Here is a 114,896-nt window from a genome sequence, read left to right as displayed (position 1 = left end):
GGGCTCGCGCTGTTGGTGGGCCTCGTCGGAGCGGGCTTCCTGGCCGCGGCCTTGACGCCGGACCCGCAGCGGGCGACCGCGAACGAGGATTCCTCGGCGCTGATCCGCGAGGGTAACCAGCTCTACGACACCTCCTGCATCACCTGCCACGGTGCGAACCTGCAGGGCGTGCAGGACCGTGGTCCCAGCCTGATCGGCGTCGGCGAGGCCGCCGTCTACTTCCAGGTGTCCTCCGGCCGCATGCCGATGGCCCGTAACGAGGCCCAGGCCCAGCGCAAGCCGGCGAAGTTCGACGAGCACCAGACCGACGCGCTGATGGCGTACGTGGCGGCCAACGGCGGCGGCCCGACCGTGGTCCGCGACGCGAACGGCGAGATCGCGCAGGAGTCGCTGCGCGGCGACGATATCGCCCGCGGTTCGGAACTGTTCCGGATGAACTGCGCGTCCTGCCACAACTTCACCGGCCGCGGCGGCGCGCTGTCCTCCGGTAAGTTCGCCCCGCCGCTGGAGCCCGCCTCCGAGCAGCAGATCTACGACGCGATGATGACCGGCCCGCAGAACATGCCGAAGTTCTCCGACCGGCAGCTGTCGCCGGAGGAGAAGCGCGACATCGTCGCCTACGTCATGAACGCGAAAGAGGAGAAGGCCCCCGGCGGCTGGGACCTCGGCGGCTTCGGTCCCGCGACCGAGGGCCTGGTCATGTGGGTGATCGGTATCACGACGGTCGTCGGTGCCGCGATCTGGATCGGGTCACGGTCATGAGCGAGAACGAGAAGGAGCCAAACGACATGGGTCGGCCGGATGAGGGCCACGACGGCGGCGAGCCGTCGAAGGAATCCACGGGCCACGGTTCCCACGAGGTGGTCGCCGATTCCGACGGCCACGCGGTGACGGAGTCCGACAGCCACGCGGCGAAGCGCGACTACACCGAGGCCGAACTCGACGCGATGACGCGCGACGAACTGGTCAAGCTCGGTACCGAGCGGGACGGCGTCGACGTCGCCTACCGGCGCGAGCGGTTCCCGGTTCCGGGCACCCGCGCCGAGAAGCGCGCCGAGCGCGCGGTCGCGTTCTGGTTCGCCGTGTCCGGCATCGCCGCGGCGGCGCTGGTCGGCGTGTACCTGTTCTGGCCGTGGAAGTTCAAGCCGTCCGACGAGGAGGGCCACACCGCCTACTCGCTGTTCACCCCGCTGGTCGGTGTCACCTTCGGCGTCTCGGTGCTGGTCATCGGCGTCGCGGTGGTGCTGATCCGCAAGATGTTCATCCCCGCCGAGCTGTCCATCCAGGACCGCCACGACGGCCCGTCGCCCGAGGTCGAGCGCCGCACCCTGGTCGCCGAACTCTCCGACGCGCTGGAGACCTCCACGCTGGCCCGCCGCAAGCTGATCACCCGCACGGCCGGCGCCGGTGTCGGTGTGCTCGGGATCGGAGCGCTGCTGGTGTTCGTCGGCGGCATGGTGAAGAACCCGTGGGCCAAGCGGGAGAAGTCGCCGCTGTGGGTCTCGGGCTGGACCCCGGACTTCGAGGGCGAGACCATCTACATCCGCCGCGACACCGGTCGCCCGGAGGACATCGTGCTGGTGCGTCCCGAGGACATGGACGCGGGCGGCATGGAGACGGTGTTCCCCTGGAAGGAGAAGTGGCGCGGGGACGAGCACGCCACGCTCCAGTCGCTGCGCGGTATCCGCAACGCGGTCATGCTGATTCGCCTGCGCACCGAAGACGCGCAGAAGGCGATCAAGCGTAAGGGCCAGGAGAGCTTCAACTACGGCGACTACTTCGCCTACTCGAAGATCTGCACCCACCTCGGTTGCCCGACGTCGCTGTTCGAGTCGCAGACCAACAAGATCCTCTGCCCCTGCCACCAGTCGCAGTTCCTGGCGACCGAATGGGGTAAGCCGGTCTTCGGTCCCGCCGCTCGCGCACTGCCGCAGCTGCCGATCACCGTCAATTCCGAGGGCTACCTGGTCGCCAACGGCGACTTCATCGAGCCGCTCGGCCCGGCTTACTGGGAGCGTCGTTCATGAGCCCTTCTGCTGCCGCACAGGCCAACGAGATGGACGAGCGGTATCAAGCCGCAGCGTTCGTGAAGCGGTCGATCAACAAGGTCTTCCCGACCCACTGGTCGTTCCTGCTCGGTGAGATCGCGCTGTACGCGTTCATCATCCTGCTGCTCTCGGGTGTCTACCTGACCCTGTTCTTCGATCCGTCGATGACCGAGGTCGTCTACAACGGCTCGTACCAGCCGCTGCGTGGTGTCACCATGTCGCGGGCGTACGAGACCTCGCTGGACATCACCTTCGAGGTGCGTGGCGGTCTGTTCGTCCGCCAGGTGCATCACTGGGCCGCGCTGCTGTTCGCGGCATCGATCATCGTGCACCTGTTCCGCATCTTCTTCACCGGCGCGTTCCGCAAGCCGCGTGAGGCGAACTGGGTGATCGGCTCGCTGCTGCTGATCCTGGCCATGTTCGAGGGCTTCTTCGGTTACTCGCTGCCCGACGACCTGCTGTCCGGCACCGGCCTGCGGGCCGCGTTCGGCGGTATCACGATGAGTATCCCGATCGCGGGCACCTGGATGCACTGGCTGATCTTCGGCGGGGACTTCCCCGGCACGATCATCATCCCGCGCCTCTACATCGCGCACGTGCTGCTGCTGCCCGGCATCATCCTGGCGCTGATCGCCGCGCACGTGGCGCTGGTCTGGTACCAGAAGCACACCCAGTTCCCCGGACCGGGCCGCACCGAGAACAACGTGGTCGGCGCTCGCATCATCCCGGTGTTCGCCGCGGACCAGGGCGCGTTCTTCGCCTTCACCCTCGGCATCGTCGGCATCATGGGCGGCCTGTTCCAGATCAACCCGATCTGGAACCTGGGCCCGTACAACCCGTCGCAGGTCTCCGCGGGTTCGCAGCCGGACTTCTACATGATGTGGACCGACGGCCTGGCGCGTCTGATGCCGCCGTGGGAGCTCTACCTGGGTCGCTACACGGTTCCGGCCGTGTTCTGGGTGGCGTTGATCATGGGCCTGGTGTTCACCGTGCTGATCATGTACCCGTGGATCGAGAAGCGGCTGACCGGCGACACCGCCGGGCACAACCTGCTGCAGCGTCCGCGCGACGTGCCGGTGCGCACCGCGATCGGCGCCATGTCGATCGGCTTCTACGTCGTGCTGACCCTGTCCTGCGTCAACGACATCGTCGCGCTGAAGTTCGACATCTCGTTGAACGCGACCACCTGGATGGGCCGCATCGGCATCCTGGTCGTGCCGCCGCTGGCGTACTTCGTCGCCTACCGGTTCTGCATCGGCCTGCAGCGCAGCGACCGGGCGGTGCTCGAGCACGGCATCGAGACCGGCGTGATCAAGCGCCTGCCGCACGGTGAGTACATCGAGGTGCACCAGCCGCTGGGCCCGGTCGACGACCACGGCCACCCGATCCCGCTGGAGTACCAGGGCGCGACCGTCCCGAAGAAGATGAGCAAGCTCGGCTCGGCCGGCAAGCCCGGTACCGGCAGCTTCCTGCGGGCGGACCCGTGGCAGGAGAGCGAGCAGCACTTCGAGACCGAGCACGCCGAGGAGCACAAGCAGCTCAAGGTGTTGCAGGCGCGTCAGGAGAAGGAACTCGGTGGCAAGCACAGCCACTGATCGCTGAAACACAAAGGCCCCGAGTCGAAACCGGCTCGGGGCTTTTGTATTGTGGCGCTCAACTGCCGAGCTTGCGCCCTATGTAGGCAATGCGGAATTTCTGTTCGGTTGCGATCAATCGGAAATGGATCCGTCCGGCACCCGGGGTGAACCTGGCGTGCATATCGAAGGTGCGCGTGACTCCGTCGAGATCCACGAACCTGCACAGTGCTTTGCGCTGGTCATGTTCTGGTGTAACTTTGCTGCCCCATATCGGGCTGCCTGCCTTAGGAACCCAGCCGACAGCGGAGGTTTGCAGTTCCCTCAATCGTACGAAGACTGGTCTAACCCAGACCGGCGATATATCGGTGAGGTCGTGTTCGACTCGAGGCAGGAAGTCCAGCGCGGGGAAGAACTGATGGCGGCGATCCCAGACGTCTCGACCCGCTCGCACATCGGTGTCGTATCGGCTCTCGTCGAGCCATGATGCGTGTACGTCGACGTGGTCAGTGCACGATGCGTGTCGTACCGTGACGATTTCTTGGCAGATCTCTTCGACCGTCTCGTCGACCCACATTCGATCTAGTTCGATGGCGTCCAGTGCCCATTCTTCATGTGTCGGCAGGCTGACAGCCATTCCATCGTGGTTGTGCGCGACGCCCAACCCACTGGCGAGCCGATCTCGATGTCGGAACTCGTCGTCGTCTTGCTCGGTCGGCGCCAGTTCAGCGAAGGTGAACGGGGCGCGACTCTGCATCGACCTGATAGCACGCCAATGGTCCTTGTTGCGACCGTCTGCCGCCCACCGTCGCATCGGGTAGTCCAGCGCAAGATCGATGTCCGGAAGCTTGACCGGTGTGATCAGTACCGCGTCGGATTTGATCGCGCGGAGGGTGGCGACGAACTGTCGCACCGCATCATCAACCCTGCTGACCGGAAGGTGGTGGCCGCAAGAGAGCTCATTGAGGCAAAGCAGCGTAGTCACACAATCCCCCGTACTGTTTTGGCCCGATTAGTCGATCAGTTCGTCGAGCGCCCGGTCCCACTCATCGAAGAAGCCATCCGGCCAACGCAATACGCTGCCTTGGCCGCTGACTTCGAGTTGCTCGACATGCTTGGTTCCACTGCTGTCCGCGTGAAAATACAACAGACCCAGTTGATCAGGGGTCAATACCCGATTCTTGACGGCGATGCGCATGCCGTTCAAGACGTGATCACTATGCGATTCGACAATGACCTGGGCGCCTGCCCTCGCTGTTCGAGCAAGTAGATCGGCCATCGCGGACTGGCCTCGCGGATGCAGATGAGCTTCCGGGTTTTCCAGCAACAGCAGCGTCCCGGGTCCTGAGCTCAGACAGGCAACCACAATCGGCAGCGAGTAGGTAAGGCCGAAACCCACGTTGGTCGGCCGATATTGGTTCGAGGACGACAGTCCGGCGGTGCCGAAGCTGAATCCGAGTCTGACCGTGTCGGTTCCGTCGATGCCGGTTGCCGCGAGATTTACGCCAGGGCACAGATGTTGCAGCCACGCTTCTGTCTGTCGGAACAGGTCAGTCGAGGCGGCATCCGGCTGTTGCAACTCTGGTCTGACCAACTCATCCCGATAGTGCCGCAAGAAGTTGACAGTGTGCTCTCCGCGGGCACCTAGGAATTTCCTTCTGATCGCTATGTCGTGTGAGCGTGGATAGCTGACCGCTGGATTGATGCGGTCGGCGCGAAGGTACTGAAAGTGCTGGTTAAACAACCGGCTCCGTCGGTCGAGCTTTTCCGGGACGAAACTGAGTAGGTCATCGACGATACTGAGCAGATCTTGTTCAGGGGCGTAGGCGGCGGTGAACGCGAGATCATGGTCGTCGTCGGATACGGTGATGGCGATGCCGCCCTTGGTTTTCGACGTCGGTACCCAAGCCTCATGCCGTACGTCTTTGCCCGTGCCCAACTCGACGAGTTCTCCGTTGAGGAGCAGTCCGGTATCGCGATTGGACAAGACCCCGGCTGTATACGATTGCCGCAGGAGGGCGAGCGCTTGCAGAACTGTGCTCTTGCCACTCGAATTGAGTCCGGAGAGTAGCGTGATCTGGCGTAACGGAATATTCTGGTCGGCGAAGGCCTTGAAGTTCTGCAGCCGAATATCGGTCAGCATCGTCAGCTCCCGTCGTATTCCGCGAAAAGTGAGTCGATAGCACGAAACCGGTAGCGGACCTTAGCTGGATCGCCGGTGCTTACTGAAATTGCCCGATCGAAATAGCTGTCCGAATTCATCAGGTTGATATATCCTTTGTTTACAAGATCGCGCTTAAGTGTCAAGTTTTCAAGTTGCTTCGGTGAGCGTCGAGCCAGTGATACGGTGACTGCTTCGAACAGCGCTTTGTTTATTGGATAGCGGGCTGCCTTGGCTTTGTATTTTTTCCGAAATGCATTTTCGCCGAATATCTCGTGTGCCGCATCCATGGCGGAGTAAAACCGTCCCCTCAGTTCCTCAAGCCGCGGTGAGCTGAGAGTGTTGATCTTACGCATCGCGTCGCGCAAGAAGTTGTCGAAATCTTTGTTTTGGTAGTGGTCTGGTTCGAACAGGATAAACGCGAGGAAACGCAGCACCATCTCTCGGTCGGCCATGCGGCTACGTGATACGGTGCCGGCAGTGGCTCGTTGAAACAACTCGGAATCCGCCAATTCGGTGAGGAGCTCTCTGGCCTGGCCAGGAATCAGGGCATGGCGCAGTTCCTGCGTGGTCAGCGGCAGGCCGCCGGTGTTCAGCCGAGCGAAGATATTGAATTTTGCCTCGTCCGGCGTCCCTTCCCTGATGAGATGGAGGACGATTTCGGTCTCTTCTAGCCTGGTCTGTAGGCGGCCAGGTAAATCGTCGAAGCAGTAATTATTGAATGGTAAGTAATTAAGGCCCTTGAGTTTTAGCTGCGGAAATTCCGATGCTTCGGGCTCCATGAACCGCGTGATCGCAGTCAATCGCTGGATGCCGTCCACTATGGCCCAGGATTCATCTGCGGTCTCAGCTGCATAGAAGGCGGGCAGCGGTATGCGCAGCAGCATTGACTCGATGAGCCGACTTTGATTGACATCGTTCCAAATTCCGGCAAGGCGCTGGAAATCCGGCTGCAGGTCGACGGTCTGTCGCCGAATTCGGGAAAGCATCAGGCTGATAGTCGGGTTGCGCGTGATCACGTCGATCCGCTCCGGATCGTACGGTTGATCGATTGGTTCTCCCAGATCTTCCCGCTCGATATCGAGGACATCGCCGCTTGCATCGAGCTCTCGCTGAACGTCCGCGGCGGAGCGAGCGCCAGGTGCGTCGCTAGTATCGTCCATTGGTATCGAATGCTCCCCTGTCGTCATGACTGTCCCAACTCTAATGGGGGCAGATCCGCTACGCACGCGTTCAGAGCCTGCGTGCCGCTTCGATGGCCTCGAACTTGGCCAGGTTGTGCCGGGCGTCGGCGAGCGCGTCGTGCGCGTCCGGGGGGACCGGGGGCAGCTCGGGGCGGCCGTGCGCGTCCCAGTGCTGGCGCAGCTCGTTGGTGTAGCGGGGGAAGATGGTGGGCAGGTCGACCATGGAACCCCACAGCTGGCACAGTGCCACGTGGTCGTACGCGCCGACCCAGGCCCACAGCTCCGGCACCACCGACGAGCGCGGCACCAGGAACTTGTACAGGTCGTCGCGGATCTGCTTGCGGCTGCGCCACAGCGGCGAGGACGGCGAGGGTAGCTGCGGCAGCACGTGCCTGCGCACCCACGGACCCGCCTTGTCCGGATCGAATTCCGTGGACACCGCGTAATATTCGCGCCCGTCCTCGCACACGACACCGATGGAGACCAGGTCGATGACGACCCCGTCCTCGATGAATTCGCAGTCGTAAAAGTATCGAAGCGAGATCGGTCTACTCCTCAGCAATTCGGTGTGGCGCCGGTTCGGCCGCGCGTACGTTCCGAACAATCACCCTAAGTGGGGGAGGGCCGGGATATGCAGCCGGGCTCGGATCCGCGGGGTGGTGGCCGGAGACACCCCTATGGTGGGTACCACATGCGTCCGACTCATCCGTATTCTGAACGAGTGAACTGGACCGTCGACGTACCGATCGATCGCCTGCCGGAACTGCCGCCGCTGCCCACCGAGTTGCGCAGGCGGTTGGACGAAGCGCTGGCCCGCCCCGCGTTACAGCAGCCGTCGTGGGATCCAGAACAGGCCGCGCAGATGCGCACCGTGCTGGAGAGCGTGCCGCCGATCTGCGTGCCCGCCGAGGTGGAGGACCTGCGCGAGCAGCTCGCCGAGGTGGCCCGCGGCGAGGCGTTCCTCATGCAGGGCGGTGACTGCGCCGAGACGTTCGCCGACAACACCGAGCCGCACATCCGCGGCAACATCCGCACCCTGCTGCAGATGGCCGTCGTGCTCACCTACGGCGCCAGCCTGCCGGTGGTCAAGGTCGCGCGCATCGCCGGCCAGTACGCGAAACCGCGTTCCTCGGATACCGATTCGCTCGGCCTCAAGTCCTACCGCGGCGACATGGTGAACGCGCTGGTCGCCGACGCCGCGCAGCGCGAGCACGACCCGTCCCGCCTGGTCCGTGCCTACGCCAACGCCAGCGCCGCGATGAACCTGGTGCGCGCGCTGACCGGCGCCGGCATGGCCGACCTGCACAAGGTGCACGACTGGAACCGCGACTTCGTCGCCAAGTCGCCGGCCGGCGCCCGGTACGAGGCGCTGGCCGAGGAGATCGACCGCGGCCTCGCGTTCATGACCGCCTGCCGGGTGAACGACCCGAGCTTGAAGTCGGCCCGCATCTACGCCAGCCACGAGGCGCTCGTGCTCGATTACGAGCGTGCCATGCTGCGGCTGAGCGAGAACGCCGCGGGTGAGCCGGTGCTCTACGACCTGTCCGCGCACTTCCTCTGGATCGGCGAACGGACCAGGCAGCTCGACGGCGCGCACATCGCGCTCGCCGAACTGCTGGCCAACCCGATCGGCCTGAAGATCGGCCCGACCACCACGCCCGACATGGCCGTGGAGTACGTCGAGCGGCTCGATCCGAACAACGAGCCCGGCCGGCTCACGATCGTCTCGCGCATGGGCAACGGCAAGGTCCGCGACGTGCTGCCGCCGATCATCGAGAAGGTGCAGGCCACCGGTCACCAGGTGATCTGGCAGTGCGACCCGATGCACGGCAACACCCACGAGGCCTCCACCGGTTTCAAGACCCGCCACTTCGACCGCATCGTCGACGAGGTCCAGGGCTTCTTCGAGGTGCACCACGCCCTCGGCACCCACCCCGGCGGCCTGCACATCGAGCTCACCGGCGAAGACGTCACCGAATGCCTCGGCGGCGCCCAGGACATCTCCGACCTGGACCTCTCCGGCCGCTACGAAACCGCCTGCGACCCGCGGCTGAACACCCAGCAGTCGCTGGAACTTGCCTTCCTGGTCGCCGAAATGCTCCGCTGAGCAAGGGCCGACCGCGGCGCGCAGCTTTACCCGCGGCCGTCTGCCCTCGGCTGATGCCTCGCTGAGCAAGACGCGGCAGCATCGCGCAGACGCACCACTTCTGATTTCCCGCACCTGGAATCGCATGCGATTTTCGGTGCGGGAAATCAGAAGTAGTGCGGCAGTGAATCCGAACCCCCGCAGCCCACGCCGGTCCATGCGGGGCCGAGGTATTGCGCAGGGCGGCGGCCGGGTTGCGACGTTGCGGCCGGTTCTCCGGCGAAGCGTGTGAGTCGAGATCGGGACCAGGTCACTGTCCGAGGCCGGGCGCTGCCGGGTCCGGCGGTAGTAGGTACGTCGGCGTAACTGCCTAGCGCACAGCGACGAGGGTGCCTAGGTAGAGCGGCCCGGGCGTCTGGGGCGGGGCCGGCGGGATGCCTGGGGCGGAGCGGCCAGGATGCTTGGGACGGGGCGGCCGGGGTGGCTAGGGCGGAGTGGCCAGGATGCTTGGGACGGGGCGGCCGGGGTGGCTAGGGCGGAGCGGCCAGGATGCCTGGGGTGGAGCCGCCAGGGTGCCTAGGGCAGTGCGACCAGCGATACCGTGTTGCCCGATTCGATGTTGGCGCCGACGGCGGGGGTTTGCGAGACGATGAGTGAACTGTCGCTCGCGACAAGCTGTTTCACCTCGACCTGGACACCGAGGGATTGCAGTTTGGCCCTGGCGTTGGCGACGGTCCAGCCGCGGACGTCGGGCATCTTGAGGGCGTTGGAGACGATCAGGGCGACGCCGTCACCGGATTGGACGGTCGCGCCGGCGGCCGGATCGGTGCCGATCGCCTTGTCCGCCTCGATGCTGCGGTCGAACTGAGACCTGGTCTCGCGCACGGCGATACCCGCGGCGGTGAGGATCTTCGTTGCCTCGTCGGTCGTCTTTCCGCGCACATCGGGCACCTTCACCGGCTGAGAACCCTTGCTGCGGTACACCTTTACCTGTCCGCCCATCGGCAGGACGACGCCGGGACCCGGATCGACCTTGGCCAGTGTGCCTTTGGGCGCGGTGTTGCCGATCTCACCGGAATCCACCGGCTGCAACCCGGCGTCGCGGATCAGCTGATTGACCTTGGTGATCGGATCGCCGGGCTGCACGTCGGGCACCTTCGGCTTGCCGCTGGACACCAGCACCGCGACCGTCGATCCCTTGGTCACCCGCGAGCCGGCGGACGGATCGCTGCCGACCACGCCGCCGACCGGAATGATGTCCGACGCCTTCTGCCGTATCTCGGTCTCGAACCCGGCGTCCCGCAGCGCGGCGACCGCACGATCGGAATCCATCCCGGCGATCGCCGGAACCGGCGAATACCGGCCGACGCCGAGCCACCAGCCGCCGACACCGACGACCAGCGTGAGGATCGCCACAATGGCGACCCACACCCACGTCGTCCGGCGCGATTTGGACCGATCGGGTGCGTAGGCCTGATACGGCGACGACGCGTGCTGCTGCCGCACCGGTTGCTGCTGCGGCTCGTAACCGTCCGGCGGCCCGTAGTCGACCCGGGGTCGCGGCGCGGTCACCACCTTCGTGTGCTGCACGGTCGGCGGCGTATACGGCTCCAGCACCGCCGCGGCCTGCTGCGTGGCCGGCGTCGCTATCCGATAGCTCGCGCTCAGATGCTCGGCCGACTCCTGCGGCGCGGGCACCCGATACGGCGGCAGGTTCAGCTTCGCGCCGATCTGCCGCAGCGCCGCCGCCATCTCGTTCGCGTCGGAGAACCGGTGCGCGGGTTCGCGCGCGGTCGCCTTGGCGACCAGCTCGTCGAACTCCGGCGGCACTCCCGAGATGAACCGGCTCGGGCTCGGCACGTCGTTCTCGATCCGCTGATACGCCACCGACAGCGACGTGTCGCCGGTGAACGGCACCTTTCCGGTCAGCAGCTCGAAGATCAGCACGCCGAACGAATAGACGTCACTGCGCGCGTCGGCCGTGCCGGTGGTCACCTGTTCGGGGGACAGGTACGCGGCCGTGCCGAGAATCACGCTGGCCGAGGTGGTGTTGGCCGCCGCGACCGCGCGGACCAGGCCGAAGTCGGCGATCTTCACCTCGCCGTTGTCGGAGATCAGCACGTTCTCCGGCTTGATGTCGCGGTGCACCAGCCCGGCCGTGTGCGCGACACCGATCGCCGCGAGCACCGGTTCGGCCACCGCGCGCACCGCGTGCGGCGGCATCGGGCCGCGCTCGCGCAGCAGTTCGCGCAGCGTGCCGCCCTCGACCAACTCCATGATCAGGAAGGGATATTCACCGTCGACACCCTGGTCGTACACCGCGACCAGCGACGAATGCTTGAGCTTGGCGACCGCGCGCGCCTCGAACTCGAACCGGGAGAGAAACTGCGGGTCACCGGCGAATTTCGGGTCCATCACCTTGATCGCCACGGGACGGTCCAGGCGGGTGTCGACACCCCGGAAGACCATCGACATGCCGCCGCGGGCGATCGGCGCATCGATGCGATAGCGCCCTTCCAGCATCTGGCCGATCAATTGATGTCCTCCGGCTTTCACAAAGTTCTCACCCCTCGCGGTTGGTCCCACAAGCGATCGACCGCCCCGTGCGGCCCTCACGATGGTATCGACCAAACGCACCCGGGTGTCTCACGACTTGCTGCGGGTGACCGTCTACCGTTATCCGCGTGAGTGCATTTCCCTGCAGTGATGATGTCCTTCCGGAGTCCGTGGCGCTGCTGCCGCTGCCCGAGGTGGCGGACCGGCTCGGGCTCGTGGTGACCCGCGTCCATCAGATGCTGCGTGACCACCAACTGATCGCCGTCCGCCGCGACGGCGTGGTCAGCGTCCCCGAACGGTTCTTCGACAAGGAGGGCGTTACCAGGTTCCTGCCCGGCCTGATCACCGTGATGAAGGACGCCAAATACACCGACGAGGAGATCCTGGAATGGATCTTCACCGAGGACGACAGCCTCCCCGGCAGGCCGGTCGACGCCCTGCACGGCCCACTGGCCCGCGAGGTCATCCGCCGCGCCGCCGCCGACCCGTTCTGAGTCATCGACGCATCGAGTCGAGTCGAAAGGTCGCTGAATGATCTTGAACAGCGACCATATGACTCGACTCGATGCACGATGCGCCTTAGTCGATCTCGAGATGCTCTGAACGCCGACACAGCGAGATGACCACGCTGAAGTTGATGCCGCGTGCAGACCAAGCGACAGATAGGTTCGACCTCGCACGCCTACTTCATCTTTCGCATACCCCTCAACACTTCAACAGGTATGCGACCGATGAATCAGGTATGCGAAGAAATCTCGATAACGCAACCACAGCCAGATGACCACGCTGGAACTCGACGCCGCGTGCTCGACGTGCGCCTAAAGCCGGGTACGGCAGGCGACGTGCTCAGCACTACTTCAGTGAAAACCGGGGTAGGTCTTCAGTTTTCTCGTCAGGTCGCGTTGGGACATGCCAGGGGTCTACCTGGCGAGTCAGGTACACCTGCTCCCCGAGATGATCGATAGTGCTGAGCACGTCAGGCGGGGTCCCCGACCTACTCACGCAGTTGGCATGGGCAGCGTGGAAGTTCCAGCGGGGTCATCGGCTTGTGGTCCGGATCAAAGAGGCTGGGGAAACGACGGGGCAGTAGTTGGTTCGGTGATCGAGGCGAGTCATGTTTGTCGTCTGCTGCTGGTCGAGTTGAGTCAGGCCACTTCGCTCCGAGGTGTCGATCGCCCATCGAGGTGAGGTGAAGGGAAGTGCGCGTTCATCTAGGTGTCGAACGGCGTGCTCGTTCGTCGAAGTTGAAAAGGGGGCGTGCGCGCTGATCGCGGCGAGTCAAAGGGAGCATGCGCGCTGATCGAGGTGAGCCAAGGGGCGTGCGCGCTCATCCAGTCGAGTCAAAAGGTTGTTCTCGCATCGAGGCGAGTCGAAAGGTTGCTGTTGAAGATCATTCAGCGACCTTTTGACTCGACTCGATGGCGGTCAGGGCCTTTGGTGGCGTAGGGCTGCGGCGGTGAAGTGCATTGCGGCAACGCCTAGGCGGCGGTGGCGGGGGACTACTGCGCGCTGGTTGAAGATGGCGTAGTCGGTGGCTTCGATGCGGTCGAGGATGCTTGCGTATAGCACGGCGGCGGTGCGGATGGCGGGGCGGACTCGCGGTTCGAGCAGGTCGATGCCTGGTTCTGCGTGGCGGTAGATGTCGCGGTTGATGGCGATCAGGTGTGCGAGGGCGCGGCGGACGCGGGGATCGGTGCGCCGGGTGCGGTGGCAGTGGACGAGCAGGGTGTGGTCGACGCCGAAGGCGGCGAGTTCGTCGGCGGGGAGGTAGACCCGGCCGCGGTCCAGGTCTTCGGCGACATCGCGCAGGAAATTGGTCAGTTGGAACGCCTCGCCGAGCGCGGCGGCGGCCGGTTCGGCCTCCGCGATCGGCACCACGGTGCCGAGTACCGGTAGGACTTGCAGACCGATGGCCGCAGCCGAGCCGCTCATGTATTCGTAGAGGTCGGTCATGGTGGCGTACCGATCGCGGAAGCGCGGCGTGCCGGGCACGTCCATCCGCATGGAGTCCAGGAACGTCCAGAAGTGCTGGGCGGCAATGCCATAGCGGCGAATGGTGTCGGCGACCGCAAGCATGACCAGGTCTCGCCGATGCTGGCTCACCGCATCCGTCGACATCCGTCGCGGAGAGGCCTGCGGCCCCGGCGCGCACGATGACTCCGGCGAGATCCCGAGTGATTCGGTCGCATCAGTCAGCTGTGCCCTCGGGGAAACTCGGCGCGACCAGTCGGTATCGGTCGTCTCCCGCGAATCGGGTGACCTCCCAGTGGGCTGGGCGGCGTCGGCGATCTCTTGTGCGTCGAGCGCGATCCGGAGTTGCTTCTCGATCAGATCCAGTTGATCGCCGGGGCCGGGCAGGTCGAGGTGACTGTGCCCGCACCGTTCCCCCGTTGGATAACGCGCCACATCCGCATGGTCCACGATGTCGTCGACCATGCGGGCGAACGCGTACAGTGCGTGCACCGCCGGTCGCCGCTCGGCCGAAAGCAGCCGCGTCGCAAGGAAATACGTGCGCCCGTGAGCCGCCGCGATCCGCTTGCATTCGCGATAGGCAACGCTCGACTCTGTCTGCCCCGCGGTGCGCGGCGCATCGCCGATCATGGCCGAGCGTCGGTGGCCGGGTCGAGGTTCGGCGGCGTGGCCCGCAACCGCAGCGGGTCCACCTTACGCAGCGACATCGCCGCCACCACGGCGGCGAACGTCGCCAGGGCCACGTGCCAGAAGCTGTAGAGCCCGATCGATCCGTCCGGTTGGAACACCAGCATCAACCAGGTACACAACCCGACCAGCACCATCAATGTCGTGGTCGAGAGCGCGAACCCGGCGGCCAGCGCCAGCGGCCACGAGTAGTACCAGGGCAGCGCGGCCGGTGACAGGATGACGATCCCGACGAACGCGATCAGGATGCCGAACACCGCCTCACGCTCGCTGTGCCGGAACCGCCACCAGGCCCACACCAGCACGGCGACCAGCGCCACCGCGCACATCGCCCTGGTCACGGTGAGCACCTTGCCGGGATCGAACGAGGTGAACCAGCCGACCGCGTGCATCATGATGGTCGGCAGCGAGAGCCAGTTGATGATCTTCTTCGACCCGGACAGCGCGGTCAGCCAGCCGATGCCGACGCCGGCGATGGCCGAGGCGGCGACGAACACCGCCGCGAACACGCTCAGCCCGAGCCCGGCGATCTTGGCGAACATCAGCGCCGGGTGCGGCATGTCCTCGGTCGGTTCGGCGGCATCGTGCGGCCGTTCGCTCTCCGGTAGGTTCGCCGGGTCGCGCCCGGCCCGCTGGGCGGCGCGCTTCTCGCGTTCGTGCAGCATCCAGATCCACACCAGGAACGGCAGCGCGATACCCGCGGTCGCCTTGATCGCCACGCCGATGGCGACCACCACGATGCCCGCGACGTGATGACGTTCCAGCACCAGCGCGATGCCGGCGCACATCAGCCCGACCATCAGCATCTCGTTGTGCACGCCACCCCAGAGGTGGATCAGCACCAGCGGGTTGAGCACCGCGAGCCACAGCGCCACGGTCGGCTTACCGCCGAGGTGCTTGGTCAGATAGGGCACCGCCCACATCATCAACGCGAGACCGGGCAGCATGACCAGGCGCATCGCGATGGTGCCCGCGACCACGTTGTCTCCGGTGATGCTGGTGATCCCGCGGCCGAGCAGCAGGAAGATCGGACCGTAGGGCGCGGTGGTGGTCTTCCACACCGGGCTCACGTTGTCGAGCAGCACGCCGGGGTTGCGTACCGGCCCGTCGACGTAGGGATCGAAGCCGTCGCGCAGCAGCGCGCCCTGCGCCAGGTACGAGTAGACGTCCTGGCTGAACATGGGCACGGCGAACAGCAGCGGCGTGATCCAGATGACGACGATGGCCCGCAACTCGTTCAGCGTCACGCCGGCGTCGAGCCGGTCGCCGCGGCCGATCGTGGTGCGGCCGAGTCGCACCCACGCGGTGATCATCAGCAGCACGCCGATCCAGATGACGATCGTGGACAGCGCATAGCCGTGGCCGAACCGTAGCCAGGACAGGTGCAGCGCCTCGAGGATCGGGTCGCGCTTGCGCGTGCTGCCCGCGCCGAAGCCGCCGAAGGTGATCATGATCGCGCCGTAGAAACCGAGCAGCGCGGAGTGCCCTTCCGGGCTGCGCAGGAAGATCGCGACGGTGCGCATCCAGGACCGCACGCCGGGTTGCTCGGCGGCGGCCGATTCGCGCTTCGCCGCGGTGTTCGGTGCGTGGCCGGTGATTTCGGTCAAGGTGGCCTCTGCGGCGCGCGTTTCGGGGGATGCCATCTGGTGTCGGTCCCCCCGAATGGTCAGCGGTCGCAACCGCGAGTGAATAGGTCGGCGCCTAGTTTACGGCGTCGCCGGAAACACTATCTCGCTGGTACGCGCGGTTTCATCTCGAGCGGGTACGGCTAGCCGGTAATGCGGGTTGCCGCCAGTTTTCCGGACAGCAGGGTGGTCGGCACCCCTACGCCCGGCGTGGTGCCGCAACCGGCGATAACTACATTGTCGCTGGAGCGCGGAAAATTGCGCGGGCGAAATGGTCCGGTTTGCCGGAAGAGGTGCGCCGCGGAGAACGGCGTACCGGCCAGCATCCCTTGATCCCGCCAGGTTTGTGGCGTGTCCAGATGGTCGACGGTGAAATGCTCGGCAATCCCGGTGTAACCGCGGCTTTCCAGCACTTCGAGCAGTTCGCGCAGGTACGCGGGGGCCAGCCGGGGCCAATCCAGGGGAGCGGAGTCCAGATTCGGGCAGGGGGCGAGTAAGGAGAATGGTTCGTGCTGTCCGTCGGCGCGGGTGATGAAGAGGCCGGGGTCGGTGAGGGCGGGCCGGGTGAGCAAGAGCGACGGATCGCTCATCAAGCGCCCGCGGCGGCCCGCGATTTCCGCGAACGTCTGCTCCCACGCGTCGCCGAATTCGATCGTGTGATGCGCCTGGACGGGCCAGGCGCGGGCAACATCGGCCGGCACGGTGCCGTGTGCGACGACCGCAGAGGGCGCGGCCCGCAGCCCGCGCCGGCGCCGCACGCCGAACCGTCCGAGGGATCCGAGGTCGGCGGTCAGCACCAGGGCGTCGCAGTCGAAGGCTCGACCGTCCGCCGTGCGCACCCGCTCGGCCCGGCGCCGCGCATAATCCACGCCGGTGACCTCGGTGCCCAGTTCCAGCGTCCCGCCGGCCGCGGTGAACGCCTCGGCCAGCGCCGCCGCGATGGCCCGCATCCCGCCTTCGGGGAAGTAGACGCCGAGCGAGGTGTCCATGTGCGGGATCGCGCCGTACACCCCCAGCGCCTCCGCGGGCGGCATGCCCGCGTACAGCGCCTGAAAGGTGAACAACCGAGCCAGCCGCCGGTCCCGCAGGATCCGGTGCACCCGTGGCCCGAGCCGGCCGAACCCGCCCAGCCACACCAAATCCATGAGGGCACGGCGCTTTTCGGGCACGCGAATCAGGTCCAGGGGTGAATCGAAATTGGTGTCCATGAACTCGCCGAACGCGGCGGCGTAGATCCGGGCCAGCCAGTCCCGCAGCCGCCGGTAGCGCCGGGCCTCGGCCGGACCGCAGACCAGCGCGACCTCCTCGGCCATCGCGTCGGCGTCGGCGAACACCCGCAGGGACGCGCCATCGGCGAACCTGGCGTGATAGCTGGGGTCGAGTCGATGGATGCGCAGCGCGGGTTTGCAAGTATCCGGCGTCCGCCCGACCGCGGCCAACGCGTCGGTGATCAGCTCGGGCAGCGTCAACACGGTTGCGCCGGAGTCGATCTCGTAATCCGGCCCCTGGTAGCGCCCGACTCGTCCGCCTGGATGATCGGCTCGCTCCAGCAGGGTGACCTTGCGGCCCGCGCCGGTGAGATGGAGCGCGGCGGACAACCCGGCCAGTCCGGCGCCGACGACGACCACCCGATCCGTCGGCCCGGCAACGGTTTTCAGCGTGCGGGTGACCGAACCGTCCCGCGCGGGCACGCGATCAGCTGATGCGGCAACGTCTTTCATTCAGATCCCCCTTTTCGCGGGCGGCGTCGCTCACGCAGCGCGCTTGGTCGCCGCCAATGCCATGGCGCGCAATCGCTCTTTGGCAGCCGCCGTCGCCGTGCTGGTTTCGATCGCGGCCAGCCCGGTCTCGGTGAGCTCGCCGATCCGCCGCTCCACCTCGTCGACCGCGCCGAGCTCGGTGATCACGGCGCGCAGTTTTTCCACCTCGTCCGCGTCCAGATCGGTGCCGACGCTGGTGCGCAGCAGCTTCGCGGCGGCCGGATCGGCCTCGTCGGCCCGGGCCAGCGCCTCGGCGAGCAGCACGGTGCGCTTACCCTCGCGTAAATCGTCACCGGACGGCTTGCCGGTGACCGCCGGGTCGCCGAACACGCCCAGCAGATCGTCGCGCAGCTGGAAGGCGATGCCGATATCGGTGCCGAACAGGCGGTAGGCGTCGACCAGACCCTGGTCGGCGTCGGCAATGGCCGCGCCCAGGTGCAACGGGCGTTCGACGGTGTAGGCGGCGGTCTTGTACCGGTTGATCCGCAGCGCGGCCTCGACCGATTCGTCGGCTCCCGCCTCGCCGTGGATGTCGAGCAACTGCCCGCCGAGCACCTCGGTGCGCATGCCCGCCCACACCGGCGCGAACCGGGCGATCGCCGCCGGGTCCAGCCCGGAGGCGTGCACCATGTCATCGGCCCAGGCCAGCGCCAGATCGCCGACCAGGATCGCGACGCTGGTGCCGAAGTGCGCGGAGTCCCCGGCCCAGCCGCGGTCACTATGGCGCTGCTCGAAGTCGACGTGCACGGTCGGGAACCGGCGGCGGGTACGCGAGGAGTCGATGATGTCGTCGTGGATGAGGGCGCAGGCCTGCACCAGCTCCAATGCCGAGCACGCGGTCAGCACGGCGTCGGCGTCCGGTCCGTCGGCGTCGCCGCCCGCCCCGAGCCAGCCGGTCCAGGCGAATGCGGGCCGGGTGCGCTTGCCGCCGCGCAGCACGAACAGTTCCAGCGCGTCCGCGGCCTCCACGAAGACCGGGCCCAGCTGCTCGACCAGCTCGCGGCGGGTGGCGAAGAACCTGGTCAGCGCGGCTTCCACGGCGGCGACGAAGGCCGGCGTGCCCGGCTGCGGGGCGATGAGCTCGGCCGCCGACGTGCGGTGAGGCGTCTGGATACCGGATCCGGCGGACAGGGGAGCCTCCAAGGTCGTGCGGGCGATGGGCGCGGCGGCGCCACGGGTTTTGTTGCGAAGAATACGCGTACTCGTCGGTACGACCCCTCGGGCCTGCCGACTGCCACCACTAGACTGAACCGGTGACTTTCGACGATGCGCGGGGAGGCTCGACCCCAGGTGGTCCGCCCCGGACGCGGCCGGAGGTCTCCGCCACTGCCTCGGTCGTCCAGAGTCTGCGGACCCATTCCAGCACCTCGGTGCCGTTTTCGGTGGAGTTCAACCCGCCGCGCGACGCCGCCAACGAGGCCAGGCTGTGGCGGGCCGTGCGCCAGTTCGAACGGATGCATCCGGCGTTCGTCTCGATGACCTACGGCGCGGGCGGGTCCACCCGCGATCGCACCGTGCGGGTCACCGGCGAGCTGGCGCAGCAAACCACCCTGCTTCCGGTGGCGCATCTCACCGCCGTGGAGCACAGCCTGGCCGAATTGCGTTCGCTGGTCGGCTCTTACGCGGATTCGGGCATCCGCAACATCCTGGTGCTGCGCGGCGACCCGCCCGGCGACCCGCTGGGCGAATGGCAGCAGCATCCCGAGGGCGTCGCCTACGCCGAGGAACTGGTGCGCATCGTGCGCGACCTCGGCGACTTCCACGTCGGCGTCGCCTCGTTCCCGCAGGGCCACCACCGCTCGCCCGATCTGGACTCCGACACCGCCTACCTGGCCGCGAAACTGCGTGCGGGGGCGGAGTATTCGATCACCCAGATGTTCTTCGACGTCGAGCACTACCTGCGGTTGCGCGACCGGATCGCGAAGTTCGACCCGGTCGAGGGCGCCAAGCCGATCATCCCCGAGCTGATGCCGATCACCTCGCTGCGCACGGTCGCGCGGGCCGAGGAACTCTGCGGGCGCTCGCTGCCGGCCACGGTGCTCGAACGACTGAACCGCGCCGCGGGCGACGAGCCCGAGGCGAATCAGGCGGCGGTGCGCGCGGTCGGCATCGAGATCGCCACCGAGATGGGGCAGCGGCTCATCGACGAGGGCGCGCCCTGCCTGCACTTCATCACGCTGAACTTCGCCAAGGCGACCACCGAGGTGCTCACCAACCTCGGTTACGGCGTCACCGCGGCCCCGATCAGCGCGTAACCCACACAGCCGCACGCGTTCTGATTTCCCGCACCTGGAATCGCAGGCAATTCTCGGTGCGGGAAATCAAGAGGCGTGCGGCTGCGGGTTACCAGCCTGGAGTGCCGGCGAGAGGGACGTTGATGTAGCTGGGTTCGGCTGGATCCAGTTGCAGGTGCTGGGGTTTGAGTTCGGTTGCGTCGAGTAGTGGGCGGATGGGCAGGCCCTTCGGGTAGTTGCCCGCGAACACGTCGATCCGAAGCCGGTGTCCCGGTTGCAATATCGCGTCGGTGGGGGCCAGGCCGATGTCGAGCTGCGTGGGCTGGCCGGGGACCATGGCCTGCCGTGCGGCGAGGGACATCACCGGGAACGGATCGGTGTACGCGCCGTCGGGTGATCGGCGGCTCTTGCCGTCATCGATGGCCCGCATCGAGGACATCAGCTGGCCGGTGGTGAGGGTCACCGAACGGCCGTCCGGGGCAACGTCGTTCAGCGTCGCGGTCCAGTAGCCGTCGGTGGCGTCGTGCACCGTGTTCAGGTGCACCGCGATCGGGCCGGAGATCGTCGTCGGCTCGGCGACCGGCGGGCTGGTGAAGGTCAATCCGCTGAGTTCCTGCACCCTGGCGTCCTTGCCGCAGCCGGAGAAGACCAGGATGCCCGCGGTGCCCTGGACGGCGTCGGTGGAGCAGAGGCTGGCGAGAGCAGGCGCGACCGTGAGCCGGGTCGTTTCGGAAGTCGGTGCGGCGGTGAGGGTTCCGTCGTGCGCGCTGATGGTTGTGGTACCGCTCGGTGCGGCGGACAGATAGAGGCGACGATGGACGGCTTCTGCCCGCGGGAACTGGTCGTTGCTGGTCCAGCCCGCACCCTGCTGCCACATCGTGACCGGACCGTAGCCGTCGATGCCGTTGTCGATTCCCTTGAGCCACTTGTCGAACCACGCGCGTTGCAATACATCGATGCGCGGCGGTTCGCCGGACCTGCCGCGCATGTCGAAGCCCGTGTTCACGTGGTAACCGTTACCCATGATCAGCTGCTTCTGCCCCGGCGGCAGCGGAATGTCCTGGTAGATACGGGGTTCGCCGTTGGCGAAGTTGTCATGCCAGCCGCCGATCACCATCGTCGGCACGGTGATGCGCTCGGGATGTCCCAGCCATGCCTGGCGAATTGGGCTGTCCGGGTCGAGGACGCGCTGTAGTTGCGGCTGAACGGCATCGAACGAATCGGTGCTCAGCGTCTGAATCGCGACGTCCATGAGCGACATCGGACTGGCCAGCCGGTCGGCGAGCCACTGCGTATCGAACTTGCCCTGCACCAGCGACACCAGATCCGGCACGAACTTGGCCACATTCACCGCGAGCAGATAGGGCAGCAGGATGCCGATGGCCGCCCCGCCCGGCGCGATCATGTCGCGCACCAGATCGTTGCCCGGCACCACCGGAACGATGGCTTTCAGTGCGGGCGGCTGCTTTTCGGCCGCCTGCACCTGATTGATCGCGGAGTACGAGGCGCCGGTCATCCCGACTTTCCCGTCCGACCACGGCTGCGCGGCCGCCCAGGCGATCACCTCCGGGGTGTCCTGCTGGTCCTTCGGCCCCCACGGCTCCCAGATACCTTGGGAGAACCCGGTTCCGCGCACATCGACCACGACCTGCGTGTAACCGCTGCGAATCAGGTTGGGGTCCACGGCGAAAGCGCGCCCGAACCCGCCACCGGCCACCCGCGTCGCATCGGTCAACGCCTCCAGCGGAGTCCCCGGCAACTCGAAGTCCCGCAGAAACCCGACGATCGCGTCGGACAGTACCGGCACCGACAACCCGGTCTGCGCGATCATGGACAACAGCTTGGTGTAGGGCGTCAGATTCACGATCGTCGGCAGCGGCGTGCTGACCGGCCCGTTCGTATCCGCGGGCCGGTACACATTCGCCTTCAGCACCGTCCCGTCGCTCATCGTGATCGGCACATCCCAGTCGATGTGCATCCCCGGATATTGCTGCGGCCCATCGTGCACCGCAGTCCACCCGGCAACCCCCTCGGGCGCGGCGGACGCCCCGGGCGCCACCAGCACCTGCGAAACCGCAAGCACCGCAACCGCGCCAACGAAATACCTGGTCCACCGACGCTTTGGAGCAATCAACACTGACATCTCCTCTCGATCGGCCAGAAATATACATGCACGCCTGTATGTTTCGACCCAATCGCAAAAAGTATGTCCCGGTGCCCAATAACACCACCCCCACTCCGTCAACCTGCCCACCCCACCGCCACGCCACGCTCGTGGGGGGGGGGGGGGGGGGGGGGGGGGGGGGGGGGGGGGGGGGGGGGGGGCGGGGGGGGGCGCGGGGGGGGGGGGGGCGCCGGCCCCCCCCCCCCCCGCCCCCCGCGCCCGCCCCCCGCCCCCCGCCCCGCCCCCCCGCCCCCCCCCCCCCCCCCCCCCCCCCACCCCCCCCCCCCCCCCCCCCCCCCACACCCCCCCCCCCCCCCCCCCCCCCCCCGACTCGATGTGTCGAGGCCGCGGCCCGGCTGGAGGTCTGCTGCGGCGTGGGTTGCCTGGCGCGCGCGGAATGCTGGTGGTTCCGGGCGCGCCAGGCGGGTTGTCAGGCGGCGCGGGCGGCGCGCAGACCCCAGGCGTCGGCGAGGAGGCGGTGGGACTCCAGGCGGTCGGCGTGGTGGTGGGTGATGCTGGTGACGAGGAGTTCGTCGGCGCCGGTGACGCGTTGGAGGGCCGCCAGGCGTTCGGTGACCGTGCTCGGGGAGCCGACGAACTGGGTGGACAGGCGATCGGCGACGAGGCGGTGTTGCTCGGGGGTCAGCGGGGTGGCGGTGGCGGGGTCGAGGTAGTCGGCCGCGCCGGCGCCGCTGCGGATGCTGTGTACCCAGTGGCCGTAGGTGGACGCGTGGTGCTGGGCGGTGGCGTCGTCGCCGGCGACGACCACGTCCGCGGATACCACCACGTAGGGCTCGGCCAGGAGGGCGGAGGGGCGGAACGCGGCGCGGTAGGCCTCGACGGCGTCCAGGGCGGTGCCGGGCGACACGTGGTACGCGGCGGCGAACGGCAGGCCGAGTTGTCCGGCCAGCACGGCGCTTTCGCCCCCGGAACTGCCGAACAGCCACAGTTCGACCTGGGCGCCCTCACCCGGAACCGCGTGCAGCGCAACGCCGTCCTTGCTCACGAAGTGCCCGCCGATCAGCGCGCGGATCTCGTCGACCTGTTCGGCGAAGTCCTGCGGCTGCGCGCCCTCCTGCTGGAGCGCGGCGGCCGAGGCGAGGAACTTCGTCCGGTCGGTGACCCGGCCGGGATCGAACGGCGGCGGCACGACCACGCCGTCCCTGATCTGGGTCCGCCCGGTCGCCGTATCCAGCTTGGGGTGGCTGCCTTTCGGATGCGACGGCTCCGCCCCGTACTGGCTGCGCCGATGACCGGACCGCCCGAGACCGAGATCGAGGCGGCCGGGGTACAGCGCGTCGATCGTGCCGAACGCCTCCACGATCGACGCCGACGTGTGGTGCCCGACCTGAACGGCCGCCGACCCCACCCGAATTCGCGAGGTGGCCGCCGCGACGAGACCGATCAGGGTGATCGACGAAGAGCTGGCGACCGACACGAAGTGGTGCTCGGCAAGCCAATAACGGTGGTAGCCCCACTGTTCCGCGTGCTGTGCGAGATCGACGGTGTTGCGCAGCGCCTGCTGCGCGGTCGATCCGGCGCTGATCGGGGACAGGTCGAGGATGGAGAGTGGGACGGTCATGCATTCCTCCCTAGCCGTGGATGCTGCTCGCCTGCCTCGATCGCCACCCGCAGCCGGTTCTCCGCGGGCGCGAGCGGGCAGGTCGCGAAATCGGTGAAGGCGCACGGCAAATTGGCCGCGCGGTTGAAGTCGAGGCGTACCGTGCCGTCCGCGTCCGGCGCGCCGACCGCCAGCGCGCGGGCCGCGGGGTAGGTGGTGATGCCGCTGGTCGCGTCGGTGAACAGCAGCCGGAGGTCGCTCGGGTCGCCGAACGCGATGACCCGCTCGGTCGCCTCGCCGATGGTGAATTCGATAGTGCCGGAGGCGGTGTGGTGGTGTTCGAGGCCGTCGACCACGGCGCCGGTGGTGACCGTGCGCTGCTCGTCGAACGGCGTGAACCGCCCCTGAACCACCCAACGCGGGTCGGGCGCGTAGCTGGGAATGCCGTCGAAACTCGACAGCGCCGGCGCGGCCGGATCGTGCACCCGCACGGCGTACCGCCCGGTGCGCCGGATCACCTCGAGCACCCGATGTTCGTGCAGCACACTGAGTCCCGGCGCGCCCTCGGCCGGCTTGACGATCTGCACGCCCGCGATCCGCGTGCCGTCGAACTCCAGCCGGTCGGCGGGCTGGGCGGTGATGAACACCTTGTCGTCGGTGACCCACCAGGTGCCGGGCACGTCCGGCAGCCGCTCGGGTTGGTCGGTGAGCCAATGCAATCCGGTCAGGCTGAGGAAGCCGAGCGGGTCACGCAGCTGGTCCTCTCTGCTGTCGTGCCAGTGTGCCCACTCGGTTTCGAAAACGGTGCTGATGCTGGTCGTCATGACGCTCGGGCTCCTTCGTGGGCGGTGGTGTGCTGGTGTGGATGGCGCAGACCGAGGTGGTCGCGCAGCGTGGTGCCGGTGTATTCGGTGCGGAAACTGCCGCGCTCCTGGAGTTCCGGGACGACCCGGTCGACGAATTCGTCCAGTCCGCCCGGGGTGAGGTGCGGCACGAGGATGAATCCGTCGCTGGCGTCGGACTGGACGTAGGTGTCGATCTGCTCGGCCACCGCGGCGGGCGTGCCGACGAACTGCTGGCGCGCGGTGACCTCGATGATCAGCTCGCGGATGCTGAGCTTCTCGGCTTCGGCCTTGGCCCGCCAGGCCTCGGCGACCACACGCGGGTCCTTGGCGTGGCGGACCCGGCCGCGGGTGATGCTGACGTTGTCGGTCGGCTCGACGTCGGGCAGCGGGCCGTCCGGGTCGTAGCCGGAAAGGTCACGGCCCCAGACCTGTTCGAGGAACGCGATGGCGGTCTGCGGGCCGACCTGCTGGCGCCGGATGTGGCGGGCGCGGTCCTCGGCGTCCTGCGCGGTGTCGCCGAGCACGAAGGTGGCCGCGGGCAGGATCTTCAACTCGTCCGGCGTCCGGCCGTATTTCGCCAACCGCCCCTTGACGTCCGCGTAGAACCGTTGTCCCGCTTCGAGCGTGCCGTGCACGGTGAAGATCGCGTCGGCGGCGGCCGCGCCGAACTCGCGACCGTCGTCGGAATCGCCCGCCTGCAACAACACCGGGTGCCCCTGCGGGCTCGGCGGCAGCACGAACCGTGCGGCGATATCGAATTGCCCACCGCGATGCCGGGTTTCGGGGATCTCGCGGGCGAACACCCCGGCGGCCCGATCGACCACCAGGGTGTCGGCGGCCCAGCTGTCCCACAGCTTGCGGGTCACCTCGACCACCTCGGCGGCCCGCTGGTAGCGCTGAGCGTGTTCGAGATATCCACCGCGCCGGAAGTTCTCGCCGGTGAACGCGTCCGACGAGGTGACCACATTCCAGGCCGCGCGCCCGCCGGACAGATGGTCCAGCGAGGCGAATTGCTTGGCCAGCTCGAACGGCTCGTTGTAGGTGCTGTTGATGGTGCCCGCGAGGCCGAGCTTGCCGGTGACCCCGGCGAGTGCGTTGAGCACGGTGAAGGTGTCCGGCCTGCCGACCACGTCGAGATCGTGGATGCGCCCGAGGTGTTCGCGCAGCCGCAGGCCCTCGGCGAGGAAGAAGAAGTCGAACAGGCCGCGTTCGGCGGTCTTCGCCAAGTGCACGAACGACTCGAAGTCGACCTGGCTCTTGGACGCCGGGTCGGCCCAGACGGTGGTGTTGTTGACGCCGGGGAAGTGCGCGGCGAGATGGATCTGCTTGCGTGGTGTGCCGGTCACGACGGCGTGCCCTCCTGGATCGTGGTATCCGCGTAGCGGCTGACCGGACGCGGCAGCCCGAGGCGGTCGCGCAATGTGGTGGCGGACAGTGGATTCCGTTCCAGCGCCGCGAGCTGCCGGACGGTCGCCGGTACCGCGAGGGGTTGCAGCACGACGCCGTCGGCCGCGCCGGAAGCGTCGATGGAGCCCAGCAATTCGCGCAAGGACGCCGGAGTCCCGATGTGGCGCAGGCCGGCCGGGGCGCCGGCGGTCCAGCCATCCAGCTGAGCCGCCTCGTCCCGCGCGGCCTCGGCCGAATCGGCCAAATGCACTTCGACATCCAGCAGAACCCGGACCGCGTCCGGGTCGCGGTCGGCGGTCCGCACGGCCGTGCGCAGCGCCGTCCGCAGCACCCGCGCCGAGTCGAGATCGCCTGCGGCGACCCGGATCAGATCAGCCCGCCGCACCGCGACGCCCGTGCTCGCGTCGTCGTGCGCCCGGACCGCGACGATCGACTGTCCCTGCGGCGAGCGCGGCGTGATCGACGGCCCCTTCACCGAGAAGTTGTCCCCGGCGAAGTCGATGTAGTGCAGCTTGTCTCGGTCGATGAACCGCCCGGTGGGCACGTCGCGGATCTCCGCGTCGTCCTCCCAGCTGTCCCACAGACGGGTGACCACCTCGATCGCCTCGTCCGCCTCGTGCCACAGCGATTGCGCGTCCTGTTCGCCCTTGCGCCCGAAAGCCCGTGCCTGCTCCACACCTTCGGACACGACGACCTCCCAGCCGGCGCGCCCGAGCGAGGCGAAATCGAGGCTCTGGATCGCCTTGGCCAGATGGAACGGCTCGGTGTGCGTCACGGCGCCCTGCGGCAAGAGGCCGATGTGCCGGGTGGCGGCCGCGACTCGGGCGGCGATCGCCACCGCGTCGAGCCTGCCCCGCGCGACACCGGGCCCACCCGGCTGCAACCCGAACGAGTCGGGCACGAATATCGCGTCCACACCGGCCTTTTCGGCCGCGGTGGCGGCGTCGGCCCAGTACCCGCCGGTGAACAGATCCTCGGCCCGTGAGTCGTCCCGGCGCCACGACGCCGGGTGAATCCCCGTCCCGGCGAGCTCCACCGCCAGGAAGAAGTCGGATTCGGCCATCAGTAGGTTTCCTTCCATTCGAGGCACTGCCGCGCCGCCGGGTGCACACCCGCGGCGTCCGGCGCGAAGAAGAACGCGTGCTGCCACAGGTCGGTGACCGCGCTGTGCTCGGGCCTGCGCAGGTGGGTGCGCCACCAGCGCTTCGCCCGCGCGGGCAGCGAGCCCGGGTGCTCCGGCCTGCTGCGGCAGTGCGCGGGCCGGTCAGAACGGACGAGTATCCGGTAGGTCGGGTCCGACATCAGGATGGTCCTTTCGCGACGGCGGGAGCGGGGATGGCCGAGAGCAGCTCGCGGGTGTAGTCGTGCTGCGGATTGTCGAAAATCGCCGCGGTCGGCCCGGATTCGACGATGCGGCCGTGCCGCATGACGGCGACGTGATCGCTGATCCGGCGGACCACCGCGAGGTCATGGGAGATGAACAGGTAGCTCAGCGCCAGCTCGGTTTGCAGCCGGTCCAGCAGTTCCAGGATCTGCGCCTGCACCGAGGCGTCGAGGGCGGAGACCGGTTCGTCGAGCACCAGCAGGTCCGGGTGCAGGGCGAGGGCGCGGGCGATGGCGACGCGCTGGCGTTGCCCGCCGGACAGTTCCGCGGGCCTGCGCAGCGCGAAGTGCTCCGGCAGGGCCACCTGCTTCAGCAGTTCGGCGACCCGCGCCTGCCTGGCCGCCCGATCGCCGACGCCGTACGCGCGCAACGGTTCCTCGATGATCGTGCCGACCCGCCACCGGGGATCCAGTGAGGCGTACGGGTTTTGATAGACCACCTGGAACCGTTTGCGCAGCAACCGCAGCCGGGTGCCGCGCACGCGGGTCAGCTCGTGTCCGTCGAAGGTGACCTGGCCGCTGTCGGGTTCGGTGAGCCGCAACGCGATGCGCGCCGTCGTCGACTTCCCCGAACCGGATTCGCCGACCAGCGAGAGGGTTTCGCCACGCCCGAGCTCGAAGCCGACACCGGCCACCGCCGTCACCGACCCGCCGGCCTGTGCGCGGAAACGCTTGCGCACCTCGCGCAGCGCCAGCAGCGGCGCACCCGCGCGCGGCTTGGGTGTCCGGTAGGCGCCCGCGGGCGCCAAGCTCGGCGACGCGGCCAGCAGCCGCTTGGTGTACGGGTGCCGTGGCTGGGCGAGCACGGTCGTGGTCGGGCCGCTCTCCACGATCTCGCCGTTGTGCAACACCGCGATCCGGTCGGCGCGCTCGGCGGCCACCGCGAGATCGTGGGTGATCAGCAGCACCGCGGTGCCCTTGGCCGCGATCTGGGCCGCCAGCTGATCCAGCACCCGCCGCGCCACCGTGGCGTCCAGCGCGCTGGTCGGCTCGTCCGCGATCACCAGCTCCGGACGGCAGGCCAGCGCGGACGCGATGAGCACCCGTTGCCGCTGCCCGCCCGAAAGTTCATGGGGGTACTGCACTTCCCGCAGTTCCGGCCGATCGATGCCCGCGTCGGCGAGCAGTTCGATCGCGCGCTCGCGCGCCGAGCGCTTGTCCGCGAGCCGGTGCACCAGCAGCGACTCGGCCACCTGATCGCCGATGCGCCGTACCGGATTCAGCGACAGTCCCGGATCCTGTGGTACGAACCCGATCCGCGCGCCGCGCAACCGCTGCAACGCCCGCTCGGAGCGAGTGTCGACGACGTGTCCGTCGAATGCGACAGTCCCGCCGGTGATCTCGGCGTTCGCCCCGAGCAGCCCGATCACCGCCTGCGCGAGCGTGGACTTGCCGGAACCGGATTCACCGACCAGCGCCACCACTTCACCACGAGACACACTGAGCGTGACACCGTCCAGCGCGGTGACGTCACCGGAGTCCGACCGGTAGCGCACGCGCAGGTTGTCGATCCGCAGCAGCGGGCCGGTCTGCGCCCCAGCGGTTTCGGCAGGCGCGTCGATCGGTTCCGCGCGCGGCGAAGAGGTGGTGGTCATGGCTGTTCGTTCCTTCCTACGGCGCGCCCGAGGCGCTGGGCGGCTACCACGACCGCGACGATGACCAGGCCGGGGAGGGTGGTCATCCACCAGGCGGTGGCGAGATAGTTGCGCCCCTCGGAAATGAGCGAACCCCACTCGGGGGTGGGCGGTTTCGCGCCGTAACCGAGGAAGCTCAGCGCCGAGATGGACAGCACGGCCATGCCGAACTCGACCGCGGCCAGCGCGAGCACCGGCTGGTAGGAGTTGGGCAGCACGTGCCGCAGCAGCACCGTGTACCAGCGGACCCCCGCGGCGTGCGCCGCCTCGACGAACGCCTCGTGGCGTACGCGCAGGACCTCCGATCGCATCACCCGCGCGAAGTTGGCCACGAGCGAAACCCCTACCGCGATCGCCACATTGCGGGTGCCGAAGCCGAGCGCGGTGACCAGGGCCAGCGACAGCAGCAGGGCCGGAATCGACAGCAGCACATCGACGACGCGCATCACCGCGGCGTCGACGATGCCGCCGGCCGCCCCCGACAGCAGACCGAGGAACGACCCGGTGAGCAGCGCGATGCCTACTGCGGCGAGCGTGGCGGTGAGCGAGAGCCCGGCGCCGTGCACCATGCGCGTGTACAGGTCGCGGCCGAGGTTGTCGGTGCCGAACCAATGCTGCGCACTGGGGCTCTGGAACTTCTGCGCCGGCACCCCGATCAACGGATCGCCGCTCGCGAACACGGACGGGAACAGCGCCCAGCCGACCGCGATCAGTACCACCACACCGGACAGCGCCAGAACGAGGTTGTCGCGCAGCCACTTCCACCGCAGGGCGGGTGTGCGCAGGCGGGGCACCGCGCCGCGCCGCTCGTCGATGACGTCAACCATGAATTGCCACCCCTTCGGCCGTGCCGCCGATCCGATCGCCGGTCTCCTCGTCCTTCGCCGCCCGCCGCGCCCGCGTCGCGATGCGCGGGTCGAGCAGCGGATACAGCAGGTCCACCGCGAGATTCACGGAGACGAAGACGACCGAGGTGAGCAGGACGATGCCCTGCACCACCGGAATGTCCTGCGCCAGTACGGCGGTCTGGGTGAGGCGGCCGACACCCTGCCGGGCGAACACGGTCTCCACCACGACCGACCCGGCCAGCATGTTGCCGACCAGCACCCCGGCGATGGTGAAGGTGGGCACGCTGGCCGGGCGCAGTACGTGCCTGCGCTGCACCCACCAGCGCGAACCGCCCTTCGCCAGCGCCACATCGACATAGGGCTGCCGCCAGGTCGAGACCAGCCCGGAGGTCAGCACCTGGGCGATCACCGCGCCGATGGGCAGCGCGAGGGTCAGTGCGGGCAAGACGGTGCCCGCGAACCCGTGACCGCCGAACGCGGGCGTCAATCGCAGCTTGAACGAGAACAGTTGCAGCAGCAGCAATCCCGTCCAGAAGGTCGGCACCGAGACCGCGAGCGAGGGGAGTGCGGTCAGCGCGGTCCGCAGCCACGGCCGCCGGGTATAGGTCGAGGCGAAGGCCAGTGCGACCCCGCCGGCGGTGGCGAAAACCAAAGCCAGCCCGGCCAGTCCGAGCGTGCCGGGCAGCGCGGCGCCGATGGCATCGGTCACCGGCTGGCCGGTGACGATCGAATGCCCGAGGTCGCCGCGCACCGCGTGCCCGAGCGCGGTCCAATACTGGTCCCACAGCGGACGATCCAGCCCGTAGCGGGCCTGCAACTCGGCGATGGCGGCCTTGTCCACCGGCGTGCCCGCACCGGCGCCGTCGGCCGCGATCGAGATCGGGTCGGCGGGCAGCAGGTAGAGCACGACGAACGAGATGGTGAACGCGGCCCACAGCACCCAGATCGCCTGCAGGACCCGCAGAGCCAGATAGCGCGCCATGACTACCGTCCGCTCAGCCAGGTGTCGAAGAACTGCAGGCGGGCCGATGCCTCGAACTTCAGGTCCTGCGTGGTGCCGGCCGCACCGATGGCCTGGGACAGCTCCACCGTCGGAATCAGCAGCCCGGCGTCGAGCACCTGCTGCTGCGCGGTATGCACGAGGCCGGTGCGCACGCCGGTGTCGACGGTGCTCAACTGCCCGTTCAGCGCGTCGTCGAGGGCCGGAATGGGCCCGCGCGCATTGAGATTGCGCCCCTCCAGACCGAACGAGGTGCGCAGGATGTCCCCATCGGCGCGGGTGGTGTTGCCGTAGGAGCTGTCGAAGTCCTTCGAGTTCTGCTTGGCGGTCTGCTCGGCGACCGACACCAGGTCCAGCTTCAGCTCGACCCCGACCTGGCGCAGCTGCTGCTGCACCAGCTCGATGATCGCCTGGTTGCCGCCGAACACCTGACTGAACACCACCGAGAAGGACAGGCGCTCACCGTTCTTCGCCCGGATGCCGTCCCCGCCGGGTACCCAGCCGGCTTGGTCGAGAATGCCGCGGGCCTTGACCGGGTCGTAGGCCAGGCGCGCCGACAGGTCCTGGTAGCCGGGCGTGCTGCTGGCCAGCGGGCTGGTCGCGGGCTTGAACTGGGGCCCGAGCACGGTGTCCACCAACTGCTTCCGGTCGATGGCGGGCAGCAGCGCCTGGCGCACCGCCGGGTCGCGCAGCGGCCCGCGGGTCACGTTGGTCTGGAAGCCGAACGGCACACCGGGATTCGCGGTGCTCAGCACCCGCCCGCCGGCTGCCTCGATCTGCGGCGCGTCCTGCGGTAGGGCATCGCTGATCGCGTCGAGCTGGCCCGACGCGAGACTGCCGGTGCGCACACCGGATTCGGGCACCACGGTGAACTCGATCTTGTCCAGATAGGCCTCGCCGCGATGCGCGAACACCGCCGAACCCCACTGGTAACCCGCGCGTTTGGCCAGCGTCGCCGACGCGTCCTGGCGGTAGCTCGCGTAGGTGAACGGGCCGCTGGCGATATTGTCGCCGAGGCAGCGCTGCTCGGCCGGCTTGGCGGTGGTGGCCTCGGCCTGGATCCCGAGCTGGGTCGTCGAAGTCGCCTGCAGGAACTGCGCGTTGGGCTTGCTGAACTCGACCCGCGCGGTCAACCGGTCCACGGCGGTGGTGCCGACGTAGTTGGTCAGGTAGCTGGCGGCGAGCGCCGCCTTGGCCGCGCCGAGCTTCAGCACCGAATCGAAGGTCTGCCGGACCGAGTCCGCGGTGAACGCGGTGCCGTCGCTGAACGTGACGCCGTCGGTGAGGTGGAAGGTGAACACCTTCGCGTCCGGAGTGACTTCCCAGCTCTGCGCGAGCCACGGCTTCAACTCGCCGGTCTTCGGATCCTGGTCGGTCAGCGAATCGACGATCTGCCGGGTGACGTAGAGCGTTTGGTTGGTGCCCGACTGCGCGGGATCCGAGCAGGTCGGAGCCTGGGACAGGCCGTAGCGCAGGGTGCCGCCCGGCTTGGGCGGCCCGGCATCGCCGCCGGGTGCGGCCGAATCGGTGCCGCAGGCGGTCACGGCGGTGGCCGCCGCGAGGGCGCCGGCCAGCGCGACGATTCGATGGCGGGTGCGAATCACGAGGTAACTCCAGAAGTTTCGGCGCGGACGGGTTCGTCGCGCGGGTCGAGCTCGGCGGCATCGGCGCCGGTGGCCAAGGGGCGGCTGGGAATTCGGCGGCGCAGCTCCGGCGCCACCTCGGTCTGGAACAGCGCCAGGCTGTCCAGGTAGTCGATCTCGGGGCGGCCGTCGCGCTCGGCGGACAGATGGATCACCTCGTGGCCGAACTGCTCGTGCTGCCTGCCGACCTTGTCGATCACCTGCTCCGGGCTGCCGACCAGAGCCGAACTGCGCGTGACGAAGTCGTCCAGGGACTCGAACACCACCGGCAGGCCGAGCTTGCGCGCCAACGCGAGTCGCGCCTCGAAGATCGGGCGGTAGGTCTGCAATGCCTGCTGGGAACTGCGGGCGACGTGGAAGCCCGCCGTGCCCGCGCCGACCAGCGCGTCGGCGGGGTTGTGCCCGTAGAACTCCCAGCGCTCCCGGTAGTGACGGACCAGTTCGGCGTACGGCTCGATCGGGTTGGTGACGTTCGCCGAGAACAGCGGATCACCGTGGCGCGCGGCCAGTTCGACCGAATCCCGGCTGGTCGCGCTGCCGTGCCAGATCCGGATCTTCGGCTGCCACGGCCGCGGCAGCGCCTTGGCGTTGGTCAACTCCGGCCGGAACCGGCCCGACCAGGTGACGCTGTCGCTGTCCCACAGCGCCCGGAACAGGTCGTAGCCTTCACGATTGCGGTCCCACTGGTCGTCAGTGGTGACGTGGAACAGCTCGGCCTGCGCGGCCCCGTTGCCCTTGCCGATGATCAGCTCCAGGCGCCCGCCGGACAGGTTGTCCAGCGTCGAGTAGTCCTCGAAGGCGCGCACCGGATCGAGCAGGCTCAGCGTGGTGACCGCGGTGAACAGCGTGATGCGGGAGGTGACGGCGGCGATGTGGCTGAGGATCACCGGGGGAGCGGCGGACAGGAACGGATCCTCGTGCCGCTCACCGACGGCGAAGCCGTCGTAACCCAGATCCTCGGCGAGCCTTGCCTGTTCGACGACGTTGCGCAGGCGCTCCCTGGTGCCGGGCAGCCGGCCGGTGGTCGGATCCGGCACCCGGGTGACGAGGGTGAAGAGTAGGAATTTCATGTCTCACCGCTGCTTCGGTAGGCCGGGCGGATTGATCCGCGACTGGGTGACCTGCTCGGTCTTCAGGCCCCACCGATCGATCACCTGCTGGTAGGTGCCGTGTTCGATGGCGTAGTTGAGCGCGTGCTGGACCGCGGTGACCAGCCCGTTGTTCTTCTTGGTGAGCACCGCGATCTCGCCTTGCAGCGCGTCGCCCGCGCCGGAGAAGGTGGCCAGGATCTTGGTCTGGTTCGCGGTGGCGGAGTGGTAGATCGCGGTCGGGTTCGGGCCGATGTAGGCGTCGAGCCGTTGCGAGGCCAGCGCGAGGTAGTAGTCGCTGGTCTTGTCGAAGTAGGCGATGTCGATCGGCGGCAGCTTCTCCGCGGTGTTCTGCTCGTTCCACTTCACCAGCAACTGCTCCTGGTTGGTGCCGGTGCCGACGCCGATCCGCTTGCCCGCCAGGCTTTTCCGGTCCTTGTACTCGAGCGTGCTCTGCTTGGGCACCTCGAGCGCGACGGTGTCGTTGCGATAGGTGGCGAAGTCGTACTTCTCCTTGCGCTCCTCGGTGACCGTCACGTTGGAGATGAACGCGTCTACCTCACCGGAATCGATGCGCACGAAGTTCTGCGACCAATCCGCCACCTGCGCATCGAGTTTCAGACCGAGAATGTCGGCGACCAGGGAGGCGAAATCGACCTCCGAGCCGACCACGGTCTTGTCGTCGTTGGCGTAGAAACGCAGCGGCGGTGCGGTGCCGGACGCGCCGGTCACCACGAGGGTGCCGCGATCGCGGATGGCTTGCGGCACTTCGGCGGCGATGCTGTCCACCTTGGCGGCGCGCACCCGGCCGGTCTGGGCGGCGGAGAGGTCGAAGGTGATCGCACCGGCGGGCTGGGCCGCGGACTCCGCTTCGGGATCGGTGCAGCCGGTGGCCAGCAGTACGACCGCGGTCGCGGCGGCGGTGGCCAGGGCGGAGAGCTTCATCGGATACCTGTTCATCAACGGACTCGGGAAAGGAAGGCGCGGGTGCGCGGGTGTTCGGGATGGTCGAGGACGGCCTCGGGCGGACCCTGCTCGACGATCGCGCCGGCGTCGAGAAACACCACGGTGTCGGCGATTTCGCGGGCGAAGCCGATCTCGTGGGTGACGATCACCAGCGCGGTGCCGCCGTGCGCGAGATCGCGGATCACATCCAGGACCTCGCCGACGAGTTCGGGGTCCAGCGCGGAGGTCGGCTCGTCGAACAGGATCACCCTGGGGCGCAGGGCAAGTGCCCGGGCGATCGCCACTCGTTGCTGCTGCCCGCCGGAGAGCCTGCGCGGGTAGGCGTCGGCCAGCTCGCCGATGCCGACCCGGTTCAGCAGCACGCGCGCCTCGGCCTCGATCTCCTTGCGGTCGCGGCGCTGCGCGGAAAGCGGTGCGATGGTGACGTTGTCGAGTACGGTCAGATGCGGGAACAGGTTGAACTGCTGGAAGACGAACCCGATGTGGGAGCGCTGCTTGCGCACCTCGCGGTCGGGCAGCGCGTGCAACGTGTTGCGGCGCAGCCGATATCCGATCAGTTCACCGTCGATGTGCACGGTGCCGGCGTCCAGCGACTCCAGGTGGTTGACCACCCGCAGCAGCGTGGACTTGCCCGAACCGGACGGGCCGATCACCGTGACCACCTCGCCGGAGCGCACGGTCAGGTCGACGCCGCGCAGGACCTCGTGTGCGCCATAGGATTTGCGGACGCCGCGGACCTCGACGGCGAGTGCGGTGCTCATCGGGTCGCTCCTCGCGGTGCGGTGGAACCGGAATCGGCGATCTCGCGCAGCTTCTGCCAGGCCCGCTGGGCGGGCGACGGCGGTGGCGTGCGCTGGGTGCCCTTGGCGTAGTGGCGCTCGATGTAGTACTGCGCCACCGAGAGAACGGTGGTGAGCACGATGTACCAGGCGGTGGCGACCAGCAGCAGCGGCACCACCCGGCCGTTGCGGCCGTAGATCACCTGAACCTGGTAGAACAGCTCGGCAATGGCCATCACCGACACGATCGAGGTGCCCTTGAACAGGCTGATCACCTCGTTGGTCGCGTTGGGCAGGATCGAGCGCATGGCCTGCGGGACCACGATCGAGCGGAATTGGCGCACCTTCGGAATGCCCAGCGCGGCAGCCGCTTCGAGCTGACCGGCGTCGACGGAGATGATGCCCGCGCGGATGATCTCGGCCGAATACGCCGCCTGATGCAACGCGAGCCCGATCACCGCCGCGGTGAACCCGCTGATCACGCCGTTCACCTCGAAGGTGAAAAACGAGGGGCCGAACGGGATTCCGACCGAGAGCGTGTTGTACAGGTAGGCGATGTTGAACCAGAACAGCAGCTGCACGATGAGCGGAATCGAGCGGAACGCCCAGATGTAGCACCACGAGATCACCCGCAGCACCGGATTGTTCGACAGCCGCGCGATAGCCAGCGCGGTGCCGAGCAGGAAGCCGAGCGCGGTGCCCCAGGCGGTGAGCTCCAGCGTCACCTTCAGCGAGGCCAGCACCGACTTCGCGGTGATGTACTTCGCGAACGTCGGCCAGTCCCACCCGGGGTTGGTGACCAGGCCGTGCACGAACTGAGCCAGCAGGATGAGCGCGACGGCGCTGATCACCCAGCGCCACGGGTGCCACTGCTTGGCCACCTTCGGCGCGGAGTCCGTCGTCGGCGCCGCGGATTCGTCCGGCGCCGCCTCGAGCACTGGTTCGGATCGGCCACCGGCCTTGTCGACGGCATCGGGTGCAATAAATGCACTCATGTCGAAGTCCTTCGGAAGAACGAACGAGACCGCGCCACATCGGGCCGCGGTCACACCACCCGGCCAGCGACGGGTGCAACGAACTGGCTGCGGGTCAGACCCGACAGCTCGCGGAGGTCACCTTGCATTGGTCGATGTGTCGGCGGCCCCAACGGGTGCCTCGGGCAGCGGCGATTCGCATTTCGGTTCTCCTCCATCGGTCCCGGCGGAAGCACCCGCACCCGGTGAACCGGGGGGTTGCTGCGACGTCGACGAGCCAGGTCTCTCGGTCGCTCTGGATGGTTGTCGCCGCTCCGGACATCGGACGATGTCAGGGTCGAGCCGAATTATCATGCCCAGCAGGAGAACCCTTAGGCAAGGGAAGCAATCATCGTGAGCGTAGATCTTGCCGCAGCCCGGTTTGCCGGGTAGGTCGGATAGCCGAATATGCGCTGGCGCAGTCTGTTCGGGGTCGGTCGACTTCGCGGGGCGGGCGCTCACGGACTCGGGCGGCTCCGCCGGGAAGCAGCATACGGCCTACCGCCGTCCGCGGGGTACGGACCCCGCGAACTGGGCGTCGGCGGTGCGGCCCTGGGGACACGCCGATAGCTTGCCGCAGGCAATAATGCCAGTTCAGGGCGTTAGCCGGAGTACCGTCAACCTTCGATTGCGTCGACGATGAGAAGAGGTCTCCATGGCCGTAGCGCGCCGTCTGACCGTATTGTCCGCTGTCGCGACCTGCTCGGTCGCGCTGGCGCTCGCGGCCCCGTCCGCGGGCGCGGCCCCGAATTCGCCCGCCGCCCCGGTTCCGCCGGTGGTCACCGACCGTTCCGGGCAGACCGGCGCCGTCGCACCCGGTGATCTGTTCGGCGTCTACAACGCCGCCATCGACGGCCTGCGCGCGTTCGGCATGCAACCGTTCCTCTACCCGACCGCGGCCGCGTACTGCCTCAACGGCAACTCCCTCGGCCTGGCCCCGGCCGTGGCCGGCGCGGTGCCGGGTCCGTGGCCCAAGACCTCGGTCACCATCCCCGGCCTCGACCTGTCCGCCGTCAAGGCCGGGCAGACCATGTTCACCTTCGTCCCCTACGGCCTGAACCAGGACGGACCGGACACCACCGGCATGCAGGTGGCCTGGCTGAACGTGACCAGCGGCCGCGGCGGACTCGCGTCGATGGGCCCGCTGTCCACCATCCTGCGCGCGATGATCCCGGCCGAGGTGCCGATCGCGCTGCGCCCCATCGCCGAACGGGCGATCCAGGACTTCTTCTTCGCGGCCCTCCCGATGGGCGGCGTGCGCGCCGTTCCGGTCGACACCGGGCAGGGCACCGTGCTCGCGGCGGTCTTCGGCACGGTCGAGAACGGCGGCAAGTCCTGCTTCTTCCTGCCGACGGTCGGAATCACCGAGGTTCCGTAGGCCGGCGTTATCCGTTGGGCGCGCCGTCTCTCCAGCGCAGTGTGCCTGGTGGGAGGATATGCGGAGGCGTGCCTGCCGGGTGAGCGGCGAAGGCCAGCCGAACCGATCGTCTGCTGCCGCCGGTTACCTACCGTCGAAGTCGAGTACGCGGCCCTTCCAACGCAATAGGCCGCGTTGTCGAGCGCGCTGGGATCGTGCCCACAGCAGTAAATATGCGGCGACCGAGAGTGGGTGAGGTAGGGCCGCAAGGACATCGGTGGAGCCGATCCGCCGGGTTTCGAGCGAGCGTGCCAGCAGCCTGCCGGTGACGGCTGCCGCATAGCCCAGCACGCCCGCCCGGCGCACAGCGCCGCGACCACCCAGGGCGGCCACCGGCGGGACCCAATAGGCCAGGGCGGCAAGCGTTCCCACGGCAGCGCCACCCGCGACCGTGCCGCCGTAGGCGGACCACAGCCAGCGGGTGTAGCCGGCCTCGAGTTCGGCGGTGCTCTCGTACATTCGAGTGCTCGCCATCCGCCCCGCGGCGATCAGTGCGGTGGGATGCCCTGCGCGGCGCAGTGTCCGGGCGATGTCGAGGTCTTCGGTGACGCTGGCGGCGACGGCCGCGTGTCCGCCGACGGCGCGATAGGCGGCGGTGTCGAACACCAGAAACTGGCCGCAGGCAACGGAAGTCGACGGTCGCAGGCTTCGATTGGCCAGTGCGATCGGTAGCGTCGCCGCCCACGACCAAGCCAGCAACGGCTGCACCAAGGCCTCGGCGAGCGACCCGGCCCGCTGCAGCGGCCACGGAGATATCAAGGCGACCCGGCGCTTCCGCAATTCGGTGACGGCGGCCGCGATCGCGCCGGGCGCCAGCCGCACATCCGCGTCCACGAAGACCAGGACCGGCGCAACCACCGATTCGGCCAATCGCGCACACGCGGCGGCTTTGCCGGTCCAACCGGACGGAGGCTCGGCGTCATTGCGCAACAACGTGATTCGCGGATCGCCACCGGCCGCCTCGACTGCGGCCGCGAAGGTGTCATCGCCCGACGCGTCGTCGAGAATCACGACACTCATCCGCGCGACCCCGCGCTGCGCCCGCAGATCCGCGATCAACCCGGGCAGCCGCGCGGCCTCGTTCCGGGCCGGCACGCACACCGCGACCGGCTCGATCACGCCGGTCGCGGCATTCGTCAACTGGCGCACCGTGATCCGGTTGCCGAGCGCGATCACCGCGCCCGCCACCGAGATTCCGGCGCCGGCCCGAACCGCGCCCCGCCGAACGGAACTCAGCGGTTCTGCTTGACCGATTTCCACCAGCGACTCCAGGAGAGACCGGTGGGCGCGCCGGGCGCGGGCGGGTTGCGGTCCATGTAGGCCATGGCCGCGATGATGGCGGCGACGGCGAGGGTGATGCCGCCGACGATGCCGGCCCAGCCCGCGAACGAGCGGGTGTTCGGGTCGGCGTAGCTGACCTCGGCGCGCAGCGTGGAGACGTCGCCGGCGGGCAGCTTCCAGGACACGATGTTGTCGCCCTCGCGGTTGCCATTGGTCTTGGCCACGCGGGCCGGGAACGCGATGGTGAACTGCACGTCGGAGCCGTGCGGCGGCACGGATTTCAGGTCGACCCGGCCGGTCAGGCTGACCAGGTCGCCGGCCCGCTGGAACTGGAGCTGGAACATGCCCTGGGTTTGCTCGGACAGCTGACCGAGCTGGCCGACCTCGCCGAACGACATGTCCTCGAAGAACACCTGGCTGCCGACGTACCCATCCTGCGAGTAGGACTCCACCCGCACCTTCGCGGCGAGCGAGTCCGGCGCCTTCAGCTGCGGGCCCTTGTCATTGGGCTCGGCGGGCACCACCGCGGCGACGATCCGCCCGGAGACGCGGTCGTTGGACGAAACACCCATAGACACCTGCACCCGCAGGCAGCCCGCGAGGACGGGCACCAGCAATGCCGCGAGCAGAACGGCCGCGGCGACACGCACGCCAAGGCGGCGCGTCCGCGGCGACGGTAGTACCGGGGCATCGGGCATCGTGGTGACGGGACTCGGCTGCACGGGGACATCGTGCCAGGCCATCCGTCCAGATGCCCACGCGACGGGCGGAACGAGGCGCGCGTTGTGTCCGGGCTAGCCCACGGGCTCCGGTCGCAGGCGGGAAAAGTGCAGGTGACGCAGCAGCGGGAGGCCCAGGACGGCCAGTCCGGCGCCGCCGTAGCACGCCGAGACCGGCAGCCCGAGGAACACCGCGTGCGCGAGCGTGGAACCGAGCCAGGTCCACAGGAAAACCGCCACCGGCACGGATATCGCGGAAACACTGTCCAGCCCCGCTGACCGATTCGGCGGGATATCCAGCCCCGCTGACGCGGGCACCGCCCGATCCAGGACGGTCAGCAGCGCACCCATGAGCAGCGTCACCGCGAACCAGCCGAGGTAATTCGTGACCGGAATCTCCGCCAGGCCGGGCAGTCCCGAGTCGGTGTCGCACCAGGTCCACTGCCCGTCGGCGACCATCTGCGGGTCGAGGAACAGGTCCCAGCCGACCGCGCCCAGAGCGGTCAGCCCGATGCGGGAGGGCGCGCGGCGCGCCAAGAGCCCCGCGACGATCCAGATCGGATACAACCCGCCGGTCCAGGCCAGCGGAACCACCAGCGGCACCCCGCTGAGCGCGGGCCCGAGCCGATCGGCCGCATACGCGTAACACCCGAACGGAATGCCCGTCGCGGTCCCGACGACCTCGGCGGTCAACCCGAGTCCCGACACGACCACCAAAAACCCGGCCGCATAACGAATCCCGCGGGTCGCCGTCGCATGCGCCAGCGCCGTGCCCGCCGACAGCAGCACGACCGCCACCGTGACCCGGTCTCGCGCGCCGCCGGACGACAGCGGGTACGCGATCTGCACGAGCACCAGCGCCACCGCCAACCCGAGCGGCGCAACCTGACGCACTGTCCCATGTGCGCCACTCACAGCCGCACGCCTCCTGATTTCCCGCACCGAAATTCGCACGCGATTCTCGGCGCGGGAAGACGAAAGTGGTGCGGCTGCGCGGTCATCGCTTGCGCAGCAACGGGAATCGACCGCGGCGCAGGTCGCGCAGGGCGAGGTTGGCGGCGCTGCGGCCGCTGGCGCCGGAGACGCCGCCACCCGGATGCGTGGACGCGCCGGTCAGATAGAGCCCGGGGGCGCCGGGCACGCGCTGGCCGGACAGCTCCGGCAGCGGCCGCCACATCATCATCTGGTCCAGCGCCATGTCCACGTGCATCACATTGCCGCCCAGCAGTCCCATCTCGCGCTCCAGATCGACCGGGGTCTGCACGAACCTGCGCAGCACCGAATCGGCGAAACCCGGTGCGTAGGAGTCGACTTCGGCAATGATGCGATCCGCCTCCTGCTCGCCGTGCGCGGCCCACGCGCTGCCGTCGGCCAGCCGATACGGGTGCCACTGCGCCCACAGCGAGAGCTGGTGTTCGCCGGGCGGCGCGATGCTCGGGTCCAGCGCGCTGAAACTCATCGCCAGCACCACCGGCCGCGGCGGCAGGTCACCGGCGGACGCGGCGCCGTGCGCGAGCCGGAGCTGCCGCCGGTCGGACACGAGAAACTGGAGCCCGCGGGCGGATTCGCCGACCGCACTGCCGGGATAACTCGGCAGCGAGCTGGTCGCCACCCGCACCACCATGCCGATCCCTGGTCCGACCCGGATGCGCCGCCGCCAGTCGTCCAGCACGGCGGCGTCGAATCCGCCCGCACCCAGCAGATCCAGGGTGGTCAGCACGTGTGCGCCCGCGATAACGGTGTCCGCGTGCAGGTTTCGCCCCGACGCGGTGCGCACCCGCCAGCCGTCCCCGGCGCGCCGCAGCTCGGTCACCGCGTCGCCCGCCGTCACGACGCCACCATCGGAACGCAGCCGCCGCACCAGCGCCGCGGACAGCGCGCCGCTACCGCCGACCGCGCGGCCAGGCGGCAGCGTATGCATGAGCGCGGCGAAGCCCACCATCGGCGCGGTGCCCGGCTCGGACATCGGGGGACCGGACTGCGCGCCGAACCAGGCCAGCGATGCCTTGAGCCGTTCGTCCTGAAAGTGCGTGTCCAGCAGCGCGTCCCCGGACTGCAAGAACTCCCGCGAGAGCGCGCTCCCGCCGTCCTTCGCGTCCAGCCCCCAGAACGAGCGCAGCAACCGCCCGGGTGTCGGCCCGCCACCGAACGCGCGCATCACCCGCGCGCTGCGCGGTCCCCACACCTCCACGAACCGCCGATACGCCGCGGCATCCGGTTCGCCACAGGCCGCCGCGATCGACGCACAGGTCGCATCCAGGTCTCGATGGAACACCAACGGCGCGCGGCCTTCGGAACCCGGCGTGAAACCCCAAGGGTCGCAATCGATATACCGCAGCCCGAAGCGGTCGAGTTCGAGCTCCTCGATGATCCCGGTGTGCCGCACCATGATGTGCGCCGACGACCCGCGATCGACCAGATGCCCGGGAAACCGCTCGACCGTCGACACCGCCCCGCCGAGCACCTCGTCGCGTTCGAGCACCTCCACCGGGTGTCCGGCCCGCGCGAGATAGCAGGCGGCGACCAGCGCGTTGTGGCCCGAACCGACGACAACGACCGTCACGTGACCCTCACGCGGGTACCCCGAGGCCGCAGCGTCACAGCGGTAACCGCCGTCCGAGGATGGCGAACGGCCGATTGTCGCCCGCGAACACGAAATTCCGTACCACGTCGGTGAATTCCTGCCGCCGGTACAGCCGCCAGGCCCGGTTGTCCTCGCCGGCCACCTCCGGGGTGGACAGCAGCACCGCCTGCTCGGGCCGGTCGCGCAGCAGTCGTTCGAGCAGGGTGCCGCCGATGCCGAGCCCCTGCGCCGACGGATGCACATGCAGCTCGGTCAGCTCGAAATAGTCCGAAAGCAGTTCGCGCGTCGAATGTTCCGGCCAGCCGGAGCGTCGCATCCCGCTGTGCACCTGCTGATGCCACCACTGGTGCGCGGCGCCGCGATAGCCGTAGGCGATCGCCACGATCGGCGCGGAACGTAGGTCGACGTGCCCCGAATCGTCGGGCACCACCGCGGCGACGGCCTGCCAGCCGGGGCGGGTGGTGTGTTCGGTCCACATCGGCGCGCGATGGTGTTCGGTGCCGCGCGGATAGTCCATCGCCGCGACATACACCGCCAGCGCATCGTGCAGCCGGGAGCGCAGTGCCGCGACGGAGAGGTCGACGACGACTGGTGCGGGGGTGTGATTTGGCTTGACGGCGGTCATGGCTCTCGTCGGGTCCACTGCGGGCGCGGAAGTTTGTCGGTGGGTGTCTCTATATTCAAACTCAATTCAAACGTTCGAATGCCTGTTCGATCACACCAAGGCGGTGTTGGCCACGGGCACGCGATGGCGGAGGGACTGGCGAGATGTCTGGTCGAGTCGAATATCCGGGACAGCCGGGTCGGGCGGGCAAGCTGCTGCAACGGGCCGACGGCCTGCTCATGCAGGCGGCGGGGGAGCGGGACCCGCGCGAGCGCTTCCGCGCCGCGTATATCGCCGCATTGCGCGGGGCCGGCGCGGTCATCGCGCTCACCGGTGCGGACAACGCGCCGCGGGCGCGTTCGCGCAACGCGTGGGTGCTGATGCAGTCCGCCGCGCCCGAGTTCGTCATGTGGTCCGACTACTTCAGCGCGCGGTCGGAGACCAGGGCCGCGCTGGAGGCCGGACTCGACCGTGACATCGATGATGACGAGGCCGACGAGTTCTATTCGCGGGTAGGAGCATTCCTGCACGACGTCGAAGATCTCCTCAGCGCATCGGCCCGGTTGCGCCCCGCACCGGGGTGGACAAACGGCATGACCGGATAGTGACCGGCGGCACGCCCACATAGTTATGGGCGACTAGGTGGTACGGCCCTGATCGAACTCGTATCATTGGTGTCAGATAGCCGCCAAGGTCGGCTATCAGGTCGCCTACCCGGAGGCGACAGCCACGCCTAGTGCCGGGGGAGGTACCGTGCCACTCTCCGAGCACGAGCAGCGCATGCTCGAACAGATCGAGAGCGCGCTCTATGCTGAGGATCCGAAGTTCGCGTCGTCCGTCCGCGGCGGGCGCCTTCGCTCGACCTCGAGTCGCCGCAGACTCCAGGCCGCGGCCTTGTTCGTCCTTGGTCTGTTCCTACTCGTCGCCGGCATCGCCGCTCCAGTGAAGCCCGGCGGCTTCCCGATCATCAGTCTGGTCGGCTTCATCGTCATGTTCGGTGCCGGCGTACTGCTGCTGGTCGGCACCTCCAAGGGCATGGCGAAGGGCGATCGGGCCGGCGGCGACGCCACGCCCGGCGGTCCCGGCGGTGGAACGGCCGGACAACGTGGGCGCCAACGTAAGTCCGGTGGTTTCTCCGAACGGATGGAGGACCGATTCCGGCGACGGTTCGAGCAGGATTAGCCCGCTCGTAGCCCGACATCTGCACACAGACGGCGACGCCGCACCGATCCGGTGCGGCGTCGCCGTCTCGCGTGCGGAGGACCGCGGACCCTCGGTGATCTCCGCGTGGGGCGCGCGGCACTTGCTCCACATCTCCCCACAAGATCCCCCACTTCCCCCCAATCCGTAGCCGAGCGACGTCGCACCTGGGCGTTTGCTGGGTGTTTCCGGGCCTTTGTCCATGCGGACTGTGCGTGTCGGCAGAACACGCAAAAAGTTCTCCACCGGGGTGATAGCTGGGATGACCTGCGGAATCGTCTGAGCCGGGAGCCAGATCACCGGCAGTTTCGATTGAAAGTGGGGGAAAGTGGGGTAATGTGGAGCGCGCACTACAGGAAAGGCCGACCATCGAGGTGATCGACTAGGGAGGTATCGAGTTGTTTCTCGGTACCTACACACCTCGGCTGGACGACAAGGGGCGACTCACGTTGCCTGCGAAATTTCGAGACGATCTGGCGGGAGGGTTGATGGTCACGAAGGGTCAGGACCACAGCCTTGCCGTGTATCCCAAGGAAGAGTTCACCGCGCTCGCCCGGCGAGCCGCGGCGGCATCTCGAAGTAATCCGCAGGCTCGCGCGTTCGTCCGGGCTCTAGCGGCCGGTACGGATGAACAACGTCCGGACGCACAGGGCCGGATCGTGTTGTCTGCCGAACATCGGCGCTACGCAAACCTGCAACGGGATTGCGTGGTCACCGGCTCGGTCGACTTCCTCGAAATATGGGACAAGCAGGCGTGGGACTCCTACCTCGCCGAGCACGAGGAGGACTTCTCGCAAGCGAGAGACGAGTCGCTGGGCGGAATCTTCTAGCCCCCCGAGCGAACGAGTGCCGCGCGGCCTCTGCCCGGACGCGGACCCTGACGTACTTCCCCGACGCCAGGTGCCGAGGTTCGGTCAGAGACCACGGGGCATTCGTCTCCGGCAACGGTTCTTATGCACAGCATTCTCCGAACATGGCGACCCGTCCGCGGTGCGCGACGAAGCGAGGCAGATCCCGGGAGGTCGAGGTGAACCATGAGCAGGACGGCCCCCGCCATGTTCCTGTTCTGCTCGGGCGAGCCGACGCGTTGCTCGGGCCCGCGCTCACCGAACCCGGCGCCGTCTACCTCGACGCGACCCTCGGTCTCGGCGGACACGCCGAACATTTCCTGCGGACCTATCCCGGCCTCCGGCTCGTCGGTCTCGATCGCGATACCGCCGCGCTGAAGCTGGCCACCGAGCGGCTCGCGCCGTTCGCGGATCGAATCACCCTGGTACACACCCGATACGACGGGATCGCCGAGGCGCTCGCGCAAGCCGGATTGACCGCCGAGGGCTCGGTATCCGGCATCCTGATGGATCTCGGCGTGTCCTCGATGCAGCTCGACGAGGCCGATCGCGGCTTCGCCTACTCCGTCGACGCGCCGCTGGACATGCGGATGGATCCGACCACCGGCCCCACCGCCGCCGACGTGCTCAATACCTACAGCCACGGCGACCTGGCCCGGGTGCTGAAAACCTATGGCGAGGAACGCTTCGCGGGCCGGATCGCGTCGGAGGTGCTGCGCCGCCGCCGGCAGAAGCCGTTCACCACCAGCGCCGAGCTGGTGGAACTGCTGTATGCCGCGATACCCGCGGCGACCAGGCGGACCGGTGGGCATCCGGCCAAGCGCACGTTCCAGGCGCTGCGGGTGGAGGTCAACCGCGAGCTCGATTCGTTGCGCGCGGCACTGCCCGCGGCGCTCGATGCGCTGCGGGTCGGCGGCCGGATCGTGGTCATGTCGTATCAGTCACTCGAGGACAAGGTGGTCAAGCAGGAGTTCGCGCCGCGCGCGGCCTCCCGCACCCCCGTCGACCTACCGGTCGAATTGCCCGGCATGGGACCGGAATTCCGGATGCTGACCCGTGGCGCGGAGAAAGCGACCGAGGAGGAGATAGCGGAGAACCCGCGGGCCGCACCGGTAAGGATGCGGGCCGCGGAGCGAATTCAGGAGGCCGGATGAGCGATGAACTCGTCCGGTGGACCGGGTGCGGGGCCTGGACAAGGGAGGCCGGATGTCCCGCACAGACTCACGAGGGGACGGCAGTATGAGTATTCGAACGCGGACCGTCGAGGCGCCCGGGCGGATCGCCCGCCGGGTCCACGAATCCGAGCGGGTGAAATCGGGCGCCGCGCAACGGGCCTACGCCCGGCGCCGGACTCGCGCCGAAACCCGTTCGGACACACCTGATCTGCCGCCCCGGTCGGGGTCGGTGATGGCCGCGCGGATTCCGTTCGTGGCGGCGATCATCGCGCTGCTCGGTTGCGGTCTCGCGCTCACGCTGCTGCTGACTACCCGCGCCGCGGAGGACAGCTACCAGCTCGGTGACATCCGCGCGACCAACAAGCGGCTCGCCGATGAGCGGGCCGCGCTGCAACGTGAGGTGGAGTCCGCGGATTCCGCGCCCGACTTGGCTGCTCGCGCAAGGGAACTGGGCATGATTCCGGCCAAGGACCCGGCCCGCATCGTGGTCGCCCCGGACGGCACCGTGACGGTGATCGGCAAGCCGACGCCGGCCGACGGCCCCCCGGTGCCGCCGCTGAACATCTCGCCCACCGCACCGCCCAACCCGCAGGCAGGCAACGCGCAGGCACGCGGCGAACGCGTCATGCCGGTGACGACCACACCGACGACCCCGCCCGCCCTGCCGCCCGTGCCGGGCACCGCCGCTCAGGTGAACGCGGCCCAGGCCAGCCCGGTTCCGGTCAGCCCGGTCCCGCCGGTGCCCGCCGCGCCGGCCGAGGCCGCGCCGCCGCAGGCTGAAATCCCGCGCCCGCCTGCGGAACTCGCTCAGGGGCAGGCGGAAACCCCACAGCCACAAGCACTTCCCGACGGAGGCCAGCGGTGACCCAGACCAGACCCGCGCCGCGCCGGCGACGCGAGCCTGGTCCGAGCAAGTCGGCTCGGCCGCGTTCGGCGCCGCCGAAGAAGGACCGGCCGCTACGCAGGCGACTCGGCGCCGGGCGGATCATCATGCTGATCGCGCTCGGCGTCGTCGCGTTGCAGTTGCTGTGGATTCAGACCATCGGCGCGCCGAACCTGTCCGCGCAGGCGGCGACGCAGCGCACGCAGCACGAGCCGGACTACGCGGTGCGCGGCCCGATCACCGATCGCAACGGCAAGTCGCTCGCCTACACCATCGCCGCGAAGCAACTGAACTTCCAGCCGGTCGTGGTCCGTAAGCAACTCGCCGACGCCAAGGCGAAGAACAGCAAGGCGCCCGACCCGGACGAGCGGTTGAAGGCCATCGCCAAGACCGTGCACGACAAGCTCGGCAAGGCGGGCCCGTCGGAGGCCGACCTGCTCGCCAAGCTGCGCAGCGACGAGACGTTCGTGTACTTGGCGCGCGGTGTCGACCCGCGGATCGCCGCGGATATCCGCACGCAGTACCCCGAGGTCGGCGCGGACTCCCAGTATCCGAGGGAACATCCGGGCGGATCGCTGGCCGCGAACATCCTCGGCACCACCGGCTGGGACGGGCACGGCCAGATCGGCCTCGAGTCCTCGCTGGACTCGGTGCTCGCGGGCACCGACGGTTCGCACACCTACGACCGCGGCTCCGACGGCGCGGTCATCCCCGGCAGCTCGCGGGACAAGCAGGACGCGGTCAACGGCCACGGCGTCGAGCTGACCGTGGATTCGGACTTGCAGTACTACGTGCAGCAGCAGGTGCAGCAGGCCAAGGAGATGTCCGGCGCCAACTCGGCCTCGGCCGTCGTGCTCGACGCCAAGACCGGGCAGGTCCTGTCGATGGCCAACGACAACACCTTCAATCCGCAGCTGGGCCCGCAGACGTGGGCGAGCGCGGAGATGAGCAACCCGTCGGTGTCGAACGTGTTCGAGCCCGGATCGGTGAACAAGATCATCACCGCGGCCGCCGCGATCGAGTACGGGCTGACCAATCCCGATGAGGTGCACCAGGTTCCGGGCGAGATCCGGATGGCGGGGGTGACCGTGCACGACGCGTGGGTGCACGGTGTCGCGCCCTACACCACCACCGGCATCTTCGGCAGGTCCTCCAACGTGGGCACGCTGATGCTGGCCCAGCGCGTCGGCGAGGATCGCTTCGCCGACATGGTGAACCGCTTCGGCCTCGGGCAGCGCACCGGGGTCGGCCTGCCGGGCGAGAGCGGCGGTGTGGTGCCGGCCCGGGATCAGTGGTCGGGCGGCACCTTCGCCAATCTCCCCATCGGCCAGGGCCTTTCGATGACCACGTTGCAGATGACCGGCATGTACCAGGCCATCGCCAACGACGGGGTGCGCATCCCGCCGCGGATCATCAAGGCCAAGATCGCACCGGACGGCACCCGCACCGACGAGGTGCAGCCCGACGGTGTGCGGGTGGTGAGCCCGCAGACCGCGGCGACGTTGCGCACCATGTTCCAGTCGGTGGTCCAGCGCGACCCGATGAACGCCAACCAGAACGGCACCGGCGGGCCCGCCGCGATCGAGGGCTACCAGATCGCCGGCAAGACCGGCACCGCGCAGAAGGTCGATCCCAACTGCGGCTGCTACTCGACCTCGTCGTTCTACATCACCTTCGCCGGCATCGCCCCCGCCGACAACCCGCGCTACGTCATCGGCCTGATGCTGGACAACCCCATCCGCAGCGCCGACGGCAGCGGCGGTCAGTCGGCGGCGCCGCTGTTCCACAACATCGCCTCCTGGGCGTTGCAGCGCGACCGCATCCCGCCGTCGCCGGAACCGTCCAAGCGATTCGTGCTCCAGGCCGACTGAATCCGTGCGGGTGTGGGACATACCGCGCGGGCGGTGCGAGGTGTTCGGTAGGTGCGTTGCGGCGCCGTGACCGGCCGTCGGTAACCTGACTCGTCGTCCCAGTCCCCGCCCGTATCAGAGAGGAGCAATGTGCCTGCGCAGCCCAGCCAGCACGCGCTCCGGCCCGCTCATCCGCCGGCCACCGCGCTGACCACCGTGCTGGCGTCGACCGGCGCCGAGGCGACCGGTCCCGCCCTCGCGCAGATCCGGGTCACCGGCATCGAGCAGCGGTCGCAGGCCGTGCGCCCCGGAGATCTGTTCACCGCCTTACCCGGCGCGCAGGCGCACGGCGCGCGGTTCGCGCGCGACGCGGTCGAACGCGGCGCGGTCGCGGTGTTCACCGACGCGGCGGGCGCCGAGCTGGCCGGGGAGCTGACGGTGCCGGTGCTGGTGCGGGAGAATCCGCGCGCGGTGCTCGGGGAGTTGTCCGCGCTGATCTACGGCAATCCCAGTGAGCGGCTGCGCATCGTCGGCATCACCGGTACCTCGGGCAAGACGACGACCTCCTACCTCGTGGAAGCGGGCCTGGCCGCCGCCGGGCTGTCCACCGCGCTGATCGGCACGATCGAGACCCGGATCGGCGGTCGGCGCGTGCCGAGCGCGCTGACCACTCCGGAGGCGCCGCAGCTGCACGCGATGTTCGCGCTGATGGTCGAGCAGGGCGTGGACGCGGTGGTGATGGAGGTGTCCAGTCACGCGCTGGCGCTCGGCCGCGTCGACGGTGTTCGATTCGCGGTCGGCGGGTTCACCAATCTGTCGCAGGATCACCTGGACTTCCACAAGGACTTCGAGGACTACTTCGCCGCCAAGCGCAGGCTGTTCGAGCCGACCTCGCCGGTCGCCGCGCGGACCGCGGTGATCTGCGTCGACGACGAGTGGGGCAGGCGCCTCGCGGAAGGTCTCGACGCCCCGATCACGGTGTCCACCACCGGAACCGGCGATTGGGCCCTGGACGGCGCGATCACCGCGCACGGCGGCGAGCAGGAATTCACCGCGGCCGGCCCGGACGGCGATATCGCTGTGCGACTGCGGCTTCCGGGGCGCTACAACGTGGCCAACGGACTGCTCGCGGTCGCCGTGTGCGCGGCCGCCGGGGTCGACGCGACGGTCGCCGCGCCCGCGCTGGCCACCGTCGACGTGCCCGGCCGGATGCAGCGGGTGGAGCGCGGGCAGGACTTCCTCGCCATCGTCGACTACGCGCACAAGCCGGCCGCGCTGGAATCGGTGATCGCCACGCTGCGTGGACATCTCGCGGCGGACGCGCCGGAATCGCCCGGACGGCTCGCCGTGGTGGTCGGGGCCGGTGGCGACCGGGACGCGGGTAAACGCTCGCTGATGGGCGCGGTGGCCGCCCGCGGCGCCGACCTGGTGATCATCACCGACGACAATCCGCGCAGCGAGGACCCGGCAGCCATCCGGGGTGCGCTGCGCACCGGCGCGCTGGCCGAGGCCGGCCGCGGCGAGGTGCGCGAACTCGGCGACCGCGCCGAAGCCATTGCGGCGGCGGTGAATTGGGCTCAGCCCGGCGACGTGGTACTGGTTGCGGGGAAGGGGCACGAGGCCGGACAGGAGATCCGGGGTGTGAAGCACCCCTTCGACGACCGCGACGTGCTCGCGGCGGCACTGGACAAGCGAAGTCCGCACAACGCGGACGCGGAGGACTTGACGGTTTCATGATCGAGATGACACTGCGGGAGATCGCGGACGTTGTCGGCGGCACGCTGCACGACGTCCCCGACCCGGAGGCGCGAGTCACCGGTTCGGTCGAATTCGATTCGCGCCGAATCGGTTCCGGCGATCTGTTCCTGGCCCTGCCGGGCACCAGGGCGGACGGGCACGACTGGGCCGCCCCGGCGGTCGCGGCCGGCGCGGTCGCGGTGCTCGCGGCCCGCCCGGTGGGGGTGCCCGCCATCGTCGTCGCGCCGAACCCGGGCTCGGTGCCGTCGAGTTCGGTTGCGCTGGCCGGTGATTCGGACGGATCGGGGGCCGCGGTGCTCGCCGCGCTCGCCGACCTGGCCCGCGCCAGCGTGCAACGGCTCACGGCCGCAGGCACGCTCACCGTGATCGGGGTGACCGGCTCGTCCGGCAAGACCTCGACCAAGGACCTGCTCGCGGCGGTGCTCGCGCCGCTCGGCACCGTGGTCGCGCCGCCCGGTTCGTTCAACAGCGAACTCGGCCATCCCTGGACCGCGTTGCGCGCCAACGCCGATACCCGCTTCCTGGTGCTGGAGATGTCCGCGCGCGGCCCCGGCCATATCGCGGCGGCCGCCGAGGTGACCCCGCCGACCATCGGCGTGGTGCTCAATGTCGGCACCGCGCATCTCGGCGAGTTCGGCAGCCGCGAGGCGATCGCCAAGACCAAAGGCGAACTGGTGCAGGCCCTTCCGCCGTCCGGGCTGGCCGTGCTCAACGCCGACGACCAGCAGGTCGCCGCGATGGCGGCGCGCACCACCGCCCGGGTGGTGACCGTCGGCCAGGCCGAGGGCGCAGATCTGCGGGCCACCGACATCCGGCTCGACGACGCGGCGCGCGCGGGCTTCACCCTGCATACGCCGGTGGGCAGCATCGCGATTCAGCTGGCGGTGCACGGCGAACACCAGGTCGGCAACGCGCTGTCCGCGGCGGCGGTCGCCCTCGAATGCGGCGCCGACCTCGACACCATCGCGCAATCGCTGTCCGGCGCGCGCGCCGCGTCCGCCCGCCGGATGGACGTGCGGACCACCCCAACCGGGGTGACCGTGGTCAACGACTCCTACAACGCCAATCCGGACTCAGTGCGCGCCGCGCTCAAGGCCCTGGTCACCATGTCGCGCGCGGGCGAAACGCCGCGGCGCAGCTGGGCGGTGCTCGGCGAAATGGGTGAGCTCGGCGAGGAATCCGTGATCGAACACGACCGGATCGGGCGGCTCGCCGTGCGGCTGGACGTGCACCGGCTGATCGTGGTCGGCACCGGAAGGCCGTCCCGGGCGATGCACCAGGGAGCGGTGATGGAAGGCTCATGGGGTGAGGAGTCGATCCTCGTGCCCGATATCGGCGCGGCCATCGCGCTGCTCGACGACGAAGTCGAGCCGGGCGATGTGGTGCTGGTCAAGGCGTCGAAGTCGGTAGGCCTCTGGGAGGTCGCCGAACACTTGATCACATCGGAGCCATCCAGCGGACATACGGCAAGCACGGAGGCAACTGAGTGAGCGAGGCCAAGGCGTGAGACAGATTCTCTTCGCGGCCGCGATCGCGCTGGCCGTATCCATTCTGCTGACCCCGCTGCTGATCAAGATGTTCGCCAAGCAGGGCTTCGGCCAGGAGATCCGGGTCGACGGCCCGGCCAGTCACCAGGCCAAGCGCGGCACCCCCACCATGGGTGGCGTCGCCATCATCATCGGCATGTGGGCCGGTTACCTCGGCTCGCACCTGATCGGCATCGGCTACCGCGCGGACGGCCCGTCGGCCTCCGGCCTGCTGGTGCTCGGCCTGGCCACCGCGCTCGGCGGCGTCGGCTTCGTCGACGACTTCATCAAGATCCGCAAGCAGCGCAACCTCGGCCTGACCGCCGCGGGCAAATACCTCGGACAGCTGACTGCCGCAGTCGTTTTCGGCGTGCTGGCGTTGCAGTTCCGCGGCGCGAGCGGGCTGACCCCGGCCAGCAGGCATCTGTCGTACGTGCGCGACATCAGCACGGTGACCATGGGCGTCGTCGTGTTCCTGGTCTTCGTCTGCCTGGTCGTGGTCGCCTGGTCCAACGCGGTCAACCTGACCGACGGCCTGGACGGGCTGGCGGCCGGCTCGATGAGCCTGGTCCTCGGCGGTTACGTGGTCATCACGTTCTGGCAGTACTACCACGCCTGCGAGATCAAGGCCGAGGTCGGCTGCTACAACGTGCGCGACCCGCTGGACCTGGCGCTGGTCTGCGCCGCGGGCGCCGCCGCGTGCGTCGGCTTCCTGTGGTGGAATGCCGCGCCCGCCAAGATCTTCATGGGGGACACCGGCTCGCTGGCGCTCGGCGGCATGCTGGCCGGATTGTCCATCACCACACGAACCGAGCTGCTGATGATCGTCATCGGCGCGCTGTTCGTCGCCGAAACCCTGTCGGTGGTGTTGCAGGTGGCGGTGTACCGCACCACGCGCAACCGGCTGTTCAAGATGGCGCCGTTCCATCATCACTTCGAACTCAGCAAGTGGGCCGAGACTACGGTGATCATCAGGTTCTGGCTATTGGCCGCGATGGCTTCCGCCGTCGGGCTCGGCTTGTTCTACAGCGAATATCTCTCTGCGGTCGGGTGAACTAGCGATGGTCGAACATTCTCCTCGGGCCCTGCGATCACCTGGGCCCATGCTCGAATTCCTGCGTGGTCGTGACGTTCTCGTCGCGGGCTGGGGCATATCCGGACGCTCGCTGATCGAGCCGCTGCGCGATATCGGCGCGCGCCCGGTGGTGACCGACGGCGGCGCCGCGGCGCTGGCCGAGGCGGCCGGGCTCGGTCTGGACATCGCCACCTGCGTGGAACTGGAAACCACGGACTGGAGCCGGTTCGCGCTGGTGATCACCAGCCCGGGCTGGCGGCCGGACTCGCCGGTGCTCGCCGCGGCGGTGGCCGAGGGCACGCCGGTGTGGGGTGACGTCGAATTCGCCTGGTGGGTCGATCAAGCCAGGATCTACGGACCCGTGCGCAAGTGGCTGGTGATCACCGGAACCAACGGCAAGACCACCACCACTCAGATGACGCACGCCATCCTGCGCGCCGCGGGCATCCCGAGTGTCGCGTGCGGCAACATCGGCCTGCCGATCCTGGACGCGTTGCGGCGCAACCCGGGACCGCAGGTGCTCGCGGTCGAGCTGTCCTCGTTCCAGCTGCACTGGGCGCCGTCGGTGCGCCCGGAGGCGGGCGTGGTGCTCAATGTGGCCGAGGATCACCTGGATTGGCACGGCGGCCTGGACGCGTACGCCGCCGCGAAGGCGCGGGCGCTGGTCGGCCGGGTCGGCGTGGTCGGGCTCGACGATCCGGTGGCGGCCTCGCTGGCCCGCCGTTCGAAAGCCCGGCGCACCGTCGGCTTCCGGATCGGCGTGCCCGCCGACGGTGAGCTCGGCGTGGTGGACGGCAAGCTGCTCGATCGCGCGTTCACCAAGGCCGCGATCCTGGCCGAGGTCGGCGACATCAGCCCGCCCGGACCGGCCGGTGTCGCGGACGCGCTCGCCGCGTCCGCGCTGACCAGGGCCATCGACGTGGCGCCGCAGTTCATCCGGGAAGGACTGATCGAGCACAAGGTCGGCCCGCACCGGTCGGCGTTCGTGCGCGAGGTCGGCGGCGTCGACTTCATCGACGACTCCAAGGCGACCAACCCGCATGCCGCGCGCACCGCGATCCTGGCGCACCCGCAGGTGGTCTGGGTGGCCGGCGGTCAGCTCAAGGGCGCGCAGATCGAGGACCTGGTCGAAGAGGTCGCCGACCGGCTGGTCGCCGTGGTGCTGATCGGCGCCGACGCACCGGTATTCGCGGCCGCGTTGGCGCGACACGCGCCTGAGGTCCCGGTCATCGAGCTGATCGCGGGAGACGATGCAGGGATGGGTGACGCGTCGAGAGACAAGGCCGACGTCGTCATGGCGCGCGCCGTACAGGCCGCGGCCGGATACGCCCGCCGCGGCGACACCGTATTGCTCGCCCCCGCGGCGGCCTCGCTGGACATGTTCACCGATTACACGCACCGGGGCCGCAGCTTCGCGGCCGCGGTGCACGCACTGGAAGACGGTGACGTCGGGCGGACGCTATGAGGCCGCGCCGTGAGCACGAGGCTCGGAGGCGGCAGCGGAGTGTGACTATGGAGGGCCTGTGAACGGCGCCAATCGGACAGAGCCGACGCGGCGGCGCCAGGAACAGCCAGGCGCCGGGGCCAGGTTCGTGGCCTGGCTGGCGCGGCCGCTCGCGTCGTTTCATCTGGTCGTCACCATCGCCACCCTGCTCACGGTGCTCGGCCTGGTGATGGTGCTGTCCGCGTCCAGCGTCGAGGCGTATGCCGATGAGGGATCGGCGTACAAGCTGTTCAACCAGCAGGCGATGTTCGCCGCGATCGGCACCGTGCTGTTCTATCTGGCGCTGCGGATTCCGTTGCGCCGGTTGCGACAGTGGTCGTTCCCGCTGTTCGTGCTGTCCGTGCTCGGCCTGGTGCTGGTGTTGATCCCCGGCATCGGCTCCAAGGTGCAGGGCGCGCGGCGCTGGATCGATCTCGGCCTGTTCAACGTGCAGCCGTCGGAGATCGTGAAGGTCACCCTGGTGGTGTGGGGCGCGCACCTGCTGGCGTCGCGCCGCTCGGAACACGCCGGGCTGAAAGACATTCTGATGCCGCTGGTTCCGGCGGGCCTGCTGGTGTGCCTGCTCGTCGTGGTGGAGCCGAACCTGTCCACCACCATCGCGCTGGGCATCGTGCTCGCCGCGCTGCTCTGGTTCGGCGGGCTGCCGCTGCGGTTGTTCGTCACGGTCTCGGTGTCCGGCATGATCGCTGCGGCGGTGCTCGCGCTGTCCGCCGGTTATCGATCCGACCGCATGCGCGCGTTCTTCAACCCGGGCGACGACCCGCAGGGCATCGGTTATCAAGCCCGCCAAGCGCTATACTCGCTGGCCGACGGCGGGATCTGGGGCCGCGGTCTCGGGCAGAGCCGGGCCAAGTGGAGCTACCTGCCCAACTCGCACAACGACTTCATCTTCGCCATCATCGGCGAGGAGCTGGGCTTTCTCGGCTGCGCCCTGGTGCTCGGACTGTTCGCGCTGTTCGTCTACACCGGGATCCGAATCGCCAGCCGCTCGGTCGATCCGTTCCTGCGGTTGCTGACCGCGACCGCGACCACCTGGATCACCGGGCAGGCGCTGATCAATATCGGTTACGTGGTCGGCCTGCTGCCGGTCACCGGACTGCAGCTGCCGCTGGTGTCGGCGGGCGGTTCGTCGCTGGCCATCACGCTGTTCATGTTCGGCATCATCGCCAACGCGGCCAGACACGAACCGGAGGCCGTCTCCGCGCTGCACGCCGGGCAAGACGGTAGGTTCAGTAGGTTGCTGCGGCTGCCCAAGCCGGAGGTGTACTCACCGGCGCGGGCCAGTGCCGCTCGGGCGAAATCCGCGCAGCGAAAGCCGCCACGGCCGGGCAGACAGGCCTTGCCCGCGCGGCGCCCGCAGCCGGAGCCGGGACGGCGCCGCTCGCCGGAGAGCCGCGGCACCAGCTCGCTGCGCGCCACCAGAGCGTGGGAGCCCAGCTACCCGGTCAACCACACAAGAGAACGAGGAAAATCTAGGTGATCTCGGTAATCGTCGCAGGCGGCGGCACGGCGGGCCATATCGAACCCGCTCTCGCGGTGGCGGACGCGCTGCGGCGGCTCGACGATTCGATCCGGGTGACGGCGCTGGGCACCGAACGCGGATTGGAGACCCGGCTGGTTCCCGAGCGCGGCTATCCGCTCGAGCTCATCCCGCCGGTTCCGTTGCCGCGCAAGCCCACCGCGGATCTGCTGCGGCTGCCCGGCCGGGTCCGCGCCTCGGTGGCGCGGACCAGGGCGGTGATCGACGCGGTCGAGGCCGACGTGATCGTCGGCTTCGGCGGATACGTGGCGCTACCCGCCTACCTCGCCGCAGGGCAGGGGTCGCTGCGCCGCAGGCGCAAGGTGCCGGTGGTGGTGCACGAGGCCAACGCGAAGGCCGGGATCGCAAACAAGGTCGGCGCCCGCCGTGCCGCGCGAGTGCTTGCCGCGGTACCGGATTCGGGCCTGGCCGGGGCGCAGGTCGTCGGGATTCCGGTGCGCGACTCGATCACCACGCTGGACCGGGCCGCGCTGCGCGCCGAGGCGCGCGCACACTTCGGCCTGCCCGCCGAGGGAACGGTACTGCTGGTGTTCGGCGGCTCGCAGGGCGCGCGCAGCCTGAACGACGCGGTGTCCGGCGCCGCAGCGCAACTCGCCGCGGCGGGCATCTCGGTATTGCACGCGCACGGCCCGAAGAACACGCTCGAGGTCGCCACCGGAGCGGAGTCACTCGCCACTGAGAGTGGGGCCGGCGCACCGTATGTCGCGGTGCCGTATCTTTCCCGGATGGATCTCGCCTACGCCGCCGCCGACGCGGTGGTCTGCCGGTCGGGCGCGATGACCGTCGCCGAGGTGTCGGCGGTCGGCCTGCCCGCCTTCTACGTGCCGCTGGCCCACGGCAACGGCGAACAGGAACTCAATGCCAGACCCGTCGTCCGGCAGGGCGGCGGCCGGATTGTCCCGGATTCGGAGCTGACGCCGAAATACGTGATCGATGAGGTGATTCCGCTGCTCATGGACCCCTCCCGGCTGACCGAGATGGGCCGCGCCGCGGCCGGTGCCGGGCATCGCGACGCCGCCGACGCGGTGGCGCGGATCGTGCTGGAGGTGGCCGGTGGCTGACGACGATCTCTCCGCCTTGCCGCCCTCGCTGGAGCGGGTGCACATGGTGGGCATCGGCGGGGCCGGGATGTCCGGCATCGCCCGGATCCTGCTGTCCCGCGGCGGCGCGGTATCCGGCTCGGACGCCAAGGAGAGCCGTGGCGTGCTCGCGCTGCGGGCCCGCGGCGCGCAGGTGCGCATCGGTCACGACGCCAGCGCGCTGGATCTGCTGCCCGGCGGCCCGACCGTGGTAGTCACCACTTACGCCGCCATCCCGAAGACCAATCCCGAACTGGTGGAAGCGAAACGGCGCGATATCCCGGTGCTGCTGCGCCCGGCCGTGCTCGCCTCGCTGATGCAGGGGCACCGCACGCTGCTGGTGTCGGGCACGCACGGCAAGACCTCCACCACCTCGATGCTGATCGTGTCGTTGCAGCACTGCGGCTTCGACCCGTCCTTCGCGGTCGGCGGCGAGCTGAACGAGGCGGGCACCAACGCGCACCACGGCACCGGGGACATCTTCGTCGCCGAGGCCGACGAGAGCGACGGGTCGCTGCTGCAATACGACCCGGACGTCGCGGTGGTCACCAACATCGAGTCCGATCACCTGGACTACTTCGGCACCGACGAGGCCTACGTTCAGGTCTTCGACGACTTCGCCGACCGGCTCGCGGATGGTGGCCTGCTGGTGGTCTGCCTGGACGACCCGGGTTCCCGCGCGCTCGCCGAGCGGGTGGGGGAGAAGCTGGCCGCCAAGAACATTCGGGTGCTGGGTTACGGCTCCGGCGAACTGGCCGACGCGCCGGTCCCGGTCGGCGTGCGGCTGCACAGCTGGGAGCCGCGCGACGTCGGCGGCATCGCCCAGTTCCAGCTCGCCGACGAAGCCGCACCGCGCACTCTGCGGTTGTCGGTGCCGGGCCGGCACATGGCGTTGAACGCGCTGGCCGCGTTGCTCGCCGCGCGGGCGACCGGGGCCGATGTGGACGAAATCATCCAGGGCCTGGAGGGTTTCGGCGGCGTGCACCGCCGGTTCCAGTTCGCCGGCCGGGAGAACGGCGTGCGCGTCTTCGACGACTACGCCCACCATCCGACCGAGGTGCGCGCCGTGCTCGGCGCCGCCGCGGAGCTGGTGCAGCAGGAGGCGCGCGACGGCGCCCGCTCGCGTCAGGGCCGGGTGATCGTGGTCTTCCAACCGCATCTCTACAGCCGCACCGCGACGTTCGCGCAGGACTTCGGCGCCGCGTTGAGCCTGGCCGACGAGGTGGTCGTGCTCGACGTGTACGGCGCGCGGGAGAAGCCGCTGCCCGGCGTGAACGGCGCGCTGGTCGCGCAGTCGGTCACCAAACCCGTGCACTACCAGCCGGATATGTCGCGGGTCGGCCGTCAGGTGGCCAAGCTCGCGCTGCCCGGCGACGTGGTGATCACCATGGGCGCCGGCGACGTGACCATGCTCGGCAGCCAGATCCTCGACGGTTTACGGGCGCGTCCACAGTACGGGCGGTGAGGCCGTGACCCAGCGATCGAGGCGCGGTGCGGGGTCGGTGCGCGAGCAGGGCGTCGGCGCGGCGCGTTCGGCCGGTCTGCGGCTGAGCCCGCACGGGTGGCGGCGGGTCCGGCTGTGGGGATTGCTGGGCGTGTGCGTCCTTGTCGTCTTCGGTGCGGTCGCGTGGTTCACCCCGGTGCTCTCCGTGCGCACCGTCGACGTGGACGGTGCGGTCGCGGTGCCCGAACAGCAGGTGCGCGATCTGCTCGAAATCCCTTCCGGCCGGTCGATGTTGCGCATCGACACGACCGCGATCGCCCGGCGTGTCGCGAGCATTCCCAAGGTGCGGACGGCTCGGGTGCAGCGGGTGTTCCCGTCGACCGTGCGGGTGACCGTGGTCGAACGAGTCCCGGTGCTGTTCTTCGACAGTCCGCAGGGCGCGCATCTACTCGACGCGGAGAGCGTGGAATTCGCGATCGAGGACGCGCCGATCGGCGTGCCCAAGCTGATCACCGATCACCCGGCGAGTGACGCGCCGGTGACCAGGGCCGCGGTCGGCGTGCTCACCGCGCTACCGCCCGCGCTGGCCGTTCAGGTGGACGAGGTTGCGGCACGGTCAATTTCGGATATTTCGCTGAATCTGAAGGACGGGCGCACGGTACTCTGGGGCGGCACGAGCGACGCCGCACGCAAGTCGGCGGTCGTGCTCCCGCTGCTGACCCGCCCTGGAACGGTGTTCGATGTGTCGAGTCCCAACCTGGTCACGGTAAAGTGAGCGATACCCATTGCGCCCGCGTCGAATTGCAGTGTTCGACGGGTGGCGTTCGCCGATCCGGAAGGGTCGTGCGAGCTGCCGCTTCCGGGCCTGACGCTCACCGCACCGGCCCTCGCGCCGGGAACCGAGCGGCAGGGGGCAACCGTTCACCATACGTCGTGCGGCGCTGCGAGACGAGAGGGATCACACAAGATTCTGTCTCTTGTTTCGGCGCGCCTGCGCGCGTATTGCGGCGGCGGCGAATAGCGTTCCGCAGCAGTCGGATACTTGACATAACGCTAACCCTATGGTTGAGGTTTAGGGTTTGCCCGAGCGGCGGTTCGCTGAGTGAAGCCGCTCAGGCGAATACGGCGGAGTGTCTCGAATCCGAAAACGACAGGCTTTAGATCGAAGGAAGGCGAGAGCCCATGACGCCCCCGCACAACTACCTTGCCGTGATCAAGGTCGTCGGTATCGGCGGCGGCGGTGTGAATGCCGTCAACCGGATGATCGAACAGGGCCTCAAAGGTGTCGAGTTCATCGCGGTCAACACCGACGCGCAGGCGCTGCTGATGAGCGATGCCGACGTCAAGCTCGATGTCGGCCGTGAACTCACCCGTGGCCTCGGCGCCGGCGCCGACCCCGAGGTCGGCCGGCGGGCCGCCGAGGACCACAAGGACGAGATCGAAGAGGTGCTCAAGGGCGCCGACATGGTCTTCGTCACCGCGGGCGAGGGTGGTGGCACCGGCACCGGCGGCGCCCCGGTCGTCGCCCAGATCGCGCGCAAACTCGGCGCGCTGACCATCGGCGTGGTCACCCGCCCGTTCTCCTTCGAGGGCAAGCGGCGCGGCGGCCAGGCCGAGACCGGCATCGGTCAGCTGCGCGAGTCCTGCGACACGCTCATCGTGATCCCGAACGACCGGTTGTTACAGCTCGGCGACGCGGCGGTCAGCCTGATGGACGCGTTCCGCTCGGCGGATGAGGTGCTGCTCAACGGTGTCCAGGGCATCACCGACCTGATCACCACCCCGGGTCTGATCAACGTCGACTTCGCCGACGTCAAGAGCGTGATGTCCGGCGCGGGCAGCGCGCTGATGGGCATCGGCTCGGCGCGCGGCGAGGGCCGATCGGTGAAAGCGGCCGAGTCGGCGATCAATTCGCCGCTGCTGGAGGCCTCGATGGACGGCGCGCACGGCGTGCTGCTGTCCATCGCGGGCGGCTCCGACCTCGGCCTATTCGAGATCAACGAGGCCGCGTCGCTGGTCCAGGAGGCCGCGCACATCGAGGCCAACATCATCTTCGGCACGGTGATCGACGACTCGCTCGGCGACGAAGTGCGAGTCACCGTGATCGCCGCCGGTTTCGACGGGGGCGGTCCCGCCCGGCGGACCTTCGAGAACCCGAGCCGCAGCACCATCGGATCGGCCCGCGCCGGCGAGATCGGCCAGAGCAGGCCCGCGGAGGCGGCGGCCCGCAGCACCGACATCGCGGCCGCGACCGCGAGCTCGACCTCCTCCACCCGCGGCGCCGTCCCGAGCTACCGGGACAGCGAGAAGGCGCGGATGGCCGACCCGACCGTGGCGAACAACGCCCGGACGCACATCGCGCCGCCCGACGACGATGACGACGACGATGTCGACGTCCCGTCTTTCATGCGACGGTGACGCTCGGTCGGCAGATCGACCGACCTCACCCACGAAGGCCCTGATCCCGCCGGGATCAGGGCCTTCGCGGTTATACCGCCTGCCGAGCCGAGTGGTCGTCGGGTCATCGAGTCGAGTCATATGGTCGCTTTTCAAGATCAACTAGCGACCCTATGACTCGACTCGACTTCCCGAGTCCGCTACGGGGCAACTGTGGAGGAGTGGGTGGCGTGCTCCGCTGGGTCGTCGGGTGCGCGGCGCGCGATTAGGCTCGGTGGCATGACTTCTGTCCCTACGCTGACCGTTCGACGAGTGACAACGACCAGGGCGGGCGGCTTCTCGGCCCCGCCCTACGAGTCGTTCAATCTGGGCGATCACGTCGGCGACGATCCGGCGACGGTGCGGCGCAACCGGGATCGGCTGGCCGAGGGGATCGGGCTCACGCCGGATCGGCTGGTGTGGATGGAGCAGATCCACGGACGCAACGTCGAGATCGTCGACGGGCCACGCGACGAGCCGGTGCCCGCCACCGATGCCCTCGTGACCAAGGTTCCCGGCCTGGCATTGGTGGTGCTGACCGCCGACTGTGTGCCGGTCCTGCTGTCCGACGACGAGGCCGGCGTCATCGCCGCCGTGCACGCCGGCCGGATCGGCGCGCGGATCGGGATCGTGCCGAAGGTGCTCGAGGCGATGGTGTCCCTCGGCGCGAGCGTCGACCGCATCGGTGCGTTCCTCGGCCCGGCCGCCTCGGGGCGGCAGTACGAAGTGCCCGCCGCGATGCGCGCCGACGTCGAAAAGCACCTACCGGGTAGCGCTTCCACCACCGTGCGCAAGACGCCCTCGCTCGACCTGCGCGCCGGCATCGCCAGGCAGCTCATCGAGGCCGGGATCAACGGCGTCGCCATCGACCCGCGCTGCACCATCGAGGACCGCACCCTGTTCAGCCACCGCCGCGGCGCGCCCACCGGACGGCTCGGCAGCGTGATCTGGTCGGAGGTGCGCTGATGAGCGGCTCGGAAGCCATTGCGGCACAGGTCGACGCGCGTACCGCCGAACTGGCCACCAATCTGTCCGCGCTGCTGCAACGGGTCGACACGGCCTGCCTCGCGGCGGGGCGAAAGCCGGACTCGGTGCGTCTACTCCCAGTGACGAAGTTCTTCCCGGCCGGCGACGTGGCGATCCTGTATCGCCTCGGCCGCCGCGAATTCGGCGAATCGCGCGAGCAGGAAGCCACGGCAAAGGTGGCAGAACTGCCAACATTGGTCGGCCGGGACGCCGAAGGTGACGAAGGACTCCCGGATGTGCAGTGGCACATGATCGGTCGCCTGCAACGCAACAAGGCGCGGGTCGTCGCGCGCTGGGCACACACCGTGCACTCGGTCGACAGCGAACGACTGGCAACGGCCCTGGCCACGGGTGCGCAGACCGCGCTGGACGCGGGGGAGCGGACCGACCCGGTGCGCGTGCTGTTGCAGGTGAGCCTGGATGACGACCCCTCGCGCGGCGGTGTCGCGCCGGCCGAATTGGCCCGTCTCGCAGAACAAGTTGCCGGGTCCAAGGCATTACGACTGTCCGGTCTGATGGCCATTCCGCCATTGGGGGCTGAGTCTGATGCGGCATTTGCGCGACTTGCGACTTTGCACACGATGTTGCTCGCCGAGCATCCCGGCGCGACAGAACTTTCCGCAGGAATGTCGGGCGATCTGGAATCTGCCATCGAACACGGCTCCACCTGTGTGCGTGTCGGTACCGCCTTGATGGGCGCTCGACCGATAACCTCGGCGTAGCAAAGAAACCTCATCAGTCACATTCGACACATATGCTTGAGGCAGACGAGGGCTGAGCAAGACTTCAACACCCGGCCGCCACCGGGGCCGAAGGAAGGTCGACCAATATGAGCGAGCGCAGCGAGCGAGTTCTCGACGCAGCCACCATCATGGTCATGACTGCGCCGAGCGTCAGCGAGGCCAGGTCATGAGCGAGCGCAGCGAGCGGCCAATGGGCGCAGCCACCCTCGTGGTCACGGCTTCGCCGAGCGTCAGCGAGGCCAAGTCATGAGCACGCTGCATAAGTTCAAGGCGTACTTCGGCATGGTCCCGCTCGAAGACTACGAAGACGACTATGTCGATGATCGCGCCCCCCGGGGGATCGATGATCGCGGCGCGCGCCGCCCGCGGCCCCGTGACTACCCGGACGCCTACGGTGCCGACCGGTACCCCGAAGACCGTTACGGCGCTGGTCATTACGCCGCCGACGGCTTCGACCGGGACGACGCCGACTACCCGGAACCTGCCTACAAGTCGCCGTACAAGGCCGGCTACCCGGTCTCGCGCCGCGAGGAGTACGCGGACGAGCCCTACGGCGAGGACCGCTACGACTCGCCGCGCAGGCCGACCCGGATCGAGACCGCGCCGTCCTCCGGCCGGTTCCGGGGCAGCGGCAGCCTGCCACCGCTGCGGGGCGCCACCCGCGGTGCGCTCGCGGTCGATCCCGACGCCGAGGAGCGTCGGCTCGAGGAGCGCGTGCGCCCCGAACCGGCACCCGCGCGCAGGCCGGGGATCTTCGAGGACGGAGGCCCCTTGTCCAAGATCACGACACTGCGTCCGCGCGACTACAGCGAGGCCAGGATCATCGGCGAGCGGTTCCGCGAGGGCAACCCGGTGATCATGGACCTGGTCGATCTCAGCAACGCCGACGCCAAGCGCCTGGTCGACTTCGCCGCCGGACTCGCGTTCGCGCTGCGTGGCTCGTTCGACAAGGTTGCTACCAAGGTGTTCCTGCTCTCACCGGCCGACGTCGACGTATCAGCCGAAGAACGCCGTCGCATCGCCGAAACCGGCTTCTACAACCAGAAATAAGGTCGTGATCTGGGGGGCGTTGCAGACCGGTCGCAGGTGAAGCGGCGCGGTCATTTTGCGCAAAGCGGATTTTGCGGCAGAGTGAACTCGTGGCCTTGTTCGCGGTGCTGTACTTCGTACTGTTCATCTTCTGGCTGTTGCTGATCAGCCGGGTGATCGTCGAGTTCATCCGAAGCTTCGCTCGTGACTGGCGTCCCACCGGTGTCGTGGTCATCATCCTCGAGATGATCTTCACGATCACCGACCCTCCGGTGAAACTCCTGAGGCGGTTGATACCACCGGTGTCACTGGGGGGAATTCGCCTGGATCTGTCGATTATGGTCCTGCTTTTCATCGTCTTCATCTTGATGTCGATCGTGGGCAGGCTCGGGCAGCCGGTAGCCCCGGTGTGACAGAATGGGCCGTGAAGTAGCTTGCTAGATCTGCTAGATCTCCAAAAGACGCGTGAAGGGATCCTTCCATGCCGCTGACTCCAGCCGATGTGCACAACGTCGCGTTCAGCAAACCGCCGATCGGGAAGCGCGGCTACAACGAGGATGAAGTCGACGCCTTCCTGGATCTCGTCGAGCAGGAACTCTCGCGTCTGATCGAGGAGAACGCCGACCTGCGTCAGCGGGTCGCCGAACTCGACGCGGAACTGGCCGATGCCAAGAAGAATCGCGGCCCTGTCGGCCCGAGCAACGTGAAACCGCCTGTACAGCAGGCCCCTCCGCCGCCCCCGGAGCCGATCAAGCCGCCGGTGCAGCAGGCCCCGCCCGCCCCGATGCCCGCCCCGCCCGCCCCGAAAGAGGCGCCGAGCGCGGACGCGAATCTGCAGGCCGCCAAGGTGCTCAGCCTCGCCCAGGAAATGGCGGACCGGCTGACCAGCGACGCGAAGGTCGAGGCGGAAAACCTGCTCTCGAACGCCCGGGCAAACTCCGAGCGTCTGGTCGGCGATGCCCGCACCCGCTCCGAGGCGATGATCGCCGACGCCCGGCAGAAGGCCGACGCGATGCTCTCGGACGCGCAGTCCCGTTCGGACAACCAGCTGCGGCAGGCCAAGGAAAAGGCCGACGCCCTGCAGGCCGACGCCGAGCGCAAGCACACCGAGATCATGGCCACCATCACCCAGCAGCGCAGCGTGCTGGAGAGCCGGATCGAGCAGCTCAAGACCTTCGAGCGGGAGTACCGGGTGCGGCTGAAGTCCTACCTGGAGTCGCAGCTCGAGGAGCTGGAGAACCGCGGCTCGGCGGTCCCGGTCGACGGTGGCGAGGCGTTCGCCGATGCCAACACGGCCGGCAACCTGCAGCCTGCCTCGTTCGCCAAGGGTGGCAAGTAAGCCGCTCACAACCGAGCACCCACCCGCAGTTCGTACAATTAGAGGAACTGTCGAGCCGCCTGGCATGCGTTGGGGGTTTCCATGCTCGTGTTGACGCTCGTTCTCGCCGCCGTCGGCTTCGCACTACTGGTCGCCGCGCTCACCACCGGTTCGGTGATCTGGGCGTGGGGTTGCATCCTGGTGTGCGTGCTCGGTGCGGTGCTCCTGCTGGTCAGTGCCTTGTCTATGGGTAAGCCGGACGAAGATTCGACTCCGCCGCCACCGGGCCGCCACGCGAAACGCTAGGTGGGCCGTAAATAGGTTTGACCGCACTGGCTAGAATCAAACATGAACATGGTGTTGATCCGGCCATCACCGGGGAGCCTTCGGAAGAACAGCACCCGCCGCCTGTGCGGCGGTGCCCAGTAGAACCGAACGGGTGAGCCCGTCACAGCTCTCAACGAGAGGTTCGGCTGCTCTGGCCGGACAAGCGGGGTGGTACCGCGGTTTCGGCGCACCGGCGCCGGCATCGTCCCCGTGCCAACGGAAACGGCACGAGGAGACGCATCCGCGATGGCGGACCAAACTTCCAGCAACAGCGGCTACCCGAGGGTCGACCTCGGTGCCGGAGCGACGTTCCCCGAGATGGAACGCCGCGTGCTAGACGCATGGGCGGCCGCCGACACCTTCCGCGTGAGCATCGAAAACCGTTCCGGGGGAGCGGAGTTCGTCTTCTATGACGGGCCGCCGTTTGCGAACGGGCTGCCGCATTACGGACATTTGCTCACCGGATACGTCAAAGATCTCGTCCCGCGTTTCCAGACGATGCGCGGCAAGCGCGTCGACCGGCGTTTCGGCTGGGACTGTCATGGATTGCCCGCGGAACTCGAGGCGGAAAAACAGCTCGGTATCACGGACAAATCACAGATCGAAGCAATGGGCCTCGCCGAATTCAACGCGGCGACTAAATCTTCCGTGCTCCGCTACACCGGCGAATGGCGCGATTACGTGACGCGTCAGGCCCGCTGGGTCGACTTCGACAACGACTACAAGACCCTCGATCTCGACTTCATGGAGTCGGTGATGTGGGCGTTCAAGTCGCTGCACGAGAAGGGCTTGATCTACCAGGGTTTCCGGGTACTGCCCTACAGCTGGTACGAGCAGACGCCGCTGTCCAATCAGGAAACCCGGCTCGACGACGCGTACAAGATGCGCCAGGATCCGGCGGTCACCGTCGACATGCCGCTGCGCGTGCCCGCCGACCATCCGCTGCACGCGCTCGACGGCGCCAACGCGTTGATCTGGACCACCACCCCGTGGACCCTGCCGTCCAACCTCGCCATCGCCGTGCACCCCGACGTGCGCTACGTGCATCTGCGCGGCGCCGACGGCAAGCGTTATCTGCTGGCCGCCGAACGCGTGTCGCACTACGCCCGCGAATTCGGCGACGAGCCGGAGGTGCTCGGCGAGTACGACGGCGCGGCGCTGACCGACCTGGCCTACGATCCGCCGTTCGACTTCTTCGTCGGCCACCCGCGCGCGCACCGCGTGCTGAACGCCGACTACGTGACCACCGACTCCGGCACCGGAATCGTGCACCTCGCACCGGCATTCGGTGAGGAGGACATGGAGGTCGCCACGGCCAACGGCATCGAGATCGTGCAACCGCTCGATCAGGGCGGCAAGTTCACCTCGATGGTGCCGCCGTACGAGGGCCTGATGGTGTTCGACGCCAACCCGGTGATCATCAAGGACCTCAAGGCCGCCGGAAAGCTGTTGCGGCACGAGACGATCGAGCACTCCTACCCGCACAGCTGGCGTTCCGGGCAGCCGCTGATCTACATGGCGGTGCCGTCCTGGTTCGTCGCGGTCACCACGTTCCGCGACCGGATGGTCGAGCTGAACCAGCGGATCTCCTGGGTGCCCGAGCACATGCGGGACGGCCAGTTCGGCAAGTGGCTGGAGGGCGCGCGGGACTGGAACATCAGCCGTAACCGCTACTGGGGCAGCCCGATCCCGGTGTGGGTGTCCGATGATCCGGCCTACCCGCGCACCGACGTCTACGGTTCGCTCGACGAGCTGGAACGCGACTTCGGCGTGCGCCCGACCGATCTGCACCGGCCGATGATCGACGAGCTGACCCGCCCGAATCCCGATGACCCGACGGGCAACTCGACCATGCGCCGGGTGCCCGAGGTGCTCGACTGCTGGTTCGAGTCGGGTTCGATGCCGTTCGCCCAGGTGCACTACCCGTTCGAGAACACCGAGTGGTTCGACGGTCACTTCCCCGGCGACTTCATCGTCGAGTACAACGGGCAGACTCGCGGCTGGTTCTATAACCTGCACGTGCTCGCCACCGCGCTGTTCGACAGCCCGGCGTTCAAAACCGTTGTCGCGCACGGCATCGTGCTCGGCGACGACGGCCTGAAGATGAGCAAGTCCAAGGGCAACTATCCGAACGTCAACGAGGTGTTCGACCGGGACGGCTCGGACGCGATGCGCTGGTTCCTGATGAGCTCGCCGATCCTGCGCGGCGGCAACCTCATCGTCACCGAGCGCGGCATCCGCGAGGGCGTCAGCCATGCGCTGCGGCCGCTGTGGAACGCGTGGACCTTCCTGCAGCTGTACGCCTCGAAACCCGGTACCTGGCGCACCGATTCGCCGCACGTGCTCGATCGCTACATCCTGGCCAAGCTCGCGCAGACCCGGGACGCGATGACCGAGGCGTTCGAGACCTACGACATCGCCGGCGCCTGTGACGAGCTGCGCGGGTTCGCCGACGCGTTGACCAATTGGTATGTGCGCCGGTCGCGTTCGCGCTTCTGGAGCGAGGAGCCGGATGCGGTGGACACGCTGCACACGGTGCTCGAGGTGGTCACCCGGCTGGCCGCGCCGCTGCTTCCGCTGATCACCGAGGTGATCTGGCGCGGGCTCACCGGCGGCGAGTCGGTACACCTGACCGACTGGCCCAAAGACGGGGAGCTGCCCGCCGATCCGGAGCTGGTCGCCGCGATGGACGAGGCCAGGGTGGTCTGCTCGACGGTGCTGAGCCTGCGCAAGGCGCAGAACCTGCGGGTGCGGCTGCCGCTGGCCGAGGTCACCATCGCCGCGGCCGACGCCGAACGGCTGGCGCCGTACGCCGACATCATCGCCGACGAGGTCAACGTCAAGAAGGTCGACCTGACCACCGACGTCGCCGTGCACGGCCGCTTCGAGCTGGTGGTGAACGCCCGGGCCGCTGGTCCGCGCCTCGGCAAGCAGGTGCAGACGGTGATCAAGGCGGTCAAGGCCGGCGAGTGGTCCGAGGACGCCGACGGTGTCGTCACCGCCGCCGGAATCGCCCTGCTCCCCGAGGAGTACACCCAGCGCCTGGTCGCCGCCGAACCCGAGTCCACCGCCGCGCTGCCCGGCAATGCCGGTCTGGTGGTGCTGAACTCGGTGGTGACCGAGGAGCTGGAGGCCGAGGGCTGGGCCCGCGACCTCATCCGTGACCTCCAGGAGACCCGGAAGTCGTTGGGGCTGGACGTATCCGACCGGATCACCGTGGTGCTCGAGGTGCCCGCCGATCGGGCCGGATGGGCCGAGACCCATCGCGACCTGATCGCGGGCGAGGTGCTCGCCACCGCCCTCACCCTCGGCGATGCGGGCGCCGACGCCGCCGACCTGGTCGGGGGAGTGCGCGCCCGGGTCACCAAGGCCGGATAGGCCGACGCGGCGAGGGCGGGGTCCGGTTCGGTCCCCGCCCTCGCCGTTATCCCCTGCCCCGCACCGCGCCTGGCTGCGGCCGCCCGGCGGCGGCCGAATTCCCCAGCGGCGGTAGCCAGTACACGTCGGCGCTGTCCTGCCGCCGATCGCGCCGTTCGTAGCGCTCCGGCGCGACCCCGCGCTTGGCCGCCTTGTAGGCGCCCATCAGGCCGGCGCCATCAGCTGCTGCATGATCGCGGCGGTATCCAGCCAGACGTTCTCCCGGCTGATCTTGTTGTCCCGGACCTCGCACACGTGCAGGATGCGGAAGCTGATCGGCCGGTTGTTGCCGGGCACGCCGAGCAGCATGCCGTGGGCCCGGCCGTGCCACACGGATTCGTCGACGAAGAAGTCCTCGCCGTAGTACCGGTGCACGCTCTCCATCTTGTCCTCGCTGATCGCGTCGAACAGCGCGCGGTAGCGCTGGGCGATCGCGTCCGGCTCGCGCAGGGTCCCTTGCGGATCGCCGACCGCGTCGTGCTCGACCTCGTCGGCCAGTGTCGCCATGATCGCGTCGACATCGTTGGCCGCCTCGGCCGCGCAGTGCCGCTCGAACAGCTCGTCCATTTCTTCTCTGGTCATCGCACGCCCTCCGGAATAGTGAGATTCTGCTATCGTGGTGAGATGACTTTCTCACGGCGAGACGAGATTCTCAATAGCGGTCGAGCGGCGAATCAGAAGATGCGGACCAGGGAGGCTCTGATCAACGCCGCGCTCGAGCTCGCCCGCAACGGTCACTCGCCGTCGATCGCCGAGGTTGCCGAGGCCGCGAAGGTCTCCACCGCCACCGCCTACCGGTACTTCCCGAATCCGCAGTCGCTGTGGTCGGACATGGCCACCCGGCAGGCCGGGTTCACCGGTGGCTTCCCCGACCTGCTGAACGACCTGCCCGAGGATGTCGAGGAGCGCATCGAGCGGGTCGTGCGCGAGTGCTGCGCCTTCCAATTCGCCGACGAGGTGGTGTGGCGCGGCGTGCTGCGGGCGACCCTCGATCGCTGGTTCGGTCAGGTGGATGTCCCTGAGGCGGAACGGGTTCCGGTGCGCGGGGTGACCCGGCTGGAGATGGCGCGGGTCGCGTTGTCGCCGCTGCGGGGCACGCTCTCGGCGGAGCGGTTCGAGCGGTTGGTAAATGCGGTCGTGCTGGTGTTCGGCGTCGAGGCGCTGGTCTCCACGCGTGACACCAGCGGGCTCGATCCGGAGGCGGCAACCGAGACGATGTGCTGGGCGGCCCGCGCGCTGGTTCGGGCCGCGATCGCCGAATCGGAGGCGTGACGGCGCTGTGTGCGGGCCTTTCGCGTGTCGGTCATCGATGTGAGACAGATCACATGCTAGAAATTTGCTGAAGTATTGTTGCAGGTCCGAGGCTCGCGGCAGAATCGGAGCTGGTGCTGCTGTTGCAGAGAGGTACTTCTGGGGCAGCAGTGAGTTCGTGAATTGTCCTACCTGAAACCCGCTGCATCCGGCGTCGCCGAGCCGGCCGCGGCAACTGCGGCTCCGCATGGATGACGCCGCTCGACCCAGGCGTCCGCCGGGACCGCCGGATGGCGACCCGCTCGCCGGGCCGCCGGAAGGGACGAGCACGTGAACAGAAAACCCTTGCGTCGCATCGCTTTCGGATTCCTCCTAGCCACGGCCGCGACGCTCATCCTGGCCGGACCCGGATGGTCGGACACCGGCAGCGCGACCGGTAGCGCCGAATCCCTGTCCGCCTCCGGGTCCGCCGCGATTCCGCTGCCCAGCACGCACGGGGTAGGTGCGCTGGCCGCCGCGGTGTCGCAGACCGGAAAGCCCTACGAGTGGGGCGGCACCGGCCCGTTCACCTGGGACTGCTCCGGTCTGGTCCAGTGGGCGTTCCGGCAGGTCGGGGTCAACATCCCGCGCACCACGTGGGAACAGGCCAGAGCCGGCGCGCCCGTGCCCTTCTTCGCCCTCTCGCCCGGCGATGTGGTGGTGCTGAACACCGACGGCTCGCACGTCGGCATCTACGCCGGCTTCGGCCAGATCTTCAACGCCTATGACTGGGGCGTGCCGGTCGGCCTGAGCCCGCTGCGCCAGTTCGACATCTACGCCATCCGCCGCTTCTAGCGGGTCTCCTCGACCAGGCTGCGCAGCAGCGGGGCATACTTCGGATTGGCCAGCGCCGAGGCGAACTGGGCGACCAGGTAGTCGGCCGGATTGCCGGTGTCGTACCAGCTGCCGCGGATCACCTGGCCGAAGACCGGATTCTCGGCGGCGTGCACGTTGATCGCGTCGGTCAGGTACACCTCGCCGGAGCGGTGCTCGTACCAGGCCCTGGTCTGGGTGCGCAGCTCGTCGATGATGCCGGGCGTGACCACGTAACCGCCGATCGCGGCGAAGTCGGACGGCGCGTCCTCGGGCTTGGGCTTCTCCCGCAGGCCGGTGATGCGCAGCAGGCCGTTGCCCTGGTCGTCGGCGACCACCGGCACGCCGTAGCGCTGCGACTCGGCCGGGTCCATCGGCATCAGCGCGAGCACCGGGGCGCCGGTCGCCTCGTAGGCGTCGATCAGCTGCTGCGCGCGCGGCACCTCGGCGACGAACACGTCGTCCGGCCACAGCACCAGCATCGGCTCGTCGCCCAGATTGCGGGCCGCGTTCAGCACCGGGGTGCCGTTGCCGTACGGGCCGTGCTGGTCGAGGTAGGTGATGTGGCCGAGCCGGGACAGGTCGCCGACCTCTTCGACCGCGTCGGCGTAGGCCGTCTTGCCGTCCGCGCGTAGCTGCGCCACCAGGGCCGGGTTGGGCCGGAAGTGGTCCTGGATCAACGACTTTCCGCTGCTGACCACGATGGTGATGTCGGTGATGCCCGACGCGACCAGCTCGCGGACCGTGTGCTCGATGACCGGCTTGTCGCCGACCGGCAGCATCTCCTTGGGGATGGCCTTGGTCAGCGGGAGGAGCCGGGAACCGATACCGGCGGCCGGGATCACGGCCTTGCGGATCTTCATAGGTCCGATCATCACATACGAAGCTGGGCGGTAAGGCCGGTCCCCGTGCTTCGTCAACTGTTTACCGAAACCGTGTAGTGCGCCGGCGCGGGTGATATCTGCCCAGGTCGTGGGCTGGTTGACGGTTCAAGACCGGGCCGGGGGCGAGCGGGCAAGGGCTGTTGATCTCTACAGAAAACCAACAGCTAGTACGCAGTCACTACGCAGCATCGGTAGCTGCCGGGATCTGTCGGTGTCCGGGCGTAGATTTCCGACTGTGAGTGAGCGAACCATCGGCGCGGCAGTTCCGCGAACGGCGCGGCCGGGCGTGCGAGGCGCAGTCGTGAGTGAGCGAACCATCGGCACCGCGTCCCCGCGAACAGCGCGGCCGGGCGTCGCCGAGGCACGGTCGTGAGTACCGACAAGGCGACGGTCGCCGGGATCCTCGAACAGCTCGAGCCGCTGGACGTGCGGGCCAGGGCGATGTTCGGCGAGTACGGGCTGTACTGCGACGACAAGCTGGTCGCCTTGATCGCCGACGATCACCTCTTCGTCAAACCCACCGCGGTGGCCGCCGGTTACGCCGACGAATCCTGGCTGGCCCCACCGTATCCCGGCGCCAAGGACTACTACCGGGTGCCGGCAGCGCGGCTGGCGGATCCGGCCTGGCTGGCCGAGTTCGTGCAGCGCACCGCCGAGGCGCTGCCGATGCGGGCCCCGAAGCCCAGAAAACCCGCGGCGAAACCACGGTGAGCGGTCAGCATCCGCCGACCCGCGCGGACATTCGAGCCGACCCGTCTCACAACGGTCCGCACCCCGAGCACGCCGACCCGCCGAGCGCCGACCCGCCGAACGGCACATCTGGGGATGTACCGAGCCCAGCCGACGCCGACATACCAAGTGCCGTGGGTGCCGACGAGCCGAGCGCCGTGGTGACCGACGAGCCGAGTGCTGCGGATGCCGACGAGCCGAGTGCTATAGCGACCGATGTGCCGGGTGGTGTGGCGGCCGGTGTGCCGAGTGTTGTGGCGGCTCGCGTGCTGGGTGTTGTGGCTTCCGACGGTACGAGTGCTGCGGGTGCTGATGGGCCGAGTGGTGTGGCGATCGGCGGACCGGGTGGTGCGGGGGCCGACGGGCTGAGTGTTGGGGCAACCGGCGTGGTGGGTGCTGTGGCTTCAGACGGGGTGGGTGCGGGGTTTGGCGGGGTGCCGGGGCTTGTGCGGGCCGATGCGCAGAGCACTGCTCGGCGTTGGGTGTTGCACATCGATATGGACGCGTTCTTCGCGTCTGTCGAACAGTTGACCCGGCCTACGCTGCGCGGGCGTCCGGTGCTGGTCGGGGGTATCGGTGGGCGGGGTGTTGTGGCGGGCGCGAGTTATGAGGCGCGGGTGTATGGGGCGCGGTCGGCTATGCCGATGCATCAGGCGCGCAGGCTGGTCGGTGTCACCGCGGTGGTGGTGCCGCCGCGCGGCGTGGTCTACGGGGTGCTGAGCGGGCAGGTGTTCGACACGCTCCGCAGCCGGATTCCGGTGCTGGAGACGCTGTCGTTCGACGAGGCCTTCGGCGAGCCCGCCGAACTGGCCGGCGCGACCGTGGCGCAGGTGCAGCAGTTCTGTGCCGATCTGCGCGCGGCCGTGCGCGAACGCACCGGACTGACCGCCTCGGTCGGCGCCGGCACCGGCAAGCAACTCGCCAAGATCGCTTCCGGTCTCGCCAAACCCGATGGCATACGGGTGGTTTCGGCGGTCGAGCAGCCGCAGATGCTGGCCGCGCTGCCGGTCCGGAAGCTGTGGGGGATCGGCCCGGTGGCCGAGCACAAGCTGCGCTCGCTCGGCATCGAGACGGTCGGCGCGTTCGCCGCGCTGCCCGAGTCCGAGGCCATGTCGATCCTGGGCAGCAGCGTCGGCGCCGCACTGCACCGGCTGGCCCGCGGCATCGATGACCGGCCGGTCGCCGAACGCAACGAGGCCAAACAGATCAGCGCCGAAACCACCTACGAGACCGACATCGTCACCCTGGCCCAGCTGCGCCCCGCCATCGAGAAGATGGCCGCGGCCGCGCATCGCCGCCTGGTCAAGGACGGCCGCGCGGCCCGCACCGTCGTGCTCAAACTGCGCAAGTCCGATATGAGCATCGTGACCCGCTCCTTCACCCTGCCCTACGCCACCGAGGACCTGGTGACGCTGACCACCGCCGCCCAGCGCTCGGCGATCGACCCGGCCGAGCTCGGGCCGATCCGGCTGGTCGGGGTCGGCTACGGCGGATTGTCCACGGTGCGACAGGAATCCCTGTTTCCCGAACTCGATCAGGCACCGATCACCGAGGCGTGGGAAAGCGAGGCCGAGCCGGACCCGGCTCCCGCGACCGCGGCGCCGGCGAGCACGACCGCGGGACCGCTCTGGCATCCCGGCATGGACGTCGAACACGCCGAGTTCGGCCACGGCTGGGTGCAGGGCGGTGGCTACGGCGTGGTGACCGTGCGGTTCGAGACCCGTTCGACCGGACCCGGTCCCGCGCGTACCTTTCCCGCCGACGATCCGAGCCTGACCAGAGCCGATCCGCTGAACAGTCTCCGGTGAGCGCGCGGGCGAACGGCTCGACATCGCCGAGCACACCGGCTACGTTCGCTGCCGACGACATCAGTCAGTCCCGTGTGGGTCCACGCGGTGGTCCTCTGTGCCGGTAGCCTGGGAGCTCGTGCAGCGCCGCCGGTCGGGTGGAGGCTGCCATTGGTGGACATGACACGGACCTACTCGAACGCAAAGGACGAGCAGTTGAAGCTTCGTAAGACTGGACGCATCGCGATCGCCGGCCTGGCCGTGGTTGCCGCGCTGGGGATGACCGCGTGTGGCAGCGACGACAAGGACAAGCCCGCGGCCAAGACGACGACCAGCGCCAAGGCGTCGGCGTCGGCGAGCGCCGCGAACCTGCCGCCGGTCCCGACCGTCGCGGAGCTGAACACCGCCCTGGCTCGCGCGCTCGACCCGACGGTTCCGGCGTCGGAGAAGCTCGACGGCGTGCAGGGTGCCGAGGCCGACCCGACGCTGCCGGACCGGCTGTCCCAGGCGGCCAAGGGCGCCGACGTGAAGATCGAGGTCACCGACGTCTCCAGCTTCGGTGACAGCGTCAACGCCAAGGCCAAGTTCATCGTGAACGGCCAGGAGAACATCGTCGACGTGCCGTTCGTCGCGGACAACGGCAAGTGGAAGATCCAGAAGTCCTGGGCCTGCGCCATGCTGACCAACCTGGGCCAGACCTCCACGGCCTGCGGCTAGATCGTGTCCGCCGTGGCCGGCCCCCGAGGAGCCGGCCACGGCAACGACCGATTCGTCCGGTACCGCGAGGTGCCGAATACGCAGGCTGAGTTCATGATTCGAGCGCTGATAGCTGGGACTCTGTGTCATCCGATGATTTCGCGCTAGCATCCACCGTCGTGACTGTCAGTGACGCTGTGCGTGAATCCGCTCATCCGCCGGCCCAGCAGGCGGACCAGCAGGATTCGAGCAAGCGTCGCACTGCCTCCGGTCGGCTCCGATTGCTGGCTATCGTCAGCGGGGTGCTCGCGCTCCTGGCCGCGGTATCGATTCCGTTCCTGCCGGTCGAGCAGGACCAATCCAGTGTGGCGTGGCCGCAGACGGCCGCGGTGACGTCGGTGACCGCACCGTTGATCACCTACGCGCCGATGAACCTCTCCGCGCAGATCCCGTGTGCCGCGTTCGGCGCGCTCGCGGATACGGGCGGCGTTGTGGTGTCGACGATTCCGCGCCAGTCGCCGGACCTGGAGCGCTATGGGTTCGTGGTGAAGGTCGTCGCCGACGCACCGGATCGCGCGGGCCGGGTCGACGTGGTGTCGCGCAACATGCTGCTGTGGTCCGCGCCGTTGAGCGCGGTCCGCGATTCCGGCTGTGCGGTCGATATCGAGATGAATACCGAGCGGACCACGGTGTCCGCGTCCGGTCTCGCCGATTCGGCCAAGGAGTTCACCTCCGACATCCGCCCGCAGGTGGTCGGCGTATTCAGCGAGCTGACCGGCGCCGCGCCGGCCGGGCTGCACGTGAATGTCCAAGTGGATTCCCGGTTCTCGTCCTCGCCGTCGGTGCTGAAGCTGGCCGCGATGGTGCTGGCCGCGCTGGCCACCGTGGTGGCGCTGGTCGCGCTGTACCGCTTGGACGGCCTCGACGGCCGGAGGACCCGGCGATTCCTGCCGACCAGCTGGTGGCGGTTGCGCCCGGCGGACTACGTCGTGTTCGCGACGCTGCTGGTGTGGCATTTCATCGGCGCCAACACCTCCGACGACGGCTACATCCTGGGCATGGCGCGCGCCTCCCAGAGTTCCGGCTTCATGTCGAACTACTACCGCTGGTTCAGCGTCGACGAGGGCCCGTTCTACACCCCGTACACCGACATGATCTCGCTGCTGACCCACGTGTCCTCGGCGAGTCCCTGGGTTCGGCTGCCCACCCTGCTCGTCGGCGTCTTCACCTGGTGGTTGATCAGCCGCGAGATCCTGCCCCGGCTCGGTGTGGTGTTGCGGGACAACAAGATTGTGGTGTGGACGAGCGCGCTGGTGTTCCTCGCGTTCTGGATGCCCTACGACAACGGCCTGCGCGCCGAACCCTTTGTGGCACTCGGCGTCGTGCTCACCTGGGCCTCGGTCGAACGGGCCATCGCGACCCGGCGGCTGCTGCCCTACGCGTTCGCCATCGTCGTCGCCGCGCTGACCTTGACCTGTGCGCCCTCGGGCCTGATCTGTCTCGGCGCGCTCGCGGCCGGTGCTCGCACGATGACCGCGGTGCTGGTGCAGCGGGCGAAGAACTCCGGCTACCTCGCGCTGCTGCTGCCCGGGCTCGCGGCCGGGACCGTGGTGCTGACCATCGTCTTCGCGGACCGGACCTTGGCCGGCGCCCGCGAAATGTTCTACGTGCACGGCCGGATCGGGCCCGGCGAGTCCTGGTTCTTCGAGTTCCTGCGCTATCAGTATCTGTTGCAGATCAACGCCGACGGCTGGCTGACCAGGCGGTTCGGCATGTTCATGCTGCTGCTCGGCCTGGCGGTCTGCGTGGTCACGATGCTGCGCCGGGGCGGGCGCATTCCGGGGACGGCGCTCGGTCCCGGCCGCCGGCTGGTCGGGATCACCGTCGCCGCGATGGTGCTGATGATGTTCTCCCCGACCAAGTGGACCCACCAGTTCGGCGTCTTCGCCGGTCTGGCCGCCTGTGTCGCGGCGCTCACCGCGGTCTCCATCAGTCCTGCGGTCATGCGCCCGCTGCGCAACCGCGCGCTGTTCGCCGCCGCCGTATTCTTCGCCATGGCACTGACTTTCGTCGGCGCCAACGGCTACTGGTACGTGTCGGCGTGGGGCATCCCGTGGTGGGACAAGCCGCCGACCTTCGCCGGTTTCGGTCTGTCGACCTTCGCCGCGGGGCTCTCGGTGCTCGCCCTGGCGGTGGCGGCCTGGTTCCATATCCGGCCGCAGACCCAGCCACGGCCGGACTCGGTACCCGGCCGGTTCGCGCGGGTGCCCGTGCTGGCCGTCGTCGCGGCCGCGATGGTGGCGTTCGAGGTGCTGTCCTTCGCGAAAGCCGCAGTGGCGCAGTATCCGTCGTACTCGCTCGCGCAGTCGAACCTGTCCGCGGCGACCGGTGGCGGCTGCGGCCTCGCCGACAAGGTGCTGATCGAGACCGACCCCAACGCGTCGGTGCTGAAGCCGCTGTCCGGCGATCCCGCGACCGCGCTCGCCGGTGTCGGCTCGACCGGCTTCACCCCGAACGGCGTGGCCGCCGACCTCACCTCCGATGAGGTCGAATCCACCACGGGCAAGGCGAATTCCGTCGCGAGCGCCGACTCCGACGACACCACCGATCCGAAGGCCGGATCGAAATCGCCCGGCTCCGAGGCGGGTACGTCGGGCGTCGGGATCAACGGCAGCACTGTCCCGCTGCCCTTCGGCCTCGACCCGGCCACCACCCCGGTGCTCGGCAGCTACCACGACGGCGCGCAGGTGCCGGCCGAGCTGACCTCCGGCTGGTATCGACTTCCCGAGGACAGCAACGGAAGTCGCGGCCCGATCGTCTCGATCGCGGTGGCCGGCCGGATCCGGCACGTGGACCGCGACGGCATCGTGCACCCCGGCCAGGACCTGCGCGTCGAGTACGGTCGCGCCGGATCCGACGGCACCGCGACCACACTCGGCAGCGTCGACCCGATCGACATCGGACCGTCGCCGTCCTGGCGCAACGTCCGTGTTCCGTTCGATCAGCTGCCCGGCGACGCGAACGTCGTCCGGATCGTGGCCAGCGACAAGGATCTCGGCAAGGACCAGTGGCTCGCGGTGACCCCGCCGCGCGTGCCGCAGACGAAAACCATGACCGCCGTGGTCGGTTCGAAGACCCCGGTGCTGCTGGACTGGGAGGTCGTGTTGCACTTCCCCTGCCAGAACCTGGTGCCCACGCACGCGGGCGTCGGCGACCTGCCGGTCTACCGGATCCTGCCGGACCGCAACGGCGCCACCATCACCAACCTGTGGCAGGCGCACGACGGCGGCGGCCCGCTCGGCTGGACCCAAATGCTGTTCACCGCAAGGACTCTGCCCACGTACCTGGACAAGGACTGGGACCGCGACTGGGGCTCGATCGAGCAATACCTGCCCCTCGACCCCAACGCCCAGCCCGCCAAGGTCACCGTCGACCAGACCCAGCGCTGGGGCACCTGGACCCCGGGCCACATCAACACCGCCTGGCAGCCCGGCGCCCGTCCGGGCTACTGACGCCGCGCGCGTACCCCCTTCGCCTTCGCCGGCAGTGGATGCTGCCAGCGTAGGCCTGGGAATCGAGCGAAACCCCGGTCGCACGTGATCAATTCGCTGCCCGACTCGATCGCCAGCGCGGCGTGATAAGCGTCGGCGACGTCGTTGCCGCGGGCGTTCACGGTGCGGCACAGGTCCGCGAAAATCTCGTAGTGTCTCGGTCCGGGTCGTGCGGGGCGGGAATTCGGTGCGCCGAGCAGGATTTCGGTGAATTCCAGCGCCTGGTCCGGCGGCGTCGGCGTCCGGAAGATCCGTGGATTGGTCACCACGCGAACGAATCCGCTGAGCACCAACTCGCTCAGTGCGAAGGTGGCGGACCCGTTCACCAGCGTGGTCAGCCACGCGTGGACCTCGGTGTGGTCGGGTGCCTCTGCGCGAAAGGCGTAGACCAGCACGTTGACGTCAGGGAGCAGCATGGGGCAGCGTCGACCGCAGCAGCGCGTCGTCATCCTCGTAATCGGCGTCTCGAACGGACTTCCAATCGGCGGGCACGACGCCGATCTGGAATCCGTCGCCACCGAATGTCGGTAGTGCGATGTCCCTGCGGACCGTGTCTCGTTCGCTGAGTTCTTCGAGCAGCATGCGCAGAGCCTCCTCGATCAGGCTGGTCAGGGTGCGTCCGTCCCGGGCGGCCCGTTCTTTGGCCGCACGAAGCAGCGCATCATCGAGGTCCAGGGTCGTTCGCATGCAGATAACCGTACCCGCTCATGCAGATTTCTGCACGGAATTGTTTTCGGCGACCGCGGGCGAGCGGCGGCCGAGGCGGGTACGCCGCGCGCGTAACAGGGCGTGTGCGGTGAAGATGGCCAGTGCTGCCCAGATGAGTGCGAAACCAGCCCAGCGGGAGGCGGGCATGGGTTCGTGGGCGATGGCGACGCCCCAGGCCATCTGGAGGGCCGGAGTGAGGTACTGCAACAGGCCCATGGTGGACAGCGGAACCCGCTGGGCGGCAACCGAGAACAGCAGCAGCGGAATCAGCGTGACCGGTCCGGTCGCCATCATCAGCGCGGCATGTCCTGCGCTGGAACCGAATTCGCTGCGTCCGGTGACCGCCAGCCCGATCAGGAAGATCAGCGCGAACGGCGCGGCCACCACCCCCTCCGCCGCGATCCCGCGCAGCGCGTCCAGCGGAACCACCTTCTTCACCAGGCCGTACGTCGCGAACGAGCAGGCCAGCACCAGCGCGATGACCGGCGGCCTGCCGTAGTCGACGGTGAGCACCGCCACCGCGGCGGCGCCGAGCCCCAGTGCGGCCCACTGCGCCTTGGCCAGCCGCTCGCGGAAGATCAACACCCCGAACGCCACCGTGACCAGCGGGTTGATGAAGTACCCCAGCGCGCACTCCACCACGTGCCCCGAGATCACGCCGTACACGTACACACCCCAGTTGATCGCGATCGCCGCCGACGCCACCGCCGCCAACCGCCAGGTCCGCGGTCCGATCCCGCGCAGCTCGCGCAGCCGCCCCGACACCAGCAGCACCGCGAGCACCACCAGCAACGTCCACAGGATCCGCTGCGCGACCACCTCGGCCGCGCCGGCGAACGCCAGCAACCCGAAGAACGCGGGGAACAAACCCCAGAGGAAGAACGCGCTCGTACCGAACGCAACACCCGGGATAGACCTGCTCCGCTGCACGCTTCCGACGCTACTTCTCCCGTAGCCTTGCGGTCATGTCGACAACCGTGCAGGCATCGCGCGCCACCGGACTCACCGCGGCGGAGGTCGAGCAACGTCGCCGCGACGGGCTCACCAACGATGTGCCGGACCGAGCCAGCCGCTCGGTCCGCGACATCGTCCGGGCAAACGTGTTCACCCGGATCAACGCCCTGCTCGGCGTGCTGTTCATCCTGGTGCTGGCCACCGGTTCGATCATCGACGGCATGTTCGGCCTGTTGATCATCGCGAACAGCGCGATCGGCATCATCCAGGAGGTCCGGGCCAAGCGCACCCTGGACAAGCTGGCCATCGTCAGCCAGACCAAACCCACCGTGCGCCGCGACGGCAAGGCCGTCGAGGTGGCGCCGCGCGAGGTGGTCCTCGACGACCTGATCGAGCTCGGTCCCGGCGACCAGATCGTGGTCGACGGTGAGGTCGCCGAGGCCTCGCTGCTGGAGATCGACGAGTCGCTGCTCACCGGCGAGGCCGACCCGATGGACAAGCAGGTCGGCGCGGAGGTGATGTCGGGCAGCTACGTGGTCTCCGGCAGCGGCTGCTACCGCGCGACCAAGGTCGGCAAGGACGCCTACGCGGCCAAACTGGCCGACGAGGCGAGCAAGTTCACCTTGGTGAAGTCGGAGCTGCGCAGCGGCATCGACACGATCCTGAAGGTGATCACCTACCTGCTGATCCCGGCGGGCCTGCTGAGCATCTACAACCAGCTGTTCTCCAGCAAGGAGTCGTGGCGGCCCGCGGTGAGCGGCATGGTCGCCGCGCTGGTGCCGATGGTGCCCGAGGGCCTGGTGCTGATGACCTCGGTGGCGTTCGCGGTCGGCGTGGTGCGACTGGGCCGGCGGCAATGCCTGGTGCAGGAACTGCCGGCCATCGAGGGCCTGGCCAGGGTGGACGTGGTCTGCGCGGACAAGACCGGCACGCTCACCGAGAACGGCATGCGCCTGTCCGACATCAAGGTCCTGGAATCGTTCGAGGACAACGACGTTCGCCAAGCCCTGGCCGCGCTGGCGGCCGACGATCCGCGCCCGAACGCGAGCGTGCAGGCCATCGCGGAGGCGTTGCCGGACGGCCCCGGCTGGCAGCGCACCGCGGTCGCGCCGTTCTCCTCGGCCAAGAAATGGAGCGGCTGCTCCTACGGCGAGCACGGCGACTGGCTGCTCGGCGCGCCGGACGTGCTGCTCGACTCGGACTCCGAAGACGCCAGGGTCGCAGAGGAACTCGGCTCCTCCGGCCTGCGCATCCTGCTGCTGGCCCGCAGCGATCGCCCGGTGGACGCCGCGGACGCGCCGGGCACCGTGCGCCCCGCCGCGCTGGTCGTGCTCGAGCAGCGGGTCCGGCCCGACGCCAAGGAGACCCTCGAATACTTTGCCGGCCAGAATGTTTCGATCAAGGTGATCTCCGGCGACAACGCCGTCTCGGTGGGCGCGGTCGCCGCCTCGCTCGATCTCCAGGGCGGTGATCACGCGGTCGACGCGCGCCAATTGCCCGAGGACCGGGCACAACTGGCCGACGTGCTCGACCACGAGACCACCTTCGGCCGGGTCCGCCCCGACCAGAAGCGCGCCATGGTCGCGGCCTTGCAGTCGCGTGGCCACACCGTCGCGATGACCGGCGACGGCGTGAACGACGTGCTCGCGCTCAAGGACGCCGACATCGGCGTCGCGATGGGCGCGGGCAGCCCGGCCACCCGCGCGGTCGCGCAGATCGTGTTGCTGGACAACAAGTTCGCGACGCTGCCGTACGTGGTGGGCGAGGGCCGGCGGGTGATCGGCAACATCGAGCGGGTCTCGAATCTGTTCCTCACCAAGACCGTCTACTCGGTGCTGCTCGCCTTCCTGATCGGCATCGCCGGCGTCGGCTCGCAGATCTTCGGTTACGACCCGATCGGCTATCCGTTCCTGCCCCGGCACGTCACCATCGCCGCCTGGTTCACCATCGGCATCCCGGCGTTCATCCTCTCGCTCGCGCCGAACAACGAGCGGGCGCGCAGCGGATTCGTCCGGCGCGTCATGCGTTTGGCCATTCCGTCCGGCGTGGTGATCGGTGTCGCCACCTTCGTCGCCTACCTGATCGCCTACGCCGGTCCGGACGCCACCGCGCAGCAGAAGGAACAGGCGGGCACCACCGCGCTGATCACCCTGATCATGATCGCGGTGTGGGTGCTCGCCATCGTGGCCAGGCCGTACGTGTGGTGGAAGGTGGTGCTCATCGGGGCTTCGGTGGCCGCGTACGTCTTCCTGTTCACCGTCCCGTTCACCCGGCACTTCTTCAAGCTGGATCCGTCCGACGTCGGGCTCACCACGGCCGCATTCATTTGCGGCGCTGTCGGAATCGTGCTCGTCGAGGTGGCCTGGTGGGTGAGCGCGCGGCTGCTCGGCGAGAAAGGAAAACTGTTCCCGACCCCGAACAACGACGTTTCCTGACAAACTGGACATCTGACCCGGCGCGCCGCGAGAAGCCTTGTGCGAAGCGGCCATTCAGTGTTGGAGTACCTTCTCCGAATATGGAGGTACTGCTGCACCAGATCGACGCGTTCGCCGACGCACCGTTCTCGGGCAACCCAGCCGCGGTGATGCCGCTCTTGTCCTGGCTCCCGGATTCGTTGCTGCAACACCTGGCCGAGGAGAACAATCTCGCCGAAACCGCCTTCTACACCGCGGAATTACCGCCGGAGGCCGGTGCGCCTCCCGGCGACTGGCCGGCGTTCCACCTGCGCTGGTTCACCCCCGCCGTCGAGGTCGACATGTGCGGGCACGCCACGGTGGCCAGTGCCGCACAGATTTTGGCGGACATGCACCCCGGCGCCGACCGGGTGAGCTTCTTCACCCGCAGCGGCTGGCTGCACGTGGACCGCACCGACGACGACGAATTCGTGCTCGATCTGCCCGCCGTACCCGCCACCGAGGTGCAACCCGATCTGGTGCTGGTCGCCGCGCTCGGCGTCAGCCCGGTGCGCGCCTTCACCGGCACCGACGAGGTCATCGTGGTGGCCACCGAACAGGAAGTCCGCGACGCCGAACCGATCTTCACCGCGTTTCCGCCGCTGCCGCGCGGCGTGATCGTCACCGCCCGTGGCGAATCCGCCGATTTCGTCTCGCGCTTCTTCGCGCCCGGCGTCGGTGTGCCCGAGGATCCGGTCACCGGATCGGCACACGCCCAACTGGTTCCGCTGTGGGCCCGCGAATTCGGCCGCACCGAACTCACCGCCCGTCAGCTCTCCCGCCGCGGCGGCAGCCTGCGCTGCGAACTCGCGGGCGACCGCGTGCTGCTCATCGGCCGTTGCCGCCGCTACCTGGATGGGGTTGTGCAGCTGCCGGACTGAACCGAGCATCCGCGACTCGTCGAGTCGCGTGCTGTCACCGCGGCGCGGCGAGTCATGATGCGGCGTGGTGATGTCAGGCCTCCGCCGGGGTGAAGTGGGGATGAATCACCCCGGCGGAGGTCTGTCCCCTCCCTAAATCGGCGACGGTTCTTGCCTGCGCTGAACCGCCACCGAATCCTGTTCTGCCCTGGCCGGTTTCGTCGGCCACCAGACCTGGTCGCCGGCCAGCAGGGTCAGCGCGGGCACCAGCACCGACCGCACCAGCACCGTGTCCAGCAGCACGCCGAACGCCACCGTGAACCCGACCTGGACCATCGCCACCAGCGGCAACGTCATCAACACCGCGAAGGTCGCGGCGAGCACCACGCCCGCCGAGGTGATCACGCCGCCGGTCACCGACAGGCTGCGCAGCATCGCGTCCCTGGTGCCGTGCCGCGGCGTCTCCTCGCGGGCGCGGCTCATCAGGAAGATGTTGTAGTCGACGCCGAGCGCGACCAGGAACAGGAACGTCATCACCAGCAGCGATGGTTCGAGCCCGTGGAAGCCGAAGATCTGCTCGAAGACGAAAACGCTTGCGCCGAAAGCCGATCCGAACGACAACAGCACGGTCAGTACCAGCCCGATCGGCGCGATGACCGAGCGGAGCAGCAGGCCGAGGATGACGGTCACCACGAGCAGCACCAGCGTCAGCACCCACCAGTTGTCCCGCGCGGAGGCGGTGTCGACGTCGAGATTCATCGCGCTCGGGCCACCGACCAGGGTGCCGGCGCCGACCTTCGGCAGGGTGTCGCGGAGTCGTTGGATGGTGGCGTATTCGGCCGCCGAATCCGGTGCGTCCACCGGAATCGCGGTGATCGCGCCGTATTCCGGGCCGGTCCGGCCGTCCTCGGCGAACCCGATGCCGGGGTCGGCGCGCACCGCCCGCAGGACCTCCGCCCGGAATTCGTTGCGGGCCAGCACGGTCAACGGCAGGCCGCCGCGTTCGGGGAAGTGTTCGGCGATCTGCTGCTGCCCGGCCACCGAGTCCGGCGCGGTGACGAAACGATCGGCCTGCCCGAGCGCAGCGGTGTTGCCGAACAGCCCGAGGGTCAGCACCGCGAGTATGCCGACGGACGCTGCGGCCGCCGTGGCTGGTCGACGAGAGATGGCTTGCCCCAGGCGATCCCACAGCCCGGTCCGCTGAGCCGCGCTGGACCGCGGGCGCGGAATCCGCGGCCAGAACACCCACCGGCCGCACAGCACGAGCACCGCGGGAAAGAACGTGAGCATGACCGCGAGCGTGCCGGCGATCGCCGCCGCGCCGACCGGGCCGAGCCCCGCGGTGCTGTTCATGTCGGCGACCAGCAGGCACAGCAGCCCGGCCGTCACCGTCGCCGCCGAGGCGGTGATCGCCGGCGCCGCGCGGCGCAGTGCCGCCGACATCGCCGCGCCGGGCGCCGAATGGTGGTGCAGCTCTTCGCGATACCGCGCCACGATCAACAGCGCGTAATCGGTGCCGACGCCGAACACCAGAATCGTGAGGATCGCCGAACTCTGATCGCTCACCGTGATGCCGAACGCCCGCACCAGCCCGTACACCGCGGCCATCGACACGACGTCGGCCACCGCCACCGAGATCAACGGCGCCAGCCACAGCAGCGGACTGCGGTAGGTGAGCAACAGCAGCACGGCCACCACGGCCACGGTCACCAGCAGCAGCTGGGTATCGACGCCGTCGAAGCTGCCCTCGAAGTCGGCCTGGAGTGCCGCGGGGCCGGTGACGTGCACGGTGAGTCCGTCCGGGTGGTCGGCGACGGTCTTTCGCAGGTCCTTGATGTACTTGCCCGCCTCGCCGCGGGATTCGTCGACCGTCAGCGAATACAGCAGCGTGGTGCCGTCCCTGGCCGCCGTCGGCTGGGCCGAAGCGGCAGCGCCCGGGGCGAATTCGGCCGACAGCGCCGAAAACTGCTGCGCCGCAACGGACCGGTCCAGGTCGGTCAATCCGCTCTGCCGGAAGTAAGACAGCACGAACAGGTTCGCGGAGCCGCCCGGCAGCGTCGCCTCCAACTCGGCCGCCGCCGTCGACTGTGCCGACGCGGGCAGATACTCCACCATCCGATCGGTCTTCACGCCGTCCAGCCGACCGGCCAACGGCACCAGCGCGAGCAGCGCGACCAGCCACAGGCCGAGCACGATCAGCGCCCGGGTTCGCATTCCCATCATTTCTCCTCCGTCGAGTCCCGAGTGCAGCGTCGCTGGCGCGGAGCGGGATCACGTCCGCCCGCGGAGGGCAGTTCACGTACTCCGCACGGAGTACGTGCGCGGCCGCGAGACCGCGCACAATGGCTGGAATGGAGCGGCGATGGTGGATCGATGGCGCGATCACCGGTGTGGTCCTGTTCATTGGTTTCGGCTGGGCACTGCTGATGCCGGGGAATTCCGCCCTCGATCCGCTCGGCGTGCTGCTGCTCGTGGCGGCTGTGCTGCCGCTGCTGGCCTATCGGCGCGCGCCGCTGGCAGTGCTGCTGGCGAACTTCGCGGCCGCCTCCGTCTACCACCTGGCCGACTACCCGCACGAGGCGCTGATCCCGGCCACGATGGTCGCCCTGTTCGCGGTCGCCAGGTACGGCGACCGGCGGCGCACGGTGCTGGTGTCGCTGGTGGTCATCGCGCTGACGGAGCTCGGCGTCGTCTACTCCGCCGAGCCAGGGGAGAACACCGCGTTCCTGGCGATCGACTCGGTCGGCTGGGTGCTGGTCGCCTGCGTGGCCGGCGAGGCCGCCCGGCTCCAGCACGCCTACCTGGCCGCGATCGTGGACCGGGCCGAACGCGCGGAACGGTCCCGCGACGAGGAGGCGCGCAGGCAGGTCACCGAGGAACGGTTGCGCATCGCGCGGGATCTGCACGATCTGCTCGCGCACACCGTCACCGTCATCCAGGTGCAGGCCGGCGTCGCCGCGCATCTGCTCGCCGAGCGCAAGGCCGAGCCCGCGACGATGATCGCTGCCCTGGACACGATTTCCGATGCCTGCGTGGACGCCAGGGCCGAACTCGCCGCCACCGTCGGCGTGCTGCGGTCCGCGGTGGACGAGCCCCGTGCCCCGCTGCCCACCCTCGCACAGCTCCGCACGCTGGCCGAATCGCTCGACGCGGCGGGCGTCACGGTGCGGATCCAGCGCACCGGCCGGGTGCGCGCGCTCGCGCCCGCGGTCGAGCTGGTCGGTTACCGGATCGTTCAGGAGGCGTTGACCAACGTGGCCAAGCACTCCGGGGCGACCGCGGCACAGGTGGGACTCGACTATGCGGACGACCGGCTGACCATCCGGGTCACCGATAACGGACATGGAACCCCGAGCACGGCAGCGAAACCCGAGCCGGGCCATGGAACCAGCGGCACGACAACCGGATTCGGCATCGTCGGCATGACCGAGCGCGCCGAGGCGATCGGCGGGACGTTGACCGCGGCCGGGACGACCGACGGTTTCGCCGTCATCGCGGACCTGCCGGTCGCGGATCGAGGCGAGGCCGCCGTGCTCGGCGCGTTCTCGGACCCGGCCGAGCCCTCCGGCGCCGGCCGCGACGACTTCGCCGGCGCCGCCTCATGATTCGGGTGCTCCTCGCCGATGATCAAACGCTGGTCCGCAGCGCCTTCGCCATGCTGGTCGCCTCGGCGCCGGACATGACGGTCGTCGCCGAGGCCGCCACCGGTCGCGCCGCGATCGCGCTGGCCCGCACCGAGCGGGCCGACGTCGTCGTGATGGACATCCGCATGCCGGATCTCGACGGCATCGCCGCCACCGCCAGGATCGCCGCCGACGAGAACCTGGCCGGTGTCCGCGTCCTGGTCCTCACCACCTACGACACCGACGACAACGTGCTCGCCGCGCTGCGTGCGGGCGCCAGCGGCTTCCTCATCAAGGACGCCAAACCCGCCCTGCTGCTCGATGCCATCCGGACGGTCGCCGCGGGCGACGCGCTGCTCTCGCCGGGCGCGACCGCCGCCGTGATCGCCAGGGTGCGTGCGGTTCCGGATCCGGTACCGCGCCCGGAGATCGCCGTTCTGACCGACCGCGAACTCGACGTCCTCGTCCTCATCGCCCGCGGCATGACCAACGCCGAGATCGCGGAGACGTTGACGGTCAGCCCGCTGACGGTCAAGACCCACGTCAGCCGCATCCTCGCCAAACTCCTTGCCCGGGACCGGGTTCAGCTCGTCATCGCCGCCTACGAGGCAGGGCTGGTCACGCCGTCGGGCTGAATCATCCGGCAGCACATGGTTGCGGTGAACGTGGCAGGGTTCGCGATCACTGTGCCGCTCGGGGTCACGGCTGGTCCTCGACGGGAAAGAGGATGGGGCTCAACAGGTATCGAGTGCGGTTCGGCGTCGACTCGTTCGCGAGCTTGGGCAGGATTGCCGAACGCATGCCCTCGATCAGCTCGAGCACCTCGTCGTCGCTGAGCCAGATCGCGTGCTGGCGATAGCCGACGGCGTCCCGGGTCAGGTCGGCTGCCGGGCGGTCGAGGTAGGCGTTGAATTCGGCGAGCAGGGTGGCCATGGCTGTGGCGAATACCCGGCGATGGTCGTCGGGGGTCAGCGATTGCGCCGCCGCCGGATCGACAGTCGCGCGTTCCTGGTGCAGCCGATAGCGGCGCTGTACCGCGCCGCGGACCCGCTCCTCCTCGGCCACTTCGAGAATCCCGCCCGCCGTGAGCATTTCGACATGCCGATAGACGGTCGCCTTCGACGTATCGGGAAGTCGCTCGCACAGCTGCGCGGTGGTGAGCAGGCGGCCGCCGCGCAACGCGTGCACGATCCGCAACCGCACCGGATGTGCCAGCAGCTCCAAGGAGTCCATTGCTCCACGATCTCACAACTGATACCGTTCTCAAACATGAGAACGGTAGTGGAATCGGATGGGACAACCCCCGTCCACGTTGTGGAATTGCTCCGGGACCGGGAGTTCACGCGGGTGGCCGAGCTGTTCGGCGCGCCATTGCGGGCGGCGGTCTCGCCGGATTCGCTGCGCGCCGCGTGGTTGACCGAGATCAGCCGGGTCGGCGCGATCACCGCGATCGGCGAGCCCGGGTTGGAGCCGTTCGGCGACAAGCTGATTCGCGCGAGCGTGCCGGTGGTATGCGAGCGGGGCGGATTCACCTTGATCATGTCCATCGACGCGGCGGGCCTGCTGCAAGGTCTACGGCTGGCGGACGAGGCCACCGACTGGACGCCGCCGGACTATGCCGACCTGGATGCCTTCGCGGAGCAGGAGATCACCGTCGGCTCCGGCGAACTCGCGGTCCCGGGCACCCTGAGCGTGCCACCCGGCCCCGGCCCGTGGCCCGCCGTCGTGCTGCTCCACGGCGGTGGTCCGTTCGATCGGGACGAAACCAGCGGCCCGAACAAGCCGTTCAAGGATCTGGCCTGGGGCCTGGCCGGCCGCGGCGTCGCCGTGCTCCGCTTCGACAAGGTGACCTACGCGCATCCGCAGGTCGCCGAACGGCCGGACTTCACGATGGCCGACGAATATGTGCCACATGCGGTTTCGGCGGTCGACCTGCTCCGGCAGCACCCCGGCATCGATCCGGCCCGTATCTTCGTTCTCGGCCACAGCATGGGCGGCAAGGTTGCGCCGCGGGTAGCGGCGGCGGCCCCCGAGGTCGCCGGGCTGGTGATCATGGCGGGCGACACCCAGCCCATGCAGCACGCGGCGGTGCGGGTCATTCGCTACCTCGCCGAGCTCGACCCCGGCCCGCAGGCCGACGCGGCGGTCGCCGCGATCACCCGGCAGGCCGCGGCGGTGGACAGCCCGGCGCTGTCGCCGTCGACTCCGCGCGCGGACCTGCCGTTCGCCTACTCCGGCGCCTACTGGCTGGATCTGCTTGCCTACCAACCCGTCCCGACTGCGGCGGCGCTCACCGTGCCGCTCCTGATCCTGCAGGGCGCGCGCGACTACCAGGTCACCGTCGCCGACGACCTCACCGGCTGGCAGTCCGGCCTCGCCGATCGTCCCGATGTCACCTTCCGGGTCTACGACCAGTGCGACCATCTCTTCTTCGCCGGTGCCGCCCCCGCTACTCCACGCGACTACCAAACTCCGCAACACGTCGACCGCACCGTCGTCACCGACATCGCCGACTGGCTGACGCAGCAGCACTAACGCCCCCGCGCATCGTTCCCTCCCGCGCACCGATCAGCCCGCAATTCCACGCGCAGCAGGAGAACTGGTGCGCGGCGCGTCCGTGCTCGGGCGCAGCGCTGACGTCGCCGTGCGTATCTGGTGTTCGCGCGCGCACGGATCAGCGAGCGAATTCATGCGCGGCGGGAGAGTTGGTGCGCGGCATCACCGATCCGGAACGAGTCCGTCGTTCGGGCCGGGCTGGACGACGTCGAGCTGGTCGGGGAGGAGCGGCACCACGCCGAAACGGCCGGCTACCGCGTCGGCGGGCAGCGCCTCGACCGCGCGGATTCCGTTCTGGGAGGCGATCTTCCGGAGACCGTCGAGTGGTCCGCGGACAACCAGGCCGACGGTGCAGGCGCACCCGGAGCGCAGGCGAGCGGCGGAGAGCGCGGCGATCCGGGTGGCGCGTTCGTCGGACGTGCTGCGGGGGAGCAGCCAGGCGGCGGCCTCCGCGGAGGTCACCGCCGCCTCGTCGCCCTGCGGGACCGGCACGGCGACCAGCGGCGTCTGCACCCTGGGCACCGGAACCTGGTACAGCACTTGCGAAATCCGCAGACCACCGCTGCTCGGCGGAATCTGTTCCGGCACCAGCGGTTCGGTGAACGACACCAGCGCCCAATGATCGGCGCCGTCCGTACCGGCCAGCGAATCCCGGGCTCGGGCAAGGTAATCCGCGACTCGCTCACCCTGCTCCGGCCCGAGCCGGTCGGTGAACACCCCGGCCTTACGCGGCGGGTTCAGTACCCCGAGCAGCACGATGAACACGACCAGCGCGACGGCGGCCGCCCCGAGCATGATCCGGCCGAGGGGCAGCGCCCGCCGGTCAGGCATTGCGCAGGACGTCCAGCGCGTGCTTCAGATCGTCGGGGTATTCGCTGGTGATCTCCAGCCAGCGACCGTCGGCGGGATGGTTGAAGCCGAGCGAACGGGCATGCAGCCATTGCCGTTCCAGGCCGAGCCGCTGGGCCAGCCGCGGGTCCGCACCGTAGGTGAGGTCGCCGCAGCATGGGTGCCGGATCGCCGAGAAGTGCACCCGGATCTGGTGCGTGCGGCCGGTTTCCAGGTGGATGTCGAGCAGGCTCGCCGCCTGGAACGCCTCGACGGTGTCGTAGTGCGTCACGCTGGGCCGTCCGTCCGCGGTGACCGCGAACTTCCAGTCGTTGCCGCGGGCTCGCCCGATCGGGGCGTCGATGGTGCCGCTGCTCGGGTCCGGATGTCCCTGCACCAGTGCGTGATACCGCTTGGCCACGGTGCGCTGCTTGAACGCGCGCTTGAGCACCGTATACGCGTACTCGGACTGCGCGACCACCATCACCCCGGAGGTGCCCACGTCGAGCCGGTGCACGATGCCCTGCCGCTCGTGCGCGCCGGAGGTGGAGATCCGGTAGCCGGCCGCGGCCAGCCCGCCGATCACCGTCGGCCCGGACCAGCCGACGCCGGTGTGCGCGGCGACGCCGACCGGCTTGTCCACCGCCACGATGTCGTCGTCGGCGTACAGAATGCGCATGCCCTCGACCGGGGCGACCTCGATCGAGAGCTCCCGCTTCGGTTCCGGGAAGATCACCTCGAGCCAGGCGCCCGCGGCGAGCCGGTCGGATTTGCCCGCGGCGACGCCGTCGAGCTGCACGGAGCCTTCCTCGGCGAGCGCGGCGACCGCGGTGCGGGACAGGCCGAGCAGCCGGGACAACCCCGCGTCCACCCGCATGCCGTCGAGCCCGTCGGGAACGGGCATGGTTCGTGTTTCCCTCATGCGGTGTTCCCTTCGCTGGTGGTCTTGTTCGCAGTGGTCTCGGTCGCCGCGTCGTCGGCGGTGCCGGGCTCGTCGCGTCCGGTACGCGTCCCGTTCGGCTCGAAGCCGAACACGGTCAGCACGACCAGCAGGATCGCGCCGCAGACGATCGAGGAGTCGGCCACGTTGAACACCGGCCACCAGCCGATCGCGATGAAGTCGACCACATGCCCCTGCAACGGCCCCGGCGCCCGGAACAGCCGGTCGACCAGATTGCCGAGCGCGCCGCCCAGCACCATGCCGAGCCCGATCGCCCACCACAGCGAGCGCAGCGTGCGCCCGATGCGCACCACCCCGATCACGACGGCGGCCGCGACCAGGGTCAGCAGCCAGGTCATGCCGGTCGCCATGGAGAAGGCCGCGCCGGGATTGCGCACCAGGCTGAACCGCGCGAAGTCGCCGATGATCGACACCGGCTCGCCCGGCGTCAGGTTCGCCACCACGACACATTTGGTGAGCAGATCCAGTCCGAGCAGGACGGCCGCGATGATTAGTAGGGTCCGCAGCCGCTGCGGCGGAGCCGCTGGCGTCGCCTCCTCGGCGTGGTTCGCTGGGTTCTCCTCGGGCGGCGGCTCTTCACTCACACGCACCATCATCGCTCGAGCTACCCGACACGGTGTGCGGTGGTCACCCGCAAGACCCAGCTGACACTCAGGAACCGGTCGTACCCTGATGCTCGTGACGGTGTTGTCTTCCCCCCACATCCCGCGGTTCGCGCGTTCGGGTGTGCTGCTGATAGTGCTCGCGGTCGGCCTGACCGCGTTCGGAACCGGTTGCAGCGGTGGCAGCGAGTCGCGCTCGGAACCCGACAGCACCGAGCCGCTCGGCATCGGCAAGGGTGTGACCGTGCCGATCCCGGCCGCGATCACCACCATCGTCGATCCCGGCGCCGAGCCGCGCTCGCTGCTGCGCCGCGACTACCCGGCCGGCACCGTGCAGCAGGTGACGCTGAATACCTCGCACCGCATCGCGCAGCAGATCAACGATCAGCCCGCGCGCGACTTCTCCGCGCCCGCGCTGTCCATCCCGATGACCGCGCAGACCGACGCCGAGGGCATCGACCTGACGCTGGGCACCGTCACCACGCCGGACCCGTCGCTGGCCAAGGCTCTCACCAAGACCGGCGGCTCGCACGCCGGATTCGACCTCAGCGACCTGGGCGCGATTACCGCGCTGCGGCTCCAGCCGTCGCCGGACACCTCCAATCCCGCGCGGGCCGCGCTGGAGCAAGCCTTCTATCAGGCGGTCTACCGTTCGATCGCGTTTCCCGATCAGCCGGTCGGGGAGGGCGCGGTGTGGACGGTGCAGCAGGAGATCAGCGGCGGGGTCACCCTGGAGCAGACCACCACGGCGACGCTGACCAAGCGCGAGGGCGACCGGCTGACCATCGAGCTCGACGTCATCCAGCAGCCCAAGTCCGCGGTGTGGAACCTGCCCAACAACGCGGGCAAGCTCGATATCCAGGACTACGTCATGCAGGGCAACGGCACCATCACCGTCGATCTCGGGTTGCCGCTGCCGGTCGCCGGAACCATCACGGTCGGCGGGCACCAGGGTTACCGCGATCCGCGCAGTGCGAGCGTGCTGGAGCAGACGATCGACACGCAGGTGTCGTGGACGGAGTGAGCCGCGGGTTCGGTCTGCTGCTGGCCGCCGCGTCCACCGCGCTGGTCGCGGCGTGCGGATCGTCGAAATCGGCGGCTCCCGAGGCGTCGCCGCTGCCGTCGCTCGGTCCGGTCACGGCCGCCGCGCCGGTGACCGCGCCGCCGACCACGGACTCCGACCGATTGCGCGACCAGTTGCTGACCAGCACGAATCTGCCGCCCAACTTCACCGCGCTGCCCACGCGGGCCGACGTGGCCGCCGATGGGCAGGCCTCGCCGACCGATCCGGCAGAGTGCGCGAAGGTTCTGACCCCGCTGGCCGCGCAGCGGCCGGGCTCGCTCGCCAAAGCGTCCGTCGGGTATTCGGGGCCGAACTTCTCCAGCATCGATATCGACGCGGCCAGCTACGCGAATGACGCGGTGGCGTCCGCGTTTTCGGAGGTGCAGGCGACCTTGCGCGGGTGCGCCCATTACTCCGGTACGGACGCCACCGATATCTCCGTCGACTACCGGGTCGGCGGGCTGACCGCACCGCAGGCCGGTGACGCGGCGACCGCGTTCCAGGTGCGCACCAGCAGCGACGGGCTGACGCTGCACTCCTCGGTCGCGATCGTGCAGGTCGGCAGCACGCTGGTACAGGTGGGGGTGACCGCGCCGGAACCGGTCGAGGCCGGGGTCCTCAGCGATCTGACCGCCGCGCAGGTGCGTCGGCTGCAGGGTGTTCCAGGTCCTTGATCTGGGCGGATCCGGCGTGCGCTCGGGTCAGCCGGGAACCACCGAATCGCCGACGACCCGAACGGTTTTCGCCGCCAGCGGCTTGGTCGCCGGCCCGTTCGAGACCGAGCCGTCCAGCTTGTACTTGCTGCCGTGGCAGGGGCAGTTGATCGTGCCGCCGGACACCGACGCGACCGTGCACCCGGCATGCGTGCAGGTCGAGGACAAGCCGACGAAGGTGCCGGCGCTCGGCTGGGTCACCACCGTGTCGCCCACGATCACGCCGCCGCCGACCGGGACGTCGGCGGTCTTGGCGAGCGCCTTCCCGGTGGGCTGATCGGCCCCCGTCTGGTTGCCGCTCGGTGCGGGATTCGGTGCGGGCGCGGCGTTTTCCTTGCCGTAGGTGGTGCAGGCGGTCAGCGCCGCCGCCGCGACAACGGCGCCCGCGCCCGCCGCGACCACACTGCGGCGGGGGAAAACCGATTCGTCGGTCATGAGGATCTCCGATCAGAAGGTGAGGCCGTTGTGCTGGAAGAACCAGAGCGACGAGGTGAGCCAGAGGCCGGTCAGCCCGGCCAGGACGAGACCGCCCGCGACCGGGATCACCCAGCCCGGCAAGCCTTTCCGGGTGAGCAGCAGCATCTTCGCGACGAACGCGCCGTAGAAGAAGCAGCCGAGCAGTGAATGCAGCAGCACTCGGGTGTCGTATTGCTGGAAACCGAAGGCGTACAGGCAGTGCACCGCGACCGGGACGCTGACCAGTACGGCGAGCCGGCCCGACCACACATGGGCGGTGCCGATCCAGGACGGTGCCCGCAACGGCAGCTTGCCGTACATCGCCAGTGCCGAAACGAATTGGCACAGCGCGAGCAGGAAGGCGACGGTGGCCAGCCAGGTCTTGACCGCCTGCGGGCTGGAAAAACCCGCGACATCGACGGAGAAGCCCGACGGCTCATGCGTTTTGGCGTAGACGCCGAGCAGTACCGACACCGCGGCGCCGACGAGCAGCGGGATCGCTATGGCCGCGAACGACTTTGCGTTCGGTTGTCCGATGGGCGTCGTCTCTCGCTCAGCCGACACGGTCACCACCACTTACCTTGTTCGCGGTTATCTTCTTGCCGTTGACGATTGCCGTCGCGTCGGGGGACAGGCCGGGCGCCGGGGAGGTCGCGCCGTCGGGCGCGCGCTGGACACCGGTGACGTTGCCGTCGGCGTCGACGATCCAGCTCTGGCGAGCGCCGCCCTCGTTGTAGACGTAGAGTCCGGCGGGCGATCGCACCGGCGCGGCGGTGAATGCCCACTGCTTGTCACCGAGCCGCAGCGTGCCCGCGACCACCTTGCCGTCGTGGCGGCCGGTCAGTTCGGCGGCGTTCTTCCCGGTCAGCTGGAGTGCGCCGCCCGCCGCGCTGCCCTGCAACCACGCCTCGACCTGGTTGCCGTCACAGGCGTAAGCGGTCGCTTTATCACCCGCGACGGTGACCGAAAGCGTGATCGGCGCCCCCGTCGGCAGCGGAACTTTGCCGACGTAGTCCGCTTTCGGCGGAAACTGTAGCGGCGCAGGAGTGGCCGGAGCAGCGCTGGTCGTCACCGGCACTCCCGGCGTACTAGGCGCGGCCGTCGCCGGTTCGGTCTCCTTCGACATATTCACCGCGAGCAAGACGATCCCCAGCACGGCCACCGCCGCCAGAGTGAGCCAAGGCCCGAGACGTTTCATCAGATCTCCTCGATAACGGCCGTCGGCAAACCGGCCGAAGCGATCCCGGCCAAGCCGTTCCGGCACCGCTGTTCGCATTGTCAACGGCACAGCCCTCCGCCCGGTTCAAACAGACATTCCCGACCGCCGGATACCGGCGTGTCCTCGTCTGTGTCGTGTCCCTCGCTGCCCGTATCGAGGTGGATGCCCCTTTGCGCCGCGGAGATCATCGAGGAGTTGATTCGCCTCGGCACCGACCTGACGAGGTTGCGTGCGGAGCTGCGCGAAACGTTGTCCGAGACAACGGCTGAACTGCGGGTGTGAACGTCGCGCGGCTTCGGGCTGCCGCACGGGGCGGACCCGGCCCCCCTCAACACCGCGGTCGCCGGGTCCGCCGCAGGGGGGTTACCCCGGAGCGAACGCTTCGAAAACCTCGGTTTCGGGTGGGGTGCGCTTGGGGCGCCGGGGATTTCAGCAGGTTTGGTGCGGGGGCGGCATGCGGTGGGACAGGAGGAATCGCATCAGATCGCGCTGGATTTCGAGGCCGTGTTCCTGCTGAACGAACCCGGCGCCGATGGCGTGTTCAGCGAGTACGGGGAGGGTGAACCGGGCGAGTTCGCAGCCGCGGGGGCTGGCGTAGTGCTCGACGGTGAGCGGGATCGGCACGCCGGGGCCGACGGCGAGTACCTGAACGTCGGTGGGCAGGACGGGAGCCGATCCCGGGTCGGCCAGATTGTCGGCGGCGAGCCATTGGGTGAGGTTGGTTCGGCCGATGACGATGTTGCTGATCTCGTCGAAGAGGGTTTGCAGGAAGAAGGCCGGCAGCGGACGGGCGCGTGGGCCCATCGCGTCGATGATCGGCCGGGCTTCGAGTCTGGTCAGATACGGCGCGCCCGCCATCGGGGCGATCGCCGCGTACAGGTCGGGGTAGGTTGCGCCGAGCGTGGTGGTCATCGCGCCGCCGGCGGAGTACCCGCCCAGATAGACCCGGTCGCGATCGAGATGGAACTCATCGATGAGTGCGGTGGTGAGGCCCGCGATGATGGACGGCTCACCCTCGCCGCGCCGCTGGTGCCCGGCTTTGTCCCAGTTCCAGCACAGGCCCTTGTTCGACCCGCGATCCTGGATCGGGTACGCCAGCACGAAACCCATCTCGTCGGCGACCCGGATGAGCGAGAAACCACTCGGTAGCGGATGCGCGATCGGATCGTCGCAACCGTGCAGATACACCATCAGCGGTTCGCCCGCGCTGTCACCGTGCGGCACATACAGGTAGTAGCAGCGAGTGCCCGCGTCATTGGTGAAGCAGCGCTTCTTCACCTGTGCGTGCGCCCCCGGTGCACCGGACAGCAGACAGGCAGCCATCAGCAGGAGGACGGCGCAGAGGCGGAGCGAGGCGACTCGCACACGGCGAGCGTACCGCCTCGCGCTCCCTGGGCGACGGACCCGACCCCTCATCGCCATTGCGGTCGCCGGGTCCGTCACCGGGGCGGGAGTTACCCGCGGGCGATAGCCTCGAAGACCTTGGGGTCGACCAAGGTCGAGGTATCGCCCAGCTCGCGGCCTTCGGCGACATCGCGCAGCAGCCGGCGCATGATCTTGCCGCTGCGGGTCTTCGGCAGTTCCGGAACCAGATGGATCTCCCGGGGGCGGGCGATCGGGCTGATCTCGTGCGAGACCGCCGATTTCAGCTCGGTGACGAGCGGATCGCCGCTGCTCGTCGCGCCCGCGGTGAGGATGACGAACGCGACGATGGCCTGACCGGTGGTCGCGTCGCTGGCCCCGACCACGGCCGCCTCGGCGACCGCCGCATGCCCGACGAGCGCGGATTCGACCTCGGCGGTGGAGATCCGGTGGCCGGACACGTTCATCACGTCGTCCACCCGGCCGAGCACCCACAGGTCGCCGTCGTCGTCGAGCTTCGCGCCGTCGCCGGCGAAATACCAACCGGCGGCGGCGAATCGGGCCCAGTACGTGTCGCGGAAGCGTTCCATGTCGCCCCAGATGCCGCGCAGCATCGACGGCCACGGCTGGTCCAGCACCAGCAATCCGGCTGCGCCACGGCCGAGTTCGGTGCCGTCGTCGTCGACGACCTTCGCCGAGATGCCGGGCAGCGGGGCCATCGCCGCGCCGGGTTTGGTCGCGGTGACGCCGGGCAGCGGGGAGATCATGATCGCGCCGGTCTCGGTCTGCCACCAGGTGTCCACGATCGGGGTGCGGTTGCCGCCGATGACCTCCCGGTACCAGCGCCAGGCCTCCGGATTGATCGGCTCGCCGACGCTGCCCAGCAGCCGCAGCGAGGACAGGTCGTGGGCGTCGGGGATCTCGCGGCCCCACTTCATGAACGTGCGCACCAGCGTCGGCGCGATGTAATAGATGCTGACGCCGTACTTTTCGATGATCTGGAAGTGCCGGTGCTCGTCGGGCGAGTTCGGGGTGCCCTCGTAGACCACCTGGGTGGCTCGATTCGCGAGCGGCCCGTAGACGATGTAGCTGTGCCCGGTGACCCAGCCGATGTCCGCGGTGCACCAGTAAACGTCCTGTCCCGCTTTGTGATCGAAGACGTTGTGATGTGTATACGCAGCCTGAGTGAGGTATCCGCCCGAGGTGTGCAGGATTCCCTTGGGCTTTCCCGTCGTTCCGGAGGTGTAGAGGATGAACAGCGGATGCTCTGCATCGAACGCCCGCGCCTCGTGCTCCGGCGACGCGTCGGTGACCGTGTCGTGCCACCACAGATCGCGCCCCTCGGTCCACGGCACGTCGATGTTGGTGCGGCGCACCACGAGCACGTGCTCGACCGTCGACGGCGCACCGCCGAGCGCCTCGTCGACCGCGGCTTTGAGTGGCGCCGCCATCCCACGCCGCCACTGCCCGTCGGTGGTGATCACCAATCGAGCCTCGGCGTCGTCCACCCGCTGCCGCAGGGCGGTGGGGGAGAAGCCGGCGAACACCACCGAGTGGGTGAGCCCGAGCCGGGCGCAGGCGAGCATCGACACGATGGCCTCGGGCACCATCGGCATGTAGATGGCGACCCGATCGCCCGCCCGCAACCCCAGCTCGGTCAGATAGTTTGCCGCCCTGCAGACTTCGTCTCGAAGTTCCTCGTAGGAGATATCGCGTGAGTCGCCGGGCTCGCCTTCCCAGTGAATGGCGATCTGGTCACCGTGCCCGGCGAGCACGTGCCGGTCGACGCAGTTGTAGGCGACATTCAGCTTGCCGCCGACGAACCACTGCGCGACCGGCGCGTCGCTCCAGTCCAGAACCTGCGTCCACGGCTGTTCCCAGTACAGCCTCCGCGCCTGCTCGGCCCAGAACTCCATCCGATCGGCCGCCGCCCGGTCATACAGTCCCGCATCGGCATTCGCCGTCGCGGCGAAGGTATCGCCGGGTGGGTAGGACACCGCAGCGGTGTCGCGGGGATCGGTGGTTGCGCTGGTCACGCGATATCTCCTAACGAGAGAACAAGGGGGACAACGACTATCGGCTTGTTATCAGTGCACGACCGCCTTCTCTGCACCGACGCCGGTCAGCGAACGGACCTCCATCTCGGCGGCCTTGGCCGGGTTCTCGTCCGCCTTGCCGAGGAACGTGCCGACCACACCGAGCACGAAAGCCAGTGGGATGGACACGATTCCGGGGTTGGACAGCGGGAACCAGTCGAAATCGGAACCCGGCAGCATCGAGCTCGGCGTGCCGGAAACGGCCGGCGAGAACACGATCAGCACGATGGTCGAGATCAGGCCGCCGTACATGCTGAACAGTGCGCCGGTGGTGTTGAACCGCTTCCAGAACAGCGAGTACAGGATCGTCGGCAGGTTCGCCGCCGCCGCCACCGCGAACGCCAGCGCGACCAGGAAGGCGATGTTCTGCCCGTTGGCCAGGATGCCGAGCCCGATCGCGATCAGGCCGATCACCACGGCGGTGATCCGGGACACCCGCACCTGCTTCGCGTCATCGACCTTGCCGCGCTTGATGACTCCGGCGTAGATGTCGTGCGCGAACGAAGTCGCGGCGGTGATGGTGAGCCCCGCGACCACCGCGAGGATGGTGGCGAACGCGACCGCGGAGATGATCCCGAGCAGGACCACGCCGCCGAGCTCGAACGCGAGCAGTGGCGCCGCGGAGTTCTGCCCGCCCGCCGCCGCCAGGATCCGGTCCGGTCCCACGATGGCCGCGGCGCCGTAGCCGAGCACCAGGGTGAACAGGTAGAACGCGCCGATCAGCCCGATCGCCCACACGACTGATCGGCGCGCCTCCTTCGCGGTCGGCACGGTGTAGAAGCGCATCAGCACGTGCGGGAGACCCGCGGTGCCGAGCACCAGCGCCAGACCGAGAGACAGGAAGTTCAATTTCGAGGTGGCGGTGGCGCCGTACTGCGCGCCGGGCGCCAGCACGTCGCGGGCGGCCACGCCCTTGGCCTTCGACCCGCTGACATGCTCCTGGGCCGAGCCGAGGATGTCGGACAGGTTGAAACCGAACTTGGCGAAAACCATGACCGTCATCAGCGCGGCGCCCGCGATGAGCAGCACCGCCTTGATGATCTGCACCCAGGTGGTGCCCTTCATGCCACCGACCAGCACGTACACGATCATCAGCACGCCGACCACGGCGATCACGACGGATTGCCCGGTCTTGTCGGAGATGTCGAGCAGCAGCGCGACCAGGCCGCCGGCGCCGGCCATCTGCGCGAGTAGGTAGAACAGCGACACCGCGAGGGTGGTCAGCGCCGCGGCGGTGCGCACCGGGCCCTGCTTGAGCCGGAAGCTCAGCACATCGGCCATGGTGAATTTGCCGGTGTTCCGGAGCATTTCGGCGACCAGCAGCAGGGCGACTAGCCAGGCGACCAGGAATCCGATGGAGTACAGGAACCCGTCGTAGCCGTACACCGCGATGGCGCCCGCGATGCCGAGAAAGCTTGCGGCGGAGAGATAGTCGCCCGCGATGGCGATACCGTTCTGCGGTCCGGAGAAGCCGCGTCCGCCGGTGAAGAAATCCGCGGCGGTGGCATTGTTGCGACTGGCCCGGACGACCACGACCATGGTGATCGCGACGAACACCGCGAAGATGGCGATGTTGGCCGTCGGGTTGCCGACCGTCGCGGCGGCGGCATAGGTGCTGACGCTCACGCGTGGCCTCCCTCGAGCTGGTTGCGGATGGCCGCCGCGCGCGGATCCAGTTCACGATTGGCGAACCGGACATAGAGCGCGGTGATGGCGAAGGTGGAGACGAATTGCCCGAGGCCGAGCAGCAATCCGACGTTGATGTTGCCGAAGACCTTGTGCGCCATGAAGTCGTGCGCGTAGGCGCCGAGCAGCACATAGCTGAGGTACCAGAGCAGGAACAGGGCGGTCATCGGAAATACGAAGCGGCGCAACCTGGTTCGTAACTCTCGGAAGTCCGGGCTGGCCTGTACCTCGATGAATTCGTCTGCACTCGGCGTGCGCCGGGGGGCGGTGCCGTCGAGTTCTGTACTGGTCATGGTCGTCCTAGCTTGTGACATGGCTTACTTGTTCAGCACCGTAGCCAGGTCCGCATGAGGAAATGATGATGTGGTGTGGGTCACTCCGGGAAGGCGGCCGATTGTGCGGTGAACGGTCGGTGTGACGCGACGAACGGTTGAGCGTCGGTCGCGGCCGGCGGCTCAGTTCGAGCGCAGCGTGCCCTCGCGATCGGCGCCCATGCCGAGCCGTTCGGGAGCGTGCATGCGGACGAAGATGCGGCCGACCCGCCGGGCGCCAGGGCCCTGGGTCACCTTGCTGACCAGCACCATTGCCGCGAACGCCAGCGGGACGCTGATTGCCGCCGGATAGCCGATCAGCGCGGCGGGCCATCCGCCGGCTACCTCGCCGGACAGGCCACCGGTCACCGACACCGCGGTCGCTCCGCCCGCCGCCAGCCCGCCGGCGATCAGCCCGGCGCCCGCGCCCGCCGCGGTGAGCCCGCGCCACCAGATGCCGAGGACGAGCAGCGGGCACAGGGTGGAGGCGGCCACCGAGAACGCGAGACCGACCGTGCGGGACAGGTCGAGCGAGGCCACGGTGAGCGAAAGGGTAAGCGGCACAGCGCCGGCCACCACCGCCGCCGCCCGGAAGTCGCGAATCCGCCCGCGCAGCATGTCGGTACTGAGCACGCCCGCGATGCTGACCAGCAGTCCGGACGAGGTGGACAGGAACGCGGCGATCGCACCGGCCGCGACGAGGGCGGCCAGCAATTGACCCGGCAGGCCGAGGACGACCGAGGCGGGCAGCAGGACGACCGCCGCGTCGGAGGTTCCGGTGATCAGCAGTTGCGGTACGTAGAGCCGCGCGAAAACCCCTAGCAGTATGGGGAACAGGTAGAACAGACCCACGAGTCCGATGACGGCCGCCGCGGTCGCGCGCGCGGCGCGGCCGTCCGGATTCGTGTAGAAGCGCACCAGCACGTGCGGCAACCCCATGGTGCCGAGGAACGTTGCGATGATCAGCGAATACACCTGATAGGTCGGGTGCGCGCCGCCGAAACCGACGCCCGGCTCCAGCCATTCGGCGCCGTTCGCGGGTGCGCCGGCCACCACCGGCACCGTGGCGCCCGCCTCCAGCACCAGCTCGGTGCCCGGCGACAGCGTGTGCTGGCCAGGGGGCAGCAGCACGTGACCGCTCACCGGATTGCCGTCGAGCGTGCCGCTGATCGAAACCTGTTGGGCCGCAGCGACCTGCACCACCACCGCGGTGCGCACGTCCACCACCGTGCGCTCGGTGACCACCGGGGGCGCGGGCGCGCCGAGCGGTTGATCCTCGGCCAGGAAATGCCCGAGCAGTACCAGCGCCGGAATCGTCACCGCGGTCAACTTCAACCAGTATTGAAACGCCTGCACCAGCGTGATCGACCGCATCCCGCCACCGGCCACATTCGCGATCACGATCGCGCCCACCGCCGCCGCCCCCACCCAATCGGGCACGCCGAGCAGCGTATGCAGGGTCAACCCCGCGCCCTGGAACTGCGGAATCATATACACCGCACACACCAGCACGACCACCGTCGCCGCCAGCCGCCGCAATCGCACCGAGCCCAAACGGAATTCGGCGAAGTCCGGCACCGTGTACGCCCCCGAGCGCCGCAGCGGCGCGGCGACGAACAGCAACAGCGACAGGTACCCCGCGGTGAACCCCACCGGATACCACAACGCGTCTGCCCCGTACTTCGCGATCAACCCCGCCACACCGAGAAACGAAGCAGCCGAGAGATATTCACCCGAGATAGCGGCAGCGTTCCACCCGGACCTGACGCTCCGCGAGGCAACCAAAAAGTCGGAAGTGGTGCGCGCCAACCGAACCCCGTAAGCCCCGATCGCAACCGTCGCGAGCGCGGCAAACAACAACGCGAACACCGTCAGCACCGGCACCGACCCCGCAGTCACCGCGCCCCACCGCCAGCCGCACACCTCTCGATTTCCCGCACACCAATTCGCACGTGATTCGGTCTGCGGGGAATCAGCAGGTGTGCGGCTCTGCTCGATGTGCGCCGGGCCGGCATGTCAGTCCTCGGCCAGGTCGAGGAAGTCCTGCTCGTTGTGCTCGGCGAGGCGGACGTAGAGGCGGCCGACGAGGTAGAGGAGGGGGTAGACGGCTACGCCCAGCAGGAGCCACGGTAGGCGCAGGCCGAAGACGACCGTCGAGCCGACGGTGCCGATGCCGAAAAGTACCGGCAGCGAGCACAATACGACGACGATGATCAAGCCGAGGCGCAGTGCGAGACCGAGCTGGGCGCGGATCAGGCCGCCGATCAAGGCCTCGCCGATCTCGGTCTGCTCGGCCACTTCCATGCGCGTGCGAACGCGGCGCGCGCCGCGCCGTTCCGACAGCACGACGCGCTGTCTGGCCGGCCGGTGCTGCGGTCCGGTCATTGGCCGGTCCACTGCTGCCGCGGGCCGTGCACCAGGCGCTGCTTCAGCTCGCGCACCTGCCTGCGGCTGACCGGCAGTTCCACCGCCGCGGTATTGCCGTCGGCGCGCAGGCACACCACCGTCGAGGTGCCGACCGTGCGCAGGCCGGTCACGAGTCGCAACGCGACCAGATACGAACGGTGCACGCGCAGGAAGCCCGCGTCCTGCCAGCGGGACTCCAACGCGGACAACGGAATCCGCACCAGGTGGGAGCCGTCGCTGGTGTGCAGGCGCGCGTAGTCGCCGTCCGCCTCCACCCAGCTGACGCTCGACCGCGGCACCAGCGTGGTGACGCCGCCGAGTTCGACCGGAATGACCTCACTCGGATCGGCCCGCGGCTCATCGGCAACCGGTGCCGGCGTGCCCCGGGTCGAGGCGATCCGGCGCACCGCCTCGGCCAGCCGGGCCTCGCGCAACGGCTTCAGCAGATAGTCGACCGCGCCCAGATCGTAGGCGGCCACCGCGCGATCATCGTGGGCCGTCACGAAAACCACCGCGGGCGGGTTCGCGAATTCCGACAGGATGCCCGCCAGTTCCATCCCGTCCAGCCCCGGCATGTTGATATCCAAGAACACCGCATCGATCGAATGCGCGCGCAACACCCGCAGGGCGGTGGTGGCGTCGGCGGCATCGTGGATCTCGCCGACCCCGGGCTGCGCGCGCAACAGATACACCAGCTCGTCCAGAGCAGGCTTTTCATCGTCGACAGCCAGCACCCGCAGGGTGCCACCCGCACTACCGGTGGTCCGCGTCACAACCGCTCCATCGTAAGCAATCACCCCCGCTGCCCGACCCGGATCCCCACTGAGCGGCACACCACGGCGGGCCTTCTCGATGTTCGCCGCGTAAACGCCATCGTGCGCCGCTGGTGCTCGTGCTGCGGTTCGCCCGACGCCATGGCTCACGCCTGGATGCCGGCGCGGAACTTCGGCACCCGCAGGGAGACCTTCGTTCCCGCTCCCGGCGCGGTTTCCACGATGAGGCCGTAGTCGTTGCCGAAGGCGGCGCGCAGCCGGTCGTCGACGTTGGCCAGGCCGACGTGTGCCGATTCGCCGGAACTCGCGGGGCCGCTGCCGGTTTCGACGGCGTCGAGGGCGCCGGAGCGGAGCAGCTCGGGGTCCATGCCCACGCCGTCGTCCTCGACGCTGATCAGGCAGTCGGTACCCGCGTCGGTGGCCGTGATGCTGACCGTGCCGCCGCGGGCGGCGCGAGCGAGGCCGTGCCGGACCGCGTTCTCGACGAGGGGTTGCAGCGCGAGGAAGGGCAGGACGACGCCGAGCACCTCCGGCGCGATCTGCAGGCGCACGTCGAGGGCGTCGCCGAACCGGGCGCGTTCGAGGGCGAGGTAGCGCTCGATATTGCGCAATTCGTCGGCCAGCACGGTGAATTCGCCTGCGGCACGGAAGGAGTAGCGGGTGAAGTCGGCGAATTCGAGGATCAGTTCGCGGGCCCGGTCCGGGTCGGTGCGCACGAACGAGGCGATGGTGTTGAGCGCGTTGTAGATGAAGTGCGGACTGATCTGCGCCCGCAACGCCCGCACCTCCGCGCGGTCCAGCCTGGCCCGGGATGCGTCCAGCTCGGCCAATTCGAGCTGCCCGCAGGCATACCTGGCCACCTCGGCAACCGCCCCGAGCCATCCCGGCCCCGGCTGACCTGTGGTGACCACGCCGATCGCCCCGGCCACCCCGGTGCTGTCGATCAGCAGCGGCTGGGCGATGAGCGCGCGGCCCGCGTGCTCGCCGCTGCCCGGCCCGGACACGAGCACCGGCCGCTCGCCGGCGACGGCCCGCTTGGCCGCCTCGGTGAAGTGTTCGGCGAGCTCGGCATGCGGTCCGTCCCAGGCGAGCAGCACGCCGTCCGGATCGGCCACGCCGAGCGCCTCGGCCCCGGTCAGCGCCCGCAGGTGCGGGGCCGACTCCTGCGCCGACTGCGCGGTCAGCCCGCGCCGCAAGGGAATCGCCGCCAGCGACGCGGTATGCAACGCCGAGTGCACCGCCCGCTCGGCCGGCGTGGTCACCACACGCCGGGTCCGCGGCCAGATGATCAGCGCACCGGCGATCAACGCCGCCGAGACGACGAGGGCGACAACGGTAGTCGTCATCGCGGTTCCGAAAACCAGCACACCGGCAGCGCGTTCATCCGCTGATTATGCCGTCCGCCGAATGCCCGAGCGGTGCACCGCAGCCCCGGGTTGCCTCGACGCAGGTTGCGTCCACTTGACGCTTGTCGCAGCATCCGTCGAGAAGAGGCAACGCAGATCGACTCGGAACGACGGCGTTGCCTGTTGGGACGATCTATCCCTGGTAATGGTCGACGCGGAATTCGACCGTGCCGGGTTCGGGGATATGCGCCGCACCGACGGTCATCGTGCCGGTGAATTTGCCGATGCCGGGGTGGAACAGCGCGGAATAGCCGCTGTTGCCCCAATATCCGGGTCCGTGCGCGGTCACCGCGAACGCGCCGGTCTCGCCGGTCTCGACATTGCGCCAGTTCAGCGTGAGCGCCAGGGTGCAGCCACCGACCCCGACCATGGTGGTCGCCACGCTGAACGCCGCGTGCTCCGGATAGGCGTTGCTGGTCACGGCGGAGCTGACCTGCGCGACGCAGAGCCCCTCGGTGAGCGAATAGAAACTGTCGAACTGGTCCACGATCTGGGCCGCGGCCGGCGCCGAGGTGGCGACCAGGGCGGCCACGGCGAGGGCGGGTACGGCGGGAATCGCGAACAGTGCCTTGAGCGAATTCATCAAACACCTCAGCAGGTTCGGTCACACTCGGGTCTGTCGTATGCCCCGACTATGCTCCTATCGCAACGCGATATCCCCGATTCGATGCTTTCGATTCCGGGGGCACTACCGCTGGCCCCCTTCGACAATGATTGGTCCGGCTGGAAATTCGTCTGGCGGAAGAAAATCTGACCGCGAGTGTCGTGGCCGACTGCCGGGGATGGCTCGAGCGCGCCAGAGTAGGGTCGACCGGTCCGCGCCAGACGTCACTCGCGGAAATCAGACATCTCCAGGGCGACTCGCCAGACGCGCCGGTGATCTTCGACACCGACACGCCGGGGCCTCCTGGGACGTCTCGTTGCGCGCCGCGCGCCTCGGAAAAAATGTCATACCGACGTGCCTAGAATCGCTAGGCCAACCCCCGTCGAGACCTTGGGAGGAAGGACCGTCTTGGCCGCCTCGTCCGGATCGTTCGTTCACCTGCACAACCACACCGAGTACTCCATGCTCGACGGTGCGGCTAAGATTTCGCCCCTGTTCGCCGAGGCGAAACGCTTGGGTATGGACGCGGTGGGGATGACCGACCACGGCAACATGTACGGCGCCTCCGAGTTCTACAACTCGGCGAAGAAGGCCGGCATCAAACCGATCATCGGCATCGAGGCCTACATCGCGCCCGCCTCCCGGTTCGACACCAAGCGCGTGCAGTGGGGCGATCCGAGCCAGAAGGGCGACGACGTCTCCGGCTCCGGCGCCTACACCCACATGACCATGGTCGCGGAGAACGCGACCGGCCTGCGCAACCTGTTCAAGCTGTCCTCGCTGGCGTCGCTGGAGGGTCAGCTCGGCAAGTGGGCGCGCATGGACGAAGAGATCATCGCGCAGTACGCCGAGGGCATCATCGCGACCACCGGCTGCCCGTCGGGCGAGGTGCAGACGCGCCTGCGGCTCGGCCACGACCGCGAGGCGCTGGAGGCCGCGGCCAAGTGGCAGGAGATCTTCGGGAAGGACAACTTCTTCCTGGAGATCATGGACCACGGGCTGTCCATCGAACGCCGGGTCCGCGAGGGACTGCTCGAAATCGGCCAGAAGCTCGGCATTCCGCCGATCGCGACCAACGACTGCCATTACGTCACCAAGGACCAGTCGACCAATCACGAAGCGCTGCTGTGCATTCAGACCGGCAAGACGCTCAGCGACCCCACCCGGTTCAAGTTCGACGGGGACGGCTACTACCTGAAGTCCGCCGAGGAGATGCGCGCGCTGTGGGACGCCGAGGTGCCCGGCGCCTGCGACAACACCGTGCTCATCGGCGAACGCGTGCAGTCCTACGACGACGTGTGGGCGTTCAAGGACCGGATGCCGGTGTTCCCGGTGCCCGAGGGCGACGACCAGAACTCCTTCCTGCGCAAGGAAGTCGACCGCGGCCTGGCCCGTCGGTTCCCGGACGGGGTGCCGGAGGAGTACTACACCCGCGCCTACTTCGAGCTCGACGTCATCAAGCAGAAGGGCTTCCCGGCCTACTTCCTCGTCGTCGGCGACCTGGTGTCGCACGCGAAAGAGGTCGGCATCCGGGTCGGCCCCGGCCGTGGTTCGGCGGCCGGTTCGCTGGTCGCCTACGCGCTCGGCATCACCAACATCGACCCGATTCCGCACGGCCTGCTGTTCGAGCGGTTCCTGAACCCGGAACGCCCGTCCGCGCCCGATATCGATATCGACTTCGACGATCGCCGCCGCGGTGAGATGGTCCGCTACGCCACCGAGAAGTGGGGCACCGACCGGGTCGCCCAGGTGATCACCTTCGGCACCATCAAGACCAAGGCCGCGATCAAGGACTCGGCGCGCGTGCTGTTCGGTCAGCCCGGTTTCGCCATCGCCGACCAGATCTCCAAGGCGCTGCCGCCGCCGATCATGGCCAAGGACATCTCGGTCGCGGGCATCACCGACCCCGATCACGAGCGGTACAAGGAGGCCGCCGAGGTCCGCGAACTCATCGGCAGCAATCCCGATGTCGCCAAGATCTACGAGACCGCTCGCGGCCTCGAGGGCCTGATCCGCAACGCGGGCGTGCACGCCTGCGCGGTGATCATGTCCTCCGAGCCGCTCACCGACACCATCCCGGTGTGGAAGCGCGCCCAGGACGGCGCCATCATCACCGGCTGGGACTACCCGTCGTGTGAGGCCATCGGCCTGCTGAAGATGGACTTCCTCGGCCTGCGCAACCTCACCGTCATCGGTGACGCGATGGAGAACATCAAGGCCAACCGCGGCATCGATCTCGATCTGGACACGCTGCCGCTGGACGACAAGGCCACCTACGAATTGCTGTCCCGCGGTGACACGCTCGGCGTGTTCCAGCTCGACGGCGGTCCGATGCGCGACCTGCTGCGCCGCATGCAGCCGACCGGCTTCAACGACATCGTCGCGGTGCTCGCGCTGTACCGCCCCGGCCCGATGGGCATGAACGCGCACAACGACTACGCCGACCGCAAGAACAACCGGCAGCCGATCAGCCCGATCCACCCCGAGCTCGAGGAACCGCTCAAGGACATCCTCTCGGAGACCTACGGCCTGATCGTCTACCAAGAGCAGATCATGTTCATCGCGCAGAAGGTCGCCTCCTACTCCATGGGTAAGGCCGACGCGCTGCGTAAGGCCATGGGTAAGAAGAAGCTCGAGGTGCTGGAGGCCGAGTACAAGGGCTTCCACGCGGGCATGACCGCCAACGGGTTCTCCGAGGCCGCGGTGAAAGCCCTGTGGGACACCATCCTTCCGTTCGCCGGTTACGCGTTCAACAAGTCGCACGCCGCCGGCTACGGCCTGGTCTCGTTCTGGACCGCGTACCTCAAGGCCAACTACCCGGGCGAATACATGGCCGGACTGCTCACCTCCGTCGGTGACGACAAGGACAAGGCCGCGGTCTACCTGTCGGACTGCCGCCGCCTGGGCATCACCGTGCTGCCGCCGGACGTCAACGAATCCGAACTGAACTTCGCCTCGGTCGGCAAGGACATCCGGTTCGGGCTCGGCGCTGTGCGCAACGTCGGCGCGAACGTGGTGTCCTCGATCATCGCCGCGCGCAAGGAGAAGTCGAAGTTCACCGACTTCTCCGACTATCTGAACAAGATCGACGCGGTCGCCTGCACCAAGAAGGTCACCGAATCGCTCATCAAGGCAGGCGGATTCGACTCGCTGGGGCATCCGCGCAAGGGGCTGCTGCTGGTCCACTCCGACGCCATCGACGCGGTGATGTCGACCAAGAAGGCCGAGGCGATCGGGCAGTTCGACCTGTTCGGCGGGGTGGACGCGGACGAGTCGGTGTCGTCGGTGTTCAACGTGAAGGTGCCCGACGACGAGTGGGAGTCCAAGCACAAGCTGGCGCTCGAGCGGGAGATGCTCGGCCTGTACGTGTCCGGGCATCCGCTCAACGGCGTCGAGCATGTCCTTGCGGCGCAAGCGGATACACAGATCCCGGCGATCCTCGAAGGCGACATCAAGGACGGCACCCAGGTGACCGTTGGCGGCATTCTCGCGTCGGTGAACCGGCGGATCAACAAGAACGGCCTGGCCTGGGCGTCGGCCCAGCTGGAAGACCTGGCCGGTGGCATCGAGGTGCTGTTCTTCCCGCAGGCCTACTCGGTGTACGGGATGGACGTGGTCGAGGACGCGGTGGTGCTGGTCAAGGCGCGCGTCTCGGTCCGCGACGACCGGATCTCGTTGATCGCCAACGATCTCGCGGTGCCGGATCTCTCGTCCATCGGTGTGGCCAAGCCGCTCGCGGTGGTGATGTCGACCCGGATGTGCACGCCGGACAAGATCGGCGAATTCAAGCGCATACTGTCCCGGCATCCCGGCACCGCCGATGTGCACATCCGGCACGTGGGCGCCCGGGAGAAGACGACGCTGCTGAAACTCGATGACAGCCTGCGGGTTACGCCCTCGTCGGCGCTGATGGGCGACCTGAAGGCGCTGCTCGGTCCCGGGTGCCTGGCGGTCTGATCGCCGCCAGGTCCGTTGTCGGCGGAAGCGACAGGATTCGAACCTGCACGGGCAATGCCCAGCCAGCTGCTCGCTGACCCCTTTTCCACAAGGCACGCTTCCGGTTTCAGTATGCGAGCCGGTGGGCCGGCGGGCGGTGCTTCAGGGAACATCCTGTGAGTGGGCCGTTCGACGCGAAAATCTCCGGCGGGGTAGGCCCGCCGGAGATTTTCTGATTGTGCTCAGTGCACGAGTTCGGGCTGTTTGCCGAGTTGCGATGGGGTGGCTGGGCGACGGTTCAGGAGTTGCTCCCAGGTGACCGTGCCGACGGCGGCCAGGCCGATGGCGGCGCCGATCCAGGCGACCGACGCGTAGCCGAGGCCGGCGCCGATGGCCAGGCCGCCCAGCCAGGGGCCGACGGTGATGCCGAGGTTGAACGAGGAGACGTTGAACGCCGGGGCGAGCGTCGGGCCGTCGGCGGCCAGATTGAAGACTCGGCTGTTGAGGGTGGGGTTGGTGCCGAAACCGAAGGCGCCGAGCAGGAAGGTGAGCGCGACGACCGGGGCGGGGTGTTCGGCGGTGAGGGCGAGCAGGATCGACGTGATGATCACGCCGGTGAAACCGAGGTACAGGGTGCGGATCGGGTGGGCGTCGGCGGTGCGTCCGCCGACGACGATGCCGAGGAAGCTGCCGATGCCGTAGACCACCAGCACGATCGGGATCCAGCCGTCGGCCAGGCCGGTCGTCTTCGACAGCAGTGCGCCGAGGTAGGCGAAGGTGACCATCAGCGCGGCGGTGGACAGTGCGGTGGTGCTGTAGGAGAGCCACAGGCGGGGATCGGCGATGCTGCGCAGTTCTTTTCGGAGGTCCGGCCGGATTTCCGTGCGGCCGGCCGGGATCTTGGCGAGCACGCCGATCATGGCCAGCACGGACATGATCGCGACGGCCCAGAACGCAGCGCGCCAGCCGAGGTGCTGGCCGATCGCGGTGCCCGCGGGCAGTCCGATGACCGTGGCGATGGTGAGGCCGCCGGCCACGATGCTCATTGCCTTGCCGCGTGCGTTCGCCGGGACGAGGCCGATGGCGGTGGTCGCCGCGACCGACCAGAAACCGGCGTAGACGAACGCGCCGACCACCCTCGTCCCGAACAGCACCCAGTAGTCCGAGGTCAGCGCGCCGACGACGTGCGCGCCGACGAACACCGCGAGGAAGGCGAGCAGGGCGCTGCGGCGGGGGAGGCGCAGGGTGGTGACGGCGAGGATCGGAGCGCCGATCAGCATGCCGATGGCGAAGGCCGAGATCAGCAGTCCCGCTTGGGGAATGGTGACGCCGAGGTCGGTGGAGAGCTCGGTGAGCAGCCCGGAGAGCATCATCTCCGAGGTGCCCTGGGCGAAGATGGACAAGCCCAGGATGTAGACGGCGAACGGCATCGGGTACCTCTCTGGTTTTAGATCGCTCAGTTCAAAACTGGCACATGGAAAAGGGCTGCGGGCGTGGGGGATTGGGTCAGAGGGCGTTCAGTGCGGTCGCGGCGATGGCCTGCAGTGCGTCGCGGCCGACGCCACCGCGGGCGGCCACGCGCATTCCGCCGATGGTGGCGTTGATGAAGTGTGCCAGCTCGCGGGCGTTCTTGGCCTTGTCGATTTCGCCTGCGCGCCTACCGCTTTCGAGTACCTCGGTCAGGGCGGCGAGTCGCAGTTCCTGGTCGTCGTGCAGTGTGGCGGCGACTTCGGGATCGCGGGGTGCGAGTTCGATGATCGAGTTGACCACCAGGCAGCCGAGTGGGTCGTCGTCCGGGGCGTCGACGACCTGTTGCAGGAGGGTTCGCATCTTGTCCAGCGCGGATTCGTCGCCGTCCAGCAGTGCGAAGGTGGTGGCGTTCTTCGTCGTCATGTACCGGCGCAGTGCGCGCTCGAACAGGTCGTGCTTGCTGGCGAAGGTGTTGTAGATGCTGCTGCGGCCCAGTCCGGTTGCGTCACAGAGGTCCTGGGTCGAGGTCGCCTCGTAGCCCGCGGTCCAGAACGCGCGCATCGCGGCGTCCACTGCTCGCTCCTCGTCGAACTGCCTCGGTCGTGCCATGTGAAAGACGGTAACACAGTTTTGAACAGTTCGTTTCAAAACGAAAGTGATGCGAGCTTTCGCATCACTATCTGATGCTTGATAGCGCATCTGCATCGATGTACGATCTGATGCATGACCAGAAGAACCACCTTGACCCTCACTGAGCGGGAGGAACGCACCCTGGCGACGCTCAGCGACCGAAAGGGAGCCGAGTGGGTGCTGTTCGAAACCCTCGCCGCTCACCTCGGGTACTCCCTGACCCCCGATGCCTCCGAAGCGACTGTCATCCGAGTCCTGATGTCGATCGGCGCGCAGGTGCTCATCGATGAGGCACTGGAGCAGGGCTACGCGCAACTTGCCGAAAATTGGCCAGAGATAATCGATGAGGATGAGACGCGCGAGCTTCGGCGTCGTTATGCCGAGGACGTGGACCGGGTGATGCCCGGATGACCGGCTCCGCGCCCGTCCGGGGTCAGGTGTACCGCGCTGATCTCGGATTCGGGGCGAAACCTTGGCTTATCGTGTCCAACAATCGTCGAAATCGGTTGTTATCCAATGTGCTAGCCGCCCGAATCACCACAAGCGATAAGCACGGTGCCTTGCCGACCTGGATCGGGTTAGGTTCCGATGACCCGCTGGTCGGCCATATTGTCGCCGATGACATCCACCAGCTACGCCGGGACGACCTCGGACCGCTGCTCGGGACTGTCGGACCACGCACAGTGATTGCGGTCAACGCCGCACTGAAGCTCGCACTCGCAATTCCGTAATGCACTGAATTCTCGGTAGCGAGCGGGCCGCACCGCGCCGTGTGGCGGGGATGGGCGTGCCGGAGCTAGGGGGCGACTGCCGTGCCGAGGGATTGGGCGGCGAGGAAGCGGGGGGCGTCTTCGGCGTAGAAGACGTCGATGTCTTGGATTTCGAAGCCGGCGGTGGTCAGTAGGCCGCGGATGTTTCGGTTCAGATTGCAGCCGCCGCAGAGGGTTTTCTGGATCGGGTTCAGGCGGTTCTGCCACACCTGGACCTTGTGGTCGGGGGCGAGGCCGTGCTCAACGAAATGCAGGGTTCCGCCGGGGGCGAGCACTCGGCGGACCTCGGCGAGTGCGGTGGTGACATCCGGGATGGTGCACAGGGTCCAGGTCGATATCGCGGAGTCGAAGGTGTTGTCCGCGAAGGGGAGTGACTGTCCGTCCAGCCCGGCCCGCTCGACCGGTACCTTCGACGCGGCCACGCGTTCGCTCGCCAGCTTCCACCCGAGATCAGCGGGCTCGACCGCACTGACCGAATCCACCGTCTCCGGATAGAAAGGCACATTCAACCCGGACCCGAAACCGATCTCCACGACCCGCCCGCGCAACCCGGAGCACACCCGCTCCCGCAGCGGCTCGTTGAACCGCATCCCACACGCCACATCGACGATCCGCGGCACGATTCGATCTCCATAGAAGCCCACCACCTCACTCTTCCAGCACCGACGCCGCAGCGCCACCGGGTGCGGGGACCTCGCCCCGATTGCCCGATTACGCCCGGCTGTGTCCGATGCTGTCGTGTTGCCACGGCTGACCAGCGGTTTACCGCAAGGTCATCTCCGAACGAGCCGACCGGGATCATGCACCGAACCGGTGTCGCCGCGTCGGTCGGCTCGCACGTGCGTCTGGCCCCATTGCTTGGGGTCAATCGCGACCCGTTCTAGGCGCAGGGGTCGTTCGTTACCTTCACAGTTGTCGTGCCGATCGATTTCCCGCCGTCTATGCGGCTCATCCAGGCGATGGCCTTGATCTCGTGGGTGCCCGCGGTGGCAGGGATCCAGGTCACGGACCGGTCGCCGCCCGGGCCGTGGGCGGGACCGACGCCGATCTCGGTGCCATTGTCGTAGAAAAAGGTCGACCACCCGGTGGTGGGGGCCGGGACAGAATGTGAGGTCAGGGTGACCGTGCAGCCGACCGCGACGGTTCCGCCGGTCACTTCGACAGTGGTGACCGAGGTGGCCGCTGCGCTGGGCGCCAACAACACCCCGGCCGCGAGCATGCCCATCACCCCGGATGCGCCCGCGATGATGGTCCGAGTTCTCGAAAACATTGCGCGTCTACTCCTCGCTGCGTGCTGAATTACGAACCAGTGCTGGTGAATTCAGAATGCGCGCCACCGCGGCCGCGGCGCGATACTCCGGTTCGCTGACCGGCCCAGAAACTGACGCACTCGTCGCGCCAAGACGAAGGAGCAAGTGCTCGGCGTGCTCGGCATCAGTCGATACAGGTTGGTACACGGCGGAGGGAAGCAAACGCCGAGCACGGCGGGGACGCCAAGCAGGCCGGGCGGGCTGAGCGGGCTGGGGGTGCTGGGCGGGTCGGGACGCTGGGCGGGTCGGGGGTGCCGAGCGGGTCGGGCGGGCTGAGCGGGCCGGGGTGCCGAGCGGGTCGGGCGGGCTGAGCGGGCCGGGGTGCCGAGCGGGCTGGGTGTGCTGGGCGGGCTGAGCGGGCCGTGCGGGCTGAGCAGGCGGGGTGCCGAG

Annotated in this window: 100 protein-coding genes, 1 tRNA gene and 1 riboswitch (1 of these 102 only partly in view); of the genes, 45 read left to right on the top strand and 56 right to left on the bottom strand. The window is 68.5% G+C overall.

Going from position 1 to position 114,896, the window contains the following annotated elements:
- The 3 genes in view from ACFYO1_RS25685 to ACFYO1_RS25675 are tightly spaced (at most 26 nt apart) and all read left to right on the top strand, a layout consistent with a single transcriptional unit that may run on beyond the window.
- Positions 1–762: the 3' portion of a cytochrome c gene (locus tag ACFYO1_RS25685; protein WP_364739350.1), read on the top strand. Its footprint begins 102 nt before the window's first position; the window shows 762 of its 864 coding nt (coding positions 103–864); its start codon lies beyond the left edge, outside the window; the stop codon is at positions 760–762.
- Between the two features lie 26 nt (positions 763–788).
- On the top strand, positions 789–2,027 hold the full coding sequence (locus tag ACFYO1_RS25680; protein ID WP_387235928.1) for a ubiquinol-cytochrome c reductase iron-sulfur subunit: 1,239 nt from the start codon (positions 789–791) through the stop codon (positions 2,025–2,027).
- The gene (locus ACFYO1_RS25675; RefSeq protein ID WP_378724402.1) at positions 2,024–3,643 is read left to right on the top strand and encodes a cytochrome bc complex cytochrome b subunit; all 1,620 of its coding nucleotides are present in this window, start codon (positions 2,024–2,026) and stop codon (positions 3,641–3,643) included. The genes ACFYO1_RS25680 and ACFYO1_RS25675 overlap by 4 nt, the downstream gene beginning before the upstream one ends.
- A gap of 58 nt (positions 3,644–3,701) precedes the next feature.
- Here the strand turns inward: ACFYO1_RS25675 and ACFYO1_RS25670 are convergent, their stop codons facing one another.
- From ACFYO1_RS25670 to ACFYO1_RS25655, 4 genes are read right to left on the bottom strand one after another with little or no spacing between them, the layout of a single operon-like run.
- Positions 3,702–4,607: a hypothetical protein gene (locus ACFYO1_RS25670; RefSeq protein WP_387235925.1), complete on the bottom strand. Its 906-nt coding sequence runs from the start codon at positions 4,605–4,607 to the stop codon at positions 3,702–3,704.
- 27 nt (positions 4,608–4,634) lie between these two features.
- Complete coding sequence (locus ACFYO1_RS25665; RefSeq protein WP_387235922.1) at positions 4,635–5,765, bottom strand: DUF3696 domain-containing protein; 1,131 nt, start codon at positions 5,763–5,765, stop codon at positions 4,635–4,637.
- 2 nt (positions 5,766–5,767) lie between these two features.
- Positions 5,768–6,973: a DUF262 domain-containing protein gene (locus ACFYO1_RS25660; RefSeq protein ID WP_387235919.1), complete on the bottom strand. Its 1,206-nt coding sequence runs from the start codon at positions 6,971–6,973 to the stop codon at positions 5,768–5,770.
- Between the two features lie 43 nt (positions 6,974–7,016).
- Positions 7,017–7,526: a polyadenylate-specific 3'-exoribonuclease AS gene (locus ACFYO1_RS25655; protein WP_387238566.1), complete on the bottom strand. Its 510-nt coding sequence runs from the start codon at positions 7,524–7,526 to the stop codon at positions 7,017–7,019.
- Positions 7,527–7,688: 162 nt separating this feature from the next.
- Between ACFYO1_RS25655 and ACFYO1_RS25650 the strand changes: the two genes are divergently transcribed.
- On the top strand, positions 7,689–9,074 hold the full coding sequence (locus ACFYO1_RS25650; RefSeq protein ID WP_375917688.1) for a class II 3-deoxy-7-phosphoheptulonate synthase: 1,386 nt from the start codon (positions 7,689–7,691) through the stop codon (positions 9,072–9,074).
- 555 nt (positions 9,075–9,629) lie between these two features.
- On the opposite strand, the gene pknB is transcribed toward ACFYO1_RS25650, so the two are convergent.
- Positions 9,630–11,576, bottom strand: coding sequence for a Stk1 family PASTA domain-containing Ser/Thr kinase (pknB, locus tag ACFYO1_RS25645; protein WP_387238563.1), 1,947 nt, complete (start codon positions 11,574–11,576; stop codon positions 9,630–9,632).
- 161 nt (positions 11,577–11,737) lie between these two features.
- On the opposite strand from pknB, the gene ACFYO1_RS25640 reads away from it, so the two are divergent.
- Complete coding sequence (locus ACFYO1_RS25640; protein WP_387235916.1) at positions 11,738–12,103, top strand: Rv2175c family DNA-binding protein; 366 nt, start codon at positions 11,738–11,740, stop codon at positions 12,101–12,103.
- Between the two features lie 931 nt (positions 12,104–13,034).
- Here the strand turns inward: ACFYO1_RS25640 and ACFYO1_RS25635 are convergent.
- The 4 genes from ACFYO1_RS25635 to ACFYO1_RS25620 form a co-directional block, all read right to left on the bottom strand.
- Positions 13,035–14,210: a phytoene/squalene synthase family protein gene (locus tag ACFYO1_RS25635; RefSeq protein WP_387235913.1), complete on the bottom strand. Its 1,176-nt coding sequence runs from the start codon at positions 14,208–14,210 to the stop codon at positions 13,035–13,037.
- Entirely contained in the window at positions 14,207–15,910 is a 1,704-nt protein-coding gene (locus tag ACFYO1_RS25630) for an alpha-(1->6)-mannopyranosyltransferase A (protein WP_387235910.1), read from the bottom strand. The genes ACFYO1_RS25635 and ACFYO1_RS25630 overlap by 4 nt, the downstream gene beginning before the upstream one ends.
- 125 nt (positions 15,911–16,035) lie before the next feature.
- On the bottom strand, positions 16,036–17,613 hold the full coding sequence (gene crtI, locus ACFYO1_RS25625) for a phytoene desaturase family protein (RefSeq protein WP_387235907.1): 1,578 nt from the start codon (positions 17,611–17,613) through the stop codon (positions 16,036–16,038).
- Between the two features lie 30 nt (positions 17,614–17,643).
- The gene (locus tag ACFYO1_RS25620) at positions 17,644–18,795 is read right to left on the bottom strand and encodes a polyprenyl synthetase family protein (RefSeq protein ID WP_387235905.1); all 1,152 of its coding nucleotides are present in this window, start codon (positions 18,793–18,795) and stop codon (positions 17,644–17,646) included.
- A gap of 227 nt (positions 18,796–19,022) precedes the next feature.
- On the opposite strand from ACFYO1_RS25620, the gene ACFYO1_RS25615 reads away from it, so the two are divergent.
- A complete protein-coding gene (locus ACFYO1_RS25615; RefSeq protein ID WP_387238560.1) occupies positions 19,023–19,907 on the top strand; it encodes a methylenetetrahydrofolate reductase in 885 nt (294 codons plus the stop codon).
- An 88-nt stretch (positions 19,908–19,995) separates the two neighbouring features.
- Here the strand turns inward: ACFYO1_RS25615 and ACFYO1_RS25610 are convergent, their stop codons facing one another.
- The 14 genes from ACFYO1_RS25610 to ACFYO1_RS25545 all read right to left on the bottom strand — a co-directional run bounded on the left by ACFYO1_RS25610 (position 19,996) and on the right by ACFYO1_RS25545 (position 36,199).
- Positions 19,996–22,020, bottom strand: a complete 2,025-nt coding sequence (locus tag ACFYO1_RS25610; protein WP_387238557.1) for a CocE/NonD family hydrolase — start codon at positions 22,018–22,020, stop codon at positions 19,996–19,998.
- 460 nt (positions 22,021–22,480) lie between these two features.
- Positions 22,481–23,632 (bottom strand): LLM class flavin-dependent oxidoreductase, encoded by a 1,152-nt coding sequence (locus ACFYO1_RS25605; protein WP_387235902.1) that lies wholly within the window; start codon positions 23,630–23,632, stop codon positions 22,481–22,483.
- A complete protein-coding gene (locus ACFYO1_RS25600) occupies positions 23,629–24,435 on the bottom strand; it encodes a DUF1684 domain-containing protein (RefSeq protein WP_387235899.1) in 807 nt (268 codons plus the stop codon). The genes ACFYO1_RS25605 and ACFYO1_RS25600 overlap by 4 nt, the downstream gene beginning before the upstream one ends.
- Positions 24,432–25,802 carry an NtaA/DmoA family FMN-dependent monooxygenase gene (locus ACFYO1_RS25595; protein WP_387235896.1) on the bottom strand — a complete coding sequence of 457 codons (1,371 nt, stop codon included), beginning with the start codon at positions 25,800–25,802 and terminating at the stop codon, positions 24,432–24,434. The genes ACFYO1_RS25600 and ACFYO1_RS25595 overlap by 4 nt, the downstream gene beginning before the upstream one ends.
- Positions 25,799–26,926: an LLM class flavin-dependent oxidoreductase gene (locus tag ACFYO1_RS25590; protein WP_387235894.1), complete on the bottom strand. Its 1,128-nt coding sequence runs from the start codon at positions 26,924–26,926 to the stop codon at positions 25,799–25,801. Before ACFYO1_RS25590 ends, ACFYO1_RS25595 begins: the two co-directional genes overlap by 4 nt.
- On the bottom strand, positions 26,926–27,165 hold the full coding sequence (locus ACFYO1_RS25585; RefSeq protein WP_387235891.1) for a hypothetical protein: 240 nt from the start codon (positions 27,163–27,165) through the stop codon (positions 26,926–26,928). The genes ACFYO1_RS25590 and ACFYO1_RS25585 overlap by 1 nt, the downstream gene beginning before the upstream one ends.
- The gene (locus ACFYO1_RS25580) at positions 27,165–28,841 is read right to left on the bottom strand and encodes a dipeptide ABC transporter ATP-binding protein (protein ID WP_387235888.1); all 1,677 of its coding nucleotides are present in this window, start codon (positions 28,839–28,841) and stop codon (positions 27,165–27,167) included. Before ACFYO1_RS25580 ends, ACFYO1_RS25585 begins: the two co-directional genes overlap by 1 nt.
- The gene (locus ACFYO1_RS25575; protein ID WP_387235884.1) at positions 28,838–29,707 is read right to left on the bottom strand and encodes an ABC transporter permease; all 870 of its coding nucleotides are present in this window, start codon (positions 29,705–29,707) and stop codon (positions 28,838–28,840) included. The genes ACFYO1_RS25580 and ACFYO1_RS25575 overlap by 4 nt, the downstream gene beginning before the upstream one ends.
- Positions 29,700–30,710: an ABC transporter permease gene (locus tag ACFYO1_RS25570; RefSeq protein ID WP_387235881.1), complete on the bottom strand. Its 1,011-nt coding sequence runs from the start codon at positions 30,708–30,710 to the stop codon at positions 29,700–29,702. Before ACFYO1_RS25570 ends, ACFYO1_RS25575 begins: the two co-directional genes overlap by 8 nt.
- A gap of 2 nt (positions 30,711–30,712) precedes the next feature.
- Positions 30,713–32,332: an ABC transporter substrate-binding protein gene (locus ACFYO1_RS25565; protein WP_387235878.1), complete on the bottom strand. Its 1,620-nt coding sequence runs from the start codon at positions 32,330–32,332 to the stop codon at positions 30,713–30,715.
- Positions 32,329–33,441, bottom strand: coding sequence for an LLM class flavin-dependent oxidoreductase (locus ACFYO1_RS25560; protein ID WP_387235875.1), 1,113 nt, complete (start codon positions 33,439–33,441; stop codon positions 32,329–32,331). The genes ACFYO1_RS25565 and ACFYO1_RS25560 overlap by 4 nt, the downstream gene beginning before the upstream one ends.
- Before the next feature lie 3 nt (positions 33,442–33,444).
- Positions 33,445–34,419, bottom strand: a complete 975-nt coding sequence (locus tag ACFYO1_RS25555; protein WP_387235872.1) for an ABC transporter substrate-binding protein — start codon at positions 34,417–34,419, stop codon at positions 33,445–33,447.
- Complete coding sequence (locus ACFYO1_RS25550; RefSeq protein ID WP_387235869.1) at positions 34,419–35,186, bottom strand: amino acid ABC transporter ATP-binding protein; 768 nt, start codon at positions 35,184–35,186, stop codon at positions 34,419–34,421. The genes ACFYO1_RS25555 and ACFYO1_RS25550 overlap by 1 nt, the downstream gene beginning before the upstream one ends.
- Positions 35,183–36,199 (bottom strand): amino acid ABC transporter permease, encoded by a 1,017-nt coding sequence (locus tag ACFYO1_RS25545; RefSeq protein WP_387235866.1) that lies wholly within the window; start codon positions 36,197–36,199, stop codon positions 35,183–35,185. Before ACFYO1_RS25545 ends, ACFYO1_RS25550 begins: the two co-directional genes overlap by 4 nt.
- 190 nt (positions 36,200–36,389) lie before the next feature.
- Positions 36,390–36,484, bottom strand: a riboswitch (SAM riboswitch).
- Between the two features lie 388 nt (positions 36,485–36,872).
- On the opposite strand from ACFYO1_RS25545, the gene ACFYO1_RS25540 reads away from it, so the two are divergent.
- The gene (locus ACFYO1_RS25540; RefSeq protein ID WP_387235863.1) at positions 36,873–37,595 is read left to right on the top strand and encodes a hypothetical protein; all 723 of its coding nucleotides are present in this window, start codon (positions 36,873–36,875) and stop codon (positions 37,593–37,595) included.
- A 123-nt stretch (positions 37,596–37,718) separates the two neighbouring features.
- Here the strand turns inward: ACFYO1_RS25540 and ACFYO1_RS25535 are convergent, their stop codons facing one another.
- The 5 genes from ACFYO1_RS25535 to ACFYO1_RS25515 all read right to left on the bottom strand — a co-directional run bounded on the left by ACFYO1_RS25535 (position 37,719) and on the right by ACFYO1_RS25515 (position 42,843).
- Positions 37,719–38,894, bottom strand: coding sequence for a glycosyltransferase (locus ACFYO1_RS25535; RefSeq protein WP_387235860.1), 1,176 nt, complete (start codon positions 38,892–38,894; stop codon positions 37,719–37,721).
- Positions 38,867–39,613: an LppM family (lipo)protein gene (locus ACFYO1_RS25530; protein ID WP_378726368.1), complete on the bottom strand. Its 747-nt coding sequence runs from the start codon at positions 39,611–39,613 to the stop codon at positions 38,867–38,869. The genes ACFYO1_RS25535 and ACFYO1_RS25530 overlap by 28 nt, the downstream gene beginning before the upstream one ends.
- A gap of 96 nt (positions 39,614–39,709) precedes the next feature.
- On the bottom strand, positions 39,710–40,549 hold the full coding sequence (locus ACFYO1_RS25525) for a carotenoid biosynthesis protein (RefSeq protein WP_387235857.1): 840 nt from the start codon (positions 40,547–40,549) through the stop codon (positions 39,710–39,712).
- Between the two features lie 82 nt (positions 40,550–40,631).
- A complete protein-coding gene (locus tag ACFYO1_RS25520; RefSeq protein WP_387235854.1) occupies positions 40,632–42,197 on the bottom strand; it encodes a phytoene desaturase family protein in 1,566 nt (521 codons plus the stop codon).
- 34 nt (positions 42,198–42,231) lie between these two features.
- The gene (locus ACFYO1_RS25515) at positions 42,232–42,843 is read right to left on the bottom strand and encodes a GNAT family N-acetyltransferase (RefSeq protein WP_387235851.1); all 612 of its coding nucleotides are present in this window, start codon (positions 42,841–42,843) and stop codon (positions 42,232–42,234) included.
- 143 nt (positions 42,844–42,986) lie between these two features.
- Between ACFYO1_RS25515 and ACFYO1_RS25510 the strand changes: the two genes are divergently transcribed.
- From ACFYO1_RS25510 to ileS, 22 genes are all read left to right on the top strand, one after another.
- Positions 42,987–43,427 (top strand): SAV_6107 family HEPN domain-containing protein, encoded by a 441-nt coding sequence (locus ACFYO1_RS25510; protein ID WP_378726364.1) that lies wholly within the window; start codon positions 42,987–42,989, stop codon positions 43,425–43,427.
- Between the two features lie 148 nt (positions 43,428–43,575).
- Positions 43,576–44,004, top strand: coding sequence for a DUF3040 domain-containing protein (locus ACFYO1_RS25505; RefSeq protein WP_387235847.1), 429 nt, complete (start codon positions 43,576–43,578; stop codon positions 44,002–44,004).
- Positions 44,005–44,420: 416 nt separating this feature from the next.
- Positions 44,421–44,852: a division/cell wall cluster transcriptional repressor MraZ gene (gene mraZ / locus ACFYO1_RS25500; RefSeq protein WP_040733463.1), complete on the top strand. Its 432-nt coding sequence runs from the start codon at positions 44,421–44,423 to the stop codon at positions 44,850–44,852.
- A gap of 143 nt (positions 44,853–44,995) precedes the next feature.
- On the top strand, positions 44,996–46,024 hold the full coding sequence (gene rsmH / locus ACFYO1_RS25495) for a 16S rRNA (cytosine(1402)-N(4))-methyltransferase RsmH (protein ID WP_387235844.1): 1,029 nt from the start codon (positions 44,996–44,998) through the stop codon (positions 46,022–46,024).
- An 85-nt stretch (positions 46,025–46,109) separates the two neighbouring features.
- Entirely contained in the window at positions 46,110–46,910 is an 801-nt protein-coding gene (locus ACFYO1_RS25490) for a hypothetical protein (protein ID WP_387235841.1), read from the top strand.
- A complete protein-coding gene (locus tag ACFYO1_RS25485; RefSeq protein WP_387235839.1) occupies positions 46,907–48,799 on the top strand; it encodes a peptidoglycan D,D-transpeptidase FtsI family protein in 1,893 nt (630 codons plus the stop codon). Before ACFYO1_RS25490 ends, ACFYO1_RS25485 begins: the two co-directional genes overlap by 4 nt.
- A 129-nt stretch (positions 48,800–48,928) precedes the next feature.
- Complete coding sequence (locus ACFYO1_RS25480; protein ID WP_387235836.1) at positions 48,929–50,515, top strand: UDP-N-acetylmuramoyl-L-alanyl-D-glutamate--2,6-diaminopimelate ligase; 1,587 nt, start codon at positions 48,929–48,931, stop codon at positions 50,513–50,515.
- Positions 50,512–52,026, top strand: coding sequence for a UDP-N-acetylmuramoyl-tripeptide--D-alanyl-D-alanine ligase (murF, locus tag ACFYO1_RS25475; RefSeq protein ID WP_387235833.1), 1,515 nt, complete (start codon positions 50,512–50,514; stop codon positions 52,024–52,026). The genes ACFYO1_RS25480 and murF overlap by 4 nt, the downstream gene beginning before the upstream one ends.
- A gap of 13 nt (positions 52,027–52,039) precedes the next feature.
- On the top strand, positions 52,040–53,116 hold the full coding sequence (gene mraY, locus ACFYO1_RS25470; protein ID WP_150406558.1) for a phospho-N-acetylmuramoyl-pentapeptide-transferase: 1,077 nt from the start codon (positions 52,040–52,042) through the stop codon (positions 53,114–53,116).
- 49 nt (positions 53,117–53,165) lie between these two features.
- The gene (murD, locus tag ACFYO1_RS25465) at positions 53,166–54,602 is read left to right on the top strand and encodes a UDP-N-acetylmuramoyl-L-alanine--D-glutamate ligase (RefSeq protein WP_387235829.1); all 1,437 of its coding nucleotides are present in this window, start codon (positions 53,166–53,168) and stop codon (positions 54,600–54,602) included.
- Between the two features lie 58 nt (positions 54,603–54,660).
- Entirely contained in the window at positions 54,661–56,121 is a 1,461-nt protein-coding gene (gene ftsW, locus ACFYO1_RS25460) for a putative lipid II flippase FtsW (RefSeq protein WP_387235826.1), read from the top strand.
- Positions 56,118–57,242 carry an undecaprenyldiphospho-muramoylpentapeptide beta-N-acetylglucosaminyltransferase gene (gene murG / locus ACFYO1_RS25455; RefSeq protein WP_387235823.1) on the top strand — a complete coding sequence of 375 codons (1,125 nt, stop codon included), beginning with the start codon at positions 56,118–56,120 and terminating at the stop codon, positions 57,240–57,242. The genes ftsW and murG overlap by 4 nt, the downstream gene beginning before the upstream one ends.
- A 43-nt stretch (positions 57,243–57,285) precedes the next feature.
- Positions 57,286–58,725: a UDP-N-acetylmuramate--L-alanine ligase gene (murC, locus tag ACFYO1_RS25450; protein ID WP_387238553.1), complete on the top strand. Its 1,440-nt coding sequence runs from the start codon at positions 57,286–57,288 to the stop codon at positions 58,723–58,725.
- A 4-nt stretch (positions 58,726–58,729) separates the two neighbouring features.
- On the top strand, positions 58,730–59,479 hold the full coding sequence (locus tag ACFYO1_RS25445; RefSeq protein WP_387235820.1) for a cell division protein FtsQ/DivIB: 750 nt from the start codon (positions 58,730–58,732) through the stop codon (positions 59,477–59,479).
- Positions 59,480–59,886: 407 nt separating this feature from the next.
- The gene (gene ftsZ, locus ACFYO1_RS25440; RefSeq protein ID WP_387235817.1) at positions 59,887–61,122 is read left to right on the top strand and encodes a cell division protein FtsZ; all 1,236 of its coding nucleotides are present in this window, start codon (positions 59,887–59,889) and stop codon (positions 61,120–61,122) included.
- 258 nt (positions 61,123–61,380) lie between these two features.
- A complete protein-coding gene (pgeF, locus tag ACFYO1_RS25435; protein ID WP_387235814.1) occupies positions 61,381–62,106 on the top strand; it encodes a peptidoglycan editing factor PgeF in 726 nt (241 codons plus the stop codon).
- Positions 62,106–62,888, top strand: coding sequence for a YggS family pyridoxal phosphate-dependent enzyme (locus tag ACFYO1_RS25430; protein WP_387235811.1), 783 nt, complete (start codon positions 62,106–62,108; stop codon positions 62,886–62,888). Before pgeF ends, ACFYO1_RS25430 begins: the two co-directional genes overlap by 1 nt.
- Before the next feature lie 267 nt (positions 62,889–63,155).
- Positions 63,156–63,959, top strand: coding sequence for a cell division protein SepF (locus ACFYO1_RS25425; RefSeq protein WP_387235808.1), 804 nt, complete (start codon positions 63,156–63,158; stop codon positions 63,957–63,959).
- Positions 63,960–64,048: 89 nt separating this feature from the next.
- Entirely contained in the window at positions 64,049–64,351 is a 303-nt protein-coding gene (locus ACFYO1_RS25420; protein WP_150406567.1) for a YggT family protein, read from the top strand.
- A 68-nt stretch (positions 64,352–64,419) separates the two neighbouring features.
- Positions 64,420–65,277, top strand: coding sequence for a DivIVA domain-containing protein (locus ACFYO1_RS25415; RefSeq protein ID WP_387235805.1), 858 nt, complete (start codon positions 64,420–64,422; stop codon positions 65,275–65,277).
- An 81-nt stretch (positions 65,278–65,358) separates the two neighbouring features.
- A complete protein-coding gene (locus ACFYO1_RS25410) occupies positions 65,359–65,562 on the top strand; it encodes a hypothetical protein (RefSeq protein ID WP_150406569.1) in 204 nt (67 codons plus the stop codon).
- 267 nt (positions 65,563–65,829) lie between these two features.
- The gene (gene ileS, locus ACFYO1_RS25405; RefSeq protein ID WP_387235801.1) at positions 65,830–68,961 is read left to right on the top strand and encodes an isoleucine--tRNA ligase; all 3,132 of its coding nucleotides are present in this window, start codon (positions 65,830–65,832) and stop codon (positions 68,959–68,961) included.
- 46 nt (positions 68,962–69,007) lie between these two features.
- Here ileS and ACFYO1_RS25400 read toward each other — a convergent pair whose 3' ends face one another.
- Complete coding sequence (locus ACFYO1_RS25400; RefSeq protein WP_387235798.1) at positions 69,008–69,166, bottom strand: hypothetical protein; 159 nt, start codon at positions 69,164–69,166, stop codon at positions 69,008–69,010.
- Positions 69,166–69,582, bottom strand: coding sequence for an ester cyclase (locus tag ACFYO1_RS25395; RefSeq protein WP_387235795.1), 417 nt, complete (start codon positions 69,580–69,582; stop codon positions 69,166–69,168). Before ACFYO1_RS25395 ends, ACFYO1_RS25400 begins: the two co-directional genes overlap by 1 nt.
- A gap of 42 nt (positions 69,583–69,624) precedes the next feature.
- Between ACFYO1_RS25395 and ACFYO1_RS25390 the strand changes: the two genes are divergently transcribed.
- Positions 69,625–70,272 (top strand): TetR/AcrR family transcriptional regulator, encoded by a 648-nt coding sequence (locus ACFYO1_RS25390; protein ID WP_387235793.1) that lies wholly within the window; start codon positions 69,625–69,627, stop codon positions 70,270–70,272.
- Between the two features lie 309 nt (positions 70,273–70,581).
- Positions 70,582–71,085, top strand: a complete 504-nt coding sequence (locus ACFYO1_RS25385) for an NlpC/P60 family protein (RefSeq protein ID WP_387235790.1) — start codon at positions 70,582–70,584, stop codon at positions 71,083–71,085.
- On the opposite strand, the gene ACFYO1_RS25380 is transcribed toward ACFYO1_RS25385, so the two are convergent.
- Positions 71,082–71,966: a UTP--glucose-1-phosphate uridylyltransferase gene (locus ACFYO1_RS25380; RefSeq protein WP_387235787.1), complete on the bottom strand. Its 885-nt coding sequence runs from the start codon at positions 71,964–71,966 to the stop codon at positions 71,082–71,084. The two genes, ACFYO1_RS25385 and ACFYO1_RS25380, sit on opposite strands and share 4 nt — an antisense overlap.
- 390 nt (positions 71,967–72,356) lie before the next feature.
- On the opposite strand from ACFYO1_RS25380, the gene ACFYO1_RS25375 reads away from it, so the two are divergent.
- From ACFYO1_RS25375 to ACFYO1_RS25360, 4 genes are all read left to right on the top strand, one after another.
- Positions 72,357–72,698 (top strand): TfoX/Sxy family protein, encoded by a 342-nt coding sequence (locus ACFYO1_RS25375; protein WP_387235784.1) that lies wholly within the window; start codon positions 72,357–72,359, stop codon positions 72,696–72,698.
- Positions 72,699–73,213: 515 nt separating this feature from the next.
- On the top strand, positions 73,214–74,524 hold the full coding sequence (locus ACFYO1_RS25370) for a DNA polymerase IV (RefSeq protein WP_387238550.1): 1,311 nt from the start codon (positions 73,214–73,216) through the stop codon (positions 74,522–74,524).
- A 195-nt stretch (positions 74,525–74,719) separates the two neighbouring features.
- Complete coding sequence (locus ACFYO1_RS25365) at positions 74,720–75,220, top strand: hypothetical protein (protein WP_387235780.1); 501 nt, start codon at positions 74,720–74,722, stop codon at positions 75,218–75,220.
- A gap of 158 nt (positions 75,221–75,378) precedes the next feature.
- Positions 75,379–78,711 carry an arabinosyltransferase domain-containing protein gene (locus tag ACFYO1_RS25360; RefSeq protein WP_387235777.1) on the top strand — a complete coding sequence of 1,111 codons (3,333 nt, stop codon included), beginning with the start codon at positions 75,379–75,381 and terminating at the stop codon, positions 78,709–78,711.
- On the opposite strand, the gene ACFYO1_RS25355 is transcribed toward ACFYO1_RS25360, so the two are convergent.
- From ACFYO1_RS25355 to rarD, 3 genes are read right to left on the bottom strand one after another with little or no spacing between them, the layout of a single operon-like run.
- Positions 78,705–79,166 (bottom strand): type II toxin-antitoxin system VapC family toxin, encoded by a 462-nt coding sequence (locus ACFYO1_RS25355; protein ID WP_387235774.1) that lies wholly within the window; start codon positions 79,164–79,166, stop codon positions 78,705–78,707. The genes ACFYO1_RS25360 and ACFYO1_RS25355 overlap by 7 nt on opposite strands.
- On the bottom strand, positions 79,153–79,437 hold the full coding sequence (locus ACFYO1_RS25350; protein ID WP_387235771.1) for a type II toxin-antitoxin system VapB family antitoxin: 285 nt from the start codon (positions 79,435–79,437) through the stop codon (positions 79,153–79,155). The genes ACFYO1_RS25355 and ACFYO1_RS25350 overlap by 14 nt, the downstream gene beginning before the upstream one ends.
- Before the next feature lie 18 nt (positions 79,438–79,455).
- Positions 79,456–80,388, bottom strand: coding sequence for an EamA family transporter RarD (rarD, locus tag ACFYO1_RS25345; protein ID WP_387235768.1), 933 nt, complete (start codon positions 80,386–80,388; stop codon positions 79,456–79,458).
- A gap of 35 nt (positions 80,389–80,423) precedes the next feature.
- Here rarD and ACFYO1_RS25340 point away from each other — a divergent pair, with 35 nt between their 5' ends.
- Positions 80,424–82,847 carry an HAD-IC family P-type ATPase gene (locus ACFYO1_RS25340; RefSeq protein ID WP_387235765.1) on the top strand — a complete coding sequence of 808 codons (2,424 nt, stop codon included), beginning with the start codon at positions 80,424–80,426 and terminating at the stop codon, positions 82,845–82,847.
- Between the two features lie 80 nt (positions 82,848–82,927).
- On the top strand, positions 82,928–83,746 hold the full coding sequence (locus ACFYO1_RS25335; RefSeq protein ID WP_387235762.1) for a PhzF family phenazine biosynthesis protein: 819 nt from the start codon (positions 82,928–82,930) through the stop codon (positions 83,744–83,746).
- 132 nt (positions 83,747–83,878) lie between these two features.
- Here ACFYO1_RS25335 and ACFYO1_RS25330 read toward each other — a convergent pair whose 3' ends face one another.
- On the bottom strand, positions 83,879–85,945 hold the full coding sequence (locus tag ACFYO1_RS25330) for an MMPL family transporter (RefSeq protein WP_387235759.1): 2,067 nt from the start codon (positions 85,943–85,945) through the stop codon (positions 83,879–83,881).
- Between the two features lie 131 nt (positions 85,946–86,076).
- On the opposite strand from ACFYO1_RS25330, the gene ACFYO1_RS25325 reads away from it, so the two are divergent.
- Positions 86,077–87,330 carry a sensor histidine kinase gene (locus ACFYO1_RS25325; RefSeq protein ID WP_387235753.1) on the top strand — a complete coding sequence of 418 codons (1,254 nt, stop codon included), beginning with the start codon at positions 86,077–86,079 and terminating at the stop codon, positions 87,328–87,330.
- Positions 87,327–87,983 carry a response regulator gene (locus ACFYO1_RS25320; protein ID WP_387235750.1) on the top strand — a complete coding sequence of 219 codons (657 nt, stop codon included), beginning with the start codon at positions 87,327–87,329 and terminating at the stop codon, positions 87,981–87,983. The genes ACFYO1_RS25325 and ACFYO1_RS25320 overlap by 4 nt, the downstream gene beginning before the upstream one ends.
- Before the next feature lie 64 nt (positions 87,984–88,047).
- On the opposite strand, the gene ACFYO1_RS25315 is transcribed toward ACFYO1_RS25320, so the two are convergent.
- Positions 88,048–88,581 carry a helix-turn-helix domain-containing protein gene (locus tag ACFYO1_RS25315; protein ID WP_387235747.1) on the bottom strand — a complete coding sequence of 178 codons (534 nt, stop codon included), beginning with the start codon at positions 88,579–88,581 and terminating at the stop codon, positions 88,048–88,050.
- A gap of 36 nt (positions 88,582–88,617) precedes the next feature.
- On the opposite strand from ACFYO1_RS25315, the gene ACFYO1_RS25310 reads away from it, so the two are divergent.
- Positions 88,618–89,883: an alpha/beta fold hydrolase gene (locus tag ACFYO1_RS25310; protein WP_387235744.1), complete on the top strand. Its 1,266-nt coding sequence runs from the start codon at positions 88,618–88,620 to the stop codon at positions 89,881–89,883.
- Positions 89,884–90,066: 183 nt separating this feature from the next.
- Here the strand turns inward: ACFYO1_RS25310 and ACFYO1_RS25305 are convergent, their stop codons facing one another.
- Genes ACFYO1_RS25305 through lspA form a run of 3 tightly spaced genes read right to left on the bottom strand, consistent with a single transcriptional unit; the run spans position 90,067 to position 92,289 of the window.
- Positions 90,067–90,735, bottom strand: a complete 669-nt coding sequence (locus ACFYO1_RS25305; RefSeq protein WP_387235741.1) for a hypothetical protein — start codon at positions 90,733–90,735, stop codon at positions 90,067–90,069.
- Positions 90,728–91,654, bottom strand: coding sequence for an RluA family pseudouridine synthase (locus ACFYO1_RS25300; RefSeq protein ID WP_387235738.1), 927 nt, complete (start codon positions 91,652–91,654; stop codon positions 90,728–90,730). Before ACFYO1_RS25300 ends, ACFYO1_RS25305 begins: the two co-directional genes overlap by 8 nt.
- Entirely contained in the window at positions 91,651–92,289 is a 639-nt protein-coding gene (lspA, locus tag ACFYO1_RS25295) for a signal peptidase II (protein WP_387235735.1), read from the bottom strand. Before lspA ends, ACFYO1_RS25300 begins: the two co-directional genes overlap by 4 nt.
- 76 nt (positions 92,290–92,365) lie before the next feature.
- On the opposite strand from lspA, the gene ACFYO1_RS25290 reads away from it, so the two are divergent.
- Together ACFYO1_RS25290 and ACFYO1_RS25285 are read left to right on the top strand one after the other, a co-directional pair.
- Positions 92,366–93,319 carry a hypothetical protein gene (locus ACFYO1_RS25290; RefSeq protein WP_387235732.1) on the top strand — a complete coding sequence of 318 codons (954 nt, stop codon included), beginning with the start codon at positions 92,366–92,368 and terminating at the stop codon, positions 93,317–93,319.
- Positions 93,307–94,032, top strand: a complete 726-nt coding sequence (locus ACFYO1_RS25285) for a hypothetical protein (RefSeq protein ID WP_387235729.1) — start codon at positions 93,307–93,309, stop codon at positions 94,030–94,032. The genes ACFYO1_RS25290 and ACFYO1_RS25285 overlap by 13 nt, the downstream gene beginning before the upstream one ends.
- Positions 94,033–94,059: 27 nt before the next feature.
- On the opposite strand, the gene ACFYO1_RS25280 is transcribed toward ACFYO1_RS25285, so the two are convergent.
- The 12 genes from ACFYO1_RS25280 to ACFYO1_RS25225 form a co-directional block, all read right to left on the bottom strand.
- Entirely contained in the window at positions 94,060–94,506 is a 447-nt protein-coding gene (locus ACFYO1_RS25280; RefSeq protein ID WP_387235726.1) for a ubiquinol-cytochrome c reductase iron-sulfur subunit, read from the bottom strand.
- A gap of 12 nt (positions 94,507–94,518) precedes the next feature.
- Positions 94,519–95,091: a DUF6529 family protein gene (locus ACFYO1_RS25275; protein ID WP_387238547.1), complete on the bottom strand. Its 573-nt coding sequence runs from the start codon at positions 95,089–95,091 to the stop codon at positions 94,519–94,521.
- Positions 95,081–95,725, bottom strand: a complete 645-nt coding sequence (locus tag ACFYO1_RS25270; RefSeq protein WP_387235723.1) for a hypothetical protein — start codon at positions 95,723–95,725, stop codon at positions 95,081–95,083. The genes ACFYO1_RS25275 and ACFYO1_RS25270 overlap by 11 nt, the downstream gene beginning before the upstream one ends.
- A gap of 450 nt (positions 95,726–96,175) precedes the next feature.
- On the bottom strand, positions 96,176–97,111 hold the full coding sequence (locus tag ACFYO1_RS25265) for an alpha/beta hydrolase family esterase (RefSeq protein ID WP_387235721.1): 936 nt from the start codon (positions 97,109–97,111) through the stop codon (positions 96,176–96,178).
- An 89-nt stretch (positions 97,112–97,200) separates the two neighbouring features.
- Complete coding sequence (gene acs / locus ACFYO1_RS25260) at positions 97,201–99,144, bottom strand: acetate--CoA ligase (RefSeq protein WP_387235718.1); 1,944 nt, start codon at positions 99,142–99,144, stop codon at positions 97,201–97,203.
- 51 nt (positions 99,145–99,195) lie between these two features.
- Positions 99,196–100,830 (bottom strand): cation acetate symporter, encoded by a 1,635-nt coding sequence (locus tag ACFYO1_RS25255; protein ID WP_387235715.1) that lies wholly within the window; start codon positions 100,828–100,830, stop codon positions 99,196–99,198.
- Entirely contained in the window at positions 100,827–101,183 is a 357-nt protein-coding gene (locus ACFYO1_RS25250) for a DUF485 domain-containing protein (RefSeq protein ID WP_387235713.1), read from the bottom strand. Before ACFYO1_RS25250 ends, ACFYO1_RS25255 begins: the two co-directional genes overlap by 4 nt.
- Positions 101,184–101,345: 162 nt before the next feature.
- Positions 101,346–103,100, bottom strand: coding sequence for a cation acetate symporter (locus tag ACFYO1_RS25245; RefSeq protein ID WP_387235710.1), 1,755 nt, complete (start codon positions 103,098–103,100; stop codon positions 101,346–101,348).
- 117 nt (positions 103,101–103,217) lie between these two features.
- On the bottom strand, positions 103,218–103,586 hold the full coding sequence (locus tag ACFYO1_RS25240) for a hypothetical protein (RefSeq protein ID WP_387235708.1): 369 nt from the start codon (positions 103,584–103,586) through the stop codon (positions 103,218–103,220).
- A complete protein-coding gene (locus tag ACFYO1_RS25235; protein ID WP_387235705.1) occupies positions 103,583–104,380 on the bottom strand; it encodes a LytR/AlgR family response regulator transcription factor in 798 nt (265 codons plus the stop codon). Before ACFYO1_RS25235 ends, ACFYO1_RS25240 begins: the two co-directional genes overlap by 4 nt.
- A gap of 146 nt (positions 104,381–104,526) precedes the next feature.
- Entirely contained in the window at positions 104,527–105,726 is a 1,200-nt protein-coding gene (locus ACFYO1_RS25230) for a sensor histidine kinase (protein ID WP_387235702.1), read from the bottom strand.
- A gap of 193 nt (positions 105,727–105,919) precedes the next feature.
- Positions 105,920–106,369 (bottom strand): hypothetical protein, encoded by a 450-nt coding sequence (locus ACFYO1_RS25225; RefSeq protein ID WP_387235699.1) that lies wholly within the window; start codon positions 106,367–106,369, stop codon positions 105,920–105,922.
- Between the two features lie 429 nt (positions 106,370–106,798).
- Here ACFYO1_RS25225 and dnaE point away from each other — a divergent pair, with 429 nt between their 5' ends.
- On the top strand, positions 106,799–110,347 hold the full coding sequence (gene dnaE, locus ACFYO1_RS25220; RefSeq protein ID WP_387235696.1) for a DNA polymerase III subunit alpha: 3,549 nt from the start codon (positions 106,799–106,801) through the stop codon (positions 110,345–110,347).
- A 22-nt stretch (positions 110,348–110,369) separates the two neighbouring features.
- On the opposite strand, the gene ACFYO1_RS25215 is transcribed toward dnaE, so the two are convergent.
- From ACFYO1_RS25215 to ACFYO1_RS25205, 3 genes are all read right to left on the bottom strand, one after another.
- A tRNA-Ala gene (locus tag ACFYO1_RS25215) sits at positions 110,370–110,449 on the bottom strand.
- Between the two features lie 119 nt (positions 110,450–110,568).
- A complete protein-coding gene (locus ACFYO1_RS25210) occupies positions 110,569–111,756 on the bottom strand; it encodes a Cmx/CmrA family chloramphenicol efflux MFS transporter (RefSeq protein ID WP_387235693.1) in 1,188 nt (395 codons plus the stop codon).
- A gap of 76 nt (positions 111,757–111,832) precedes the next feature.
- A complete protein-coding gene (locus tag ACFYO1_RS25205; protein WP_387235690.1) occupies positions 111,833–112,405 on the bottom strand; it encodes a TetR/AcrR family transcriptional regulator in 573 nt (190 codons plus the stop codon).
- Positions 112,406–112,519: 114 nt separating this feature from the next.
- Here ACFYO1_RS25205 and ACFYO1_RS25200 point away from each other — a divergent pair, with 114 nt between their 5' ends.
- Positions 112,520–112,837: a hypothetical protein gene (locus ACFYO1_RS25200; protein WP_387235687.1), complete on the top strand. Its 318-nt coding sequence runs from the start codon at positions 112,520–112,522 to the stop codon at positions 112,835–112,837.
- The gene (locus ACFYO1_RS25195; protein WP_387235685.1) at positions 112,834–113,157 is read left to right on the top strand and encodes a type II toxin-antitoxin system PemK/MazF family toxin; all 324 of its coding nucleotides are present in this window, start codon (positions 112,834–112,836) and stop codon (positions 113,155–113,157) included. The genes ACFYO1_RS25200 and ACFYO1_RS25195 overlap by 4 nt, the downstream gene beginning before the upstream one ends.
- Positions 113,158–113,222: 65 nt before the next feature.
- On the opposite strand, the gene ACFYO1_RS25190 is transcribed toward ACFYO1_RS25195, so the two are convergent.
- On the bottom strand, positions 113,223–113,870 hold the full coding sequence (locus ACFYO1_RS25190; RefSeq protein WP_387238544.1) for a class I SAM-dependent methyltransferase: 648 nt from the start codon (positions 113,868–113,870) through the stop codon (positions 113,223–113,225).
- A 206-nt stretch (positions 113,871–114,076) separates the two neighbouring features.
- The gene (locus ACFYO1_RS25185) at positions 114,077–114,466 is read right to left on the bottom strand and encodes a hypothetical protein (protein ID WP_387235682.1); all 390 of its coding nucleotides are present in this window, start codon (positions 114,464–114,466) and stop codon (positions 114,077–114,079) included.
- Positions 114,467–114,896 lie beyond the last annotated feature (430 nt).

The organism is Nocardia sp. NPDC006044 (assembly GCF_042871115.1).
Taxonomy (GTDB): Bacteria; Actinomycetota; Actinomycetes; order Mycobacteriales; family Mycobacteriaceae; genus Nocardia.
Note: the sequence above shows the minus strand (reverse complement) of the source record. Positions and strands in the feature narration are given on the sequence as shown.

What these genes read in the sequence shown, in the direction of transcription:
- ACFYO1_RS25680 (WP_387235928.1), top strand. Translation starts at nt 789, where the DNA reads ATGGGTCGGCCGGATGAGGGCCACGACGGCGGCGAGCCGTCGAAGGAA.
- ACFYO1_RS25675 (WP_378724402.1), top strand. Translation starts at nt 2,024, where the DNA reads ATGAGCCCTTCTGCTGCCGCACAGGCCAACGAGATGGACGAGCGGTAT.
- ACFYO1_RS25665 (WP_387235922.1), bottom strand. Translation starts at nt 5,765, where the DNA reads ATGCTGACCGATATTCGGCTGCAGAACTTCAAGGCCTTCGCCGACCAG.
- ACFYO1_RS25660 (WP_387235919.1), bottom strand. Translation starts at nt 6,973, where the DNA reads ATGACGACAGGGGAGCATTCGATACCAATGGACGATACTAGCGACGCA.
- pknB (WP_387238563.1), bottom strand. Translation starts at nt 11,576, where the DNA reads ATGCTGGAAGGGCGCTATCGCATCGATGCGCCGATCGCCCGCGGCGGC.
- ACFYO1_RS25635 (WP_387235913.1), bottom strand. Translation starts at nt 14,210, where the DNA reads ATGATCGGCGATGCGCCGCGCACCGCGGGGCAGACAGAGTCGAGCGTT.
- ACFYO1_RS25630 (WP_387235910.1), bottom strand. Translation starts at nt 15,910, where the DNA reads ATGGCATCCCCCGAAACGCGCGCCGCAGAGGCCACCTTGACCGAAATC.
- crtI (WP_387235907.1), bottom strand. Translation starts at nt 17,613, where the DNA reads ATGAAAGACGTTGCCGCATCAGCTGATCGCGTGCCCGCGCGGGACGGT.
- ACFYO1_RS25605 (WP_387235902.1), bottom strand. Translation starts at nt 23,632, where the DNA reads ATGACCGTCCCACTCTCCATCCTCGACCTGTCCCCGATCAGCGCCGGA.
- ACFYO1_RS25600 (WP_387235899.1), bottom strand. Translation starts at nt 24,435, where the DNA reads ATGACGACCAGCATCAGCACCGTTTTCGAAACCGAGTGGGCACACTGG.
- ACFYO1_RS25590 (WP_387235894.1), bottom strand. Translation starts at nt 26,926, where the DNA reads ATGGCCGAATCCGACTTCTTCCTGGCGGTGGAGCTCGCCGGGACGGGG.
- ACFYO1_RS25585 (WP_387235891.1), bottom strand. Translation starts at nt 27,165, where the DNA reads ATGTCGGACCCGACCTACCGGATACTCGTCCGTTCTGACCGGCCCGCG.
- ACFYO1_RS25580 (WP_387235888.1), bottom strand. Translation starts at nt 28,841, where the DNA reads ATGACCACCACCTCTTCGCCGCGCGCGGAACCGATCGACGCGCCTGCC.
- ACFYO1_RS25575 (WP_387235884.1), bottom strand. Translation starts at nt 29,707, where the DNA reads ATGGTTGACGTCATCGACGAGCGGCGCGGCGCGGTGCCCCGCCTGCGC.
- ACFYO1_RS25570 (WP_387235881.1), bottom strand. Translation starts at nt 30,710, where the DNA reads ATGGCGCGCTATCTGGCTCTGCGGGTCCTGCAGGCGATCTGGGTGCTG.
- ACFYO1_RS25560 (WP_387235875.1), bottom strand. Translation starts at nt 33,441, where the DNA reads ATGAAATTCCTACTCTTCACCCTCGTCACCCGGGTGCCGGATCCGACC.
- ACFYO1_RS25555 (WP_387235872.1), bottom strand. Translation starts at nt 34,419, where the DNA reads ATGAACAGGTATCCGATGAAGCTCTCCGCCCTGGCCACCGCCGCCGCG.
- ACFYO1_RS25550 (WP_387235869.1), bottom strand. Translation starts at nt 35,186, where the DNA reads ATGAGCACCGCACTCGCCGTCGAGGTCCGCGGCGTCCGCAAATCCTAT.
- ACFYO1_RS25545 (WP_387235866.1), bottom strand. Translation starts at nt 36,199, where the DNA reads ATGAGTGCATTTATTGCACCCGATGCCGTCGACAAGGCCGGTGGCCGA.
- ACFYO1_RS25540 (WP_387235863.1), top strand. Translation starts at nt 36,873, where the DNA reads ATGGCCGTAGCGCGCCGTCTGACCGTATTGTCCGCTGTCGCGACCTGC.
- ACFYO1_RS25530 (WP_378726368.1), bottom strand. Translation starts at nt 39,613, where the DNA reads ATGCCCGATGCCCCGGTACTACCGTCGCCGCGGACGCGCCGCCTTGGC.
- ACFYO1_RS25515 (WP_387235851.1), bottom strand. Translation starts at nt 42,843, where the DNA reads ATGACCGCCGTCAAGCCAAATCACACCCCCGCACCAGTCGTCGTCGAC.
- ACFYO1_RS25510 (WP_378726364.1), top strand. Translation starts at nt 42,987, where the DNA reads ATGTCTGGTCGAGTCGAATATCCGGGACAGCCGGGTCGGGCGGGCAAG.
- rsmH (WP_387235844.1), top strand. Translation starts at nt 44,996, where the DNA reads ATGGCGACCCGTCCGCGGTGCGCGACGAAGCGAGGCAGATCCCGGGAG.
- ACFYO1_RS25490 (WP_387235841.1), top strand. Translation starts at nt 46,110, where the DNA reads ATGAGTATTCGAACGCGGACCGTCGAGGCGCCCGGGCGGATCGCCCGC.
- murF (WP_387235833.1), top strand. Translation starts at nt 50,512, where the DNA reads ATGATCGAGATGACACTGCGGGAGATCGCGGACGTTGTCGGCGGCACG.
- murD (WP_387235829.1), top strand. Translation starts at nt 53,166, where the DNA reads ATGCTCGAATTCCTGCGTGGTCGTGACGTTCTCGTCGCGGGCTGGGGC.
- murC (WP_387238553.1), top strand. Translation starts at nt 57,286, where the DNA reads ATGGTGGGCATCGGCGGGGCCGGGATGTCCGGCATCGCCCGGATCCTG.
- ftsZ (WP_387235817.1), top strand. Translation starts at nt 59,887, where the DNA reads ATGACGCCCCCGCACAACTACCTTGCCGTGATCAAGGTCGTCGGTATC.
- pgeF (WP_387235814.1), top strand. Translation starts at nt 61,381, where the DNA reads ATGACTTCTGTCCCTACGCTGACCGTTCGACGAGTGACAACGACCAGG.
- ACFYO1_RS25430 (WP_387235811.1), top strand. Translation starts at nt 62,106, where the DNA reads ATGAGCGGCTCGGAAGCCATTGCGGCACAGGTCGACGCGCGTACCGCC.
- ACFYO1_RS25425 (WP_387235808.1), top strand. Translation starts at nt 63,156, where the DNA reads ATGAGCACGCTGCATAAGTTCAAGGCGTACTTCGGCATGGTCCCGCTC.
- ACFYO1_RS25415 (WP_387235805.1), top strand. Translation starts at nt 64,420, where the DNA reads ATGCCGCTGACTCCAGCCGATGTGCACAACGTCGCGTTCAGCAAACCG.
- ACFYO1_RS25410 (WP_150406569.1), top strand. Translation starts at nt 65,359, where the DNA reads ATGCTCGTGTTGACGCTCGTTCTCGCCGCCGTCGGCTTCGCACTACTG.
- ileS (WP_387235801.1), top strand. Translation starts at nt 65,830, where the DNA reads ATGGCGGACCAAACTTCCAGCAACAGCGGCTACCCGAGGGTCGACCTC.
- ACFYO1_RS25400 (WP_387235798.1), bottom strand. Translation starts at nt 69,166, where the DNA reads ATGGGCGCCTACAAGGCGGCCAAGCGCGGGGTCGCGCCGGAGCGCTAC.
- ACFYO1_RS25395 (WP_387235795.1), bottom strand. Translation starts at nt 69,582, where the DNA reads ATGACCAGAGAAGAAATGGACGAGCTGTTCGAGCGGCACTGCGCGGCC.
- ACFYO1_RS25390 (WP_387235793.1), top strand. Translation starts at nt 69,625, where the DNA reads ATGACTTTCTCACGGCGAGACGAGATTCTCAATAGCGGTCGAGCGGCG.
- ACFYO1_RS25380 (WP_387235787.1), bottom strand. Translation starts at nt 71,966, where the DNA reads ATGAAGATCCGCAAGGCCGTGATCCCGGCCGCCGGTATCGGTTCCCGG.
- ACFYO1_RS25370 (WP_387238550.1), top strand. Translation starts at nt 73,214, where the DNA reads ATGGACGCGTTCTTCGCGTCTGTCGAACAGTTGACCCGGCCTACGCTG.
- ACFYO1_RS25355 (WP_387235774.1), bottom strand. Translation starts at nt 79,166, where the DNA reads ATGCTGCTCCCTGACGTCAACGTGCTGGTCTACGCCTTTCGCGCAGAG.
- ACFYO1_RS25350 (WP_387235771.1), bottom strand. Translation starts at nt 79,437, where the DNA reads ATGCGAACGACCCTGGACCTCGATGATGCGCTGCTTCGTGCGGCCAAA.
- ACFYO1_RS25340 (WP_387235765.1), top strand. Translation starts at nt 80,424, where the DNA reads ATGTCGACAACCGTGCAGGCATCGCGCGCCACCGGACTCACCGCGGCG.
- ACFYO1_RS25335 (WP_387235762.1), top strand. Translation starts at nt 82,928, where the DNA reads ATGGAGGTACTGCTGCACCAGATCGACGCGTTCGCCGACGCACCGTTC.
- ACFYO1_RS25330 (WP_387235759.1), bottom strand. Translation starts at nt 85,945, where the DNA reads ATGGGAATGCGAACCCGGGCGCTGATCGTGCTCGGCCTGTGGCTGGTC.
- ACFYO1_RS25325 (WP_387235753.1), top strand. Translation starts at nt 86,077, where the DNA reads ATGGAGCGGCGATGGTGGATCGATGGCGCGATCACCGGTGTGGTCCTG.
- ACFYO1_RS25320 (WP_387235750.1), top strand. Translation starts at nt 87,327, where the DNA reads ATGATTCGGGTGCTCCTCGCCGATGATCAAACGCTGGTCCGCAGCGCC.
- ACFYO1_RS25315 (WP_387235747.1), bottom strand. Translation starts at nt 88,581, where the DNA reads ATGGACTCCTTGGAGCTGCTGGCACATCCGGTGCGGTTGCGGATCGTG.
- ACFYO1_RS25310 (WP_387235744.1), top strand. Translation starts at nt 88,618, where the DNA reads ATGAGAACGGTAGTGGAATCGGATGGGACAACCCCCGTCCACGTTGTG.
- ACFYO1_RS25305 (WP_387235741.1), bottom strand. Translation starts at nt 90,735, where the DNA reads ATGCCTGACCGGCGGGCGCTGCCCCTCGGCCGGATCATGCTCGGGGCG.
- ACFYO1_RS25300 (WP_387235738.1), bottom strand. Translation starts at nt 91,654, where the DNA reads ATGAGGGAAACACGAACCATGCCCGTTCCCGACGGGCTCGACGGCATG.
- lspA (WP_387235735.1), bottom strand. Translation starts at nt 92,289, where the DNA reads ATGATGGTGCGTGTGAGTGAAGAGCCGCCGCCCGAGGAGAACCCAGCG.
- ACFYO1_RS25290 (WP_387235732.1), top strand. Translation starts at nt 92,366, where the DNA reads ATGCTCGTGACGGTGTTGTCTTCCCCCCACATCCCGCGGTTCGCGCGT.
- ACFYO1_RS25280 (WP_387235726.1), bottom strand. Translation starts at nt 94,506, where the DNA reads ATGACCGACGAATCGGTTTTCCCCCGCCGCAGTGTGGTCGCGGCGGGC.
- ACFYO1_RS25270 (WP_387235723.1), bottom strand. Translation starts at nt 95,725, where the DNA reads ATGAAACGTCTCGGGCCTTGGCTCACTCTGGCGGCGGTGGCCGTGCTG.
- ACFYO1_RS25250 (WP_387235713.1), bottom strand. Translation starts at nt 101,183, where the DNA reads ATGACCAGTACAGAACTCGACGGCACCGCCCCCCGGCGCACGCCGAGT.
- ACFYO1_RS25240 (WP_387235708.1), bottom strand. Translation starts at nt 103,586, where the DNA reads ATGACCGGACCGCAGCACCGGCCGGCCAGACAGCGCGTCGTGCTGTCG.
- ACFYO1_RS25230 (WP_387235702.1), bottom strand. Translation starts at nt 105,726, where the DNA reads ATGACGACTACCGTTGTCGCCCTCGTCGTCTCGGCGGCGTTGATCGCC.
- ACFYO1_RS25225 (WP_387235699.1), bottom strand. Translation starts at nt 106,369, where the DNA reads ATGAATTCGCTCAAGGCACTGTTCGCGATTCCCGCCGTACCCGCCCTC.
- ACFYO1_RS25210 (WP_387235693.1), bottom strand. Translation starts at nt 111,756, where the DNA reads ATGCCGTTCGCCGTCTACATCCTGGGCTTGTCCATCTTCGCCCAGGGC.
- ACFYO1_RS25205 (WP_387235690.1), bottom strand. Translation starts at nt 112,405, where the DNA reads ATGGCACGACCGAGGCAGTTCGACGAGGAGCGAGCAGTGGACGCCGCG.
- ACFYO1_RS25200 (WP_387235687.1), top strand. Translation starts at nt 112,520, where the DNA reads ATGACCAGAAGAACCACCTTGACCCTCACTGAGCGGGAGGAACGCACC.
- ACFYO1_RS25195 (WP_387235685.1), top strand. Translation starts at nt 112,834, where the DNA reads ATGACCGGCTCCGCGCCCGTCCGGGGTCAGGTGTACCGCGCTGATCTC.
- ACFYO1_RS25185 (WP_387235682.1), bottom strand. Translation starts at nt 114,466, where the DNA reads ATGTTTTCGAGAACTCGGACCATCATCGCGGGCGCATCCGGGGTGATG.